The organism is Ruegeria sp. BE10, assembly GCF_056538905.1.
In genome coordinates, this window is the sequence record NZ_JBQFTX010000006.1 from 1 (window position 1) to 109,001 (window position 109,001).

Annotated in this window: 118 protein-coding genes (1 of these 118 running past the window's edge); 70 read left to right on the forward strand and 48 right to left on the reverse strand. The window is 59.2% G+C overall.

The window, feature by feature from the left end; translation table 11 throughout:
• Positions 1-165: 165 nt before the first annotated feature.
• The 6 genes from ACR0M2_RS13935 to ACR0M2_RS13960 form a co-directional block, all read right to left on the reverse strand.
• Positions 166-636: an aminoacyl-tRNA deacylase gene (locus ACR0M2_RS13935; protein WP_170361221.1), complete on the reverse strand. Its 471-nt coding sequence runs from the start codon at positions 634-636 to the stop codon at positions 166-168.
• Positions 637-1,060: 424 nt separating this feature from the next.
• Positions 1,061-1,444: a carboxymuconolactone decarboxylase family protein gene (locus ACR0M2_RS13940; protein ID WP_170350759.1), complete on the reverse strand. Its 384-nt coding sequence runs from the start codon at positions 1,442-1,444 to the stop codon at positions 1,061-1,063.
• A 17-nt stretch (positions 1,445-1,461) separates the two neighbouring features.
• Complete coding sequence (locus ACR0M2_RS13945) at positions 1,462-2,202, reverse strand: sulfotransferase-like domain-containing protein (protein ID WP_170412526.1); 741 nt, start codon at positions 2,200-2,202, stop codon at positions 1,462-1,464.
• Positions 2,203-2,222: 20 nt separating this feature from the next.
• The gene (locus ACR0M2_RS13950) at positions 2,223-3,041 is read right to left on the reverse strand and encodes an aspartate racemase/maleate isomerase family protein (RefSeq protein ID WP_170412528.1); all 819 of its coding nucleotides are present in this window, start codon (positions 3,039-3,041) and stop codon (positions 2,223-2,225) included.
• A gap of 19 nt (positions 3,042-3,060) precedes the next feature.
• The gene (locus ACR0M2_RS13955) at positions 3,061-4,149 is read right to left on the reverse strand and encodes an aromatic ring-hydroxylating oxygenase subunit alpha (RefSeq protein ID WP_170412531.1); all 1,089 of its coding nucleotides are present in this window, start codon (positions 4,147-4,149) and stop codon (positions 3,061-3,063) included.
• On the reverse strand, positions 4,146-5,033 hold the full coding sequence (locus ACR0M2_RS13960; RefSeq protein ID WP_480705596.1) for a MurR/RpiR family transcriptional regulator: 888 nt from the start codon (positions 5,031-5,033) through the stop codon (positions 4,146-4,148). Before ACR0M2_RS13960 ends, ACR0M2_RS13955 begins: the two co-directional genes overlap by 4 nt.
• Before the next feature lie 68 nt (positions 5,034-5,101).
• On the opposite strand from ACR0M2_RS13960, the gene ACR0M2_RS13965 reads away from it, so the two are divergent.
• Genes ACR0M2_RS13965 through ACR0M2_RS14000 form a run of 8 tightly spaced genes read left to right on the forward strand, consistent with a single transcriptional unit; the run spans position 5,102 to position 14,078 of the window.
• Entirely contained in the window at positions 5,102-7,558 is a 2,457-nt protein-coding gene (locus ACR0M2_RS13965; RefSeq protein ID WP_480705598.1) for an FAD-dependent oxidoreductase, read from the forward strand.
• Positions 7,555-8,637, forward strand: coding sequence for an alcohol dehydrogenase family protein (locus tag ACR0M2_RS13970; RefSeq protein WP_480705600.1), 1,083 nt, complete (start codon positions 7,555-7,557; stop codon positions 8,635-8,637). The genes ACR0M2_RS13965 and ACR0M2_RS13970 overlap by 4 nt, the downstream gene beginning before the upstream one ends.
• A gap of 2 nt (positions 8,638-8,639) precedes the next feature.
• A complete protein-coding gene (locus ACR0M2_RS13975; RefSeq protein WP_217356060.1) occupies positions 8,640-9,212 on the forward strand; it encodes a dimethylsulfonioproprionate lyase family protein in 573 nt (190 codons plus the stop codon).
• A complete protein-coding gene (locus tag ACR0M2_RS13980; protein WP_480705602.1) occupies positions 9,209-10,315 on the forward strand; it encodes a mandelate racemase/muconate lactonizing enzyme family protein in 1,107 nt (368 codons plus the stop codon). The genes ACR0M2_RS13975 and ACR0M2_RS13980 overlap by 4 nt, the downstream gene beginning before the upstream one ends.
• Positions 10,312-10,596 (forward strand): cupin domain-containing protein, encoded by a 285-nt coding sequence (locus ACR0M2_RS13985; protein ID WP_254440242.1) that lies wholly within the window; start codon positions 10,312-10,314, stop codon positions 10,594-10,596. Before ACR0M2_RS13980 ends, ACR0M2_RS13985 begins: the two co-directional genes overlap by 4 nt.
• Positions 10,593-11,699, forward strand: a complete 1,107-nt coding sequence (locus tag ACR0M2_RS13990; protein WP_170412545.1) for a mandelate racemase/muconate lactonizing enzyme family protein — start codon at positions 10,593-10,595, stop codon at positions 11,697-11,699. The genes ACR0M2_RS13985 and ACR0M2_RS13990 overlap by 4 nt, the downstream gene beginning before the upstream one ends.
• Entirely contained in the window at positions 11,696-12,799 is a 1,104-nt protein-coding gene (locus ACR0M2_RS13995) for a mandelate racemase/muconate lactonizing enzyme family protein (protein WP_170412548.1), read from the forward strand. Before ACR0M2_RS13990 ends, ACR0M2_RS13995 begins: the two co-directional genes overlap by 4 nt.
• A gap of 1 nt (position 12,800) precedes the next feature.
• On the forward strand, positions 12,801-14,078 hold the full coding sequence (locus tag ACR0M2_RS14000) for an aspartate aminotransferase family protein (protein ID WP_480705604.1): 1,278 nt from the start codon (positions 12,801-12,803) through the stop codon (positions 14,076-14,078).
• A gap of 222 nt (positions 14,079-14,300) precedes the next feature.
• Here the strand turns inward: ACR0M2_RS14000 and hemC are convergent, their stop codons facing one another.
• Positions 14,301-15,260 (reverse strand): hydroxymethylbilane synthase, encoded by a 960-nt coding sequence (hemC, locus tag ACR0M2_RS14005; protein WP_480705606.1) that lies wholly within the window; start codon positions 15,258-15,260, stop codon positions 14,301-14,303.
• Positions 15,261-15,367: 107 nt separating this feature from the next.
• Between hemC and hemE the strand changes: the two genes are divergently transcribed.
• On the forward strand, positions 15,368-16,402 hold the full coding sequence (gene hemE, locus ACR0M2_RS14010; protein WP_480705608.1) for a uroporphyrinogen decarboxylase: 1,035 nt from the start codon (positions 15,368-15,370) through the stop codon (positions 16,400-16,402).
• A 57-nt stretch (positions 16,403-16,459) separates the two neighbouring features.
• Here hemE and ACR0M2_RS14015 read toward each other — a convergent pair whose 3' ends face one another.
• Positions 16,460-17,569, reverse strand: coding sequence for a CaiB/BaiF CoA transferase family protein (locus ACR0M2_RS14015; protein ID WP_480705610.1), 1,110 nt, complete (start codon positions 17,567-17,569; stop codon positions 16,460-16,462).
• A 171-nt stretch (positions 17,570-17,740) separates the two neighbouring features.
• Here ACR0M2_RS14015 and ACR0M2_RS14020 point away from each other — a divergent pair, with 171 nt between their 5' ends.
• From ACR0M2_RS14020 to uvrC, 6 genes are all read left to right on the forward strand, one after another.
• Positions 17,741-18,670 carry an ABC transporter ATP-binding protein gene (locus ACR0M2_RS14020; protein WP_170350745.1) on the forward strand — a complete coding sequence of 310 codons (930 nt, stop codon included), beginning with the start codon at positions 17,741-17,743 and terminating at the stop codon, positions 18,668-18,670.
• On the forward strand, positions 18,667-19,428 hold the full coding sequence (locus ACR0M2_RS14025; protein ID WP_170350744.1) for an ABC transporter permease: 762 nt from the start codon (positions 18,667-18,669) through the stop codon (positions 19,426-19,428). The genes ACR0M2_RS14020 and ACR0M2_RS14025 overlap by 4 nt, the downstream gene beginning before the upstream one ends.
• A gap of 114 nt (positions 19,429-19,542) precedes the next feature.
• A complete protein-coding gene (locus ACR0M2_RS14030) occupies positions 19,543-20,340 on the forward strand; it encodes a S49 family peptidase (protein ID WP_170350743.1) in 798 nt (265 codons plus the stop codon).
• Positions 20,341-20,508: 168 nt separating this feature from the next.
• The gene (locus tag ACR0M2_RS14035; protein ID WP_480689534.1) at positions 20,509-21,471 is read left to right on the forward strand and encodes a calcium/sodium antiporter; all 963 of its coding nucleotides are present in this window, start codon (positions 20,509-20,511) and stop codon (positions 21,469-21,471) included.
• Positions 21,472-21,492: 21 nt separating this feature from the next.
• Positions 21,493-22,272 (forward strand): SDR family oxidoreductase, encoded by a 780-nt coding sequence (locus tag ACR0M2_RS14040; RefSeq protein ID WP_480705612.1) that lies wholly within the window; start codon positions 21,493-21,495, stop codon positions 22,270-22,272.
• A 290-nt stretch (positions 22,273-22,562) separates the two neighbouring features.
• Positions 22,563-24,437 carry an excinuclease ABC subunit UvrC gene (uvrC, locus tag ACR0M2_RS14045; RefSeq protein ID WP_480705835.1) on the forward strand — a complete coding sequence of 625 codons (1,875 nt, stop codon included), beginning with the start codon at positions 22,563-22,565 and terminating at the stop codon, positions 24,435-24,437.
• Here uvrC and ACR0M2_RS14050 read toward each other — a convergent pair.
• Positions 24,434-25,318, reverse strand: a complete 885-nt coding sequence (locus ACR0M2_RS14050) for a DMT family transporter (RefSeq protein WP_170412566.1) — start codon at positions 25,316-25,318, stop codon at positions 24,434-24,436. The genes uvrC and ACR0M2_RS14050 overlap by 4 nt on opposite strands.
• Before the next feature lie 181 nt (positions 25,319-25,499).
• Here ACR0M2_RS14050 and pgsA point away from each other — a divergent pair, with 181 nt between their 5' ends.
• The 3 genes from pgsA to ACR0M2_RS14065 are packed head-to-tail and all read left to right on the forward strand — an operon-like array spanning position 25,500 to position 26,862.
• On the forward strand, positions 25,500-26,168 hold the full coding sequence (gene pgsA / locus ACR0M2_RS14055; protein WP_170350739.1) for a CDP-diacylglycerol--glycerol-3-phosphate 3-phosphatidyltransferase: 669 nt from the start codon (positions 25,500-25,502) through the stop codon (positions 26,166-26,168).
• Between the two features lie 3 nt (positions 26,169-26,171).
• Positions 26,172-26,417 carry a molybdopterin converting factor subunit 1 gene (gene moaD, locus ACR0M2_RS14060; RefSeq protein WP_170516686.1) on the forward strand — a complete coding sequence of 82 codons (246 nt, stop codon included), beginning with the start codon at positions 26,172-26,174 and terminating at the stop codon, positions 26,415-26,417.
• Position 26,418: 1 nt separating this feature from the next.
• Entirely contained in the window at positions 26,419-26,862 is a 444-nt protein-coding gene (locus tag ACR0M2_RS14065; RefSeq protein WP_480705614.1) for a molybdenum cofactor biosynthesis protein MoaE, read from the forward strand.
• A 36-nt stretch (positions 26,863-26,898) separates the two neighbouring features.
• Here the strand turns inward: ACR0M2_RS14065 and ACR0M2_RS14070 are convergent, their stop codons facing one another.
• The 4 genes from ACR0M2_RS14070 to ubiA form a co-directional block, all read right to left on the reverse strand.
• Complete coding sequence (locus ACR0M2_RS14070; RefSeq protein WP_480705616.1) at positions 26,899-27,717, reverse strand: isocitrate lyase/PEP mutase family protein; 819 nt, start codon at positions 27,715-27,717, stop codon at positions 26,899-26,901.
• 68 nt (positions 27,718-27,785) lie between these two features.
• Positions 27,786-28,106, reverse strand: coding sequence for a hypothetical protein (locus ACR0M2_RS14075; protein WP_170361262.1), 321 nt, complete (start codon positions 28,104-28,106; stop codon positions 27,786-27,788).
• A gap of 1 nt (position 28,107) precedes the next feature.
• On the reverse strand, positions 28,108-30,024 hold the full coding sequence (locus ACR0M2_RS14080; RefSeq protein ID WP_480705618.1) for an OmpA family protein: 1,917 nt from the start codon (positions 30,022-30,024) through the stop codon (positions 28,108-28,110).
• A 64-nt stretch (positions 30,025-30,088) separates the two neighbouring features.
• Positions 30,089-31,051, reverse strand: a complete 963-nt coding sequence (gene ubiA, locus ACR0M2_RS14085) for a 4-hydroxybenzoate octaprenyltransferase (RefSeq protein ID WP_170397064.1) — start codon at positions 31,049-31,051, stop codon at positions 30,089-30,091.
• 12 nt (positions 31,052-31,063) lie between these two features.
• Here ubiA and ACR0M2_RS14090 point away from each other — a divergent pair, with 12 nt between their 5' ends.
• From ACR0M2_RS14090 to ACR0M2_RS14135, 10 genes are all read left to right on the forward strand, one after another.
• Positions 31,064-31,789: a 16S rRNA (uracil(1498)-N(3))-methyltransferase gene (locus tag ACR0M2_RS14090; RefSeq protein ID WP_480705620.1), complete on the forward strand. Its 726-nt coding sequence runs from the start codon at positions 31,064-31,066 to the stop codon at positions 31,787-31,789.
• Positions 31,786-32,634, forward strand: coding sequence for a GNAT family N-acetyltransferase (locus ACR0M2_RS14095; RefSeq protein ID WP_480705622.1), 849 nt, complete (start codon positions 31,786-31,788; stop codon positions 32,632-32,634). Before ACR0M2_RS14090 ends, ACR0M2_RS14095 begins: the two co-directional genes overlap by 4 nt.
• Entirely contained in the window at positions 32,631-33,158 is a 528-nt protein-coding gene (locus ACR0M2_RS14100; RefSeq protein WP_480648072.1) for a hypothetical protein, read from the forward strand. The genes ACR0M2_RS14095 and ACR0M2_RS14100 overlap by 4 nt, the downstream gene beginning before the upstream one ends.
• 64 nt (positions 33,159-33,222) lie before the next feature.
• On the forward strand, positions 33,223-34,593 hold the full coding sequence (locus tag ACR0M2_RS14105) for a glutamate--cysteine ligase (protein ID WP_170361273.1): 1,371 nt from the start codon (positions 33,223-33,225) through the stop codon (positions 34,591-34,593).
• 82 nt (positions 34,594-34,675) lie between these two features.
• Positions 34,676-35,749 carry a phenylalanine--tRNA ligase subunit alpha gene (gene pheS / locus ACR0M2_RS14110; RefSeq protein ID WP_170327268.1) on the forward strand — a complete coding sequence of 358 codons (1,074 nt, stop codon included), beginning with the start codon at positions 34,676-34,678 and terminating at the stop codon, positions 35,747-35,749.
• Complete coding sequence (locus ACR0M2_RS14115; protein ID WP_480705624.1) at positions 35,749-36,048, forward strand: hypothetical protein; 300 nt, start codon at positions 35,749-35,751, stop codon at positions 36,046-36,048. The genes pheS and ACR0M2_RS14115 overlap by 1 nt, the downstream gene beginning before the upstream one ends.
• A 200-nt stretch (positions 36,049-36,248) precedes the next feature.
• Positions 36,249-37,043 carry a CE1 family esterase gene (locus tag ACR0M2_RS14120; protein ID WP_480705626.1) on the forward strand — a complete coding sequence of 265 codons (795 nt, stop codon included), beginning with the start codon at positions 36,249-36,251 and terminating at the stop codon, positions 37,041-37,043.
• Between the two features lie 69 nt (positions 37,044-37,112).
• Positions 37,113-37,520, forward strand: a complete 408-nt coding sequence (locus ACR0M2_RS14125; RefSeq protein WP_170361278.1) for a cupin domain-containing protein — start codon at positions 37,113-37,115, stop codon at positions 37,518-37,520.
• Positions 37,521-37,608: 88 nt separating this feature from the next.
• Entirely contained in the window at positions 37,609-40,005 is a 2,397-nt protein-coding gene (gene pheT, locus ACR0M2_RS14130; protein ID WP_480705628.1) for a phenylalanine--tRNA ligase subunit beta, read from the forward strand.
• Positions 40,006-40,166: 161 nt separating this feature from the next.
• Complete coding sequence (locus ACR0M2_RS14135; RefSeq protein ID WP_170397082.1) at positions 40,167-40,616, forward strand: YtoQ family protein; 450 nt, start codon at positions 40,167-40,169, stop codon at positions 40,614-40,616.
• 71 nt (positions 40,617-40,687) lie between these two features.
• Here ACR0M2_RS14135 and ACR0M2_RS14140 read toward each other — a convergent pair whose 3' ends face one another.
• Positions 40,688-41,386 (reverse strand): glutathione S-transferase family protein, encoded by a 699-nt coding sequence (locus ACR0M2_RS14140; protein ID WP_425081718.1) that lies wholly within the window; start codon positions 41,384-41,386, stop codon positions 40,688-40,690.
• A gap of 209 nt (positions 41,387-41,595) precedes the next feature.
• Here ACR0M2_RS14140 and ACR0M2_RS14145 point away from each other — a divergent pair, with 209 nt between their 5' ends.
• On the forward strand, positions 41,596-42,408 hold the full coding sequence (locus tag ACR0M2_RS14145; protein WP_264187366.1) for a mechanosensitive ion channel family protein: 813 nt from the start codon (positions 41,596-41,598) through the stop codon (positions 42,406-42,408).
• 166 nt (positions 42,409-42,574) lie between these two features.
• Here the strand turns inward: ACR0M2_RS14145 and ald are convergent, their stop codons facing one another.
• Complete coding sequence (gene ald, locus ACR0M2_RS14150) at positions 42,575-43,693, reverse strand: alanine dehydrogenase (protein ID WP_480705630.1); 1,119 nt, start codon at positions 43,691-43,693, stop codon at positions 42,575-42,577.
• Positions 43,694-43,831: 138 nt separating this feature from the next.
• On the opposite strand from ald, the gene ACR0M2_RS14155 reads away from it, so the two are divergent.
• Positions 43,832-44,290, forward strand: a complete 459-nt coding sequence (locus tag ACR0M2_RS14155; protein WP_170350721.1) for an Lrp/AsnC family transcriptional regulator — start codon at positions 43,832-43,834, stop codon at positions 44,288-44,290.
• Between the two features lie 3 nt (positions 44,291-44,293).
• Here the strand turns inward: ACR0M2_RS14155 and ACR0M2_RS14160 are convergent, their stop codons facing one another.
• Entirely contained in the window at positions 44,294-45,133 is an 840-nt protein-coding gene (locus ACR0M2_RS14160) for a CPBP family intramembrane glutamic endopeptidase (protein WP_480705632.1), read from the reverse strand.
• Positions 45,134-45,424: 291 nt separating this feature from the next.
• Here ACR0M2_RS14160 and ppk2 point away from each other — a divergent pair, with 291 nt between their 5' ends.
• Positions 45,425-46,342, forward strand: a complete 918-nt coding sequence (gene ppk2, locus ACR0M2_RS14165; RefSeq protein ID WP_170350719.1) for a polyphosphate kinase 2 — start codon at positions 45,425-45,427, stop codon at positions 46,340-46,342.
• A gap of 57 nt (positions 46,343-46,399) precedes the next feature.
• On the opposite strand, the gene ACR0M2_RS14170 is transcribed toward ppk2, so the two are convergent.
• The 3 genes from ACR0M2_RS14170 to rpsU form a co-directional block, all read right to left on the reverse strand.
• On the reverse strand, positions 46,400-47,590 hold the full coding sequence (locus ACR0M2_RS14170; protein ID WP_170551734.1) for a CAP domain-containing protein: 1,191 nt from the start codon (positions 47,588-47,590) through the stop codon (positions 46,400-46,402).
• A 203-nt stretch (positions 47,591-47,793) separates the two neighbouring features.
• Positions 47,794-49,026: a CAP domain-containing protein gene (locus ACR0M2_RS14175; protein ID WP_480705634.1), complete on the reverse strand. Its 1,233-nt coding sequence runs from the start codon at positions 49,024-49,026 to the stop codon at positions 47,794-47,796.
• Between the two features lie 296 nt (positions 49,027-49,322).
• On the reverse strand, positions 49,323-49,529 hold the full coding sequence (rpsU, locus tag ACR0M2_RS14180) for a 30S ribosomal protein S21 (protein WP_005614280.1): 207 nt from the start codon (positions 49,527-49,529) through the stop codon (positions 49,323-49,325).
• A gap of 111 nt (positions 49,530-49,640) precedes the next feature.
• On the opposite strand from rpsU, the gene ACR0M2_RS14185 reads away from it, so the two are divergent.
• Together ACR0M2_RS14185 and ACR0M2_RS14190 are read left to right on the forward strand one after the other, a co-directional pair.
• On the forward strand, positions 49,641-50,333 hold the full coding sequence (locus ACR0M2_RS14185; protein ID WP_480705636.1) for a COQ9 family protein: 693 nt from the start codon (positions 49,641-49,643) through the stop codon (positions 50,331-50,333).
• Between the two features lie 55 nt (positions 50,334-50,388).
• Entirely contained in the window at positions 50,389-51,375 is a 987-nt protein-coding gene (locus ACR0M2_RS14190; protein WP_480705638.1) for an NAD(P)H-quinone oxidoreductase, read from the forward strand.
• A 31-nt stretch (positions 51,376-51,406) separates the two neighbouring features.
• Here ACR0M2_RS14190 and ACR0M2_RS14195 read toward each other — a convergent pair whose 3' ends face one another.
• Positions 51,407-52,264 carry a DUF2189 domain-containing protein gene (locus ACR0M2_RS14195; RefSeq protein ID WP_170350712.1) on the reverse strand — a complete coding sequence of 286 codons (858 nt, stop codon included), beginning with the start codon at positions 52,262-52,264 and terminating at the stop codon, positions 51,407-51,409.
• Between the two features lie 191 nt (positions 52,265-52,455).
• Here ACR0M2_RS14195 and ACR0M2_RS14200 point away from each other — a divergent pair, with 191 nt between their 5' ends.
• Positions 52,456-53,439 carry a quinone oxidoreductase family protein gene (locus ACR0M2_RS14200; RefSeq protein ID WP_480705640.1) on the forward strand — a complete coding sequence of 328 codons (984 nt, stop codon included), beginning with the start codon at positions 52,456-52,458 and terminating at the stop codon, positions 53,437-53,439.
• A 106-nt stretch (positions 53,440-53,545) separates the two neighbouring features.
• Here the strand turns inward: ACR0M2_RS14200 and ACR0M2_RS14205 are convergent, their stop codons facing one another.
• The 8 genes from ACR0M2_RS14205 to ACR0M2_RS14240 form a co-directional block, all read right to left on the reverse strand.
• Complete coding sequence (locus ACR0M2_RS14205) at positions 53,546-54,019, reverse strand: YHS domain-containing (seleno)protein (protein WP_480705642.1); 474 nt, start codon at positions 54,017-54,019, stop codon at positions 53,546-53,548.
• 179 nt (positions 54,020-54,198) lie between these two features.
• Positions 54,199-54,468, reverse strand: a complete 270-nt coding sequence (locus ACR0M2_RS14210; RefSeq protein WP_480705643.1) for a hypothetical protein — start codon at positions 54,466-54,468, stop codon at positions 54,199-54,201.
• Complete coding sequence (gene plsY / locus ACR0M2_RS14215; RefSeq protein ID WP_480705645.1) at positions 54,465-55,070, reverse strand: glycerol-3-phosphate 1-O-acyltransferase PlsY; 606 nt, start codon at positions 55,068-55,070, stop codon at positions 54,465-54,467. The genes ACR0M2_RS14210 and plsY overlap by 4 nt, the downstream gene beginning before the upstream one ends.
• Complete coding sequence (gene pyrC / locus ACR0M2_RS14220; protein WP_480705647.1) at positions 55,070-56,350, reverse strand: dihydroorotase; 1,281 nt, start codon at positions 56,348-56,350, stop codon at positions 55,070-55,072. Before pyrC ends, plsY begins: the two co-directional genes overlap by 1 nt.
• Positions 56,347-56,733 (reverse strand): hypothetical protein, encoded by a 387-nt coding sequence (locus tag ACR0M2_RS14225; RefSeq protein WP_480689560.1) that lies wholly within the window; start codon positions 56,731-56,733, stop codon positions 56,347-56,349. Before ACR0M2_RS14225 ends, pyrC begins: the two co-directional genes overlap by 4 nt.
• Positions 56,718-57,236 (reverse strand): hypothetical protein, encoded by a 519-nt coding sequence (locus ACR0M2_RS14230; RefSeq protein ID WP_480705649.1) that lies wholly within the window; start codon positions 57,234-57,236, stop codon positions 56,718-56,720. The genes ACR0M2_RS14225 and ACR0M2_RS14230 overlap by 16 nt, the downstream gene beginning before the upstream one ends.
• Complete coding sequence (locus tag ACR0M2_RS14235; protein ID WP_170397098.1) at positions 57,233-58,168, reverse strand: aspartate carbamoyltransferase catalytic subunit; 936 nt, start codon at positions 58,166-58,168, stop codon at positions 57,233-57,235. Before ACR0M2_RS14235 ends, ACR0M2_RS14230 begins: the two co-directional genes overlap by 4 nt.
• A gap of 59 nt (positions 58,169-58,227) precedes the next feature.
• The gene (locus ACR0M2_RS14240; RefSeq protein WP_480648092.1) at positions 58,228-58,857 is read right to left on the reverse strand and encodes a scavenger receptor class F, member 2; all 630 of its coding nucleotides are present in this window, start codon (positions 58,855-58,857) and stop codon (positions 58,228-58,230) included.
• 85 nt (positions 58,858-58,942) lie between these two features.
• Here ACR0M2_RS14240 and ACR0M2_RS14245 point away from each other — a divergent pair, with 85 nt between their 5' ends.
• From ACR0M2_RS14245 to ACR0M2_RS14270, 6 genes are all read left to right on the forward strand, one after another.
• Positions 58,943-59,707: a uracil-DNA glycosylase gene (locus tag ACR0M2_RS14245; RefSeq protein ID WP_480639040.1), complete on the forward strand. Its 765-nt coding sequence runs from the start codon at positions 58,943-58,945 to the stop codon at positions 59,705-59,707.
• A complete protein-coding gene (locus ACR0M2_RS14250) occupies positions 59,707-60,306 on the forward strand; it encodes a metallophosphoesterase family protein (protein ID WP_170350703.1) in 600 nt (199 codons plus the stop codon). The genes ACR0M2_RS14245 and ACR0M2_RS14250 overlap by 1 nt, the downstream gene beginning before the upstream one ends.
• Complete coding sequence (locus ACR0M2_RS14255; protein WP_480638690.1) at positions 60,303-60,923, forward strand: LysE family translocator; 621 nt, start codon at positions 60,303-60,305, stop codon at positions 60,921-60,923. Before ACR0M2_RS14250 ends, ACR0M2_RS14255 begins: the two co-directional genes overlap by 4 nt.
• A 6-nt stretch (positions 60,924-60,929) precedes the next feature.
• A complete protein-coding gene (gene moaB / locus ACR0M2_RS14260; RefSeq protein ID WP_170350700.1) occupies positions 60,930-61,472 on the forward strand; it encodes a molybdenum cofactor biosynthesis protein B in 543 nt (180 codons plus the stop codon).
• Between the two features lie 106 nt (positions 61,473-61,578).
• Positions 61,579-63,033, forward strand: coding sequence for an efflux RND transporter periplasmic adaptor subunit (locus tag ACR0M2_RS14265; RefSeq protein WP_480705651.1), 1,455 nt, complete (start codon positions 61,579-61,581; stop codon positions 63,031-63,033).
• 5 nt (positions 63,034-63,038) lie between these two features.
• Entirely contained in the window at positions 63,039-66,440 is a 3,402-nt protein-coding gene (locus ACR0M2_RS14270) for an efflux RND transporter permease subunit (protein ID WP_480705652.1), read from the forward strand.
• On the opposite strand, the gene ACR0M2_RS14275 is transcribed toward ACR0M2_RS14270, so the two are convergent.
• A complete protein-coding gene (locus ACR0M2_RS14275) occupies positions 66,410-66,856 on the reverse strand; it encodes an NUDIX hydrolase (RefSeq protein WP_480705654.1) in 447 nt (148 codons plus the stop codon). The two genes, ACR0M2_RS14270 and ACR0M2_RS14275, sit on opposite strands and share 31 nt — an antisense overlap.
• Before the next feature lie 3 nt (positions 66,857-66,859).
• Entirely contained in the window at positions 66,860-67,672 is an 813-nt protein-coding gene (locus tag ACR0M2_RS14280) for a protein-disulfide reductase DsbD domain-containing protein (protein ID WP_480705655.1), read from the reverse strand.
• Between the two features lie 146 nt (positions 67,673-67,818).
• Between ACR0M2_RS14280 and ACR0M2_RS14285 the strand changes: the two genes are divergently transcribed.
• A complete protein-coding gene (locus ACR0M2_RS14285) occupies positions 67,819-68,373 on the forward strand; it encodes a YqgE/AlgH family protein (RefSeq protein WP_170350691.1) in 555 nt (184 codons plus the stop codon).
• On the opposite strand, the gene ACR0M2_RS14290 is transcribed toward ACR0M2_RS14285, so the two are convergent.
• Complete coding sequence (locus ACR0M2_RS14290) at positions 68,374-69,324, reverse strand: L-threonylcarbamoyladenylate synthase (protein ID WP_480705657.1); 951 nt, start codon at positions 69,322-69,324, stop codon at positions 68,374-68,376. It abuts the gene before it with no gap.
• Positions 69,325-69,462: 138 nt separating this feature from the next.
• On the opposite strand from ACR0M2_RS14290, the gene ACR0M2_RS14295 reads away from it, so the two are divergent.
• From ACR0M2_RS14295 to ACR0M2_RS14325, 7 genes are all read left to right on the forward strand, one after another.
• A complete protein-coding gene (locus tag ACR0M2_RS14295; RefSeq protein ID WP_480705659.1) occupies positions 69,463-71,166 on the forward strand; it encodes an acyl-CoA dehydrogenase family protein in 1,704 nt (567 codons plus the stop codon).
• A complete protein-coding gene (locus tag ACR0M2_RS14300) occupies positions 71,166-72,212 on the forward strand; it encodes an MBL fold metallo-hydrolase (protein ID WP_170551684.1) in 1,047 nt (348 codons plus the stop codon). Before ACR0M2_RS14295 ends, ACR0M2_RS14300 begins: the two co-directional genes overlap by 1 nt.
• Positions 72,213-72,216: 4 nt before the next feature.
• Positions 72,217-72,669 (forward strand): DUF6173 family protein, encoded by a 453-nt coding sequence (locus ACR0M2_RS14305; protein WP_170361323.1) that lies wholly within the window; start codon positions 72,217-72,219, stop codon positions 72,667-72,669.
• A gap of 62 nt (positions 72,670-72,731) precedes the next feature.
• Positions 72,732-74,570 (forward strand): glycerophosphodiester phosphodiesterase, encoded by a 1,839-nt coding sequence (locus tag ACR0M2_RS14310; protein ID WP_480705661.1) that lies wholly within the window; start codon positions 72,732-72,734, stop codon positions 74,568-74,570.
• Positions 74,557-75,117: a hypothetical protein gene (locus ACR0M2_RS14315; protein ID WP_480705663.1), complete on the forward strand. Its 561-nt coding sequence runs from the start codon at positions 74,557-74,559 to the stop codon at positions 75,115-75,117. Before ACR0M2_RS14310 ends, ACR0M2_RS14315 begins: the two co-directional genes overlap by 14 nt.
• A 68-nt stretch (positions 75,118-75,185) precedes the next feature.
• Positions 75,186-75,320 carry an aa3-type cytochrome c oxidase subunit IV gene (locus tag ACR0M2_RS14320; protein WP_058281864.1) on the forward strand — a complete coding sequence of 45 codons (135 nt, stop codon included), beginning with the start codon at positions 75,186-75,188 and terminating at the stop codon, positions 75,318-75,320.
• Positions 75,321-75,338: 18 nt separating this feature from the next.
• A complete protein-coding gene (locus ACR0M2_RS14325; RefSeq protein WP_170397118.1) occupies positions 75,339-75,971 on the forward strand; it encodes a hypothetical protein in 633 nt (210 codons plus the stop codon).
• Here the strand turns inward: ACR0M2_RS14325 and ACR0M2_RS14330 are convergent.
• Together ACR0M2_RS14330 and ACR0M2_RS14335 are read right to left on the reverse strand one after the other, a co-directional pair.
• Positions 75,960-76,292 carry an AzlD domain-containing protein gene (locus tag ACR0M2_RS14330; protein ID WP_170397120.1) on the reverse strand — a complete coding sequence of 111 codons (333 nt, stop codon included), beginning with the start codon at positions 76,290-76,292 and terminating at the stop codon, positions 75,960-75,962. The two genes, ACR0M2_RS14325 and ACR0M2_RS14330, sit on opposite strands and share 12 nt — an antisense overlap.
• Positions 76,289-77,005, reverse strand: a complete 717-nt coding sequence (locus ACR0M2_RS14335; RefSeq protein WP_170361335.1) for an AzlC family ABC transporter permease — start codon at positions 77,003-77,005, stop codon at positions 76,289-76,291. Before ACR0M2_RS14335 ends, ACR0M2_RS14330 begins: the two co-directional genes overlap by 4 nt.
• Positions 77,006-77,054: 49 nt before the next feature.
• Here ACR0M2_RS14335 and ACR0M2_RS14340 point away from each other — a divergent pair, with 49 nt between their 5' ends.
• Genes ACR0M2_RS14340 through ACR0M2_RS14360 form a run of 5 tightly spaced genes read left to right on the forward strand, consistent with a single transcriptional unit; the run spans position 77,055 to position 81,676 of the window.
• Entirely contained in the window at positions 77,055-77,942 is an 888-nt protein-coding gene (locus ACR0M2_RS14340; RefSeq protein WP_170397359.1) for a formate dehydrogenase accessory sulfurtransferase FdhD, read from the forward strand.
• Complete coding sequence (locus ACR0M2_RS14345; RefSeq protein WP_480705665.1) at positions 77,939-78,475, forward strand: hypothetical protein; 537 nt, start codon at positions 77,939-77,941, stop codon at positions 78,473-78,475. The genes ACR0M2_RS14340 and ACR0M2_RS14345 overlap by 4 nt, the downstream gene beginning before the upstream one ends.
• Complete coding sequence (gene mobA / locus ACR0M2_RS14350) at positions 78,472-79,116, forward strand: molybdenum cofactor guanylyltransferase MobA (RefSeq protein ID WP_480705667.1); 645 nt, start codon at positions 78,472-78,474, stop codon at positions 79,114-79,116. The genes ACR0M2_RS14345 and mobA overlap by 4 nt, the downstream gene beginning before the upstream one ends.
• Entirely contained in the window at positions 79,113-79,604 is a 492-nt protein-coding gene (gene mobB / locus ACR0M2_RS14355; protein WP_480705669.1) for a molybdopterin-guanine dinucleotide biosynthesis protein B, read from the forward strand. The genes mobA and mobB overlap by 4 nt, the downstream gene beginning before the upstream one ends.
• The gene (locus tag ACR0M2_RS14360) at positions 79,601-81,676 is read left to right on the forward strand and encodes a molybdenum cofactor synthesis domain-containing protein (RefSeq protein WP_480705671.1); all 2,076 of its coding nucleotides are present in this window, start codon (positions 79,601-79,603) and stop codon (positions 81,674-81,676) included. The genes mobB and ACR0M2_RS14360 overlap by 4 nt, the downstream gene beginning before the upstream one ends.
• Here the strand turns inward: ACR0M2_RS14360 and ACR0M2_RS14365 are convergent.
• From ACR0M2_RS14365 to ACR0M2_RS14375, 3 genes are all read right to left on the reverse strand, one after another.
• The gene (locus ACR0M2_RS14365; RefSeq protein ID WP_480705672.1) at positions 81,673-82,665 is read right to left on the reverse strand and encodes a hypothetical protein; all 993 of its coding nucleotides are present in this window, start codon (positions 82,663-82,665) and stop codon (positions 81,673-81,675) included. The two genes, ACR0M2_RS14360 and ACR0M2_RS14365, sit on opposite strands and share 4 nt — an antisense overlap.
• Before the next feature lie 14 nt (positions 82,666-82,679).
• Positions 82,680-83,150: a transcription elongation factor GreA gene (greA, locus tag ACR0M2_RS14370; protein ID WP_480705674.1), complete on the reverse strand. Its 471-nt coding sequence runs from the start codon at positions 83,148-83,150 to the stop codon at positions 82,680-82,682.
• A 241-nt stretch (positions 83,151-83,391) separates the two neighbouring features.
• Positions 83,392-83,772, reverse strand: coding sequence for a VOC family protein (locus ACR0M2_RS14375; protein ID WP_170350675.1), 381 nt, complete (start codon positions 83,770-83,772; stop codon positions 83,392-83,394).
• 84 nt (positions 83,773-83,856) lie between these two features.
• Here ACR0M2_RS14375 and soxR point away from each other — a divergent pair, with 84 nt between their 5' ends.
• From soxR to ACR0M2_RS14395, 4 genes are all read left to right on the forward strand, one after another.
• Positions 83,857-84,312, forward strand: a complete 456-nt coding sequence (soxR, locus tag ACR0M2_RS14380) for a redox-sensitive transcriptional activator SoxR (RefSeq protein WP_480689586.1) — start codon at positions 83,857-83,859, stop codon at positions 84,310-84,312.
• Between the two features lie 135 nt (positions 84,313-84,447).
• Entirely contained in the window at positions 84,448-86,094 is a 1,647-nt protein-coding gene (locus tag ACR0M2_RS14385) for an electron transfer flavoprotein-ubiquinone oxidoreductase (RefSeq protein ID WP_480705676.1), read from the forward strand.
• Between the two features lie 131 nt (positions 86,095-86,225).
• Complete coding sequence (locus ACR0M2_RS14390; protein WP_480705837.1) at positions 86,226-87,902, forward strand: tetratricopeptide repeat protein; 1,677 nt, start codon at positions 86,226-86,228, stop codon at positions 87,900-87,902.
• The gene (locus tag ACR0M2_RS14395; RefSeq protein ID WP_480648117.1) at positions 87,892-88,713 is read left to right on the forward strand and encodes a 4-(cytidine 5'-diphospho)-2-C-methyl-D-erythritol kinase; all 822 of its coding nucleotides are present in this window, start codon (positions 87,892-87,894) and stop codon (positions 88,711-88,713) included. The genes ACR0M2_RS14390 and ACR0M2_RS14395 overlap by 11 nt, the downstream gene beginning before the upstream one ends.
• On the opposite strand, the gene ACR0M2_RS14400 is transcribed toward ACR0M2_RS14395, so the two are convergent.
• Entirely contained in the window at positions 88,706-89,704 is a 999-nt protein-coding gene (locus tag ACR0M2_RS14400; protein WP_480705678.1) for a polyprenyl synthetase family protein, read from the reverse strand. The two genes, ACR0M2_RS14395 and ACR0M2_RS14400, sit on opposite strands and share 8 nt — an antisense overlap.
• 56 nt (positions 89,705-89,760) lie before the next feature.
• On the opposite strand from ACR0M2_RS14400, the gene ACR0M2_RS14405 reads away from it, so the two are divergent.
• The 3 genes from ACR0M2_RS14405 to ACR0M2_RS14415 all read left to right on the forward strand — a co-directional run bounded on the left by ACR0M2_RS14405 (position 89,761) and on the right by ACR0M2_RS14415 (position 91,032).
• Positions 89,761-89,976 carry a putative signal transducing protein gene (locus tag ACR0M2_RS14405; RefSeq protein ID WP_037316655.1) on the forward strand — a complete coding sequence of 72 codons (216 nt, stop codon included), beginning with the start codon at positions 89,761-89,763 and terminating at the stop codon, positions 89,974-89,976.
• On the forward strand, positions 89,973-90,746 hold the full coding sequence (locus ACR0M2_RS14410; protein WP_170377791.1) for a tRNA1(Val) (adenine(37)-N6)-methyltransferase: 774 nt from the start codon (positions 89,973-89,975) through the stop codon (positions 90,744-90,746). Before ACR0M2_RS14405 ends, ACR0M2_RS14410 begins: the two co-directional genes overlap by 4 nt.
• Before the next feature lie 121 nt (positions 90,747-90,867).
• Positions 90,868-91,032 (forward strand): YdcH family protein, encoded by a 165-nt coding sequence (locus tag ACR0M2_RS14415; RefSeq protein ID WP_170350663.1) that lies wholly within the window; start codon positions 90,868-90,870, stop codon positions 91,030-91,032.
• Here ACR0M2_RS14415 and yddG read toward each other — a convergent pair.
• The 8 genes from yddG to ACR0M2_RS14455 form a co-directional block, all read right to left on the reverse strand.
• The gene (yddG, locus tag ACR0M2_RS14420; protein ID WP_480705680.1) at positions 91,029-91,895 is read right to left on the reverse strand and encodes an aromatic amino acid exporter YddG; all 867 of its coding nucleotides are present in this window, start codon (positions 91,893-91,895) and stop codon (positions 91,029-91,031) included. The genes ACR0M2_RS14415 and yddG overlap by 4 nt on opposite strands.
• Before the next feature lie 137 nt (positions 91,896-92,032).
• Positions 92,033-92,755 carry an acetoacetyl-CoA reductase gene (phbB, locus tag ACR0M2_RS14425; RefSeq protein ID WP_170350661.1) on the reverse strand — a complete coding sequence of 241 codons (723 nt, stop codon included), beginning with the start codon at positions 92,753-92,755 and terminating at the stop codon, positions 92,033-92,035.
• Positions 92,756-92,942: 187 nt separating this feature from the next.
• Positions 92,943-94,118 carry an acetyl-CoA C-acetyltransferase gene (locus ACR0M2_RS14430; RefSeq protein WP_170350658.1) on the reverse strand — a complete coding sequence of 392 codons (1,176 nt, stop codon included), beginning with the start codon at positions 94,116-94,118 and terminating at the stop codon, positions 92,943-92,945.
• A 183-nt stretch (positions 94,119-94,301) separates the two neighbouring features.
• Complete coding sequence (locus tag ACR0M2_RS14435) at positions 94,302-95,135, reverse strand: EAL domain-containing protein (protein ID WP_480705682.1); 834 nt, start codon at positions 95,133-95,135, stop codon at positions 94,302-94,304.
• Between the two features lie 92 nt (positions 95,136-95,227).
• Entirely contained in the window at positions 95,228-95,416 is a 189-nt protein-coding gene (locus tag ACR0M2_RS14440) for a hypothetical protein (protein WP_170350656.1), read from the reverse strand.
• A 93-nt stretch (positions 95,417-95,509) separates the two neighbouring features.
• A complete protein-coding gene (locus ACR0M2_RS14445) occupies positions 95,510-96,481 on the reverse strand; it encodes a sterol desaturase family protein (protein ID WP_170397138.1) in 972 nt (323 codons plus the stop codon).
• A complete protein-coding gene (locus ACR0M2_RS14450) occupies positions 96,478-96,864 on the reverse strand; it encodes a hypothetical protein (protein WP_170350652.1) in 387 nt (128 codons plus the stop codon). The genes ACR0M2_RS14445 and ACR0M2_RS14450 overlap by 4 nt, the downstream gene beginning before the upstream one ends.
• 60 nt (positions 96,865-96,924) lie before the next feature.
• Positions 96,925-97,254, reverse strand: coding sequence for a hypothetical protein (locus ACR0M2_RS14455; RefSeq protein WP_170350651.1), 330 nt, complete (start codon positions 97,252-97,254; stop codon positions 96,925-96,927).
• Positions 97,255-97,443: 189 nt separating this feature from the next.
• On the opposite strand from ACR0M2_RS14455, the gene ACR0M2_RS14460 reads away from it, so the two are divergent.
• The gene (locus ACR0M2_RS14460; RefSeq protein ID WP_480705684.1) at positions 97,444-97,743 is read left to right on the forward strand and encodes a hypothetical protein; all 300 of its coding nucleotides are present in this window, start codon (positions 97,444-97,446) and stop codon (positions 97,741-97,743) included.
• Positions 97,744-97,768: 25 nt separating this feature from the next.
• On the opposite strand, the gene ACR0M2_RS14465 is transcribed toward ACR0M2_RS14460, so the two are convergent.
• Complete coding sequence (locus ACR0M2_RS14465) at positions 97,769-98,335, reverse strand: TlpA disulfide reductase family protein (protein ID WP_480705686.1); 567 nt, start codon at positions 98,333-98,335, stop codon at positions 97,769-97,771.
• Between the two features lie 21 nt (positions 98,336-98,356).
• On the opposite strand from ACR0M2_RS14465, the gene argH reads away from it, so the two are divergent.
• From argH to ACR0M2_RS14490, 5 genes are all read left to right on the forward strand, one after another.
• Positions 98,357-99,745 carry an argininosuccinate lyase gene (argH, locus tag ACR0M2_RS14470; RefSeq protein WP_170551657.1) on the forward strand — a complete coding sequence of 463 codons (1,389 nt, stop codon included), beginning with the start codon at positions 98,357-98,359 and terminating at the stop codon, positions 99,743-99,745.
• Positions 99,742-99,927 (forward strand): argininosuccinate lyase, encoded by a 186-nt coding sequence (locus tag ACR0M2_RS14475; RefSeq protein WP_367647942.1) that lies wholly within the window; start codon positions 99,742-99,744, stop codon positions 99,925-99,927. The genes argH and ACR0M2_RS14475 overlap by 4 nt, the downstream gene beginning before the upstream one ends.
• Positions 99,928-100,018: 91 nt before the next feature.
• Complete coding sequence (locus tag ACR0M2_RS14480) at positions 100,019-100,168, forward strand: hypothetical protein (protein ID WP_170350645.1); 150 nt, start codon at positions 100,019-100,021, stop codon at positions 100,166-100,168.
• A 65-nt stretch (positions 100,169-100,233) separates the two neighbouring features.
• Positions 100,234-101,499, forward strand: a complete 1,266-nt coding sequence (gene lysA, locus ACR0M2_RS14485) for a diaminopimelate decarboxylase (protein WP_170350644.1) — start codon at positions 100,234-100,236, stop codon at positions 101,497-101,499.
• 36 nt (positions 101,500-101,535) lie between these two features.
• Positions 101,536-104,073 (forward strand): TIGR02302 family protein, encoded by a 2,538-nt coding sequence (locus tag ACR0M2_RS14490; RefSeq protein ID WP_480705688.1) that lies wholly within the window; start codon positions 101,536-101,538, stop codon positions 104,071-104,073.
• Positions 104,074-104,091: 18 nt separating this feature from the next.
• On the opposite strand, the gene ACR0M2_RS14495 is transcribed toward ACR0M2_RS14490, so the two are convergent.
• The gene (locus ACR0M2_RS14495; protein WP_480705690.1) at positions 104,092-104,892 is read right to left on the reverse strand and encodes a zinc-ribbon domain-containing protein; all 801 of its coding nucleotides are present in this window, start codon (positions 104,890-104,892) and stop codon (positions 104,092-104,094) included.
• A gap of 183 nt (positions 104,893-105,075) precedes the next feature.
• Between ACR0M2_RS14495 and ACR0M2_RS14500 the strand changes: the two genes are divergently transcribed.
• The 4 genes from ACR0M2_RS14500 to ACR0M2_RS14515 are packed head-to-tail and all read left to right on the forward strand — an operon-like array spanning position 105,076 to position 107,984.
• Complete coding sequence (locus ACR0M2_RS14500) at positions 105,076-105,753, forward strand: cell division ATP-binding protein FtsE (protein ID WP_480644619.1); 678 nt, start codon at positions 105,076-105,078, stop codon at positions 105,751-105,753.
• Complete coding sequence (locus tag ACR0M2_RS14505; RefSeq protein ID WP_170361370.1) at positions 105,750-106,649, forward strand: cell division protein FtsX; 900 nt, start codon at positions 105,750-105,752, stop codon at positions 106,647-106,649. The genes ACR0M2_RS14500 and ACR0M2_RS14505 overlap by 4 nt, the downstream gene beginning before the upstream one ends.
• Positions 106,649-107,389, forward strand: a complete 741-nt coding sequence (locus ACR0M2_RS14510; RefSeq protein ID WP_170350640.1) for a lysophospholipid acyltransferase family protein — start codon at positions 106,649-106,651, stop codon at positions 107,387-107,389. The genes ACR0M2_RS14505 and ACR0M2_RS14510 overlap by 1 nt, the downstream gene beginning before the upstream one ends.
• Positions 107,376-107,984 (forward strand): pyridoxamine 5'-phosphate oxidase family protein, encoded by a 609-nt coding sequence (locus tag ACR0M2_RS14515; RefSeq protein ID WP_480705692.1) that lies wholly within the window; start codon positions 107,376-107,378, stop codon positions 107,982-107,984. Before ACR0M2_RS14510 ends, ACR0M2_RS14515 begins: the two co-directional genes overlap by 14 nt.
• A gap of 149 nt (positions 107,985-108,133) precedes the next feature.
• On the opposite strand, the gene lpdA is transcribed toward ACR0M2_RS14515, so the two are convergent.
• Positions 108,134-109,001: the 3' portion of a dihydrolipoyl dehydrogenase gene (lpdA, locus tag ACR0M2_RS14520; RefSeq protein WP_170551644.1), read on the reverse strand. It continues 521 nt past the right edge of the window; only the last 868 of its 1,389 coding nucleotides appear in the window; its start codon lies off the right edge, out of view; it ends in the stop codon at positions 108,134-108,136.

The following is a 109,001-nucleotide window of genomic DNA, read 5'->3' on the forward strand; positions in this document are numbered from 1 at the left end:
TCAGAACAGCCCGGTCACACTACAATTGATCCCCAAGATCAATCGCTTAACACACTCAACCCGTCAGAACCATAAAACAATGGGGTGAGAGCTGAAAATCCTGCTCCCGTAGCTCAGAAAAACCCCGCCGGAGCGAAGTAAATCAGCGAAAAAACACGCCAGAGCTTAATGCATGCAGCAGAAAGCGCCGTGCTTAACGTCTTTCATCATCGTGTCGAAATCCTTCCCGCGCATTTCAATCAAAGTTTGGTGGTCTCCAGCTTCGAACCAAACCCTGTCGAGGCCAGTGAGACTGTTGTCCACAACAGTCGGCAGATCATAGGCATCGCCCACAGGTGGTATCGCGCCAAGGGCGCAATCATCAAACAATTCGCGCATTTCGGATTCAGGAGCTAAACCAAGGCGCCGATCCATCATCGATTGCAGAGCTGTGAGGTCGACCTGATGGTTGCTGGGCAGCACTGCAAGTATGGGCCCCTCTTCCATGTGTATTAAGACGGATTTGGCAAGGTGGTCGCCGGGAACATGTGCCGCTTCAGCACATTCGCTTGCAGTAGCGGCATAGGGATGCGGGACAGTATCAAACGGAAGCCCCTGGGAGTCCAAATGGTGTTTCAGACGAGATGCAATAGTCATGGTGCCCTCCATTTCATAGAAGGCGTCCCGGACGCGAAGCGTGTCACGGTGCGCACCCAGGGCGCAATTTTGTGTATGAGCTCATATTGTGCGCCCAATCAGTCGATCCGGCAAGGGGGGTGCAGTCGCAATGATCAACCCTGATGTAGGCTGTTCAAGTATTAAAGAAGGTTGGGAGGGCTCTGCTTACCTTGTTTGTTGCGGTGATGAGGTTGCCATGCATATCTAGCACATGGCTCTTGGCGTCCTGATCGTATGAGACGACAACGCGTGTCAAAAAATTCTTGCAGCCTGCCCCTCGCTCTGCCCGACACGCCTTAATCGGGACGAGGCGCGGCGAGATTGTCGATATACTTATAAACTTAGGGCCCGAAGCCTGATACTGAACCAGTCATGCCTGTTTAAATTTGACTAGTTTGAGCATTTATTTGGCTTCAAGCACCTTTCGCGCCACACGGAAGCATTCCAGCGCCTGGGGTACACCGCAATAGATGCCGATCACGTGGATGATGGCCCTGATTTCCTCTTTCGAGACGCCATTGTTAATCGCGCCTTTGCAGTGGATTTCCCATTCGTGCATCTTCCCCAGCGCGCCGATCATCGACAGGTTCATCATCGATCGGGTCTTGGCGTCGATCACGCTGTCGCCCCAGCCAAAGCCCCAGCACCAGGCTGTCATGGCCTCCTGAAACGGGCGCGTAAAGTCATCCGCGGACGCCAGGTTCTTTTCTACATATTCGGCCCCGAGCGTGCCTTTGCGTTGCTCCAACCCTTTGAGGAACAGGTCTTCGTCGAAAATGTCTGCCATTTGGGGCCTCCGGTTCTTTAGCGCGTCAGACGATGTTTGTAGAGGTGATCATAGTGCGGTTTCATCCGGCGATGCACCTGTTTGACCCGATCAGGCGCCTCTTCGATTGACACATATTTGCGAGGTTGCGGCGCCAACCCGGTCGAGTTCGCGAGATTGGCGTGAAACGACCCGCCATCCCACCAGCTATGTGCCGAAGGATCGCCACCGGCTTCCCAGGTCAAGGCGTCTTCGACAAAAGGAATGCCCACTGCGTCACAGAATTTCTCTGTCATTGCACGGGGGTCTTCCAGCAGATCATCGCTGTCAATCACAGGCGGAGGGGTGCCGTTCAGGGCGGTTAGCAAGTCGAATAAGGCGCGCTGTTCGGGGAAGCCAACCTCTCCTTCTGCGAAGTCTGGCCAACGCTTGAACATCGAGGTGATCGTTTTGGCCGGGTCGCGGATCAGGAAGGCATGATTGAAGTGGGACAGGAATTCGGCATCCCACATATGGTTGATGTAGTGCGGAAAGTCCTTGATGAAGACCGGCGCATTTTCGGCGCGGGCCTTGATGTTCTGCCACACTTTCCCAAGCGTCAGACCGGGCGTTGTGACATCCCCCGGTTTGAACCGGTGCCAAAGTGGGTCTTCTCCCTGATACCACGCCTCGCCGAAGGGTTCGTGCAGGCAATCCAGATCGCCGCGCTGGCGCATCATCCATTCAAAGGCCGTTGAAGTGGATCGGGGCACCGCCCAAAGCGCGAGTATTTTGTGCATGGGTTTCAGCCCTCTTTGATCTACAGGCTTTTCAGAAGCCGACCCAATGGTGTCGCGGGCCGCAAGTCAAGGGATCTGAAGATGCGCCAATAGAGCGCGATGTCGTGGCCGACTACAGGTTTACCCAAGGCGGCCTCCAGATCGTCTACCAAATGCAGGGGGCGTTGTGGCAGACCGTTCGGACCCGTGCGGAAGTTGCACATGCCGTTGATAAGGATCGCATCGGCCCTCGGGGCTTGCTCGGCAACGTATTCGAAGCTTTTGAGCGCCAGATCGCCTTCAAAGACCCAGCGATAACTGTTCACATCATCTTGGCTGGCAAACCATCCCTGATCGTGGAAATTGCCGGCATACAAAACATCGAACCCGGCTTCTTGAAGGAATCCGACTGTGCCTTGCCACCAATTCGGCCAATGATAGGCAGCGTTCAACGCTACCTTCTCCACATTCATTTCGCGCAGCGCTTCGATCATGGCGTATCCTGCCATATGAAACTGCGTGCCGTATTTGTCGGACAGATCCGCGCAATGCTGTCGTACGCCTTCAACGCCCAGCCCGCAGGCATGCACCCAGTTCGACCCGACCTGACCGCACACATCGACGCCGTTTCGGGACATGCAGTGGACAAAATCCTCAAGCATCCCGAAATTCTGTTTTCGCTGATCCAGCCCATGCACATAGTCGGGGACATGCAGCATCCAGCCATGTACCCCTACGGTGCCCGGGCTGATGCGCAGGAAATCGGATGGAGCCGCATCGAAGTCGAACGGTGGAGAGGTAAAGCCCACCTGATGCGGAAATAGCTTGTGCTCCGGTCGCCAGTCTTCGGGCATCAGCATGGGTGGATCACCTTGATCATCAGTCCACCGCCTCACGCATCCATTGTTGTAACCGGGCAATCGAGTGTTCCGACATCACACCGCATCTGGGGTCCAGCACCAGTGGACCTGGGCGATAGCCACGGGATTTCAGGCCCCGGTGAACGCTTTCGACCAGATGGATATCTTCTTCGACCGTGGTTTCACGATCCTGCACGGCCAATTGACGGATCACCGCACTTTCCGACCCGCCTTCGGTATACCAGCCGCGCCACACGGTGCAGTGATCGGCATCGACCGCGCGCCAGTGGTATGTATTCAGCACATTGCCCGGGTAGCATTGGAATGAAAACATCGGCCACAGGAACCACGACTGATAATCACCTGCATGAGACACCGACATGTCGATGGGATAGGTCATCTTGTCGAGGCTCTGGCATTCCGTCGTGTGGCGCAGCACGTAGCCGCCGCTTGGATCGGGTTGAATGTCATAGGTCTCGGGTTTGACCACGCCTTCGGCAAAGGTCGGGTGGTTAGTCGGGCAATGATAACATTCCGAGTAATTCTCGATACTGACCTTCCAGTTGCAGTTTTCCGGAATCTCAACCCATTCCAGCGGTTCCAGATCGTCGATATGAGGCACGAAGGCGCGGATTTCTTCGCGCACGCCGGGGTACCATTCGTCCATTGGTGCGGCGTCATCGTCGAGATTGACGAAGATGAAGCCGTTGAACACTTCGGTCCGGACAGAGGTCAGGCAGATGGTGCTACGGTCAAAGCCAGGGACGGATTTGATGTTGGGCCCTGCGCGCAGCTGGCCGGACAATTCATATGTCCACGCGTGGTAGGGGCAGACGACGACGCGGGTGTTTCCGGCGCCGGTGACCATCTCGTGCGCTCGATGCTGACAAACGTTGTAAAAGGTGCGGATTTCTCCGTCGCGACCCCGAATGCAGAACAGGCTCTGCCCGGCAATCGTGAAGGCAAAGTAGTCCCCTGTTTCGCGGACTTGCGCCACGTGTCCGGCGAATTGCCATGTTCGGGCCAGAAGGCCCTGCATCTCTTGCGTGAAAATCGCAGGGTCGGTGTAGTATCGCGCATCAAGCGAACGTGTCAGCGGGGCGTTCATTCGGGCTCCTCTGCGTAAAGGCCAAGCTGGTGCCTGCGTTGGTGAAACTGTTCCACCCGTTCGACGATCTCATCGCTGGAAACCGCGATCACGAAGGACAGCAGCGTTTCCAACAAAGCGATGGTAGATACGGAGGACGGGAAGAATTGCGGCGTGTCAGCAGCGACGACAAAGCCATGCTGCGCGTTCAGGATTACTGGGCTGGCGGGGCTGTCGGACAGGCCGATGACAGTCAGACCCTGCTGCCGCGCCAGTTTAATTGCGTCGATCACTTCGGTCCGGTAGGGGTGGCAGGTGATGGCGATCAGCACATCCTGTTCGTCGGCCCAGGCCAGATCGTCGACCGGGGTCGAGCCGGGGCGAGGGATGGCGTGAAATTGCTTCATGCCCGTAGAGGCCAGATAGGTAAAGTTGCGCGCGTTCGCGTTATTGACGCCAACGCCCAGCGTGAAGATCTGGCGACAATTCCAGATATCCTCGGCGGCGGCTTTCAGTCGGTCGGCGTCGATTCCGGCAAAGGTGTCTTCGATGTTGCGGATCGCGGCGCCGATCATATCGGCATAAAGGCCGCCCAGCTCACCCGACTTGCCAATGGTCTGCAACCAGCGCGCGCGATCGGGAAACGACACGGTGCCTTGGCGAATCGCGTCGCGAAATGGGGCGCGAAAATCCTCGTAGCCTTCGAAGCCCACCTGCCGAGCCATCCGCACGAAGGTGTTGGGTTTCACATTGGCAGCCTCGGCAATCTCGCGCACGGTCGAAACCCCTACATCCGTGGGGTTTTCCAGCACGTAACGCGCGGCTTTCTGTGCCTCGGGCGTCAGGGCGTCCCACTCTTCGGTGAGGCGGTCGAGAACGATTGATGATACATTTGTGTCATTCATGATTGACGATGGTACATTTGTGGAATTAGCCTGTCGAGCAGAAACGCGACTCGGGAAGAGGAAAAATCATGTCCGAGAAGAATCTGCCGTCACATGCCCGCGTGGTGATCGTGGGCGGAGGTGTCATGGGGGTCGGTCTGGCCTATCATCTGGCGCATGAAGGGTGGGGCGAGGATACTGTCCTGCTGGAAAAGGCTGAACTGACCAGCGGCAGCACCTGGCATGCGGCAGGGCAGATCACACATTCAACATCGAGCTTTGGGCTGGGCAAATGTGTGGACTACAACATCGGTTTGTATTCAGGTGCGCTTGAGGCAGAGACCGGCCAGCCGGTGACATGGCATGGCTGCGGATCGTTCCGACTGGCCTATACTGAGGATGAGATGGACTGGTTGCGCCACACCCTGTCCGTTGGTCGCTCGCTTGGGTTCAATATCGAATTAGTCGGCCCCGAAAAGGTGGCGGAGCTGCACCCGTTCTACAATCTCGACGGCGTGTTGGGCGCGCTGCATACGCCCGACGATGGCCATGTGGACCCGACAAACGTCACCATGGCGATGGCAACAGGCGCGCGTCAAAAGGGTGTGCGCATCTTCCGCAACTGCCGGGCCACCAACATTACGCAGGTCGGCAATGGCGAATGGGTGGTAGAGACCGAACAGGGCACCATAACTTGTGAACATGTGGTGAACGCGGGCGGCACCTATGCCCGTCAGATGGGCGAATGGTCGGGACTACAACTGCCCATGACTTCGATGACCCACCATTACTTCGTGACCGAGCCGGTGCCGGAGTTCCAGAACCTGGACACCGAACTGCCGGTGATCCGCGACGATCGCAAAGTCTCGGGCTATATCCGGATGGAGCAGCAGCGCGGGCTGATCGGGATTTACGAAAAAGAGAACCCGAACTCGGTCTGGCATGATCATTGCCCCTGGGAATACGAAAACTGGTTGTTCGATGCGGACTACGACCGGGTGATGCCGTGGCTTGAAGAAAGCCTGAACCGGATGCCGATCTTTGCTGAACTGGGCATTCAACGCGACGTACATGGCGCGATTTCGCATCCCCCCGATGGCAACCCGTTGATCGGCCCTGCGCCGGGTGTTCGGAACTATTGGTGTTGTTGCGGAACGCAGATCGGCATCGGCTGGGGGCCAGGTCTGACCCGCGAGCTGGCGCGCTGGATGGTGCATGGGGCGGCGGATATTTCGATGCGCGAATTCGACCCGCGCCGGTTTGGGGCGTATGCCAACAAGGACTGGCAGGTGATCAAGGCTGAGGAAGACTACTGCCTGCGCCATGAAATCCCTTTCCCGCATTTCAATCGCCTGGAAGGCCGCCCGATCAAGCCGTCGCCGCTGTATGAACTGCTGAACTCCAAAGGCGCGGTGCATGAGGAGGTGTATGGTTTTGAGCGCCCCCGCTGGTTCGCACGGGACGGGGTCGAACAGCGCGATCACTATTCCTTCCGCCGCACGCCGGCAGACGACATGGTCGCAGCTGAGGTCAAAGCGGTCCGCGAACGCGTCGGTATCATGGATGTCACCGCTTTCACCAAGGTCGAGGTCTCTGGCCCGGACGCCTATGCCTTGCTGGACCGGTTGACCGCCAACCGGATGCCGCAAAAGGTCGGTTCCATCACACTGACGCATATGCTGAACCGACGCGGGCGGATCGAATTGGAGACGACGATTGTCCGCATGGCAGAGGACCGCTTCTATCTGGTCTGTGCAGCTTTCTTTGAACAACGCCTACTGGATCATCTGGCACACCAGTGTGCTGATGAGGATGTGCAGATCACCGCTCTGTCTGCCGACTGGTCGGCCTTGTCACTGAACGGTCCCCGGTCACGCGACGTACTGTCCCGCTGCACTGATGCCGATCTGACCAATGCTGGGTTCCGCTGGCTGTCGGCACAGGAGATCACCGTCGCAGGCCACAAGGTCTGGGCCTTCCGCATGTCTTACGCAGGTGAACTGGGATGGGAATTACATATGCCTAACGGCGCCTGTCTTGACGTCTATAATGCGCTTTGGGCTGCGGGTCAGTCGCATGGAATCACCGACTATGGCAGCTTTGCCATGAACGTGATGCGGATGGAGAAGGGCTTCAAAGGTGCGGGTGAGTTGACCAACGAGGTCACACTGGCCGAGGCTGATGTGCTGCGCTTTGCGCGCACAGACAAGGAGTATCTGGGCAAAGACAAAACCCTGAATTCTGACCTGCCCTGGATCTGCGCCTATCTTGAGATTGAACCCGACGGAGAGATCGACGGCCATGGCGGCGAAGCGGTCATGTTGGATGGCCGCGTCGTGGGCTCGACGGCTTCGGTGGCTTATGGCCATACGGTCAGTAAGATTCTGGCCTTTGCCTATATCAAGCCCGAAGCCGCAACCCCCGGCACCGCGTTGCAGGTCGTGATCCACGGCAAACCCCGCGTAGCCCGCGTGTTGGGTGAACCTGCCTATGACCCCGACAGCCTGCTGCCCCGTACCGACGCCATGCTGGAGACTGCACAATGAGCCTGCCCGATACAATGAAAGCTATGGTCACGATGGGCCATGGTGGCCTTGAACAAATGGTGTTGCATGAGGACTGGCCGCGCCCGGAACCCGCTGCGGGCGAGGTGCTGATCAAGGTCGCCGCCTGTGGTTTGAACAATACCGACGTGAACACACGCTCGGGTTGGTATTCCAAAACGGTGACGGATGCGACAACGGGTGGCGCGTTTGAAGAAGTGGGCGAAGATGACCCGACATGGGGCGGCGCGCCAATTACGTTCCCGCGCATTCAGGGCGCCGATATCTGCGGTCAGATCGTGGCCGTCGGCGATGGTGTCGACAGCGCCCGCATTGGTGAACGCGTGATCACCGATGGCTGGCTGCGCGATCCGAACGATCCAGGCAACAAGGACAAGACCGGATACTATGGGTCCGAGCGGGACGGCGGATTTGCCGAATACGCCACGACGCTTGCGGTGAATGCGGTGCCGATCAAATCAGACCTCACGGATGCGGAGCTGGCGACGTTTTCCTGCTCGTATTCGACCGCCGAAGGCATGCTGACCCGCGCCAACGTGACCGACAAGGACACCGTGTTGGTGCCGGGCGCCTCGGGTGGCGTTGGTGGGGCACTGGTGCAATTGGCCAAACGGCGCGGCGCGCGTGTGATCGCAATGGCGTCCGAGACCAAGCACGCAGACGTCGCCAAATTAGGCCCCGACAGGATTTTGCCCCGTGCGCCGGAAAACCTTCGCGCGGCTTTGGGGTCAGAAAAGATTACCGTAGTTGCCGATGTGGTCGGTGGCCCCTATTGGCCGAACCTGATCGACAGTCTGGAACGCGGCGGGCGCTATACTTGTTCGGGTGCGATCGCGGGGCCGATGGTCGAGTTTGATCTGCGTACTTTCTACCTGCGCGACTTGACCTTCACAGGTTCGACCGTGATCGACCCGCAAGTCATGCAAAACCTCGTGAAATACATCGAGGTCGGAGAGATCAAGCCTGCGTTGGCGGCTACCTATCCATTGGAAGAATTGCGTGAGGCACAGGCGGCCTTTATCGCCAAACAACACACAGGCAACATCGTGGTGATCCCGTGACAATGGACGACGTTCTAGAGGCCGCCCGGCAGCTGCATCAATCCCACCCTGATCTTTCAGGTTTTGGTGCCTGGCCTGACGATCTTGTAGCGACAGGTTTGGAACCAAACCAAATCCCGGCAGTGGAGTTGGTTCAGCAAACTGAATTCCCGACCGGCGACGCCACGCAATCCCTGTCCGATGCAATCAGGGCAACCGCACATCTGGCGCAATGGAAGCACACCTATACCGAAGAAGAGGTGGGGGCCGATTTCCTAAACCGCTTCGGCTATTATGAATTGTTCGGGCCAACCGGGCATTTCCACTCGACCCAATTGCGCGGCTACGTCGCCTATTGGGGGGCAGGTTTGAATTATGATTGGCACAGCCATCAGGCAGAAGAGCTGTATTTGATCGTAGGGGGCGGGGCGAGTTTTCGCATCGAAGGGAACGAAACCTATATCGGTCCCAACCAGACACGCCATCACCTCAGTTGGCAAAGCCATGCGATGACCACAATAGATGAGCCGATCCTGACCTTCGTTCTTTGGCGCGGCGAGGGAATGGGCGATTTGCCACGAATGGATGCCGCATGAAGATTACCCGTGTGCGCGTGTTCCAGACCGGTCTGCCTTATGTGGGCGGTGCCTACGTTTGGGGGGCGGGCAACGCGATTGAAACCGCAACTGCGTCAGTCGTCGTCATCGACACAAATGCGGGTCTGCAGGGGTGCGGAGAATTCACGCCTTGTGGTGAGAACTATATGGTTGCGCATTCCGAAGGCGTCGCCGCGCTGGCCCGGTTAGTTGCTCCGTCGCTGTTGGGCGAGGACCCGCGACAGGTGGGGCGCATCGAACAGCTTATGGATCATTTGATTCAGGGACATGGGTACGCAAAGGCTCCGTTTGATGCCGCGTGCTGGGACATTCTGGGGCAGGCTTGTGATCAACCGGTTTGGATGCTGCTGGGTGGTAAGCTGACCGACGGCGCGCCGATGTATCGCGTCGCGCCTCAGAAAGCGGTTGATGAGACGGTCGCCGAAATGAACCGGTACCGCGAGCAGGGGTACCGGCAGTTTCAGATTAAGGTCGGCAGCGACTGGGTCACGGATATTGACCGTATCCGGACGACACTGCCTTTGCTTCAACCTGGTGAAAAGGCGATGGCCGATGCCAATCAGGGCTGGCGCGTTGACAACGCGATCCGGGTGGCGCGCGCAACGAGCGATCTGGATTACATTCTGGAACAGCCCTGCCGCACCTATGAAGAATGCCAGCAGGTACGCCGCGTGGCCAAGCAACCTATGAAGCTGGATGAATGCCTGACTAGTATGCACATGGCGCAGCGCATCGTCGCGGATCGCGGGGCCGAGATCTGCTGTCTCAAAATCTCGAACCTTGGTGGGCTAAGCAAGGCGCGGCGGGTGCGGGACTATCTGGTCGAAAACCGCATTCCGATGGTCAGCGAAGACACATGGGGTGGGGAAATTGCGACATCGGCTGTCGCCCATTTTGCTGCCTCGACCCCGTCCGACTACCTGCAAAACACGACCGATCTGATGAACTACAACACGCGTTCTACCGGAATCGGCGGACCAATGTCGCGGAATGGCAAGCTCTACGCCTCGGATGTACCAGGAATGGGTGTAGTGCCCGATTTCGAAAGCCTCGGTGCGCCTGTTGAGGAGTTTAGATTATGAGACCGCAAGCTGTTGCAACCCAGATGATTGATGACGCGCGTGTGCGGGTGACGCGCTTTGACTTTGCCCCCGACGCTGAAACTGGCTGGCACCGTCACGCGATGGATTACGTCATCATGGCTGTCACCGATTGCCAGATGCGGTTGGAGTTGCCTGATGGAACGGCCAACGAAGTGACAGTTCCCGCTGGAACCGCCTATCGCCGCGACGAAGGGGTGGAACATAACGTCATCAACGCTGGGGATACCCCCATGTCCTTTGTCGAGGTGGAGTTGAAATGAAGATCACCCGCCTTTCGGTCTATCACGTCGATTTGCCGTTAGAGCATCCCTATTGGCTGTCTGGTGGGCGGCTGAAATTCGACGTGCTGGATGCGACGCTGGTTAAGGTGGAAACTGATGCCGGGCTGATCGGCTGGGGCGAGGGCACTCCTTGGGGTCACACCTATGTGCCTGCGCATGGGCCGGGCATTCGCGCGGGCATTCAAACCATGGCGCCGTTCATTCTGGGCCTTGATCCGCGACGAGTGCTGGATGTGGAACGGGCAATGGATACCGCGCTGCCCGGACATCTCTATGCCAAAAGCCCGATCGACATGGCGTGCTGGGACATCGCAGGTCAGGCGGCCGGCCTGCCGATTGCTGATCTGATGGGTGGGGGGTCGCGGACGCCGTGTCCTATTGCATCCTCGGTCGGGGCCAAGACTGTGGAAGAAACCCGTGAGGTCATGGAGCGGTATCGCAACCGCGGCTACGTTGCCCATTCGGTAAAGATCGGCGGTGACGTCGAACGTGACATTACTCGTGTGCGCGACGTGGAGAGCATTCGGCGACCGGGTGAGATCGTCCTATATGACGTCAACCGTGGCTGGACCCGGCAACAGGCCCTGCAAGTAATGAGTGCCTGCGAGGATCTGAACGTCATTTTTGAACAGCCCGGTGAGACGCTGGATGATATTGCCGCGATCTCGGGCCGTCATGCCTCACCCGTGTCGGTAGATGAAAGCCTGGTCACCTTGCAGGACGCCGCGCGGATTGCCCGTGACGGGCTGGCCGAGGTGTTCGGGATCAAACTGAATCGCGTCGGCGGTCTGACCAAAGCAGCTCGGATGCGAGATATCGCGCTGGCGCACGGAATCGACATGTTCGTGATGGCCACTGGCGGCTCGGTTCTGGCCGATACCGAGGCACTGCATCTTGCCTCTACCATCCCGGACGAAAATTGCCACGCGGTCTGGGCTTGTCAGGATATGATCACGGTTGATATCGCCGCCGGGCGCGGGCCGCGTAACATCGAAGGTCACCTGCACCTTCCGGAAACACCGGGGCTTGGTGTTCATCCCGACGAAGAGGCGCTTGGCGATCCGGTTGGAGTTTATCAATGAGGATCACCAAGATAACGCTCTGGTCCGTCGATCTGACCAGTCACGAGACCTACCACATGGCCGAGGGTAAGACCTGTGCCACAGTTAAAACCCATGTTCTGTGTCTGGAAACGGATACCGGCCTGAAAGGTTGGGGCGAGGTCTGCCCGATCCCCCATTACCTGCCAGCCTTTGCTGATGGCGTGCCGGGGGCAGTGGCGGAAATGGGACCGCAGATCATAGGGGTTTCCCCGTTTGGCGTCGACGCTCCGATGCGTAAACTGGACGGGTTCTTGCAAGGGCATCTTTATGCCAAATCCATTGTCGACATTGCCCTGTGGGACCTGTTTGGTCAGGCCACGGGCCAACCGATCTATGCTTTGCTGGGCGGGCGGACGCGGAAGGACATGCCGCTCTATCATTCGATCACCTGTATCCCGCCAGACGACATGGCGCGGATCGCCAAAACCGCTTATCAAACCGGCATTCGCCAGTTTCAGGTCAAGCTGGGGGTTGAGGGCGACTGGCAGGCCGATGCGGAACGTCTGATCAAAGTGCGTGAGGCCGTGGGACCGGGCCCTCTGGTCTATGGCGACTGGAACTGTGGCGCGTCGCGGTTGCAAGCCACACGCACGGGGCGGGCCGTTGCGCATCTGGACGTGATGCTGGAGCAGCCGTGTAAAACGCTGGAAGACTGCGCTGCTGTGCGACAGGCCACCGGCTTGCCGATGAAGATTGACGAAAACGCCTTTGATCTGGCCTCGCTGTTGCGGGCGCATGAACTGGGGTGCATGGATGCGGTTGCGTTGAAATTGTCCAAATTTGGCGGCTTGTCGGCCATGCGCCGCGCGCGGGATCTGACCGTTCATCTGGGGGCAGAAATTTGCGCTGAATGCACCTGGGGGTCGGATATCGTTACGACCGCATCGTTGCACTTTGCGGCGTCGACGCCGCATGGATCATTGCTGAATACCTGTGACCTGTCGTCCTATGTGACCCCTCGCCTTTGCAAGGATGCACCAAATCGTGAAAACGGCCGGATTGCTCCGCCCGAAGGTTCAGGATTAGGTGTTTCACCTGACCCGGAAGTTCTTGGTTCCCCGATATTGGAGATCGTTTGAGATGCTGAAGATAGGCACACAATCCGAATGGATCGACCGCGCCAATGCAGTTCTGCCCGCCGGAGGGTTCGGCAATTTCGACCCAGGCATCATCATTGCCCGCGGCGAAGGCAGCCGTGTCTGGGATGAGGACGGCAATGAATATATCGACTATCTGATCGGGTCGGGCCCCATGCTGTTGGGCCATGGCCACCCCGAGGTGATGGAGGCCGTGCTGGAGCAATTGCCCAAAGGCATGACCTTCTTTGCCAACAACGCCAAAGGCATTGAACTGGCCGAGGCGATCATCGATGCGGTGCCTTGTTGCGAACAGGTGCGGTTTGTCGCCTCGGGCGGTGAGGCGGACATGTATGCGATCCGTCTGGCCCGCGCCTATACGGGGAGCAGCAAGATTCTGAAATTCGAAGGTGGCTATCACGGCATGAGCGCCGAGGCACAGATGAGTCTTGCACCCAGCCGGCAGGTCAACTTTCCGCAAGCCGTGCCAGACAGTGCCGGTATCCCTGACAGCGTGGCCGAACAGGTGTTGGTTGCCCCTTTTAATGACCTTGAGGCGGTGGCCGCCCTGTTGGACGAAAACAATGACGTCGCTGCGATCATGGTTGAGCCGTTGCAACGGATCGTGCCGCCTGAACCCGGTTACCTGCAGGGCTTGCGCGATCTGTGCGACAAGCACCACGTTCTTCTGATCTTTGACGAGATCGTCACCGGGTTCCGCCTGGCCTATGGCGGCGCGCAAGAAAAATACGGCGTGACGCCCGATATCTGCACTTTGGGCAAAGCTACAGGCGGCGGCTTCCCTCTGGCCGCGCTGGGTGCCAGCGCCGAGATTATGAAGCATTTCAACAAGGCGCAGGTCGGCGAAGAAGGCTGGCTGATGCAGTTGGGCACCTTGTCTGGCAATCCGGTGGCTTCGGTTGCAGGTTTGAAAACCCTCGAGGTTTTGCGGCGCGACGGCGTTTATGACCAGCTGCGCGCAACTGGGTTGGCATTGCAGCAGATGCAGGTCGACGCGCTGACCAAGGCGGGTATTCCGCATCAGGTCGTCGGAGATGAAACGCTGTTCGATATCTATTTCACCGATAGGGCTTGTCGCGACTACCGCAGCGCCAGACATGACGATCCACAACGAAATACCCTCTACAACGATACGTTGCGCGCAAATGGGATCTTCAAATCTCCGGGCAAGCTGTATCCGTCATTGGCCGTGACCGAAGCCGATCTGGAACAGACCCGGGCGGCTGTTGAAAAAGCTGTACAGGCGATCAGTGCAGCCTGAACGATTGATCTGAAATGAAATGGGCCGCTGTCAAAATATGACAGCGGCCCTAACCGATTAGTGATTTGGTGCAGTCTCGCCCCCTCGAATACCACTTAAGCGAATATACTGAAAAAACTTTCGACTTTATCGAGATTGCCCCTTCACCACATCGGTATGACACCTTGATGCCAGATCGGAATGCAATCTACAGTGAAGTAATTCACATTACTCAAATTTTTCTCAACTTCTCCAATCGAAGAAGCCCGGACCTGCTTGTTTCAACAGTGTTTGTGCCATGACGCGGCCCATCTCGGGGCCGTCGGAAATCGTGCTAGTTTGGTCATCGGCAAACGCCTCGGACCCATCGGGGCGCAGCACTTCGCCGCGCAGGCGCAGTCGTCCGCCTTGCACTTCGGCAAGACCCGCGATGGGGGTTTCGCAGGACCCGTCCAGGGCCGCCAGCAGGGCGCGTTCAGCGGCCAGGCGCTGACCCGTCTCGGTATGGTGGATTGCTTCGAGCATACCCGCTGCACGGGAATCGTCGCTACGACGCTCGATACCGATGGTGCCCTGTGCAATTGCGGGCAGCATGTCCTCGGGGGCGATGGCCGTGGCGGGAACCTCGGCCATGTTCAAGCGGCGGATGCCTGCCATGGCCAGAAAGGTGCAGTCCGCCACGCCGTCGGCCAGTTTCTTCAGGCGGGTCTGCACATTGCCGCGAAATTCGACCACATTCAGATCAGGCCGTCGGTTCAGCAATTGCGCCCTGCGGCGGAGCGATGAGGTGCCGACCACGGCACCCTGCGGCAGATCGTGGATCGAGGTCAGGCTGGGCGAAATAAACGCGTCGCGCACATCTTCGCGCGGCAAGAACGTGTCCAGCACTAGACCTGTGGGCTGTTCCACCGGCATGTCCTTGGTGGAATGCACCGCGATGTCGATATCGCCGCGCAGCATCGCCTCTTCAATTTCTTTGGTGAACAGGCCCTTGTTGCCGATCTCTTTCAGCGGGCGGTCCGCGTCGATCATGGCGCGGTTGTCGCCGGTGGTCTTGATCACCACGATCTCGAACGCCTCGTCCGGCAAGTCAAATGCAGTGCCCAGCCGTTGCCGGGTTTCGTATGCTTGCGCCAGCGCCAGAGGCGAACCACGGGTGCCAATCTTCAGCGGTGAGTCGGGGGAAGGCAGGGTCAGTGTCATGCGCCAAGCTTTAGTCGCGTCACATTGCCCTGACAATGGGGGGACACCTTGACAAATTGCCGCCGAAGGATGACCCGTTGCGACAAACCAGACGATTGGGGGCAAAGATGGCCGAGACAAAGAAACTGCTGCGGGCACTGGCGGGTGAGGTGCAGGATGTGCCGCCGATCTGGATGATGCGTCAGGCCGGGCGGTATCTGCCCGAGTATCGCGCAACCCGCGCGCAGGCTGGGGATTTTCTGTCGCTATGCTACAACCCTGAACTGGCGGCCGAGGTGACGCTGCAGCCGATCCGCCGCTATGGGTTCGACGCAGCGATCCTGTTTGCCGATATCCTGCTGGTACCGCAGGCGCTGGGCGCGGATTTGTGGTTTGTCACCGGAGAAGGCCCGCGTCTGTCGACCATCACGCAAGCTTCGGAATTCGATGCGCTGAAACCGGTCGAGGATATCCATGAAACGCTGTCGCCGGTTTATGAGACGGTGAGCATCCTGTCGCGCGAATTGCCGTCCGAGACCACTCTGATTGGATTCGCGGGCGCGCCCTGGACCGTTGCGACATATATGATTGCCGGGCGCGGCACGCCGGATCAGGGGCCCGCGCATGCACTGCGCGAGGAAAACACCGCCCTGTTCGAGGCACTGTTGGAGCGTATTACGCTGGCGACCATCGAATACCTCTCGGCGCAGATCGAGGCCGGGGCTGAAGTGGTCAAGATCTTTGACAGCTGGGCCGGGTCACTGAAAGGGGATGCGTTCCGGAAATATGCGCTTGAGCCTTGTCGTGTGATCACGCAGGCCATAAAGGAACGCCATCCCGATATCCCGGTGATTGGTTTCCCGCGAGAGGCCGGGGATGGCTATATCGGATTTGCCAAGGCAACGGGTGTAGACTGTGTCGCGTTGGACAATTCGGTTTCGCCTGAATGGGGGGCCAAGCATGTGCAGGTGGATGGCTGTGTTCAGGGCAATCTGGCCTCGTCCCATATGGTGTCCGGAGGTCAGGCTTTGGTGGATGAGACGCGCCGGATTGTCGAGGCGTTCTCAAAAGGACCACATATTTTCAATCTGGGTCACGGGATCACGCCGGATGCTGACCCTGCGAATGTGCAGCTGATGATCGATACAGTTCGCGGGCGGTAACCAGGAAGGGGCCAGCCCCCATCTTGGCCTGTGGCCAATTCATCCCCCGAGGTATCTTTAGCCAGATGAAGAGGCGGATCGGCGAAGAGTTTCGAGCTCCGCCCGAATTTCCACACTGTGTTCGCCACGGGCCGGGCTTGGTTTCGGCGCCCACGCATGGTTGGAAAATCTCGGGGCGGCGGCGGCCTGAAGGTCACCGTCGATACGCAGCCATGTGTTTCGGGCAGAGTTCATTTCATGAGCCTGTGCCTCAGCCGGGCTGAGAACCGGGGCGACACAGGCATCTGTTCCTGCGAACAGGTTTGCCCAGTGGTCGCGCGGCTTTGCGGCGAATATGGCGGCAAGACTACGGGTTTGCGCGGGCCAGAGTGACGGGTCGAACTGGGGTTCGAAAATCTTGTCGTCGGACAGGCCCATCTTTTGCACGAAAAGCGCATAGAATTTGGGTTCGAGGCATTGGACCGTCACGAACCCGCCGTCGGCACAGGCGTAGGTGCGGCTCCAATGGGGGCCGTCCAGCAGGCTTTGACCGCGTGCGTCAGACAGGTTGCCGGATTGGTTCAGACTCATAAGCAAGTTCATCATATGTGCCGAGCCATCATAAATGGCGGCGTCGACGATGGTGCCTTGGCCCGTGCTCTGCGCGTTCAGAAGCCCGGCCAGAAGGCCAGCGACCAGATACATCGCTCCTCCGCCGATATCACCGACCAGTGTGGCGGGGGTCTGCGGCGGTTGATCGGGGGGTGATCCGTACCAGAGCGCGCCGGACAAGGCGATATAGTTCAGGTCATGTCCGGCCGTGTCCGACAAGGGGCTGTCCTGACCCCAGCCTGTCATCCGGCCGTAGACCAGCTTGGGGTTCATTTCGTGACAGGGTTCGGGACCAAGGCCGAGTTTCTCCATCACTCCGGGGCGAAACCCTTCGATCAGCGCATCAGCCGAGGCGATCAGCCGTTTGGTAACTTCCAGATCGCTCTCGTCCTTCAGGTTCAGATCAACCGACCGTTTTCCGCGATCCAGAACCGAGCGTTCCGGCATGCCAGGTGTTGCCGCCCGTACCTTGCGGTGGATGGTGATGACATCCGCGCCCATATCCGCCAGCAGCATGGCGGCAAAGGGGGCAGGGCCGAGCCCCTCAATCTCGATAATCCGAATACCGTTCAGCATTGCGCCCCTCCGTTTCGGCGCAGGGTTTCGACTTGTACGGTGAATTGCAAGGCCGGAGTTACGTGCAATGGCGCCTTTCCCTACCGCAAAAAAGCGCAGGGCGGTGTGCGGAATTGACCTGTTCTGTGTCGGGCGGGCGAGGTAGGGTCGCCGCCAGAACGAGGAACCTGCATGACAACCATTCTTTCGATCAAGGATCTGCGCAAATCCTACGCCGGAGGGTTTGAGGCGCTGAAGGGCGTCTCGCTGGATATCGAGCAGGGGGAGATCCTGGCGCTGCTGGGCCCGAACGGGGCGGGTAAGACGACGCTGATTTCGACCATTTGCGGCATCACCACACCGACCTCGGGTTCGGTTGCGGTAGGCGGTCACGATATCCTGACCGATTTTCGTGCCGCACGCCGGATGATCGGGTTGGTGCCGCAAGAGATCGCGTTGGAGCCGTTCGAGAAGGTCTGGAACACGGTCCGCCTGTCGCGTGGTCTGTTCGGGTTAGGCCGCAATGATGCGCGGATCGAAGAAATTTTGCGCAAGCTGTCCCTGTGGGACAAACGCAAGAACGCGATCAAAGAACTGTCCGGCGGTATGAAGCGTCGCGTGCTGATCGCCAAGGCACTGTCGCATGAGCCGCGCGTGCTGTTTCTGGATGAACCCACCGCCGGCGTTGATGTCGAACTGCGCAAGGATATGTGGGAGATCGTGGCCGAACTGAAACAGGCCGGCGTCACCATCATCCTGACCACGCATTACATCGAAGAGGCCGAGGCCATTGCTGACCGTATCGGCGTCATCGACAAAGGCGAGCTGTTACTTGTGCAGGACAAACACACGCTGATGGCGCAGATGGGCAAGAAGCAGATCGAGGTGATGCTGACTGAGCCGATCCAGACCATTCCCGACAGTCTGGCGGTGCATAACCTGACGATGAATGGTAACGGTGATGCGCTGATCTATACCTATGACACGCATGCTGATCGTACCGGGATCACCACGTTGTTGAATGATGTGGCGCAGGCGGGGCTGGTGTTGCGTGATGTGCAGACGCGGCAGTCGAGCCTTGAGGAAATCTTTGTCAATCTGGTGTCCGGAGAGCCCGCATGAACTGGTCCGCCATTGCCGCCATCTACCGGTTCGAAATGGCCCGGTTCTTCCGCACCCTGGCGCAAAGCTTTCTGTCGCCGGTCCTATCAACCTCGCTGTATTTCGTGGTCTTTGGCACCGCCATCGGCAGCCGTATTCAAGAGATCGAAGGCGTGTCCTACGGTGCCTTCATCGTGCCGGGGCTGATCATGCTGTCGGTGGTGATGCTGGCAATATCCAATGCGTCTTTCGGCATCTATTTCCCCAAGTTTCTGGGCACGATATATGAACTTCTCTCGGCGCCGGTGAATTTTATCGAGATTGTGATCGGCTATGTCGGGGCAGCCGCGACCAAGGCACTTTTCGTTGGGTTGGTCATCCTGGTTACGGCCTCTTTCTTTGTGGATTTGCGCATCGAACACCCGGTTGCGATGGCTGCATTTCTGATCCTGACCTGCCTCAGCTTTTCCCTGTTGGGGTTCATCATCGGTATCTGGGCCAGTAATTTCGAGCAGATGTCGCTGGTGCCGCAGCTTGTCGTGACGCCGCTGATCTTTCTGGGTGGCACGTTCTATTCCATTTCGATGCTGCCGCCGCTTTGGCAGACGGTCACCTTGTTCAACCCGGTGGTCTATCTGATTTCGGGGTTTCGCTGGTCGTTTTATGGGCTGGCGGATGTTCCGATCGGGCTTAGCCTGTTGGCCATTCTGGCCTTTACCGGCCTGTGCCTTGGCATCATCTGGTGGATCTTTAAAACCGGTTGGCGCATTCGTAGCTAAGCCACAGAGAGGCGTTGCATTTTTGCCCTCTGGCTTCAGGAAATGTGTTCACGTCACGTCTATCGGTAAATCGGTCCCTTGTTTACCGGTTGGGGGCACTCTACATCGGCACCCATGAAACTCAGCCTGCCGTTTATTAAAAAGCAACCCTGCGTGGCCGTTGTGCGCCTGTCCGGTGCAATCGGAATGGCCGGTCGTGGATCGATGTCCGACACTGCGCTGGCACCCGTACTTGAGAAAGCCTTTCGCAAGGGCAAACCTGCCGCCGTCGCGCTTGAGGTCAACTCGCCCGGTGGATCGCCGGTGCAAAGCTCTCTGATCGGCGCGCGTATTCGACGGTTATCTGAGGAATTGAATGTTCCTGTCATTGCTTTTGTCGAAGACGTGGCAGCCTCGGGCGGATATTGGCTGGCGGCGGCTGCGGATGAGATTTACGCCGATGACAGCTCGGTTTTGGGGTCGATTGGGGTGATCTCTTCGGGTTTCGGCGCGCATGTCCTTTTGCGAAAACAGGGTATCGAACGCCGTGTGCACACCGCAGGAAAATCGAAATCCATGCTCGACCCGTTTGCACCCGAGAAAAAAGAAGACGTCGCCCGGCTGGAAGTGCTGTTGGCTGACATTCACGAAAATTTCATCACCCATGTCAAAACCCGGCGCGGCGGCAAGCTGGATGAAAGTCAGGACCTGTTCACAGGCGAGGTCTGGCTGGCCCGGCGCGCGCAGGAACTGGGGCTGATTGATGGCATCGCGCATCTGAAGCCCAAGTTGCAGGAACGCTTTGGCGAAAAGGTCAAGTTCCGCCGCTATGGGCTGCGCAAACCTCTTTGGTCGCGCTTTGGGGCTTCGCTGGCACAGGATGCCGTTGCCGGCCTTGAGGAGCGTGCAGCCTACGCGCGTTTCGGTTTGTGACGTGATTATCAAGATTGTCACCCTGTTTCTGATCGCCATGGGTGTGCTGGCGATGTTCGGAAAGCTGCGCTTTCCAGGGCAAAAGAGGCTGCAATCGTCAAGATGTCCGCGCTGCGGGCGGTTCAGGATCGGTAAAGGTCCCTGCGCCTGCGAAAAAGGAGATCGTACATGACGGCATGGCTGTTATCCGGCCTTGGATTGCTGATCTTGTTGCTGGCGGGTGATGCGCTGGTACGCGGTGCGGTAAACCTGAGCCTGCGCATGGGCGTGCCTGCATTGATCGTTAGCCTGACCATCGTAGCCTTTGGCACATCCGCGCCCGAGCTTTTGATTGCGATCAGCGCGATCAAGGAGAACGCGCCGGGGATTGCGCTGGGCAACGTGGTCGGGTCGAACACGGCGAATATCTTGCTGGTTCTGGGCCTGCCTGCTTTGCTGGCCACGTTGCACACCAGCGAATGCGACAGTCGCAAGAACTATGTTTTCATGCTGCTCGCTTCGGTTCTGTTTATCGGGCTGGCATTCTGTGGCGTGTTCAACATGTTCAGCGGGGCCATTCTGCTGGCTGCGCTGGCTCTTGTTCTGTGGAATGCGTTCCGCGAGGCCTATGCGCATCGCAAGGCCTGTGGTGAGGCTTGTGCCGACGATGATGAGTTGGAAGGTCTGGAAGAGGCTGATCCCAACATGGCCTATTGGAAGGTTTCGGTCTACCTGGTGTTGGGCCTGATCGGTCTGCCCATGGGCGCGCATCTTCTTGTCGACAACGCGACCGTCATTGCGCGCACCTATGGGGTCAGCGAAACGGTGATCGGCCTCACACTGGTTGCCGTGGGAACATCCCTGCCGGAATTGGCCACCACGGTGATGGCGGCGCTGCGGCGTCAGGCGGATGTGGCGCTGGGTAATGTGATCGGGTCAAACATGTTCAACCTGCTGGCCATTGTCGGGATTGCCACGTTGGTTGGCCCTATTCCTGTAGATCCGGAATTCCTTGAATTTGACTTGTGGGTCATGTTGGGCGCGTCGCTGTTGCTGATCCCATTCGTGTTTTTCAAGCGGGACATCACGCGCGTCTGGGGCATTGTGTTGACTCTGCTCTACGCGGTCTATGTCATCGTTTTGTTGGCGTAACGTGACGAAGAGGGATCATTCATGACCCGAGTCTTAGTGACCGGTGCCGGAATTCGCCTTGGCCGGGCCATGGCGCTGTATCTGGCGAGTCGCGGCTATGATGTAGCTGTACACTATGCCACCTCTGAACAACCCGCGCTGGAGACCGTGGCTGAGGTTCAGGCGCTGGGGCGCAAGGCGGTCGCCTTGCAGGCCGATCTGCTGGATGAGGCACAAGTCAGCGCCCTGCTGCCCCGCGCGGCCAAGGCGCTGGGCGGACCGATCACCTGTCTGGTCAACAATGCCTCTATCTTTGAATACGACAATATCCACACGGCCACGCGACAAAGCTGGGATCGTCACATGGACAGCAACCTGCGTGCGCCTTTTGTGTTGACGCAGGCGATGGCCGAGCAAGGGCTGACGCCCGACACGGACGATGCCGGAGAGCCCTTGGCCACCGGATTGATCGTCAACATGGTCGACATGCGCGTGCGCAAGCTGACCCCCGAGTTCATGTCCTACACCATTGCAAAGATGGGCCTGTGGGCGCTGACCCGTACCGCCGCGCAGGCGTTGACTCCAGCGATCCGAGTCAACGCCATCGGGCCGGGCCCCACCATGCAGGGCCATCGCCAGAGCGAAGACCACTTCAAGGCACAGCGCGCCAACACGGTTCTCGAGCGGGGCGCGAACCCGTCGGATATCACCGCCGCGCTGGGCTATTTTTTGGACGCGCATGCGGTGACTGGACAGCTGTTATGCGTGGATGGCGGGCAACATCTGGGCTGGCAGACACCGGATGTTCTGGGCGTAGAATAAGTAATTCTGCCGTAAGTTTTGCACCGCTCGCGTTCCTGTTACCTGCACGTTACAAAAATGTCTTTTTTTTCATACACTTGTCATGTGTAGGAAATAGTTTCATTTAAAAACAACAAGTTAAAATGCTGCCTAATTTTTGTGCAGATCAAGGAATCCTTAATGAAACAAGGGAAATTCGCGATGCCCGGAAACTTATCTCCACAGTTATCCACAGAAACCGTGGATTTGTTTTCTCTTGATCTGAAAGGCACAAGATTGCAGCCATGGTCAGAGAATCATATCTCAGGCCCATGACCATCCAAGACGACCCAACATCGAACGCTCAGCCCACCGGCTATGCCATCATTCAGCGCTATGTAAAAACGCTGGACAGCTCACCCGGTGTGTATCGGATGCTGGATGGTGACAGCCGGGTTTTGTATGTCGGAAAGGCGCGAAACCTGAAGGCGCGGGTGTCGAATTATGCGCGCCCCGGCCATTCTGGACGGATCGAACGGATGATCGCGGCAACCGCCTCGATGATGTTCCTGACCACGCGGACCGAAACCGAGGCACTGCTGCTGGAACAGAACCTGATCAAGCAGCTCAAGCCCAAGTACAACGTGCTGCTGCGGGACGACAAAAGTTTCCCGAATATTCTGGTGGCCAAAGACCACTCCTTTCCGCAGATCAAGAAACATCGTGGGGCAAAGAAGGAAAAGGGCGCCTATTTCGGACCCTTTGCAAATGCAGGGGCGGTGAACCGGACACTGAACCAGCTTCAAAAGGCCTTCCTGCTGCGCAACTGCTCGGATTCCATGTTCGATAGCCGCACACGACCCTGCCTGTTGTATCAGATCAAGCGATGTTCAGGGCCTTGTGTCGGGTTGATCTCCGAGAAGGATTACCGCGAAAGCGTAAAGGATGCGGAACGCTTCCTGTCGGGCCGGTCGACCAAGGTGCAAGAGGAACTGGCCGAGCAGATGATGGCCGCCTCCGAGGCGATGGAGTTCGAGCGTGCCGCCAGCCTGCGCGACCGCATCCGGGCGCTGACGCAGGTGCAGACGTCTCAGGGCATCAACCCGCGCGGTGTGGCCGAGGCGGATGTGATCGGCCTGTATATGGACAGCGGTCAAGCCTGCGTTCAGGTGTTTTTCATCCGGGCCAACCAGAATTGGGGCAACAAGGACTTCTATCCGCGCGTGGGGCCGGACGTGTCCCCGGCCGAGGTGATGGAGGCGTTCCTTGGTCAGTTCTACGACAACAAGGAACCGCCCCGGCAGTTGATCCTGTCAGATGCCATCGAAAACGCCGATCTGATGCAAGAGGCGCTGACAGAGAAGGCCGCGCGCAAGGTGGAGATTCTGGTGCCTCAGCGCGGCGAAAAGCAGGAACTGGTCGCCGGTGCGCTGCGCAACGCGCGTGAATCGCTGGCGCGGCGAATGTCGGAAAGCGCCACACAGGCCAAGCTATTGCGTGGTGTGGCCGAGGCGTTCGATCTGGACACTCCACCCGAACGTATCGAGGTTTACGACAACAGCCACATACAGGGAACCAATGCTGTGGGCGGCATGATTGTGGCCGGTCCCGAAGGGTTCATGAAAAACGCCTATCGCAAGTTCAATATTCGCGGCGATGATCTGACCCCCGGCGACGATTTTGGCATGATGAAAGAGGTTCTGAATCGCCGCTTCACCCGCCTGCAAAAAGAGGACCCGGGTCGCGAAAAGGGGCTGTGGCCCGATCTGCTGCTGATAGACGGCGGTGCAGGGCAGGTCAGTGCCGTGCATGAGATTATGCAAACCCACGGCGTCGAGGATATCCCGATGGTGGGTGTCGCCAAAGGTGTCGACCGGGATCACGGCAAGGAAGAATTCCATCGCATCGGCCAACGCCCCTTTGCCCTGAAACGCAACGATCCGGTGCTATACTTCATTCAGCGCTTGCGGGACGAGGCACACAGGTTCGCCATTGGTACCCACCGGGCAAAGCGCGCCAAAGCCGTGGGGGCGACCCCGTTGGACGAAATCCCCGGTGTGGGCGCGGCACGCAAGCGCGCTTTGTTGGCTCATTTCGGCAGTGCCAAGGCGGTCAGCCGGGCCAACTTGGCCGATCTCAAGGCGGTGGACGGTATCTCAGCCGGGTTGGCGCAGAAGGTTTATGACTTCTTCCACGACAAGGGCTAGACCTGCCGTCCGCGCCACAGGATATAAAGACCCGAGGCCACGATCAGCCCGCTACCGATCCACATGGTCTGATCCAGCCTTTCGCCAAACATAACTACGCCCAGGCCGACACCGAACAGCAGGCGGGAATAGCGGAACGGCGTGACGGCCGAAACCTCGCCCGTCCGCATGGCTTTCATCAGCGATGCGTAGGCGGCTGTTCCCATCAGGACGGCTCCGCCGACATGCAGGCTGGTGTGCAGGTCCACAGGTGCCATTGGTGCGCCTTCCCAGAACCGATAGGCAAGCCCCGCGACGATGATGCAGAGAAAGCCGTAAAACCCCAGCACCTCGGTTCCCAGTGTGGCCGGTGCGGCCCGGCTGGCCAGATCACGCCCAGCAAAACCCAGCATCCCCAGCACGGCCAGAATGGATAGGGCCGTGAAACTGTCTCCGGTTGGTTGGATGATCACCACCACGCCGATCAGGCCGATCAGGATGGCGCTCCACCGTCGCCAGCCGACCGTTTCGCCAAAGAACAGCGCCGCACCTGCCACCACGACCAGAGGCGTGGCCTGCAAGATTACCGTGGCCGCCGACAGAGGAGTCAGTGTGATCGCCAGCACATAGAACAGCCGCCCGAAGATTTCGAATAGCACGCGCACTTTCATCGGTCGCGACAGCACATCAGGGTGAAACAATCGTGTTCCGCGGACGATCGCGACAATCGCAAAGACCACTGTTCCGCCCGCGCCGAACAACAACAGAATCTGCCATATGGGTAACGTGGCCGAGGCCCCCTTGAGCAGCGCGTCCTCTAACGCGAACAGCGCCATGGCCGAGATCATCCAGGCGCTGCCGATCAGATTTGATCGGGGATCGGTTTGAATATGTGTTGTCATTGCTCGGCCACTTAGAAACCGCGCCAATCTGACCGTAAAGGGATCGCGCGCCAAGGGGGTATCTGGCTGAGAGTTCCAGCTTGCGACCCTTTGACCAACCGTGCCGCAACTGCCTGTGATCGGGTCCGTTTTTTGCGGTGCCGTCTTTTATGTCTGCAACCAGCGATGTAATGTCCAAACCATGAAGTGGAACCTGCCCAATATCCTGACCGTGCTACGCCTTATTGCAGCCCCCGGTCTGGCCGTGATGTTTCTGTATTTTACCCGACCCTATGCGGACTGGTTCGCGCTGATCCTGTTTTTAACAGCGGCGATCACCGACTGGTTCGACGGCTATCTGGCCCGCGCGTGGAAACAAGAAACCAAGATCGGGGCCATGTTGGACCCGATTGCCGACAAGGCGATGGTGGTGATCGCGCTGATGATCCTTGTGGGCTATTCAGCCGAACATTGGACGCCGTGGCTGGTGCTGCCCGCCACTGTGATCTTGTTCCGCGAAGTGTTCGTGTCAGGCTTGCGCGAATATCTGGGCGACACGGCCGGAACGCTGAAGGTGACGAAGCTGGCGAAATGGAAAACCACGGCACAGATGGTGGCGATTGCGGTGCTGTTTTCGCAGGGTATCTTTGAGCATAATTTCGTGATGGGCTCTTTCGGGATGAACCCGGAATTGATTGATCAGGCTCTGACCGGGCAGATCGAGGATGTGAACCACCTGCGCTGGCATCTGGAAGGCATGTTCTGGTCGGGTCGCGTTGGGCTGTGGCTGTTGTGGATTGCCGCGACGCTGACATTGATCACCGGCTATGACTACCTACGTAAAGCCATGCCCCATCTGAAGGAGAGCTAAGCGATGGACGTGCTGTATTTCGCCTGGGTCCGCGAACGAATCGGTCTGCCGAAAGAGCGGGTCGAGACCGACGCCGCAACGGTTTCCGATCTGGTTGCCGAACTCAGCGCGCGCGAGGACCGCTATGCCGCAGCTTTTGCCGACCTGTCCGCGCTGCGGGTGGCGCTGGATCAGGAGTTGTCGGACTTTGACGCCTCGCTGGCTGGCGTGCGCGAGGTGGCGTTTTTCCCACCCATGACAGGCGGCTAAGATGCGCATCGCGGTTCAGGAAGAAGAGTTCGATCTCGGGGCTGAGGCCAATGCCTTTGCCGCCGGTGACGACGCCAACGGGGCGATTGTGACCTTCACCGGTGTTGTGCGCGATCTGGCCTCGGGCGATCTGGATGTGATGGAGATCGAGCATTACCCCGGCATGACCGAACGGGCCCTGACCAAGATAGCCGAAGAAGCGCAGCAGCGCTGGTCTTTAGGCGATGTGCTGGTGATCCACCGTCACGGACGGCTGGCACCGGGGGACCGGATCATGATGGTCGCCACGGCCGCGCGGCACCGTAAGGATGCGTTTGAGGCGGCGGAGTACCTGATGGATTACCTGAAGTCCCGCGCGCCCTTCTGGAAGAAGGAAATCACCAATTCCGGCGCGCAATGGGTTGATGCCAAAGACGAGGACGAAGACGCGCTGACCCGCTGGTGACATTGCCAGCCGTGCACAGAATGTGACCGTCCAATCTCAACTCAAAAGCCTGTTAAGTTCTTCGCCGGGGATCGCATCCGCCGAATAGCTGAAGGTGCCTTTCAATTTCACTTCGTCAGCCGCCCGCTTCAATGCGCCAAACGCAGCGCGCGCAAATGACCCGCCGACGCTGATCCGTCGAACGCCTGCGTCGGAAAGTTCGGATACGGAATAGACAGGTCCGCTGAGTCCCATCACCACATTCACCGGTTTGTCGACTTCGCGGCACACGGTTCTGATTGCGTCCAAATCCGGCAGACCGGGGGCGTACAACACGGCAGCGCCTGCTTCGGAAAACAGCTGCAAGCGTTTGATCGTGTCACCCAGGTCCGCGCGGCCCCAAAGGTAATTCTCTGCCCTTGCGGTCAACAGGAAAGGCAAGCCTGTCGCGACTTCTGCAGCAGCCTGAATGCGGTCAACCGATTGGTGCAGATCATAGATCGGGGCATCTGTATTGCCTGTCGCGTCTTCGATCGATCCGCCAACCAGACCGATTTCCGCCGCCATGCGAATGGTCTGGGCGCAGGCCTCAGGCTTATGCCCAAAGCCCGCCTCAAGGTCAGCAGAAACGGGCAGCGGAACCGCTTTGACGATGTCTGAGGCATTGTCCAGCAACTCATCCCTGCTTAGGTCAGCAAAAGAGTCGCGTTTGCCTTTTGTGAACGCATAGCCGGCACTGGTTGTTGCTAAGGCTTCAAAGCCCAAATTGGACAGCAACCGGGCCGAGCCCGCGTCCCAGGGGTTGGGCATGACAAAAGCCTTGGACCCAAAGTGCAGGTCTCTGAACTGTTCGAATTTGACTCTTTGATTTGACATGGATCGCCCTCACGTTTGGGACGACCCTACAGCAATGTAACCGGAATCAGAGCGAAAAATCCGGTTCCTCAATCCGCGTTGTTGATGCGGCCGCGCATCTCCTCGGCCTCTTGTCGGGCGGCCCGCAGACCGTCCATGGCGGCGGCCAGTTCAGCCTCGGCCTGTGTCAGTTGATTGGTCAGTTCGGCCTCGCGCTGTTGCAGGTAGGTGATCGCCTGATCGCGGGTTTCTTCGGCCTCGTGCAGCTCTTGGCTCATGCGGTCCAGATCGGCCACGTCACTTTGGCGCACGCGTGACAGGCGATGGGCCAGCCAGTTGGCGAACCAGCCCATGCAAAAGGCCGAGAACAGGATAATGGCGGTGGCGATGATGAATTCGATTCTGTTCAATTTACTGGTCCCCTGCATCCGCGTCTGAGCCGGTATTGTCCGTCTGTTCGCCCTCGATCATTTCCGCCTCGATCGCGTCCAGCCCGGTTTCCGGGTTCTCAATCGGTTCGGGTCGGATAAGGCGGAACTCGATCCGGCGGTTTTCTTCGCGGCCTTCTTCGGTGTCGTTATCGGCAATGGGCTGCGTTTCCCCGTATCCCATGGCAGTGAAACTGGCGGTGGGCACCCGGCGCGCGCGCAGCTCGTTCAGGATCGATTGCGCCCTCGATTGGCTAAGCTGTTGGTTCATCTCTTCCCGGCCCTGACTGTCGGTGTGGCCCTGAATCTCAAGCCTGATGGGGCCGCATTCGCGTAAGATGTCAGCAATCTGGTTCACCGTATCGCGCGAGTCGGTGGCAACAGTGGCCGAGCCAGGTTCAAAGGCGATCTTGGTGCCCGCCTGAACCTCGGCGATGCGTTCCTCGCAAACTTCGGGATCAGGCAGTTTGTCGGCGGGTTCGGGGGGTTCCTGATGGGTGATCGACAGGGTGAATTCCTGTGCGTCGCCCAGCTTCTCGGACAACAGACCCGCGATCTGCGCCTTTGTGTCGGGGTCATGGCTGACACCGGACAACTCAAGATCATCCGGCGTCACCGTCAAAGCACCGTTATGCAGTTGGGCCAGCGCCTCAAGCCCGGTCAGAATGCGCACGGGCCAGCCCGTCGGCAACCCTTCGGGCGCTATGCGGGTTGCGGTGTGGACCTGTTCCGACCCGAAGGCAGCGCGGGCATAGCTGTCGACCATGTCGCGCTGGGTGTCGTCGCCCAGCCGTCCGCGTATCTGCACCAACCCCTCGGGGCTGCGTGTGGCGGTGAATTCGGGGGGGCCGGACACGGCATCGGTTTCCGGGGGCGGTAGGATCGCGTGCAGGGCAAAGACCGGAGGCAGCGCATTTTCAAGCTCGCCCACCACGCGATCAAAGGTCCCGGCATCGGTGCCATGCGCCGCTGCCAGCGTGATATCCGCATCCGACATCGTAACTGATCCGCCACCCAGATCCGCCAGCGCCTGAATGCTCAGCGTGGCGGCGTCAGACCAACGTGGCGAGGGTACGCCCAATCCGATGGTGCAGGAGTAGGTGGCGCTCAGACCGGCCTCTTTCGCGGCGGCAATTATGACATCACGGGCTTTTTCGTCTTGCGCCGAACAGGCGTCGAACTGGCCGCCATTTTCGTCGATCAAAAACCGCAACGTAAAAGGCGTGATCACCGGGCGCGGGGCCGAGATCGCCAGGCCGATCCGCAGGCTGGGCGGCGCGGCACGGGTAAGGCTTTGTTCCAGCCGTTCCTTTTCCTGCTGGCTGTCGGCAATTGCGGTGATCTTGACCAGACCCGGGCTGGCCGAGATCTTGGCGCGGGGTAGGCTGGTCAGCGACTCGACGGCATAGGTGATCGCGGCGTCCCAGCCTTTTGGCTTGGGGTAATCGGCGGTTTCCATCAGGTCTGACACTTGGCTGCCATCGCTCAGATCACGCAGCCGCTCCATCAGTGCCTCGCGGTCCTGACTGGTTGGGATCAGGCCGATCACAGAAATCCCGCTGTCGTTGCGCAAAATCTCAGCGGAAAACCGGGGGGCGGCCAGTTGCGAGGTCGGCGCCACATTCATCTCGTCGATCACACGCGAGGTATCGACCTCGGTCCCGGCTGCGGTCAGGGCGTTAAAGCGGGTGGCCTCATCCGTGGCAGTGCCCGTTAGCACAACGCGCAACCCGTCGGAATACACCTCGGCCCAATCGTGCCCCTTCAGGTCCAGCGCACGGCGCACGGCAAATTCAGAGGACTCTTCGACCTTGGTCACCGCAAAGCTGGCCGCCAACAGGCAAAGGCCAGCCGACACGAGGAAGATAAAGGCTACGGCAAAGATATAGGGCAAACGCATGTGCGGGTTAACGACTCCTCAGGCGAATGTGCGAACTCTTACCTAGCCCCGCGCCAAGGTGCAATCAGAGCAACAGTGCGACGCAGAGGAAGATCAGCGGAATAAGGCCGGTGTCCCGATTGGCGCGGAACAATTGCAGCAGCTTCGCGTTATCCTCAAGATCCAGCCCGCGCAATTGCCAAGCCATGTGCCAGCCCATCGCCCATGGCCCGGCCAAGGCCACGGCCAAAGACATGATTGAGGCTTGTGCCAGCGCCCCGTCGATAATGGCCAGACCCATCAGGAAAACCGTCGCCACCAGAAAGTACTTCAGCCAGCGCCCTGTATCGGTGCCAAATAGCCGGGCGGTGGATTTGATGCCAATCAACTCATCATCTTCTGCGTCCTGATGGGCATAGATCGTGTCATAGAACAGCGTCCAGGCGATACCTGCCAAGTACAATATGATTGCAGGCGCACTGACCGTGCCCGTATGCGCGGCCCAGGCCAACAGGATGCCCCAGTTGAAGGCAAGCCCCAGAAACACCTGCGGCCACCATGTGAACCGTTTGGCAAAGGGATAGATCGTCACTGGCAGTAGCGACAGCACGCCCATGGCGATGGCGGCCTGGTTGAAGGTCAGCAGAATCCCCAGCGCTAGCAGGCATTGTAGGCCCATCCAGATCACCGCCTGCCGCACACTGACTTGACCGGATGGAATCGGGCGCGAGCGTGTGCGCTCCACCTGCCCGTCAAATTCGCGATCGGTGATGTCGTTCCACGTACAGCCTGCTCCGCGCATCAGGAATGCGCCGAGGGCGCAGCCGATGGCGATCCACAGATCCTCCCACCTGGGATTGCCGTCGCTAAGGATCGCCAGCGCCAGACCCCACCAGCACGGAATCAGCAGCAACCACGTACCGATGGGCCGGTCCGCGCGGCTGAGGCGCAGATAGGGGCGGGTGAATTCAGGCGCGTGGGTGTCGACCCAGTTGCCGGATACGGCATCGGCGACCTGACCGTCTGGTGTTGGGGCGTTGCCTTGCATATGTAAGGCCTCATGAGTGCAAAGATCAGACTGTATGTAGAGCACCCTCTGGGTCAGGGGCAATCCGTTGATTTGACGCGCGAGCAGGCCCATTACCTGTTCGGTGTCATGCGCCTGGCTGTGGGCGGCCACGTGGCCCTGTTCAATGGCCGGGACGGAGAGTGGTTGGCCGATGTTGCCGAAGCGGGAAAGCGCGGTGGCGTTCTGACCTGTGTGGAACAGACCAAGCCGCTGCAAATGCCGCCCGATCTGTGGTTCCTGTTCGCGCCGATCAAAAAGGCGCGCACTGATTTCATCGTTGAAAAGGCGGCGGAAATGGGTGCGGCTCGGATCCTGCCCGTGCAGACCGAGTTCACCAATTCCGAACGTATCCGACAGGACCGCCTGCAAGCCCACGCGGTTGAGGCCGCCGAGCAATGCGGCGGCACCTTCGTGCCCGAGGTCGCCGATCTACAACGGCTTGACCGTGTTCTGGATGCATGGCCCGATGGCCGTCAGCTGATGTTTTGTAACGAGGCCGAGGTCGGCTCGGCCCTGCGTCTGGCAGCAAACAAAAAAGGACAGCCTTGGGCCATACTGATCGGCCCCGAGGGTGGTTTTTCAGACCGAGAACGCGCCCGGCTAACGGGCCTGCCCTTTACCCATGTGGTCAGTCTGGGCCCACGCATCCTGCGCGCCGATACGGCGGCCGTTGCGGCGCTGACCATGTGGCAGCAGGCGCTGGGGGATTGGTCGTGACATGGCAATTAGCGCAAGCCGCTGATGCGCCAAAGATCGACGCATTTCTTTCGCAGCATATTCAGACCTCGATGTTCCCGTTGGCCAATCTGCGGGATCATGGTTTGTGTGGGTCTCACCCGCGTGCCGTGAATTTCTGGGTTCTGGGGAATGAACCACGGGCCGTGTTTGGCATCACCAACGAAGGCATGGTCCTGCCGCAATGTCCCGACTGTTCCGATCAGGAGCTTGCAGACGCGATTGCTCTGATCCGTGGCCGCAAGCTGTTTGGGCTGGCTGCCGAGGCGGTGCAGGCACGCAGGATCATGCGGCTGGCCGGGTGGAAAGGTCGCCCCGCGACGCTGAACAGTGATGAGCCGGGTTTCTCGCTGGATTTGGACCAGCTTGTGCTGCCCGATGCCGAGGGCGCTGAACTTGTGCCCTTGGGTGAAGTCGACAAGGCGGTCATTGAAGGGTGGCGTGAACATTATCTGATCGAGGCAATGGATTTCGATCCAGAACGCGCGCAGAAACAGGCGGGCGAGGATTATCTGGCGTATACAGCCCGCGATTCTCACCGGGTTCTGCTGATCGACGGACAGCCGGTTGCCATGACCGGATTCAACGCCCGCCTGCCCGAGATTGTACAAATCGGCGGCGTCTATACACCGTCCAACCTGCGCGGCCATGGCTACGCCCGCTTAGCGGTTGCGCTGCATCTGCTTGAGGCGTGCCGAGCCGGAGTGACCCGTGCAGTTCTGTTCGCGGCTTCCGATTCCGCCGCGCGTGCCTATATCGGAATCGGATTTCAACCGGCGGGGCAGTATTCACTGATCCTGTTCACAAACCCCGAGGACACGGCATGAGTTTCATCCGACCCGAAGCCAAACTGACCCTGTGGCGCTGGCGCGAAGTGCTGGTGGCGGGGGCTGTCCTGCTGGTGGGGCTCAGCTGGATCAGCGGCCCCGGTGGGTTGCTGGGATGGCTCGGCTGGGTGCTGGTTCTGGTCTCAGTCGCGCTTGCGGTCATCGGCATTCAGCGTGCCCGCTTCCGCACCGGGGCCGGTGGACCGGGCGTAGTAACCATTGACGAAGGCCAGATCACCTATCTGGGCCCGTTGGACGGCGGCATGGTCGCCGCGCGTGAAATTGAGCGTCTGGCGCTGGACCCGACGTCGTCGCCTGCGCATTGGGTGCTGGAACAACCGGGTCAGCCGGTGCTTCACATTCCTGTGAATGCCGAAGGGGCCGAGGCGCTGTTTGATGTTTTCTCGGCGCTGCCAGGGCTGAAAACCGAACAAATGCTGGCGGAACTGAACAGTAGCACGGCACATCAGGTGGTGATCTGGGAACGTACACCCTCGCGTCCGGCGCATCTCAGGCTGCATTGACACTGGCGCGGTTTCCGACCACGAAAGACCAAACGACAGACACATCAGGATCGGAGAACGGTTCATGTCCATCCCCCAGTCCGGCGGCGGACCGATCGAACGCCATGAGCAACTGGCCGAATATCTGGAATCGGGCTGCAAGCCCAAGCAGGATTGGCGCATCGGGACCGAGCATGAAAAGTTCGGCTATTGCAAAGACACGCTGAAGCCGCTGCCCTATGAGGGCGAGCGCTCGATTCTGGCCGTTCTGAAAGGTCTGCGCGACTTGCACGATTGGGAGCCGCTGGAAGAAAACGGCAAGCTGATCGGCCTGCAAAAAGACGGCGCCAATGTCTCGCTCGAACCCGGTGGACAGTTGGAACTGTCGGGTGCGCCTTTGGAAACCATCCATGAGACCTGTGACGAAGTGAACGCGCATCTGCGCGACGTGAAGGATATTGCTGACAAGATCGGCGTCGGCTTCATCGGTCTTGGTGCCGCGCCAACGTGGTCGCATGACGATATGCCCCTGATGCCCAAGGGCCGCTACAAGCTGATGAATGACTACATGGAGAAAGTCGGCACCATGGGTCGGTCTATGATGCGCCGGACCTGCACGGTTCAGGTCAATATCGACTTTGGGTCCGAGGCCGACATGGTGCAGAAACTGCGGGTCGCGCTGGCCTTGCAACCGGTGGCAACGGCGCTGTTCGCCAACTCTCCGTTCTTCGATGGCAAACCCAACGGCCAGAAAAGCTGGCGCAGCTATATCTGGCAGCATCTCGACGATGCGCGTACCGGGATGCTGCCCTTTGTGTTCGAGGACGGGTTCGGGTTCGAACGCTGGGTCCAATACGCGTTGGATGTGCCGATGTACTTCGTCTATCGCGACGGTCAGTATATCGACGCGTTGGGACAGTCCTTCCGCGACTTCCTGCAGGGTAAACTGCCGGCGCTGCCGGGCGAGACGCCGACCCTGTCGGATTGGGCCGATCACTTAACCACGGCCTTCCCCGAGGCGCGGATCAAGAAGTTCATGGAGATGCGCGGCGCTGATGGGGGTCCCTGGCGACGCCTGTGTGCGCTGCCTGCGTTCTGGGTTGGCCTGACCTACGATCAGGGCGCGTTGGATGCGGCCTGGGATCTGGTCAAAAGCTGGGACGCGGAAACCCGCGAGGCATTGCGTGTCGAGGCCGCAAAGGACGGGCTGCAGGCGCAGGTGGGCAACATCAACATGCACGATCTGGCGCGCGAGGTGGTTGCGATCTCTGAGGCGGGCCTGAAATCCCGCGCCTTCCCCGGTGCAGGCGGTCTGGTCCCGGATGAGACGCATTTCCTCAACGCGCTGAAGGACAGCATCGAAACCGGCAAGGTTCCGGCGGATGAGTTGCTGGATCACTACAATGGCGACTGGAATGGCGATCTGACGCGGGTGTTCCCGGAATACAGCTATTGATCCGCGCGGTGCGGCTTGCATTCACCGGGATTGGCCGATAGCAGGTTCTGGACCAAATTCAGGGGCCAGTTCGGAAAGCGTGATGGACGATCTTAAGGCAAAATATCTGGGGCAGATCGCTGAGGCAGGCGACGAAAACGCGCTTGAGGCGATCCGCGTCGCCGCCGTGGGCAAAAAGGGCGAGGTCGCGCTGAAGATGCGCGAGCTGGGTAAAATGACGCCCGAGGAGCGGCAGGTCGCAGGCCCGGCGCTGAACGCCCTGAAGGACGAAATCAACTCGGCCCTGTCCGCCAAGAAATCCGCGCTGGCCGATGCCGCACTGGATGAGCGTCTGCGCACCGAATGGCTGGACGTCACCCTGCCGACCCGCGCGCGCCGTCAGGGCTCGATCCATCCGATCAGCCAAGCGACCGAGGAACTGACCGCGATCTTTGCCGAACTGGGCTTTTCGGTGGCCGAAGGGCCACGGATCGAAGACGACTGGTACAACTTTGACGCCCTGAACATCCCCGGCCACCACCCCGCGAGGGCCGAGATGGACACGTTCTATATGCACCGCGCCGAGGGCGATAATCGCCCGCCGCACGTGCTGCGCACCCATACGTCTCCGGTGCAGATCCGCTCGATGGAGAAACAGGGCGCGCCGATCCGCGTGATCTGTCCGGGCGGCGTGTACCGCGCCGACTATGACCAGACCCACACTCCGATGTTCCATCAGGTCGAAGGTCTGGCCATCGACAAGGACATCTCGATGGCGAACCTGAAATGGGTTCTGGAAGAGTTCGTGAAAGCGTTCTTCGAGGTTGACGATGTCGAACTGCGCTTCCGCGCCTCGCACTTCCCCTTCACCGAGCCATCGGCCGAGGTCGATATCCGCTGTTCGTGGGATAACGGTCAGCTGAAGATCGGCGAAGGCGACGACTGGATGGAGATTCTGGGCTCGGGCATGGTCCACCCCAAGGTGATCGCCGCTGGTGGGATCGACCCCGAGGTCTATCAGGGCTTTGCCTTTGGCATCGGCATCGACCGTCTGGCGATGCTGAAATACGGTATTCCGGATTTGCGGGCCTTCTTTGACAGCGACCTGCGCTGGCTACGGCACTACGGGTTCGCAGCGCTGGATATGCCGAACCTGCATGGTGGTTTGAGCCGCTAATGTACTTGTTCGGGACATGGCTGGCTGCCTATCTCGACTGGTGCAAAGCACGGGCCTCTGAACGACCATTTTTTTGGCTGACGCTGGGGTTCGCGTTCAACTTTATGTTTATGTGGATTGCTGGAGCCGTTCTTGGAGTGATCGGTGTTCTGCTTTGGGTGGCTGTGGCAATGGCTTTCCTGCCATTGTTCTTTTTATCAATGTTCAAGATTTGCGCCGATAAGGCGCAGTCGGAAGCAGAGCGGCGCAAGCTGCGAAATGTACAGAAGCTGATTAACCGATCTGGTCGCAGTGACTAGGCTGTAGCGTCAGCGGTTTCCGGAAGAATGCGCGGAGCTAAGGCCGATAGGCCGCCGCGCCATCGGTCGCTCATTGCGGCGCCACTAGTACAAGCGCAATGGACGACACTGCTCGCACGGTCTGGCGATAACGCGGCTTGTTACCTGCACCCACGGGGTTGTGACGTGACAGCGGGCGCAAGCTCGCTAGGGTTCGACGGATGATTTACCGACTGCTCTGCCTCTTCCTGCTGACCGCCACCCAAGCCGCTGCTATCGAGACCTGTCACGGCGATACCGCCTGTCAGGTCGGCGACCGTTCGTATCATGTGTTGGAGCCGGATGGGTGGGATGGCGAAACGCCTCTGCCCGTTTTGCTGCATTTCCATGGCTGGGCGCGGCAGGGGACCGTGGTGGTGAACCATGAACGCATAGCCGGGGCCACGAAGCTGCGCGGCGTGCTTCTGGTGGCGCCGAACGGATTGGGCAAAAGCTGGGATTTCTGGACCTCGGACACCGGCGACGTGCCCTTTGCCGATGGGGTGCTTGAGGACGTGGCCAAACGCTATCCCATTGACTCGGAGCGCATCTATGTCTCGGGCTATTCCTTTGGTGGTGCGATGGCGTGGCGCTATGTCTGCCAGTCGGGCAATGACACGGCGGCGCTGCTGGCCGTTGCGGGCAGCATCCGCCAGACTGAGGAGTGCCCGCAGGCCCCGCGCGAGGTGCGTCATGTGCATGGCCTTAGCGATACGGTGATGGATTTCCCCTATGGCGCGGGTGGCGACACCACCTATCCGGTGGCGCTGTGGCGGCTGAAATATGGATGCCACGACGCGACCCCGCGTGGGGATTGGAGCGTGGTGCCGATCCTGACGCTCAGCCGAATGGAGTGGACCGATTGCGCGCAGGGGCAGGTGGTGTTGGACACGCATCCGGGCGGGCATTTCATCCCCCATGGCTGGATCGGGCGGCAGTTGGATGAATTGTTGGGCCGCACCCCAAGCTATCCCTGAACTGTTTGACATCGCCGCATGTCCCCTTTCCAGTTAGGCGAAACGATCTGACACGGGATTCCTTGCCGCATGAAACTGCTTTTGCCCTTCGCCCTGATCCTAGCCGCCGCACCCGCCTTTGCGCGTGACATCTATCCGCCGGTTGACGTGCTGCTGCAGACCGAAACTTCGGTCATCGGCGAGGCGCTGGAATATCCCGACGGCACCCCGCAGATCACCATGGCCATCGTCACCATGCAGCCCGGTCAGAAAACCGGCCTGCACCGTCATGACGCTCCGCTGGCGGCCTATATCCTCGAAGGTGAGATCACCGTCGATTACGGCGATGCGGGCAACCGGACCTATAAGGAAGGTGATGCGCTGGTTGAGGCGTTTCGGTCGCCCCATGCCGGTGAGAATACCGGCGACGGGATCGCGCGGATTTTGGCGGTGTTTGCTGGATCGGACAGCGTTGCCAACACAGTGACCGCGGAGTAGGCGCGGCGGTTCTACGCGCCCTCTTTCCCCTCTGCGCATTATCCGGTAAACGCGGTCTGACCCGAGATTTACTGGCGGAAACCGACCGATGAAATTCACTCTTTCCTGGTTGAAAGACCACCTCGACACCAACGCTTCGGTGGATGAGATTGCTGAGGCGCTGACTGATCTGGGCCTTGAGGTCGAAGAGATCGTGAACCCGGCGGACCGGCTGAAGGACTTTACGCTGGGCTATGTGAAACACGCCGAGAAACACCCCGACGCCGACAAGCTACGCGTCTGTAAGGTGGACACCGATGAGGGTGAATTGCAGATCATCTGCGGTGCCCCCAACGCGCGTGAAGGGATCACCGTCGTGGTTTGCAAACCAGGTATGTATATCCCCGGTCTGGACCTGACCATCAGTGTCGGCAAGATCCGCGGCGTCGAAAGCTTTGGCATGATGGCGTCCGAGCGCGAGTTGGAGCTGTCGGATGAGCATGACGGCATCATCGAGCTGCCTTCGGGCAAGGTCGGTGACAAATTCATCGACTGGCTGGCTGAGAATGAGCCGTCGAAGGTTGATCCGATGATCGAGATCGCGATCACCCCGAACCGCCCCGATGCGCTTGGCGTCGAAGGGATTGCCCGCGATCTGGCCGCGCGTGGCATTGGTAAGTTGAAACAGCGTGACTACACTCCGGTGCCGGGTGATTTCGAAAGCCCAATCAAGGTGACGATTGATGAGGATACGCTGGACGGCGCGCCCCATTTCACCGGACGTCTGATCAAGGGTGTTAAGAACGGACCCAGCCCGCAATGGCTGCAGAATCAGTTGAAGGCCATCGGTCTGCGTCCGATTTCGGCTTTGGTGGACATCACCAACTATATGACCTTTGACCACAATCGCCCGCTGCACGTCTTCGATGCGGACAAGGTGCATGGCAATCTGCGGGTACATCGCGCCAAGGGTGGTGAGAAGCTGGTTGCGCTGGACGAGAAAGAATACACTCTGCAGCCTGGCATGATGGTGATTTCCGACGACAAAGGCCCGGAATCCATTGCCGGTATCATGGGCGGTGAGGAAACCGGCTGTACCGAAGAAACAGTGAATGTCTTCCTGGAAAGCGCGTTCTGGGATCACGTGCAGATCGCCCTGACGGGGCGGGCTTTGAAAATCAATTCGGATGCGCGCTATCGGTTCGAACGTGGGGTAGACCCGGAATACACGCTGGAAGGGTTGGAGCAGGCAACGCAGATGATTTTGGATATCTGCGGTGGCGAAGTGTCCAAGGTCGTGGAAGCGGGCAAAGCGCCGGATCATTCGCGCGCCTTTAAACTGGATGCCGAGCGGGTGCAGTCTCTGGTCGGAATGGAAATCCCCGAAAGCGAACAACGCCAGACCCTGACTCGTCTGGGTTTCCGCCTTGAGGGCGAGATGGCGCATGTCCCCAGCTGGCGCCCAGATATCATGGGTGAGGCCGATCTGGTGGAAGAGGTCGCGCGGATTGCATCCCTGACCAAGCTGCAGGGCAAACCGCTGCCGCGTATCACCGATGGCATCCCGAAACCGGTGATGACCCCGACACAACGCCGTCAATCGATGGCGCGCCGCACCTGTGCAGCGCTGGGGTACAATGAGTGTGTTTCCTACACTTTCATCGATCAGGCCTCGGCGGCCTTGTTTGGTGGCGGGGACGAAGCGACGCAGTTGGAAAACCCGATCTCGACCGAGATGAGCCACATGCGCCCCGATCTGCTGCCCGGTCTGCTGCAGGCCGCCGCCCGCAATCAGGCGCGTGGCTACGCGGATGTGGCGTTGTTCGAGGTCGGTCCGGTGTTCCATGATGGCGAACCGGGAGATCAAAAAACGCAGATCACCGGTCTGCTGGTAGGTCGTAATGGTCCCAAGGACGTCCATGGGGCCTCGCGCCCGGTCGACGTATTCGATGCCAAAGCGGATGCCGAGGCGGTGCTGGCCGCCATTGGCGCACCCGCCAAGGTGCAGATCCTGCGTGACGGCGATGCTTGGTGGCATCCGGGGCGTCACGGCAAAATCTGTCTGGGTCCGAAAAAGGTGCTGGGCGTCTTTGGCGAGTTGCACCCTCGTGTGTTGCAAGCGCTGGATATCAAAGGCCCGGCGATGGCCTTTACGATCTGGCCGGACGAGGTGCCTCTGCCCCGTAAATCCGGAGCCACCCGTGCTGCGCTGGAACTGCGTGACCTGCAAGCGGTTGAACGCGACTTTGCCTTTGTTGTTGACGAAGGGGTCGAGGCGCTGACACTGGTGAATGCCGCAGCCGGTGCCGACAAGGTGCTGATCGAGGATGTGCGTGTCTTTGATGAATTCATCGGTGGCAGTCTGGGCGAGGGTAAAAAATCGCTGGCAATCACCGTGCGCCTGCAGCCAACCGACGCGACGCTGAAGGAAAAAGACATCGAAGCGGTGGCCGAGAAGATCATCGCCAAGGTCTCCAAGGCGACGGGCGGTGTGTTGCGCGGATAGGGACCCTGCCATAAGACTTCAAAAAAACGCGCCTCCGGGCGCGTTTTTCGTTTCACCTACGGAAATTAGGGCGTGTTTGGGATAAGTGTTTCTGGATTTTCTTGATTGGGCTTCCCGCAAATGCGCCTTAAGTAGGTTCCAAATCAATACCGGAGGTCGACATGGGCTTGAACGTATACCTATCAGGGGAAATTCACACCGATTGGCGTGAGCAAATTATCGACGGCGCACAGGGGTTGGACATCACATTCAACAGCCCCGTGACCGACCATGATGCCAGCGACGATTGCGGTGTGGCTATTTTGGGCGAAGAGCCGAACAAATACTGGCACGACCACAAGGGCGCGATGGTCAACGCGATCCGGACGCGCAAAGGGATCGCGGATGCAGATGTGGTGGTCGTCCGGTTTGGTGAGAAATACAAACAGTGGAACGCCGCCTTTGATGCAGGCTATGCGGCAGCGCTGGGCAAGTCGCTGATCGTCCTACACGGCCCGGATCATCAGCATGCGCTGAAAGAGGTGGACGCCGCAGCCCTAGCAGTGGCCGAACAACCCTCGCAAGTGGTTGAAGTTCTGCGCTATGTGCTGACTGGCACACTGCCAGGCTAACTTAACCCTTGGAAATTGGGCTTGCGGCTTAATGTGGCCGTAAGCCCGATCACGTCCGAGGGACTGTGAGGTCAGTCCCGCGGTGGCGTTACAAGACCTTTCTGAACGGCAGGGCGTTCCAGAAAACGGTCCAAATAAGCTGTTACATTTGTGTGGTCGTCCCATCCGACCAGTTCTCTGGCACCATAGAAATCTAGTCCGCGCAGCCAGGGCGCGATGGCTATGTCGGCGATCGAATACTCTCCGACGACCCAATCCTGCCCTTCAAGCTGCTGGTTCAACACGTTCAGCAGCCGTTTGGCCTCGTTCACATATCGTTCGCGGGGGCGGGGGTCTTCGATCTCGCTGCCAGCGAATTTGTGGAAAAAGCCAAGCTGGCCGAACATTGGACCAATGCCGCCCATCTGGAACATCAGCCATTGAGTGACCTGGTGCTTGTCTGCCTGGGTCTGACCAATAAACTTGCCCGATTTTTCGGCCAGATACAGCAGGATGGCACCGCTTTCGAACAAACCAATGGGCTTTCCGTCCGGGCCGTCCGGGTCGATGATTGCGGGGATCTTGTTGTTGGGGTTCAGCGACAGGAACTCGGGGCTTTTGACATCCGCGTCCGACAGGGTGACCTTGTGTGCCTCATACGGCAGGCCGGTTTCTTCCAGCATGATCGAGGCTTTGACCCCATTGGGCGTGGGGAAGGAGTACAGTTGAATCCGGTCCGGGAACTGTGCGGGCCAGCGATTCATGATCGGGTGTGGTTTGGTGTCCAGCATTGGGGGGCTCCTGAGTGGATACCCCCAGAACGTAGGGCGCGAGGGGCCATCTTGTAAGCCCCCAAAGCTGTGCGCGACCGGTCAGCGCGTGTTTGCTGGCGAACAACGGGGAAATCCGGTGGAACTAGCACCTAGACCAAAGCGTGTTTTTGCCTCAGACTTTGGCAATTCCCGCGCGAAAGCCGCGGGTTTCTTGTTGTTGAAAGGAGATGGCCGTGGATGAGGTCGTAACACAGGTGGGCGCGTTTGCGCCGCTGATCATGAACGCGGTCAAGGCGCTGATCGTTCTGATCCTTGGCTGGATCGTGGCTGGGGCCGTGGGCGGCCTGGTGCGCCGCCGGATCAACTCGACTCCGCAGATTGATCCGACGTTGGGCAACTTCTCAGCCAGCCTGGTGAAATGGGTCATCCTCGCGATGGTTCTGGTGGCCGTTCTGGGGATCTTCGGGATTGAAGCCACTAGTATCGTTGCCATTCTGGGTGCCGCGTCGCTGGCCATTGGTCTGGCGCTGCAAGGGACGCTCAGCGATCTGGCGGCCGGCGTCATGCTGGTGGTGTTCCGCCCCTACAAGCTGGGTCAATATGTGGATATTGGCGGCACGGCCGGGACAGTGAAAGACCTGAACCTGTTCACCACCGAACTGGTGACGCCGGACAATGTGCAGATCATTGTCCCCAACGGGCAATCCTGGGGGTCGATCATCACCAACTATTCGGCGCATGACACAAGGCGTGTCGATCTGGTGTTTGGTATCGACTATGGCGACAACGCGGACGAAGCGATGAAGATCATTCTGGATGTCGCCAAGGCGGACGAGCGCATTCACAGCGATCCCGAACCTTGGGTGCGTGTGACCAACCTGGGCGACAGCTCGGTCGATCTGACGGCCCGTCTGTGGTGCGCAGCGGCGGATTATTGGGACGTGAAGTTCGAAATCACCAAAGCGGTGAAAGAGGCGTTCGACGCAAAAGGCGTGTCGATCCCGTATCCGCATTCGGTAGAGATTCACAAACAGGCCTGAAGGCTCCCGCCCGTCGATCGGGCATTGAAATGCCCTCCTCCGGTTGGGCCCGGCGCCGCGCTGATCGCGCGGCGTTTTTCTATGTCGCGCGGGTCGATGAACTTTGCGTAACAACAAAAAAGGCGCCCTTCGGAAAAGGGCGCCTTTCGATTTCCATGTGCCAACCTTAGGCGTTGACGATGTCGCTGGGCGATACAACGTCCAGACCCAGTGCTACACCAACGGCCTCATAGGTGAGCTGACCAGCGTGAACATTCAGACCAGCCAACAGGTGCGGGTCATCCTGGCAAGCCTTTTTCCAGCCTTTGTCGGCCAGCGACAGCATGAACGGCATGGTCGCGTTGCCCAACGCGATGGTCGAGGTTCGCGCAACGGCACCCGGCATGTTGGCAACGCAATAGTGCATGATGCCGTCGACTTCGTAGATCGGGTCAGCATGGGTTGTTGCTTTGGAGGTTTCAAAGCAGCCACCCTGGTCGATCGCAACGTCAACCAGAACCGCGCCGGGCTTCATGGTCGAAAGCTGTTCGCGTGTCACCAGTTTAGGAGCAGCCGCGCCCGGGATCAGAACGGCGCCGATAACCATGTCGGCATCCTGGATCAGTTCGGCGGTGGCACCAGCAGTCGAGTACTGGTTCTTGAAGGTTCCGCCATACACGTCATCGAGGTAACGCAGACGCGGAAGCGAGCGGTCCAGGATGGTAACATCTGCGCCCATGCCAGCCGCGATCTTCGCGGCATGCGTACCAACAACGCCGCCACCGATCACAACAACCTTGGCCGGTCCAACGCCGGGAACGCCGCCCATCAGAACGCCACGACCGCCATTTGCCTTTTGCAGGGTCCACGAGCCTACCTGCGGCGCCAGACGACCGGCAACTTCGGACATCGGGGCCAGCTGCGGCAATCCACCGCCAGGTGCGGTGACGGTTTCGTATGCAATCGCGGTGCAGCCCGATGCCAGCAGGTCGTGGGTCTGATCTGGATCGGGTGCCAGGTGTAGGTAAGTGAACAGCAATTGGCCTTCACGCAGCATCTTGCGCTCGACCGCCTGGGGTTCCTTGACCTTGACGATCATGTCGGCAGTGGCGAACACCTCTTCTGCGGTGTCCAGGATCTGGGCGCCAGCAGCGATGTAGGATTCGTTGTCAAAGCCCGAACCGATCCCGGCACCGGTTTCGATTACAACTTCGTGGCCGCGCGCGACGGCTTCTTGTGCCGCGTTGGGCGTCATGCCGACGCGGAATTCCTGTGGTTTGATTTCCTTGGGGCAACCGATCTTCATTTTTCGCTCCTCCATTCATAAACTGCCTAAATAATGGGCGATCCAGAGCGCAATTTCTGTGAAACTCTGCCTGCAAAAATGCTTTTTTTCAGGAGAATCTTCGTTATATAATCGAAAACTCGCAAAGGACTTGCGCAAATGAGCTTGGATGCGACGGATAAAAAGATTCTGGCAGCCCTTCAGCGGGATGGCCGTATGTCAAATGCGGAACTGTCCGAGCAGGTGAATCTGTCGCCTTCGGCCTGTCACCGGCGCGTTCAGCGGCTAGAGGCTGAAGGCTATATCCGCAAATACGTGGCGCTGCTGGATGCGCGCAAGATGAATGTGCCCACGACGGTGTTTGTCGAGATCACGCTGCAAGGGCAAGCCGAAGAGCTTCTGAATGCGTTCGAAAAATCCGTGGCGCGCATTCCTGATGTGCTTGAATGCCATCTCATGGCCGGTACGGCGGACTATATTTTGAAGGTTGTCGCCGAGAACACCGAGGATTTTGCCCGTATCCATCGCCAGTATTTGTCGCGACTGCCGGGGGTGGCGCAGATGCAAAGTTCCTTCGCGCTGCGTACGGTGTTTAAGACCACTGCGTTGCCGGTGTGACGTTCAGCCCGGGCCGGGATAGGTGAACAGGGCCAGGTGCAGGGCGTTAAAGCCAAAATGCATCAGAACCGGCACCCAAAGCCGCCCGGTTGCGTAATACCCCAATCCGCAGGCGGCCCCGAGGATCGAGGCGAAGACGGCCAGTGCCGGGCCACCGCCCGCATGGGCCAGACCGAACAGCAGGCTGGCAGCTGCGATCCCGAGCGCCACGCCGATTTTCGACGTCAGGACCGATTGCAGATAGCCACGGAAAAAAGCCTCTTCAGTCAGGCAGGTCAGGAACAGGTTTGAAAGCGCAAAAATCAGCCACCATGCGGGCAGGCCGATCTCGGGCCGCACCGCACCCAAGGAAAGACCCAACGCAAACAGGGCGGGCAGTGCCGCCAACCCGATCAACAAAGGCCCGGTTCTAACCAGCCGCGCGCCATGGATCATGCCTGGCCAAGCCAGCAGAACGGCAAACAAGACCATTGGTTTGTCCAGGTTGAGATACATTGTGAACGCAGCGCTGCCCGGGCCTGCCTGTACCTGATCCAGAACCAATAGATTGTGAAACCCGGGGATCAAATGCGCCCCCAGAGCCAGACACCACAGGATCAACACCAGATGCCCGAAAACGGCGGGCACACCGGTCAGACGGCGCAACCCTACAGCACCCAGCAAGCCCGCTGCCGTGATTGCCAAGGCCAGCGGGGTTAGCAGGCCAAGCACTGTTGCTGAACCTAGGAACGCTGCCAACAGGGCCAGACCCAGCCCTTGTCGGCCTGATACCATGCCTATTTGTGCGGCAATCAGGATGAACCAGGGCCAGATCGCAGGCAGTAGGGAAATGAAATGCGCCACATTCACCTCAGGGGGGTTGAAGGGTACTTGTGCCGACGGAATGATCCCTCTGGCAAGTAGGTTTGGGGCGGATTTATGCCAACCTGTTGGTAATGCGGCAAATCTGCCGCTTGTATCCCTGGGCGTGTAGGTTCAGATTTAGAAAAGGACCAAACCTCTTTTCGCATCGCCTTGACCTTGCTGCCATAAGCGGTTTCGCTTGGGGAAGGGCTTTATCAATTATTCTGATGACATCAGGCGGTTACACGCGCGTTGTATGGTCCGGACCCGATAGACAATAAGGATAAGACCTTGGCTTACGAACATAACGATGCCCCAAAAGATTGGCTGGAAGCCGAGTTGGAAGACACGCTGGACGAAGATTTCGAGATCGAGTTCAGCGAACCCATGCTCTCGATGGAAGTCCGCAAGATCTATAAGGACCAGCATCCCGACATGCTGGATCGCAAAGTCTATTTCCGCAATCTGCTGCGCTTGCAGGCCGAATTGATCAAGGTTCAGGACTGGGTGCAGCATACCGGGGCCAAAGTGTGCATCCTGTTCGAAGGGCGTGACAGCGCCGGCAAGGGCGGCGTGATCAAGCGGATCACCCAGCGGCTGAACCCGCGGGTCGCCCGCGTGGTCGCCTTGCCTGCGCCCAGCCGTCGGGAGCAAAGCCAGTGGTATTTCCAGCGCTATGTACCGCATCTGCCCGCGGCCGGCGAAATCGTGTTGTTCGACCGATCCTGGTACAACCGCGCTGGGGTCGAGCGGGTGATGGGGTTTGCGTCCGAGGATCAGGTCGAACAGTTCTTTCAGGACGTTCCCGAATTCGAACGGATGCTGGTGCGGTCGGGGATCATTTTGCTGAAATACTGGTTCTCAATCACTGATGAAGAACAGCAGTTGCGGTTCCTCATGCGCATTCACGACCCGATGAAACAGTGGAAACTGTCGCCGATGGATCTGGAATCCCGCATTCGTTGGGAGGCCTATACCAAGGCCAAAGAAGACATGTTGTTCCGCACCAACATTCCCGAGGCGCCCTGGTATATCGTCGAAGGCAATGACAAGAAACGCGAGCGCCTGAACTGTATCGAGCATCTCTTGACCAAGATCCCCTATACGGATGTTCCGCAGGAAAAGGTCGAATTACCGGATCGAAGATACAACCCGGAATATGAACGGCGCGTCCTGCCGGATGAGTTGCACGTTCCCAAAATCTATTGATCAAAAGAAAACGCCCCCGGACTTGGGGGCGTTTTTTGGTTTAAGGTGTCGGGAATATCAGACCAAAAAATGGTCCTGCGTCAGATCCGACAATAATGTGTTTTCTAGTGTTAGGCTGTTGCCGGCGCCATCGTCGATAATCACATCGCTACCTGATTGGCGAATATGGTTGTTTTTTAAATCGTCGTAGCTTGTGATTGCAGCCGTTACTCTGAGATAAACATGGTCCTCGTCGGTAAAGTCTGTGACAATGTCGGCACCGCTGGTGAGGACAAATACGTCGGCACCTGAGCCGCCAGTCAGGTTGTCGACGTCGCGTCCCCCCCACAAGACGTCATTTCCTGCACCGCCAAAGAGGTCATCCCGGCCGCGTTCACCTCTCAGTACATCATTGCCATTGCCGGATTGCAGCCTGTCGTCTTCCGAGCCACCCAATAGCAGGTCATTTCCGTTGCCGCCATGCAGCCTGTCGTTGCCTCTGCTGCCTTGCAAAAAGTCATTTCCGTCAGCACCCCTGAGAAGGTCCGCTCCCTGACCGCCGATCAGGGTATCCCTACCTCCGTAACCGATCAGAGTGTCATTCCCCAGCCCGCCGTGAAGCAGGTCGCCGCCGTTTCCGCCACTAAGACTATCGTCACCGCCTTGCCCTTTTAGGCTGCCGGACTGGCCAGACTTAAGAGCGAAAAAGTTATCCGCATCATTTCCAACCGTACCAGCATCCACATATAGTAGTGTCGGTTCTGCTGGTGCAGGGGCGGGCGCCGGTGCCGGTGCTGGAGACGACCCGCCGGTGTCCAACTGCACCGGCGCCGAGGTCGTGGCAAAGTTCTGGGTCACGATCACGGCATCCCAACCGTTGAAATTGCCTTCTTCAATCCCGATCCCGATATATTCGAAATCGGGGTTCAGTATGTTGGCCCGGTGACCGGGGCTGTTCATCAGGCTTTGGTGAAGCTGTACCACATCATCGCTGGCACCATTGGGCCCGCGTTCGGATTGCCAGGCGATGTTTTCACCCGATCTCCAACTGCCGGTGAAATCGAAACCGGCATCTCTCATCCGCTGGGTCGCACTCGAGCCGCCCTGACCGGTGTGGCTGAAGATATCTGTCTGCAGCATCCATTCGCTGTGATCTTCGGCCGAGTCGTTCAGCTGAAGCTCAAGCTTGAGGGGTTGCAGCCCCCGACTTGTGCGTTCGTCATTGATCAATGCAAGCATCTGCCGTTCTAGATTGCTGGCCGTTGACATGATTCTGCCTCCAATTGAATTGAGTTATTTTGGCGAGACATTAATGGCGAGAATTTGACGGGATACAGACACAATCTGGACACCCCGACCCGTTCGGCGATTTGCCACCGCCTGATTCGCGTTGTTTGTGCGAAAAACTGCGCAAGTGCGCTGTGAAAGCGGTGTGAGGCACCGTTTCAGTGCCTCACACGCTGCATCGGACCTTAGACAAAGTCCATCATGCATCCACTGTCGGCCGGTATCAGGATAAAGAAGTCATCCGGTGCGTCCGCCTCCATGACCGGGGCATCGTCATTCGCCGCCGGAGTGTCGTCGCACATATCCAGGGTCAGCATGAAATCGTCCTCGGTGGTGTCCGCATCGGTCACCATCGGGTCGTCATTCATTTTGAAATCGTCGACCAGCGCCAACAGGTCGTTCACGAAATCCTCGATTGCCGCCAGGAATTCTTCCACGTCGAAGCAAACGCCTGCAGTCGTATCGGTGACATCCGGTTCAGGTGTTTCCGGGTCTTCGGTCTCGGTGACGTCAGTGTCCGGTGTTTCTTCGCCCGGTTCGTCGGTCTCGGTGACATCGGTGTCTGGCGTTTCCTCAACCGGGTCGTCGGTCTCGGTGACGTCGGTGTCAGGCGTTTCTTCGACTGGGTCCTCGGTCTCGGTGACATCGGTGTCTGGCGTTTCCTCAACCGGGTCGTCGGTCTCGGTGACATCTGTGTCAGGCGTTTCCTCAACCGGGTCCTCGGTTTCGGTGACATCTGTGTCAGGCGTTTCTTCGACTGGGTCGTCGGTCTCGGTGACGTCGGTGTCAGGCGTTTCCTCAACCGGGTCCTCGGTCTCGGTGACATCGGTATCCGGTGTTTCTTCGACCGGGTCATCGGTTTCGGTGACGTCGGTGTCCGGTGTATCTTCGACCGGGTCTTCGGAGACAGGGTCGTCCGGCATTGCCACGTCGTCCGTGGGCGGCGTTGGTGCCGCACCGTTGTCCAGCACCACTGCAGCGTCGGTGGTGGCAAAGTTCTGGGTCACCATTACGGCATCCCACCCATTGTAGTCGCCTTCTTCAATCCCAATTCCGATAAATTCGTAGTCAGGGTTCAGGATGTTGGCGCGGTGGCCGGGGCTGTTCATCAAGCTCTGGTGCAGTTGCTCGACATCGTCGCTGATGCCTGCGGCACCGCGTTCCGATTGCCAGGCGATGTTTTCACCTGACCGCCAGCTGCCGGTAAAGTCGAATCCGGCATCTTCCATGCGCTCGGTCGCGCTAGAACCGCCCGAACCGGTGTGGCTGAATATATCGGCGTTCAGCATCCAGGTGCTGTGATCTTCGGCCGATGCGTTCAGGCGGGTTTCCAGTTGCAGCGGGGATAGCCCGCGGGATGTGCGCTCATCATTGATTAACGCCAGCATTTCTTGCTCGAATGTACTTGCAGTCGACATGGTAGCCTCCGTTTTGAATGGTCGTCTGAGTAGACGAGGCCAGTTACAGGGGGCGTCGAACGGACGGACAGAGCGGTTTAGATTTCAGGCGAATATCAGCAGGGGCGTGCTACCGATACGGGATTCGCTGCGCTGCAAAATGCCGGGCAAAATGTTGCTTGGCCCGATTTAGCAGCTTGTCGCCTAAGGCTGAGGCGGACTCGGCGGAATGCAACCGGTGATAGAAACGACAAACCCCCGGGCGATGCCTCGGGGGTCGTCAAATAGTGTCATCCAAAGCTGGACGAGCGAGGTGCTTAGAGCAAACCTTCGCGCTGTGCTTTCTTACGTGCCAGTTTACGGGCACGACGGATCGCTTCAGCCTTCTCGCGCGCTTTTTTCTCGGACGGTTTCTCGAAATGTTGCTTCAGCTTCATTTCACGGAACACGCCTTCGCGCTGCAGCTTTTTCTTCAGGGCACGAAGCGCCTGATCGACGTTATTGTCGCGAACACTAACCTGCATGTGGTTGTCACCACCTTTCTAGATAGAGTTGCAAGGAAATTGCAGGAGTTGGCCGTATAGCAAAGCCGGTCTATCTTGTCTAGTACTGGCCCCGAGAACCGGAGACCCGCCATGACCGTCACCTATGAAGATGCAAAACAACAGCTTTTGGACGCGATGCTGACCCACGTGCCCTTTGACGGTTGGTCTGAAACCAGCTTTCGCGCCGCGATCATTGATTGCGATCTGGATGACGGTTTGGCGCGCGCGATCTGCCCCCGAGGCGCGGTTGATCTGGCGCTGGCTTTTCATGCGCGCGGGGATGCGGTCATGGTAGAGCGTCTGAAATCCACCGACCTGAGCGAGCTGAAATTCCGCGAGCGCGTGGCCGCTGCCGTTCGGTTCCGGCTTGAGGCTGTGCCTGACAAGGAATTGGTGCGCCGGAGCATGACGCTGTTTTCGCTGCCGACCCATGCGGCGGATGGGGCCAAGGCGCTGTGGCAGACCTGCGATCTGATCTGGGACACGCTGGGCGATACCTCGGACGACGTGAACTGGTACACTAAGCGCGCGACCTTGTCTGGGGTCTATTCCTCGACCCTGTTGTTCTGGTTGGGGGATGATTCGCCGGACCACCAGAAAACGTGGGAGTTTTTGGACCGTCGCATCGACAATGTCATGCAATTCGAAAAGCTCAAGGCGCAGGTGAATGGCAATCCGCTGTTCAAACCGTTTCTGGCGGTGCCGAACTGGTTTGCCAGCCAGGTGAAACCGCCCGTGAAAATGCGGGTCGACCTGCCCGGGATGCTGAATCCGCGCAAGTAAGCATCTGGGCCTTCCAGAAATTGCCTGCTAGGCATTGGGCAAAGGAGATTTGCCCATGACCCAGACAATGCGCGCCGTTGAGATCACCAAACCCGGCGGACCGGAGGTTTTGCAACTGACCGATCGTCCCGTACCGGAACCCCAAGCCGGTCAGGTGATCCTCAAAGTGGCATATGCCGGGGTAAACCGTCCGGACGCATTGCAGCGCGCTGGGGCTTATGATCCCCCGCCGGGTGCCAGCGATCTGCCAGGCCTGGAGGCGTCGGGCGAGGTCGCTGCGATCGGTGCGGGTGTCGATGGCCTGTCGGTTGGTGACAAGGTCTGTGCGTTGTTGCCCGGCGGTGGCTATGCCGAATATGTCGCCACGCCCGCTGCACATTGCCTACCGGTTCCTAAAGGTATGGAAATGAAAGAGGCCGCCTGCCTGCCCGAGACCTTCTTTACCGTCTGGTCCAACGTCTTCATGCGCGGTGGGTTGAAAGCGGGTAAGCGTTTTCTGGTCCATGGCGGGTCCAGCGGTATTGGCACGACGGCCATCCAACTGGCCAATGCGTTTGGCGCACGGGTCTTTGCAACCGCCGGTTCGGCCGATAAATGCGAGGCTTGCGTCAAACTGGGGGCCGAAAAGGCGATCAATTACCGCGATGAGGATTTCGTGGGTGTCCTGCGCGCCGAAGGTGGGGCGAACCTGATCCTGGATATGGTTGGGGGCGATTATATCCCGCGCAACGTCAAGACCCTGGCTGAAGACGGGCGCCTGGTGCAGATCGCCTTTTTGCAGGGCCCGAAGGTCGAACTGAACTTCGCCCTGATGATGGTCAAACGGTTGACCCTGACCGGCAGCACCCTGCGCCCACAAAGTGATCTGGCCAAGGCAAAGATTGCGCAGGATCTGCGCGAGGCGGTCTGGCCATTGCTGGACGCCGGAAGGGTGGCGCCCGTGATGGACAGCGAGTTCGCGCTGGCCGACGCCGCCGCTGCGCATGCGCGTATGGAAAGTTCAAATCACATCGGCAAGATCGTTTTGAACGTCGCCGGATAAGCTGACCAGCGCGCGGTTCAGGCCGCGCGCTTTAGGCGACGGCCCGGCGGTACAGGTGCCATGTGGCGTGGCCCAGCACGGGCATCACCACAATCAACCCCAGCAGCATCGGGATTGCGCCAATCACCAGCAAGGCGGCGACAATGAAGCCCCATGTCAGGATCACTCCGGGGTTTTGCCGCAACACCCGGACCGAGGTCACAACCGCCACTGGTAGACCCACTTTGCGGTCCAGCAATAACGGAAAGCTGACCACGCTGATGGCTAGTGCGACCAGAGCAAACAGGAATCCTACCGCGTTGCCAAAGATGATCATTGTCCAGCCCGCACCGGTGGTGAACACCTGCGTGACAAAGGCGCCTAAGGATGTGGGCAGATCAGGGCCCAGCGTGTGGACATAGATGCTCTGCGCTACCATCAGCCAGACAAGCAACAGCATGACCAGATAGAAACCCAACATCAAAATGGCACCGAAAGATGGCGATCGGAACACGCCGAACGCATCCAGCCAATGCACTTCTCCCCCTTGTTCGCGTTTGCGGCTGATCTCGTACAGACCCACTGCGGCTATTGGGCCGATCAGAGCAAACCCCATGATCAGCGGCGCCAGCAGCGGCACCATGTTGCGGTTCAGCCCGAACCCGAACATCAACAATCCTGCGATCGGGTAGATCAGCACTATGAATATGGCATCTGCTCTGGTTTCCAGAAAGTCATTGTACCCAGCCTGCAGACAAGCCCGCAGGTCTTGCATCGTCAAATTTTGCACCACCGGCAGATGCCGCGTATCCGCGCTGCCGATATGGTTGACGCTTTCAGCTATGTGATCACCGGTCGCACCGATATTCTGAGCGGCCCAGCTAATCGGATTTCCAATCGTTTTAGCCATTGATTTCCCCTCCCTTTGCGTATCGCGCAGCAGGGTGGATCCGGCATCAATTGCCTGAGGCCGGACCAGCCGGCAACGCCCAGATAGCAGTATAGCACATTTTTTCACGTTACGGTTGCGTGACGCGGAAATGTGCCGATTGCCCTGATTTTCAGGCGTGTTAGCTTGGTCGCAGGCAACAGGAGGTCAGCATGCAGCAAACGGCAAGAACCGTCGTCATTCACGAACACGGCGGCCCCGAAGTTCTGAGGATCGAAGACCGCCCCGTCGGGGACCCCGGCCCCGGCGAGGTGCGTATCCGCCATCATGCCTGCGGATTGAATTTTATCGACATCTACCAGCGGATCGGGCTGTACCCGATGGATCTGCCGCACGCTCTGGGGATGGAGGCCGCAGGCGTGATCGAAGCTGTTGGCGAAGGTGTGACCCATCTTGAGCCTGGCCAACGTGCAGCTTATGCGGCGGCACCGGCAGGCGCCTATTCCGAAGCCCGGGTCATGCCCGCAGCGCAGGTTTGTCCACTACCTGACGGGATTCCGTATGATGCGGCGGCGGCGATGATGCTAAAGGGATTGACGGTCGAATATTTGTTTCACCGAACGACGCCGTTGAAACGTGGCGATACTGTTTTGTTTCACGCGGCCGCTGGTGGCGTAGGGCTAATCGCATGCCAATGGGCCAAATCCGAGGGGATTACTCTAATCGGAACCGCCGGGACCGACGAAAAATGCAGCCTTGCCCAATTCAACGGCGCTGCGCATTGTATCAATTATCGCACCGAAAACTTTGTCGAGCGCGTAGCCGAAATCACCGGCGGCAAGGGAGTGGATGTGGTGATGGATTCCATCGGGGCGGATACGTTCACCGGATCGCTGGACTGTCTCAAGCCGTTGGGGATGATGATTTCCTTCGGCAATGCGTCAGGGTCTGTGCCGCTGATAGATATTGGGATGCTGGCGAAGAAGGGCTCGCTCAAGATCACCCGCCCGACTTTGTTTACCCATATTGCCGATCACGCGGTCTGTCAGGCGATGGCCCGACGTCTGTTCGGCAAGGTTGAGGGCGGTGAGGTCAAGATCCATATCGACCAGCGCTTTCCGTTGGCTCAGGTGGACGATGCGCATCGTGCGCTTGAGGCACGACAGACCACCGGCAGCACGGTGCTGGAATTGTAAACTCATCAAGTCCTGAGCAAATGTCACAGGGCCTGTCGCCAGCGGGAACAAAAAAAAAACGGCGGCGAGTGACCTCGCCGCCGAAAGACTGTCAGATGTCAGCAAATTATTGCTGCAGCTCAGCCGGATCTTTGTTAGCAATGTTTTCCCAGTTCACACCGGCTTTTTCGATAAAGCCCGGAACGTCGCCTTCCCAGCGCTCCTGTATGTCTTTCGACAGGTTCAGGTACAGTTTGTTGTCAACGATTTTCCAGTAGTTCGGGTCGCCGTCGAACTTGAAGCCCATCGCGGTGCCGAATGCGCAGTAACCGCCATATGCGGGCAGGTACGCTTCTGGGTTTTCTTCAAAGGCGGCTTTGTTTTCTTCCGAAGCAAAACGGTACAGCGCGTCGTTGTGCAGGGTCGAGATGCGGTAATCGCCTTTGGTCGGCTCGCCTACTGTGAAATATGCAACCGGGTCATAGCCCTGCATTGCCAGACCGGTCGAGCTTGCGTTGATCTCAACACCAGCGGCCAGCGCCGAGCTTGCGATTGCAACGGACAGCGCAACGCCGCCCAGAATGGATTTGAACTTGTTCATGGTTTCACCTTTCGTGAATAGGCTCGCTCAAGAGCACCTGAATTTTGCCCGGGCAAACCGGATTTTGTTTTTGCGACGCCGGTAATTGGCCGTCACAGAACCTCAATTGGGCAGCGCCCTGATCACGTTCAAGACAATCAATTGTGAAGGTCCGGTAACACAAATTTTGGTGATGCAGACTACGTATCCGGGATCAGAGCGGTGACGAATGAAACGACCTTATCGCCAGGCATTTCACAGGGGCGCAGCAGGGCACCACTTTGTCGCGTCAAATACAAGTTCATGCTGATATAGTCCGGGCCGCCAAGCTGATGGGCCACCAGTTTGAGAGACCTTTCAGCGCCAAAAACCGAACGGCTGACCACATAGCGCCGCCCATTGGCATAACCGGTAAACGTACACTCGGGCAGCGCGAAAAAGGCGTTCAGAAAACCGGTTGGCGCAATCACGATTTGCCGATTTTCGGCTCGGTTCCCGCCTTGATCCGCGCCAGATTGGCGCTGTGGCGCCAGTAGACCAGCAGGGTTAGGATGATGCTCAGCGCAAAGGCTGAACTGTCCGTCAGCACAATCACCCAGACAACCGACATGGCCGCAGCCACCAGCGCGCCCAGTGATGAAATCCGCCAGATCGCTGCAGCCACCAGCCATGTCAGGCAGCAGGCCACACCTATGCGCCAATCCAGCGCCAGCCACAGGCCCAGAAAGGTGGCCACGCCCTTGCCGCCGTTAAAGCCCAGCCAGACAGGAAAGCAGTGGCCCAAAAAGGCGGCCAGCGCCGCGATCTGGGCGGCGTCTTCCCCGGCCAGTGCCCGCGCCAACAGAACGGCCACCGCGCCCTTGGCGGCGTCAAAGATCAGCGTCAGCGCCGCGGCTGCCTTGTTGCCGGTGCGCAGCACATTGGTTGCCCCGATATTGCCTGACCCGATATTGCGCAGGTTGCCCAGCCCCATGACCTTGGCGACGATCATGCCAAAAGGAACAGACCCCATCAGATAACCAAGCGCGGCCCAGAGGATCAGCTGGGTCATCGAACTGTCAAATGGCGGCATCAGGGTCTCCGGTAAACTTCTTGTCCAGCCACGTAGGTTGCGGTGACCTTACCTTGCATCCGCTGGTCGTCAAACGGTGTGTTCTGCGATTTTGATTTCAGCGAGAACCGGTCCAGCACAAAGGGCACATCCGGGTCAAACAGCACCAGATCGGCGGGCGCGCCCTGGGACAGGCGACCGCTGTCCAGCCCCAGCCGTTTTGCCGGGTTCAGCGCCATGGCCCGGAACAGCGTCGGCAGGTCCAACTGTTCCGAATGATACAGGCGCAGGGCTGCGGGCAGCAGCGTTTCCAGCGCAACAGCGCCCGAGGCGGCTTCTTCAAACGGCAGTCGTTTGCTTTCCTCGTCCTGCGGTGTGTGCATCGAGCTGATGATGTCGATCAAGCCGCTGCGCACGGCCTCGATAACCGCCTGACGGTCATCTTCGGACCGCAGCGGCGGCTTGACCTTGAAGAAAGTCCGATAGTCGGCCACGTCCAGCTCGTTCAGCGTCAGATGGTGGATCGAAGTGCCCGCGGTGATGTCCAGCCCGTTGCGCTTGGCGCGCTCTAGCGCGGGCAGGGCACGGGCGGTGGTGATCTGATCGGCGTGATAGGCAGCGCCGGTCATTTCCAGCAGGGCAATATCGCGGTCCAGCCCCATGCGTTCGGCCATGGGCGTGACGGCGGGCAATCCGCGCAAGGTTGCAAACTTGCCGCTGGTAGCGGCGGCCCCGGCGCTCAGGACAGGTTCCTGTGGATGCGCGATAACCAGCGCGTCGCAAGACCGCGCATAGGTCAGAGCGCGCGAGAATACCTTGGTGTTGGTGACAACGTGATCGCAATCGGTGAACGCCACCGCGCCCGCATCTTGCAGAAAACCGATCTCGGTCATCTCACGCCCGTCGCGTCCTTTGGTCAGGGCGGCCATGGGCAAGACGTTGACCGGCGTATCCGCCTGCGCGCGGCGGGTGACAAATTCAAGGCTTTCGGGCGTATCGATGGCCGGGCTGGTATCGGGGCGGGTAACGATGGTGGTCACACCGCCGGCTGCTGCTGCCAGACCGGCGGATTTATAGCTTTCCTTGTGCCGCTCGCCCGGTTCGCAGACTTTGACGCCGATATCGACGATGCCAGGGGCAAGGCAGTGCCCGCTGCAATCGATGATTGGCGTATCCGTGGACGGTGCATCGCCGTCACCGCGCGCGGTAATCTGGCCATTGCCCACCTGCAGCCAGCCAAGGCTGTCCGTGCCGGTTTCCGGGTCGATCAGGCGGGCGTTGGTGAAGGTCAGGTTGCTCATGCCAGTGCCCTTTCGATTGCGGCTTTGGTGGCGGCGGAATCCGCCTGATATTTGATCAGGTGCTTGTCGCCGCCCTTGGTGACGATCTGGACAAAACTGCCCATGGTGTTGACCACCTTGATCTGGTTCAGTGCCACCTTGCGCGGGCCGGGGCCGGTGAGGGTGGTGTCCGTCATCGTCCAGGTGGCGACCAGTTCTTCCGAGGCCATGTACCATGCCCGGATGCCGACGGCGGCCAGACCGGCAGGCGCGCCGGTCCAGGGATAGGGGTTTCCGATCAGCCAAAGCACAATCATCGCACCCGCCATGGCTACGGCGGCCAGCCATGCGTTGGTGCGAATATAAGTGCCTCTGTCGGGCGAGAAGGTCACAGGATCAGCCACAGGATGCCTCCGACGGCCAAAAGGATCACTAGTGCCAGAACGGCAGAACCGATGCGGCGGGGCTGGTCGTTTTGGGACGCAGGTTGAGGGGCTGAGAACGGTTTTGCGCTTTCGGTTTCGATCGGACCGCCGGTCCAGTTGGTAGCCTCTTCGGTGAACAGCCCGATCAGGCGCAGCCGCTTGTCGGGGATCAGAGTGGCTGCGCGATCGCCAAAGGCAGCGCTGCGGACCACCATGACCCATCCCGTTATGGCTTCAAGCGCATTGCGATCCAACTGATCGGCGGACACGCCGCAGCCCTCGTTCAGATAGCCATAGAGCCCCAGGTCCTCGAGGTCTGAGACCGCAAAGACGTCGATCTGTTCAGCGTCCAGCCCCTCGACGCCCAGGATTTGATCGGCGGCACCGGGTTCACGCAGAAATTTGGCCTCTTCCGGGCGCATGTTCAGCGTGAACAGGCGGATCACGCCGCGTTCATGGGGGGCAACGGTCAGATCGCTCATGCCACCTCGCGCAGGTTGTGGGCCAAAAGTTCCATCGCAGCCATGCGGACGGCGACCCCCATTTCAACCTGTTCCTGAATGACCGAGCGGTTGATGTCGTCGGCTAGGGTCCCGTCAATCTCGACCCCGCGGTTCATCGGACCGGGATGCATGACGATGGCGTCGGATTTGGCCAGCGCCAGCTTGGCGGCGTCCAGCCCATAGCGGTGGTAGTACTCACGCTCGGACGGAATAAAGCCGCCATCCATCCGTTCCTTTTGAAGGCGCAGCATCATGACAACATCAACGTCCCTAAGGCCCTCATTCATGTCGTCATAGATCTCGGCACCAAATTCGGCAAAGTGGTCGGGTACCAAAGTGGGCGGGCCGATCAGACGGATGCGGTTTTCCATCTTGCCCAGCAGGATCAGGTTCGACCGTGCCACGCGGGAATGGGCGACATCGCCGCAAATGGCGATGTTCAGCCGGTGCAGGCGGCCCTTGGCGCGACGGATCGTCAACGCGTCCAGCAAGGCCTGTGTCGGGTGTTCATGCTTGCCATCGCCCGCATTCAACACCGCACAGTTGACCTTTTGCGCCAGCAGATCGACGGCACCGGAATGCGGATGCCGCACCACCAGCAGATCAGGATGCATCGCGTTCAGCGTCATGGCGGTGTCGATCAGGGTCTCGCCCTTTTTGATCGAACTGGCCTGCATCGCCATGTTCATTACATCCGCGCCCAGCCGCTTGCCCGCCAGTTCAAAGCTGGCCTGCGTGCGGGTCGAGTTTTCGAAGAACATGTTGATCTGCGTCAGCCCTGACAGCACGTCGGAATGCTTGGTCGATTGCCGGTTCAGGTCGACATATGTCTCGGCCAGATCAAGAATAGCGGTGATATCGGATTGCGACAGATGCTCGATGCCAAGAAGGTGACGATGGGCGAAACGCATGGGCGGGCTCCTGTCTGACAATCGGGCCGCTTATAGGAAGGTCCGCGCGCCTAGGCAACCTAAGGATCGGTTCCTTCGGGCAGTTTCTCGCATCCACCCTCGGGCAGGCATTGTTCGCCGGGTTTGCACCATTTGCCATAGCCGCAGTCGATGGCCTTGATCGGCACGCATCCCTGATGTTCGGAACACTTGAACCCAGGGCGGCATTGCGAGCCGGTTTCCTCGCACAAAAACCATCCGGGGCGCGAGCATCCGCCGCCCGGCAGACAGGACGATCCCGCACCGCAAGTCAGGCCATCATCGCAGACGGTGGGTAGGCCTTCGATTGCTGTGTTGGGGTCAAAATTGGGCGTGATGCGTTCACATTCGCGGCGCGCATTGCAGATCGAGCCGCCGGGGCAATCCGCGCGCGAAGTACAACTGTTCGCCCCCGCAGGCGCGCATCGCGTGCCCCCCGCAACGCAGCGCTCAAACGGGCCGCAGGTGCGCCCGCCCCCGCAATAGGTGCCACCCAGAGGAATGCAATGGCCATCAAAGCTGCATCTCTGTCCGCCCGAACAGCACCTTGTGCCGCATTGGAACTGGCCGGGGCGGCATTGGCCGTTGCGGTCGAAAAGCTGCGCAAAAGCAGGGCCGCTGAGGGTGGTCAGCAGCAAAGTAATCATAAGGAATCGCAATAGAACCATCATGAATACTCTCATGGTCGGTGCGACGGACCGCCCGATCAAGGCCTATTCGCTTTCCCTCGTTCAAAAGCTGGTTAGATTGAAGAGTATGGAATCGGCTTTGGACTATCATACGGCACGGGCTCTGCTGGAGTGGCAGATCGAACTGGGTGCAACGGACGCAATCGGCGATGCGCCGGTTGACCGTTTTGCTTTGCCTGACACTGCGCCCAAGACTAAAAAGCCCGCCGTGGCCCAGGCTGCCCCGGGCAAACCCAAGAAAGTAGATCCAGTTGCCGTCGCGAAAGCGGCAGCCCAAGGTGCTGGGTCGCTGGACCAATTGCGTTCGGCGATGGATACGTTTGAGCATTGCGAGCTGAAGCGTGGCGCGCGGCAGTTGGTCTTTGCAGATGGCACGCCGGGCGCACGGGTCATGATCATCGGCGAAGCGCCAGGCCGAGAAGAGGACCGTGAAGGCAAGCCCTTTGTCGGCCGCGCCGGGCAATTGCTGGACCGGATGCTGGTGGCGATTGATCTGGATCGCACCCAGAATGCCTATATCACCAACGTCCTGCCCTGGCGCCCGCCGCAGAATCGCGACCCGAAACCCGAAGAGATCGGGATGATGAAACCGTTTCTGGAACGGCATGTGGCGCTGGCCAAGCCCGAGGTTCTGGTGATTATGGGCAATATCAGCTGTCAGGCGGTGCTGGGCAAGCGCGGTATCACTCGGTTGCGCGGGCAATGGGCACAGGCGCTGAACCTACCGGTCATCCCGATGTTCCACCCCGCTTACCTGCTGCGCCAACCACAGATGAAGCGGCAGGCCTGGGCTGATCTGCTAGAGCTGAAAGCCCGGCTGGAGGGCAAGTGATGCGCATTCTGGCCTTTTCCGATCTGCATATGGCACGCAACCGCGCGGCCGAGGTCGTCGCGGCCAGCGCCGAGGCCGATCTGGTGATCGGGGCTGGGGATTTCTGCAATGCGCGACAGGGGTTGGACCAGGCGATGGCGATGCTGTCCGGCATCACCGCACCGTTCGTGATGGTGCCCGGCAATGCCGAAAGCGCGCAGGAACTGGTCAAGGCCGCGCCGGAAGGTGACCATGTGCTGCACGGCGCCGGCATGACATTGGACGGCCTGCGGCTGTTCGGGCTGGGGTATGGCGTGCCGGTTACACCTTTTGGCGACTGGTCCTGTGACCTGACCGAGGCTGAGGCCACTGAATTGCTGGACCGTTGTGACGCGGCGGATATCCTGATCGCGCATTCACCGCCCAAGGGGTACGGCGATGTCACGTCGCAGGGCGATGCGGTGGGGTCCGTGGCCGTGCGCGACGCAGTGGAACGCCTGCAGCCGCAACTTGCGCTGTGTGGACACATCCATGACAGCTGGGGCTATCGCGGCAGCCTAGGCCGCACGCAGATCGCCAATCTGGGCCCCAAGGTAAATTGGTTCGAGGTCACCTTATGATAGAAATGGTCACGCTGCTGGCGTTTATTCCGGCAGCTTTGGCACTGAATTTCACCCCCGGCGCAGACATGTTGTTTTGCTTTGGGCAAGGTTTGCGGTCAGGTGCCAAACCGGCTTTCGCTGCAAGCGCGGGAATTTCCCTCGGATCGATGGTTCATGTTTTTGTAGCGGGGCTTGGGTTGGGGGCCGCCGTAGCGACGATGCCATGGCTGTTCGATGTAATCCGCTGGATGGGGGTGGCTTATCTGCTGTATTTGGCATGGGGCGCGATCCGGAACGGGGCGGTGTCCGCCGATGCGCCTGCAAAGCCCACAAGCCACGCCTTTCGCGACGGGTTGGTGGTGAACCTGACCAATCCCAAGGTCATCCTGTTCGTTTTGGCCTTTATCCCGCAATTCGTGAATCCCGCCATAGGTCCGATCCTGCCCCAATTCCTGATTTTGGGCGTCATCATCGCGCTGGGCGGGTTTGTGGTGAATGGGCTGGTGGGCGTATTTGCCGGGGGCGCGGGGAAGATTCTGATCTCGAACCCGCGCGCCTCACGTATTATGGGCTGGGTGACCGGGGGAATTTTCGCTGCCCTCGCCATCCGGCTTGCCATCATGGAAAGGGCCTGACACCACATGTCACGCATCGACGAAAGCATGGAATTCATTCCGGTTCGGATCGCAGTTCTGACCGTCTCGGATACGCGATCGCTAGACGATGACCGCTCGGGTCAGACATTGGTCGACCGGATCGAACGCGCGGGTCATTCGGTGGCCGACCGCAAGATCATCCGCGATGAGCGCGGTGAGATCGCGGCGCAGTTGCGGCTGTGGGCCGGTGACCCGGACATTGACGTGGTGATCTCGACCGGCGGCACCGGTTTGACCGGCCGCGATGTGACGGTTGAGGCGCACCGGGACGTCTATGAAAAGGAAATTGAGGCATTCGGCACTGTTTTCACCCTCATTTCGATGGAAAAGATCGGCACATCAGCGGTGCAATCCCGCGCCACGGGTGGCGTGGCCGAAGGCACTTATCTGTTTGCACTGCCCGGCAGCCCCGGTGCCTGCAAGGACGCCTGGGACGGTATTTTAGAAAAACAGTTCGATTACCGGCATCGTCCCTGCAATTTCGTGGAAATAATGCCAAGATTGGACGAACATCTCCGACGGAAGTAGACTGGTTGCACGTATAACTGATTGTAACCGCTTTGTGGCTTGGCATTTTTCCGTGCCCGGCTACGTTTTGCATATGGTAGCCTGATGCGACCGGGGTAAGTGATAGATGCGATTTTTGAGGCAAAGCCTTGTTGGTGTCTTTCTGGCGTTTCTAACGCTGGCCTTGGTATTTGTCGCGGTACAGCTGATTGTCAGCGCGGTGCAAGAGGCCCTGAACCGCGACAGTGAGCCACCCGAGGGGCGCGAACGCATTTTTGCCGTCAGCGTGCAACCGGCTGAGCTAGAGACGGTAACCCCCTATCTCGAAGCCTTTGGCGAGGTGCAAAGCCGCCGCCGCCTGGAGCTGCGCGCCGCATTGGGCGGGCGCGTGATCTCGTTGGCTGAGGATTTTGAGGATGGCGGCGTCGTCACCACCGGCGAGGTTCTGGTCGAACTGGACCCGGCTGACGCACAATCGGCCCTGGACCGCGCCAAGTCCGACCTGCTGGACGCTCAGTTCGAGGAACGCGATGCCGAACGCTCACTGCTTTTGGCGCAGGATGAGTTGAACTCGGCCGAGGCGCAGGCGGCCTTGCGTGGACGTGCCATGCAGCGTCAGAAGGATTTGCAAAGCCGCGGGGTGGGCACGCCTGCCGCCGCAGAAGAGGCCGAACTGGCCGAAGCGGCCGCGCAGCAGGCGGTACTGGCGCGTCGTATCGCACTGGCGCAGGCGGAATCGCGCGTCGATCAGGCAACCACGTTGCTGGCCCGTGCCCGTATCGCGCTTGAGGCCGCTGAACGCGATCTGGACGACATGACCGTCCGCGCGCGGTTTGCCGGGACGCTGACGGATGTGACCCTGGTCGAGGGCCGGTTGGTTGCGGCGAATGAAAAACTGGCGGAATTAGTGGATCCCAACGCGCTTGAGGTCGCGTTCCGTGTCTCGACTGCGCAGTTTGTGCGCCTATTGGATGCCCAGGGTAATCTGATCGAGGCGCCGGTGACCGTATCGCTTGAGGTAACAGGAACCGATCTGATCGCCACGGGGCGCATCAGCCGCGACAGCGGATCAGCGGGTGAGGGGCAGACTGGCCGTCTGATCTATGCCCGTCTGGACGACGCGCCCGGTTTCAAGCCCGGCGATTTCGTTACGGTCACAGTACAGGAACAACAGCTGGACAATGTGGTGCGTTTGCCATCATCGGTTCTTGATGCGGCGGGCACGGTGCTGGTGCTGGGCCCCGATGACAGGCTCGAGGCGCTGCCTGTGCAACTGATCCGTCGCCAGGGCGATGAGGTGTTGTTGCGCGGTGATGGTCTGGTCGGGCGCGAGGTTGTTGTTGGCCGGACGCCGCTGTTGGGTGGCGGGGTTCGGGTGCGGCCACTGCGGATCGAGGCCAATGCCGGGGCGGAACCGGACATGGTTGAATTGTCGGATGAACAGCGCGCCCAACTGGTGGCGCGGGTCGAGGCCAGCGATCAGATGCCGAACGACGTCAAGGCTCGTGTTCTGGCACAATTGAGCGAGAGCCGTGTCCCTGCCTCATTGGTGCGCAGCATCGAGACCCGGGCAGGAGGGTAAGCGCCATGATGCGCGACATCCCCGGCGCGGCGAACGGTATCCTCAGCTACTTCACCCGCCACCGGACGGTGGCCAACCTGCTGTTGCTGGTGATGCTGGTGCTGGGTGCGGCGGCGATCCCGTCGATGCGGGCGCAATTCTTCCCGGACGTCATCCTTGAACGTGTCGATGTCAACGTCGAATGGGAAGGTGCGGGCCCCGAGGATGTGGACAATGGCATCGTCCAGCTACTGGAACCCGCTCTGCTGGCGGTCGAAGGGGTGGCCATAACGTACTCGACCTCTCGCGAGGGACGCGCCGATATCGAGCTGGAGTTTGAGCCTAACTGGGACATGTCGCGCGCCGTAGATGAGGTCAGAACCGCCGTCGACAGTGTGACCAACCTGCCTGATGACGCCGAAGAACCCTCGATCCGGCGTGGTGCATGGCGGGATCGTGTGACGGATGTGGTCGTGACCGGCCCCGTTGACCCGGATCAACTGGCCAAGTTCACCGACGAGATGATCAACCGCCTGTTTGCCGCTGGCGTGACCCGCACCACGATTCGCGGCCTTGCCGCGCCGCGCGTGGTGGTCGAAGTGCCAACGGCGCAATTGATCGCCAATGACATCACCCTGTCCGAGATTGCGCAGGCCATAGCCGCTGAAGCGATGGCCAGCCCCGCAGGTGATGTCACGGGCGCCAATGCGCGCATCCGTACCGGCACCGAAAAGCGCACCCCCGAAGAGATTGAGGGCATTGCGCTGCGCAATTTTGCCGATGGCTCAAAACTTTTTATCGGGGATGTTGCGGATATTCGGGTGGAAGGCGTCAATCGCAATCGCAGTTACTTTGTTGGCGAAAACCCCGCCATGTCGGTGCGCATCGACCGTTCGAACCTGGGGGATGCGATTCAGATTCAGCGCTCGGTCGAGGATGTGGTGGCCGAACTGCAGGCCAGCCTGCCTGAAGGAGTGACGATCGAGCTGATCCGCACACGTGCGCAGGCGATCACCGACCGCCTGGATATTCTGGTGGACAACGGTCTGATGGGGTTGGGCCTTGTGGTGTGCCTGCTGTTTTTGTTCCTGAATGCTCGTATCGCCTTCTGGGTTGCGGCGGGTATCCCGGTGGCAATGTCAGCGGCGATTGCGTTCATGTATATCGGCGGGCTGTCGATCAACATGATTTCGCTGTTCGGGCTGATCATCACACTGGGCATCGTGGTCGATGACGCCATTGTTGTTGGCGAACACGCCGATTTCCGTGCCCGCCGCCTAGGAGAGGCCCCGATTGTGGCCGCCGAACGTGCTGCGCGGCGCATGGCGATGCCGGTGTTCGCCGCCACCCTGACCACCGTAATCGCCTTTTTTGGTCTGACCGCCATCGGCGGCCGGTTTGGGGAACTGATCTATGACATCCCGTTCACTGTGATTGCGGTGCTGATCGCGTCGTTGATCGAATGTTTCCTGATTCTGCCCAACCACATGGCCCACGCTATCGCGCATTCGGCGAAAGAACATTGGTATGACCTGCCCAACCGCGTTGTCAATCGCGGGTTTCGCTGGGTGCGCGATCACCTGTTTCGCCCGCTGATCGCCTGGGTGGTTTGGGTCCGCTATGTGGTTGTGGCCGTGATGGTGGTGATCCTGGCCAGCCAGATTGCGCTATTTATCAAAGGTGACGTGAACTGGCGCTTTTTCAACGCGCCCGAACGCGGCTCGGTCACCGGCAATTTTATCATGGCCGAAGGTGCGACCCGCGAAGATACGCTGGCGATGATGCGCGAGATACAGCGCGCTGCCGAAGAACTGGGACAGATTTACGAAGAACGCCATGGCCGCAATCCTATCGATTATGTGTTGGCCGAGGTGGGCGGAAATGCCGGATGGTTCAACCCGCCCGCCGCAGAAGGCAAGGATCAGGACTTGCTGGGCGGGATTTCAATCGAGCTGATCGACGCCGACCTGCGCCCCTATTCCAGCTTTGAGTTCGTGGGCGAGTTACAGGATTTTGTACCGCGTCATCCCAAGGTCGAGATGCTGACCTTCCGCGGCTGGCGATCCGGGCCCGGCGGTGATTCAATCGAGGTGCAGTTCTATGGCGCCGACGTGAACACGCTCAAAACAGCTTCCGAAGATCTGCGGGCCGAATTGGCGAAATACCCCGAGGTTTCGGCGCTGCAGGACGACCTGGCCTATGACAAGGAAGACTTCATTCTGGATCTGACACCCATAGGGCAGGCGCTGGGTTTTCGTATGGAAACACTGAGCAGCGTGTTGCGGGATCGTCTGAACGGGATCGAGGCCGCGACTTTCCCCGACGGTCCGCGCAGCGCCGAAATCCGTGTCGAATTGCCCGAAGGTGAACTGACCGCCGATTTTCTGGAACGCACCCTTATGCGCACGCCGGATGGCGTTTATGTGCCGCTGGCCGATATCGTCTCGGTCGAGCGCAAGTCGGGCTTTTCGGCGGTGCGGCGCAATAACGGCCTGCGGGTGATTACGGTGGGGGGTGACATCTCCGAGGATGATCCGGCGCGTGCGGCAGAAATTGCCCGGGCGCTGAATGACGAGATCCTGCCCAATATCGCCGCCGAACGGCAGGTTGAATGGCGGTTGACGGGCCTGAGCGAGCAAGAAGATGAATTCCTGACCGAGGCGCGCACTGGCCTTATCCTGTGTCTGACCGGGATCTACCTTGTGCTGGCCTGGGTTTTTGCCAGCTGGACGCGACCTTTGGTGGTGATGGCGATCATTCCGTTTGGATTGGTGGGCGCGATCTGGGGGCACTATATATGGGATGTGCCGCTGAGCATGTTTACCGTGATCGGCCTGCTGGGGATGACTGGGATCATCATCAACGACTCGATCGTTCTGGTCACGACCATCGACGCCTATCAGCGAGAGCGGGGGTTGGTGCCGTCGATTGTCGAAGGCACGGCGGATCGACTCAGACCCGTGATGCTGACGACGCTGACGACGGTTTTGGGGCTGACACCGTTGCTGTATGAAGGTTCGCAACAGGCGCAGTTCCTCAAACCTTCGGTGATCACGCTGGTGTACGGGCTGGGTTTCGGAATGTTTCTGGTGTTGTTACTGGTGCCGGCGCTGCTGGCTATTCTAAACGACCTGTCACGCCCGATGACTGCGTTGCGCCGGGCGATGCGGGCACCGGATCGAGTGGTGCAGGGCACGGTGATGGCCACCGGGCTTGTGTTGCTGCTGTGGTTTGGCATGACGATGATTTGGCCCGCGATGACTGGCGCGCCAGTTGGTTTGTTGTCAGGGCTCTACCCGGGGGATGAGGGCATCGCGGCGCTGCATATGGGGCTGGGAGCGTTCCTTGCCGGTGCGCTACCAATTCTGATGCTAAGCGTCGTGTTGTCCGGCTTGCTTTACGTGCGGCTCAAGGGACGGGCGGCCTGACGCGCCTGCAGCGCGGTTTCCAGCAGATCGACGACTCGATCACTCATGGGCAGGTCACATTGTCTGATCTGATCTATCGAAAACCAGCGTGCGTTCAGCGCATCATCCCCGGCTGTCGGAGAACCTGAGAGGTAGTCACAGGCCACCCCGACCAGCAGGTAATGCGACTGCACAGCGCCCTGTTCGTCGCGGCGCAGAAGGTCCAGATTGTCAAGATAACACTGTGGTTCCGCGATGACCGAGGTTTCCTCGCGCAACTCCCTTTGCGCGGCTTGCATCACCGTTTCGCCCCATTCCACATGCCCACCGGGAAACCCCCAGAGCCCCGCATCTGGCTGTTTGCTGCGCTGCACCAGCAGCACGCGGGTTTCATGCACCACAACGGCCAGCGCGCCGATCTTAGGAGTATTCCCCATCTCTCAGCCCGCGCTACATCCCTGAATGTCGACGGCATGATTGGCGCCCAGCACCGTGATCCGTATATCGGACCGGTCGAGCGCAATTGGTCCGCCCGAGGCGCTGATCACCTCGGATGTGGCCACCAGGGTCCCGCCCTGCCGTGTCGTTTCGGGTTCCGAGGCCCAAAGCGTGGGGTTTCCCGGTTCGATCACCGCAACCTCGCGCCCTCCGGCCGAGGGCATGGTTACGCGGGCTTCGATCCGCATACCGTCTGATGTGGGGGTCAGATGGCAGCTGGCGGCAGTCACCTGAGCCTCTTTCGCGGAATAGGGGCGTTGGGCCAGTGCTGCGGCAATGGCTGGGTTGCGCCCGGCGTCAGCGTCCAGCGTATGGTCGAAATCCAACGTCTCGGGGATGCAGACATCCTTGCAGACGCCCAAATCCATTTCCCCACGCAACCGCACGGGTTTGGCGGGGTCGCTTGGAGTAATTTCAACAGGCAGCACCAGTTGATCGGCATAGCCCAGCGATTGCAGGCCATTTTGTACAAATACGTGGGGCGCAGGCCAGGTGATCGCCACATCACCCACATTTTGCGAGCGGTTCCAATCAAACTGCGGCGGGATACCAGCGTCACCGGGTGCGCGCCAATAGGTTTTCCAGCCGTCCTTCAGCGTCAGCCGCAGCGCCCCCAGATAGGTGCCATTGGCCGTACGCCCACCATCAAGCACATCCAGTTGCACAACATCGCCCTCAACCTGCGCATGGGCGGGGGCGGTCAGGGCGAAACAAGCGGTCAGAGCGGCCGCGGTTGATTTAAGATAACGCGTCATACTCCATAGATGCGTGGTCTTGCCGGTGATTCCAAGTCACGTTCCGGTCACTGGGGTGAAATCTGGCAAAATGTGACCTGATCCCTTGCCAATCCCCACGTGCCGGGGCCATTGTTGAAGGAAGACGAAGCAAGAGTTTTAAATCCATGGATCTGACCGGAAAACTGTTGATCGCGATGCCTGGAATGGGTGATCCACGTTTCGATCACTCGGTGGTGTATATCTGCAGCCATGGCGAGGACGGGGCCATGGGCCTGATTGTCAACAAACCGTCGGATTTGCGGATCAAAACCCTGCTCAGCCAGTTGAACATCGCCTGCAGCATCCCTGTCGTGGGCGAACGTCTGGTTCATTTTGGTGGCCCGGTTGAGATGTCGCGCGGATTTGTCCTGCACAGTGCGGATTACGATGCCAACCTGCATTCCATGCAAATCTCGGATGATTTCAGCATGACCGCGACTCTGGATGTGCTCGAGGATCTGGCCTCGGGGCGGGGGCCTTTGAACTCGATGCTGGCGCTGGGATATTCCGGTTGGGGTCCCGACCAGCTTGAGGATGAGATTGCCATGAACGGTTGGCTGACCACCGAGGCGACCTCGAAACTGGTGTTCGATGTGCCCGATGATGAAAAGTGGGAGGCTGCGCTGGCGACGCTGGGTGTTGACCCGCTGACCCTGTCGGCCAGCGCCGGGCGCGCCTGATCAGCTGTCGCGCGGCGCGGCGGCGCGGCGCAGGCGGTCATTGATAGCCGCACCCAATCCATGATCGGGGATCGGTGACACCGCAATCGGGCGGCCTGTGGTGTTCAACCTGTGCAGGGCCGAGAACAGGTTTGCGGCGGCTTCGGTCAAATCACCGCTATCTGACAGGTTCAGATCACACGGAACAGCGCCAAACCCCAGCAAAACCTCGTCACCCTGCGGGCCGGCCGCATTCAGGCGTACGGGTGCGTCGGGGGCGTAGTGCGATTGCAACTGGCCCGGCGCGGTCAGTACATCCGAGGCCTGATGCATGTGCAGTTGTGTATTCAAAACGGTTTCGATCTGTTCCAGCGCCACACCGCCGGGGCGCAGCAATGCGGGCTCTCCGGCCAGTCCAACAATGGTGGATTCCAGACCAACACCGCAGGGGCCGTCATCCAGTATGGCCGCGATACGCCCATTCAGACCCGCGCGCACGTGATCGGCAGTCGTAGGGCTGATCTGACCCGAGGGGTTGGCCGATGGCGCTGCCACCGGCCCATCAAAGGCTGACAGCAACGCCCGGGCCGTACCATGTGCTGGGACCCGAACCGCCAGCGTCTCTAGCCCGGCTGTGACCAGCGGTGAAATCCCGTGCCCCTCGCGCAGAGGAAGAACCATTGTCAGGGGGCCGGGCCAGAACGCGGCAGCCAGCGTCTCGGCCCGCTCGGACCATTCGACATATCGCTGCGCTGCCTCGGCAGAGGCCACATGCGCAATCAAAGGGTTAAAGCTGGGTCGTCCCTTGGCGGCATAAATGCTGGCCACGGCTTCGGTATTGCGGGCATCGCCGCCCAACCCATAGACAGTTTCAGTGGCGAAGGCGACCAGCAGGCCCTGCCGCAGCAAGTCAGCTGCCTGTGCGATTCCGCCCGGATCGGCGGCTAAATCCAAAGTGCCGTTAGGGTTCATTTCATGTGACGCCGCGTTTTGATTGCTTGCAGAACAAGGCCAGTTACGTTTCCGACCAATCAAGGATGCATAAAGGTGGGCATTGCAATTTCCAACCCCACCCGCCAAAAACCGACCCAAACAGACCCGGGGGAAGACATGCCATACCGCGCGCCCATTTCCGACTATGAATTGTTGTTCCGCCACGTCGTCGGATTCGATCAAATCGCGGCGACCGAGAAGTTTTCGGAAGCCAGCGAAGATGTGGTCGGTGCGATCCTGTCTGAGGCCGGCAAGATGTGCGAAGAGGTAATGGCCCCGCTGCAACGCCCCGGTGATCTGGAGCCATCGCGGTTGGAAAATGGCGTGTTGCGTACATCGCCCGGTTACGTAGATGGGTGGAAAGCGATTGCCGAAGGCGGTTGGATCGGGATGGGCGGCGATCCAGAATTCGGTGGTATGGGCCTGCCGATGGCCCTGACCACCGCTGTAAATGAGATGATGTCGGCCGCGTGCTTGTCGCTGCAACTGGCACCGTTGATGACGCAAGGCCAGATCGAAGCGCTGGAACATCACGCCAGTGACGAGCTGAAATCTCTGTACTTGCCCAAGATGATGACGGGCGAATGGTCGGGCACCATGAACCTGACCGAAGCGCAGGCCGGATCGGATGTGGGGGCTTTGTCTTCCAAGGCAGTGCCCAACGGCGACGGGACCTATTCGGTTTCGGGTCAGAAGATCTTTATCTCTTGGGGTGACAACGACTTTACCGAGAATGTATGCCATCTGGTGCTGGCGCGTCTGCCGGATGGTGTGCCTGGAACCAAGGGGATTTCGCTCTTTTTGGTGCCCAAGTACCTGCCCGATGAAAACGGCAATCCCGGTGTGGCCAACGATCTGAAAGTGGTGTCGCTGGAACATAAGATGGGCCTGCACGGCTCACCGACCTGTGTGATGCAATATGATGGGGCCAAGGGCTGGCTTGTTGGTAAGGAACATGGCGGCATGGCTGCGATGTTCACCATGATGAACAATGCCCGCCTGGGTGTTGGTGGTCAGGGTGTTGGGGCTGCCGAGGGTGCCTACCAGCACGCGCTGGCCTATGCGCTGGACCGCAAGCAGGGCAAGACGTCCTCGGGCACCATCATCGACCATGCGGACGTGCGCCGGATGCTGATGAGCATGCGCGCCGATACCTTTGCCGCGCGCGCCATCATGCTGGCCAATGCGGCTGCTATCGATATGGCCACGGCCACCGGTGACGCCGAATGGTCCGCACGCGCCGCGCTGCTGACCCCGATCTGCAAGGCCTTCGGAACTGAAACAGGCATGCGCGTCTCGGAAACCGGTGTGCAGGTTCACGGCGGTATGGGGTTCATCGAGGAAACGGGCGCAGCCCAATATTACCGCGACGTCCGCGTCACCGCGATTTATGAGGGCACCAACGGCATTCAGGCCATGGACCTTGTGGCGCGCAAGATGATGGATGGGGGCGAAGCAGCCTCGCGCTTGTTGGACGAGATCGAGGATCACGCCGAACAGGCCCGCGCCAGCCTGCCGGGTCTGGCGGGTCCCGTATGGGAGGCGACCGAAAGCCTGCGCGAAGCCACCGAGTGGATCGTGGCGCAATCGGACTTGAACGCTCGGTTTGCCGGAGCTGTGCCTTATCTGTACGCCTTCGCCCGCGTTTTGGGCGCGCATTACCACCTGAAGGCGGCGCTGGCTGACCCCGAAGGTCCGCGCCTGAAACTGGCGCGGTACTACATCAACGCATTGCTGCCGGAATATGCCGGTCTGCTGACGCAGGCGCAGAACGGGGCCGAGGACATCTATGCGCTCACCCCTGAGGAGCTGGCGGTGTAATGGACGGGGATACACCTTTGGCAATCCGCTATCCTTGGCCTGAGCCTCCGGCGCAGGGCGAGGCGATCGAGGTTGCTGAAGGGGTGCTGTGGATGCGCCTGCCGCTGCCAATGGCGCTGGATCACGTCAACATTTATGCGCTGGACGATGGCGATGGATGGACAGTGATCGACACGGGCATGTCTTCGAACAAGACCCGTCGCATCTGGGAAACCCTAATGGGGGGTCCGCTGGGCGGCAAGCCGATCAACCGGGTGGTCGTGACCCATCACCATCCCGACCACGTGGGCAATGCAGGCTGGTTTCAATCGGAACACGGCGTAGAACTGGTGGCTTCGCGTACCGCATGGCTTTTCTCGCGCATGCTGCAGCTGGATGTGCAGGAAAGCTGGCCGCAGGAAACGTTGGATTATTACCGCAGCGCGGGCATGGACGCGGGTGTTCTGGCCAAACGGATGACCGAGCGTCCGTTCAACTATTGTGACACGGTCTATCCAATGCCTCTGGGCTTTACCCGGATCAAGCAGGGCAGCGTCATCCGCATGGGTGGCCGTGACTGGGACGTTCATATGGGCAACGGGCACGCCCCTGAACACGCCACGTTCTGGAGCCGCGATGACAATCTGGTGATCACCGGGGATCAGATCCTCAGCTCGATCAGCCCCAATCTGGGCGTCTATGTCACCGAACCTTTGGCTGATCCCGTGGCCGAGTGGCTGGAGGCATGTGAGCGTCTGCAAGGCTTGGCGCGGCCTGATCATCTGGCGCTGGGTGGGCACAAGCTGCCTTTTACCGGCTTGCCGCTGCGCATGAAGCAATTGATCGACAACCACCACGGCGCGCTGGACCGGTTGCAGGACTATCTGGACCAACCCAAAACCGCGGCCGATTGTTTCATGCCTCTATTCAAGCGCCAGATCAAAGAAGGCGAGTACGGGCTGGCTTTGGTCGAAGCGGTTGCACATCTGAACCATCTTTACCACATTGGAACTGTCAACCGGACGCGCCGCGCTGACGGGGCGTGGGAGTTTCAGCGCAAAGGGTAAAGCCATGCAGGACCAGATCAAAACATCAGCCGAGGCAGCAGAAGCGGCAGCTTTGCCCCGTTGCTATGAGGTCCACGCCAACCCGGACGCGAAATCCGGTGCCAAGGATCTGCCCGGACAGCTGCAAAAACCGGTCGAGACCAAAAGCCCGGCGCAATGGGCTTATGAGCGGCTGATCTTGTATATCCAGAATTTCGAACAAACGCTGACCGGTGATCAAGAGGTCGCCATGGGCTTTACCGGTGGCGATGCGGGTGTGATGCGGATCGAGGGCATGGGCTATTTCGATCCCGATATCATCACTTTTTACGGCTCGGACGCGACCGGTGCGCGAACCCAGCTGGTGCAGCATGTCAGCCAACTGAATGTGATGCTGCGGGCCCTGCCCAAGTCGGTCGAGGACAAGCCCGCCAATCGCATTGGATTCCGGTTGGCCAAGGATCTGGAAGAAAGCTGATTGCCTGACTTGCAATTCACGTCTGCGCAGCCTTGAATGAGTGCAACTTTCAAGGGGGCCACGTGACCAGTTTCTCAGACGTTACAACCGCCTACAGGCGCGCCTGGGCGCGCCGTCGCGTGTTCGTGCCGATCTACATCGCCGTGCGCCTGCTGCTGGTGGCATTGATTGCACCGGGCGTGGCGATCACCGTAAACCTTGCCGTGTCGCTGTCGAATCAAACCGCGCTGACGGATCAGGCCATCGCCGCCTTTATCCTGTCACCCGCCGGTTTCATCGCTGCTGTTGCTGTGCTGAGCCTGTTTCTTCTGGCCGAAGTGTTTGTTTTTTCGGTCATGGCCGCATCGTTGCGGATGGGCGAAGCCGATCCATGGCGCGCGGGCAGTTCCGCCATCGGCCTGATCCTGTCGCGCCTTCCGGCACTATTTGGATTTGCCGTGCGCTTCGTGCTGCGCGTTCTGCTGCTGGTGCTGCCTTTTGCTGTGGTTGCAGCACTGATCGCGTGGTGGACGCTGACCGAATATGACATCAACTATTACCTGACCTTCCATCCGCCTTCGTTCTGGGTCGCGGTGGTATTGATCGGAGCGGTAGTTCTGGTCATGGCCTGGGTGTTGATCCGCAGGCTCTCGGCTTGGGCGCTGTCGCTGCATCTGGTGCTGTTCGAAAATGTCCACCCTGGGCATGCCTTTAACATCAGCACCAGCCGAATGGAGGGCAAACGTGGGCGCCTCAAGATCGAGCTGGCGATATGGCTGATCCTGCGTCTGATCATCGCCGCGCTGATTGCCTGGGTCGCGGGTATCCTGTTCGCCATCGTTCCCCTGCAGGGCGCCAGCCATCTGCGTCTGGCCTTGCTTTACAGCCTGTTGGTGGCGGGGGTTTGGTCATTGGCCGGATTGGTGCTGGCGGCGACCGCGCTGGGCGCGTTGGCAGTGTTGCTGGATGGTTTTTTTGAGATCAAGACAGACGAGCCTTTGCATCCCGAACCCGGCAGTCTGCGTATTCCGCTGTTGGCAACCGTCGGCGCAGCCGTGGTGGCTGTGTTGATCGGGTTGTGGTTTGGTCAGCATTTGCTGGAACGTGTGCAAGCTCCCGACCGGGCCGAGGTCATCGGTCATCGCGGCGCGGCGGCGGTGCGCCCGGAAAACACCATGGCCGCAGTGCTCAAGGCCATCGAAGACGGTGCGGACTGGGTTGAAATCGATGTGCAGGAAACGGCGGATGACGTGGTGATCGTCGCCCATGATAGCGATTTCATGAAACTTGCGGGCGTGAATCTTAAGGTCTGGGATGCGACGATGGAGGATGTTGCCCAGATCGACATCGGCAGCTGGTTTGGTCCCGAATACGCCGATGAACGCACCCCGACTCTGCGTGAGGTGCTTGAGGCCGCAAAAGGTAAAGCCAAGGTCATTATCGAGCTGAAATACTACGGCCATGACGTCGATCTGGAAAACCGCGTGGTGGCCCTTGTCGAAGAGTTGGGGATGCAGGACGACATTGCCACCATGTCGCTGAAATACCCCGCCGTGCAAAAGATGAAGTCCATCCGCCCCGATTGGCGGGCTGGCGTTCTGGCGGCAACGGCGGTGGGTGACCTGACAGGGCTTGAGGGCGATTTCCTTGCCGTCAACGCCGCGATGGCGACGCCGGGTCTGGTGCGCTCGGTCCATGAGGCGGGCAAGGATATTTATGTCTGGACAGTGAATGATCCGTTGCAGATGTCGGCCATGGCCTCGATGGGGGTGGATGGGCTGATTACCGACCGTCCTGCAATGGCCAACGAGGTACTGCGGGTGCGGGCCGAAATAGGCCCGGCCGAGCGGTTGTTGTTGTGGATGGCGACCACCTTTGGCATGTCCATCGACACAGAGGCGATGCGCGATGAAAGCCCATAAGCTGGCGGCCTTGCTAGCAGTAATGGCCGCCCCGGCAACGGCACAGGAATTCATGCGAAACATCGAAATGCCAGCCCACCGCGCGCTGATCGCGCAACGTGGGGATGCCGAGCCCATTCCCTTTGAAACAGATGGCTGTTCCGGCGGTTTGTCGGCCAGTTGGCGCTTTGTGGCTGAAACCTTCCCCAAATTCAGCGCGCTATACGAGGCGCACCCGCCGTGGGAATATTGCTGCGTGACCCATGACCGCGCCTACCACAACGCTGGTGGCGCATCGAACGCCGAGCAAAGCTTTGACGCGCGCCAGTCGGCGGATGACACGCTGCGCGCCTGCGTCAAACAGCACGGCGATGACCATGCCGAGGATTTTGCCCAACGCTATGACATGACCCCCGACCAGATTCGTACGGCACACTTCTTTACGGCAGAGGCGATGTATACCGCCGTGCGTTTGGGCGGCGGGCCCTGTTCCGGCCTGCCCTGGCGGTGGGGGTTTGGTTATCCGGGATGTTCCGTGTTTCAATCCGTGACCCCTGCGCGCGAATGACGTGGTGACAGGCCTCGATTTTTCGATTATCCAACATCTCAAACACGCGAATTAGGAATCTCTGAGTCATGGCTGAATACAAGCACGGCGAAATGGACATCACCGTCCAAACCAAAACCTTCAACGGTTTCATCAAGGCCACCACATGGTGCGTGGTTGCGATTGCTTTCCTTTGCCTGTTCCTGGCGGTCTTCGCCGCGTAATCCAAACCGGGGTCGACCGTGATCAGGATTTTGTTTGCCTGCCTTCTGGCGGCAACTGTTGCAGGCTGCACCGGGTCGCAGCGCCCTCAGGCAGATCAGTCAGAAGTCGTGGCACGGTCTTACCGTGATCCGGGTCCGTCGACGCTGACGCTTTATACAATGATCAGCACCCGAACCGGTTCGGGGGCGCATACCTCGTTGATGATCAGTGGTAGTGAGCGGGTGATTTTTGACCCCGCAGGTTCATTCCGTGCGGATGTTGTGCCGATCAAGAACGACGTGCTGTACGGCATCACTCCGAATGTCGAGCGCGCCTATCGCAGCAGCCACGCGCGCGAAACGCATTTTGCGCGTATCCAAACCATCGAGGTCACCCCACAACAGGCGGAAATCGCCCTGCAGCTGGCCAAGCAGATGGGGCCGGTATCCAGTGCATACTGCGCCAACTCTACCTCTCGATTGTTGCAGCAGGTGCCAGGGTTCGAACAGATCGGAACCACGTTCTATCCGGTCAAACTGTCCGAGCAATTCGGCCAGATACCGGGGGTGTCCACCACCGAGTATCGCGAAAATGACGATGCCGATCTGCAAAAGGGTCTGGCGGCGAACAATGCCCTTCTGAACCAGCAGAGCGGTGCGCTAGCCCACTAGGTACAGCAGCGCGTAGAGGGTCGCGGCCCCGGAAAAGATCGCGGCAAGCACGTTTTTCGTAATCAACCCGGCCATCAGCGCGACAGCGGCTGCCGCCATGCGCGGGATGTCCGGCTGGCCGCCGGTTGCGGTCGGCCATACCACCAGCGGCGCGATCAGCGCCGGCAAAATTGCCACGGCAGTATAGCGTAAATGACGCAGCAGCCAGGGTGGCATCGGGCGATCCCCGACCAGGCCGAGGAACACGAACCGCAGGCCGTAGCTGCCCAGTGCCAGCCCGACAATGATGATCCACATGGTAACCGGATCGACCGCGTTCATGACGTGACCTTTCTGCGTTCGAGCCACAACTCCGCCTGTGCCCCGGCCATCATACCGGTGCACCCTGCCACCAGCAGGCCCAGATTATACGGCACCGCTACTGTCAGCAGCGAGACTGTGATGGCGACCAAAGCGGCCACAACATGCGGCAGTGTGCGCATCATCGGTCCGATCATGGCCAGAAAGGTAATCGGCAAGGCGAAATCCAGCGCCCAGCTTTCGGGTATTCGCGTGCCCAACACTGCCCCCAGATAAGTGGACAGTATCCACAAAGGTGTGATCGGTGAGACCGAGCCAAAGAAATAGGCCATGCGTTGAGGTACGGTCATGTTGGGCTCTTTTTCGAACCGGACCATGCAGCTGGCGTAGGACTGGTCCACGACCAGATATGCGCCAATGGCGCGTTGCCATAGTGGCGCGGCCCCCAGATACGGCGTCAGCGAGGCTGAATACATCGCCATCCGCAGGTTCACAGCCAGCGCCGAAGCCAGGATAATCAGGGTTGGCGCATTGTCTTGCAGCAGTTGCAAGGCCGCGAATTGCGCGGCCCCGGCGAAAACCGTTGCCGTGAACGCCATCGTCTGAATGATGGTCAGCCCGGTTTCGGTGGCGAATACCCCGAACAAGGTGCCGAAAGGTATGGCGACGAAAATGAACGGGGTCCCGTCGCGAAAACCCTTCCAATAGTATGACTTGGATGTGGTGTCTGCCATGGCTAAATCCTATGGTGATAGCCGCAGCAGTAGCGGTCTTGGGAAAGGGTTGCAATTGGCCAAGGAACTGGATGTCTCGGACTACATCATCGCCCCCGATCCCGGCGCGGCCCGCCTGACCCGCGCGGTCGAGGGCGTGGACCAGAATGGAGAGGTCAGCCAGATCTCGGTTGTCGAAGAGCGCCCTTTGACGATTTTCCTGAATTCCCAGGAAATCGTGACCGCAATGACCATAGGCGACTATCCGGAATATCTGGCGCTGGGGTTCCTGCGCAATCAGGGCATGTTGCTGGATGATGATCAGATCACGCGGGTCGATTATGACGACGATCTGGAAACCGTGATCGTCCGCACCGCGCGCGAGACGTCCTACGAGGACAAGCTGAAGAAAAAGACCCGCACCAGCGGTTGCGCAGTCGGCACCGTGTTCGGCGACATGATGGAGGGGCTCGAGGATGTGCGCCTGCCGCAAGTTCATGTGCGGACATCATGGCTGTATGAGCTGGCGGCCAAGATCAACCGAACCCCGTCGCTGTATCTTGAGGCCGGGGCGATCCACGGAACGGTTCTGTGCCTTGAAAACCGCCCTTTGGTCTACATGGAGGATGTCGGCCGCCACAACGCTGTCGACAAGATCGCGGGCTGGATGCTGTCCGAGGGTGAGGCGGCGGAAGACAAGATCCTCTACACCACTGGCCGTCTGACATCCGAAATGGTGATCAAGACGGCGATGATGGGTATACCGGTGCTGGCGTCCCGATCCGGTTTCACCGCCTGGGGTGTCGAGATCGCCCGCGAAGTCGGCCTGACCCTGATCGGCCGCATGCGAGGTCAGCGGTTTGTGTGTCTGTCGGGCGAGGACCGGTTGCTGCGTGATGTGGATCCGGCAAGCGTGGCGGTTGAGGATAAGAAACATCGTAGGAAGAGTGCGGGATGATATCAGAGACACTTTGGATTTTCGTCACTTTTGTTTTAGCAGTCAGCATTCTGCCACTCTATGTTTTGGTGCTGGTAACCTACTTCCGCAGCAAACGAGCCGTCGTTGAAGGCATTTGTGCGCATAGTAAAAATGTGCTGGGTAAGTTGGGCTGGTGCGCCCGGAAATATGTTGGGGTGCTGGATTTGGTGGTTTTCTGGGGACCTGGATGGCAGCAAAACAGCCTTGACTACCGACTTCAGAACACATCGCTTCAGCGTATTGCGATGCATGGGCTTCCGCAGTCGCTTAAATTGATGCCATCGGTACAAAAAGCTGCGCGGCGCTATCGCTTGTTGTTTTGGTGTGGCGTGCTTCCTACCTTGATTCTCGGTTATTTTCTGGGCGCGGTAAATCTTGGTGTTCGGTTGGGTGAAACCACGTCAACATCTCCGCGCATTTGGATACTGCTTCTTTTGGCTGGCATCTGCCTTGCGTCGGCGCAGCCGTTCACGAAATTCAAGAAGTGGCCAGAGATCGAGGGCACCGCATGATCCGCCCACTTGGCATCATCCTCGCAGGTGGTCTCGCCACCCGAATGGGTGGCGGAGACAAGGGTCTGTTGCAGATCGGCGGGCAAAGCCTGCTATCTCATGTGATCGACCGGCTTTCGTCGCAAGTGGATGGCCTTGCGCTAAACGCCAATGGTGATCCCGAACGGTTCGCTGATCTGAACCTGCCTATTCTGCCCGACACGATCGAAGGGTTCGCTGGTCCTCTGGCGGGTGTTCTGGCAGGGCTCGACTGGGCGGCCACGCAAGGGGCTGACTGTATTGTCACCGCTGCCGCCGATACTCCGTTTTTCCCGCGCGATCTGGTGATGCGGCTGAGCGACGCTGCCCAGGGGCAAACACTTCCGCTGGTGCTGGCTACCACGCCACGCACCGGGGATGAGGCGTTGAAATCTGGTGGTGGAAAACGGGTCAATCGGCACCCGACCTTTGGTCTCTGGCCCGTGGCATTACGCGACGATCTGCGGGATGCGCTGAATGACGGCCTGCGCAAGGTCGTGCTGTGGACCGACAAACATGACGGGCGCGAGGCGCTGTTTCCGGCCGATCCCTTTGATCCGTTCTTCAACGTCAACACACCCGACGATCTGGCGCGGGCAGAACGACTGCTGGAGCAGGCATGAAGGTTTACGGCGTCACTGGCTGGAAAAACGCGGGCAAGACTGGGTTGATGGAGCGGCTGGTGACTGAGATCACCGGGCGCGGCTTTACCGTCTCGACCCTGAAACACGCCCATCACAATGTCGATGTCGATCAGCCGGGCACTGACAGCTATCGTCACCGCGTTGCGGGCGCGTCCGAGGTTCTGCTGGCCTCGGGTCAACGCGTCGCGATCATGCAAGAGCTGCGCGGCGTGCCCGAGCCTCCATTGAATGAGTTACTAGAGCGACTGTCGCCAGTCGATCTGGTGTTGATCGAGGGGTTTAAAAGCGAGGCCCACCCCAAGGTCGAAGCCTATCGGGCCGTGGCCGCGAACCCGTTGATAGCGCCTGAGAACGCGACGATCCGCGCCGTCGCAAGTGACACGCCGCTCGATGTGGCTGTGCCGGTCTTTGACCTGAATGACACCGCAGTCATCGCCGATTTCATTCTGCAAGAGGTTGGTTTGTGACCGGTTTCGATAGTTTTGCCATGGTCGATTGGTCCGGTGGCAATGACACCGGCCTTTCCGAACGCAAGGATGCCATCTGGGCCTGTGTGGTGCGTAAGGGCAGGGCGGAAGAACCGACATACCTTAGAAACCGCAAGATTGCCGAGCAATGGCTGCACGACCTGATTGCGGATGAGATTGCCTCAGGACGGTGGCTGTTTCTGGGGTTCGATTTCCCCTTTGGCTATCCCAAAGGGTTCGCCCGTGCGCTGACCGGATCGGATGATCCGTTGCGGTTGTGGGACTGGTTCGAGAGCCGGATCGAGGATTCGCCAAAAGCCAACAACCGGTTTGATCTGGCCGGAGAGATTAACCGCCGTTTTGGCGGCAAGGGTCCGTTCTGGTTCAATGGCCTGCGACGTGGCATCGACGGTCTGCCCAAAAACAAGGCGGACTATCACAACCCATTTCCCGAACGCCGTTGCGTCGAACTGAACCCCGAAACCAAGGGCAGCTTTACGTGTTGGCAAATGGGCGGGGCCGGTGCTGTGGGTGGTCAGGTCATGACTGGCCTGCCGGTTCTGGCCCGTCTGCGCCGCGCATTTACCGGACAAATCTCGGTCTGGCCGTTCGAGCCGCTGGACACCCCGGTCGCCTTTGTGGAAATCTGGCCCTCGCTTACCCTGGGGGCCGGGCCGAAAGACCGGATCAAGGACGCCTGGCAGGTGGAACAGGTCGCGCTGTCACTGGCCGGGATGCGACCCGAGGAATTGGCGAACCATCTGAACGTCAACGCAGCAGAGGAAGGCTGGATTTTGGGAGTGTCACAACGCAAGCCGGATATTGCCCCACCGCCCCTGCGCAACGATTGCTTTGCTTTGCCTGCCGGGGTGAGTTGGACGCCGGTGGATAACGCGCTGGCCCTGCTGCGCCAGCGGCTGACGGTAGTTGTGCCTGTTGAAACAATTGCGCTCCCGCAGGCTATGGGGCGCATTCTGGCAGAGGATATCATCGCTAAACGCTCGAACCCGCCGCAACCGAATACGGCCGTTGACGGCTACGGATTTGCGGGTGCGATGCCCGAGGGTGCGCAGGTGATGCCATTGCATCCGGGCCGCGCGGCTGCAGGTATCCCGTTTGATGGCACGGTGCCGCATGGCCATGCGCTGCGGGTGTTGACCGGCGCGGCGTTGCCTGCGGGTGTGGATACGGTCATTCTAGAAGAGGACGTGACCGTACAAGATGGCCACATCGCTTTTCACGGCCCCCTGAAACAGGGTGCAAACACCCGCCGTGCAGGTGAGGACGTGACCGCGGGCGATCTGGTTCTGTCTGCCGGGCGAAGGTTGACGCCCGCCGATCTGGCGTTGTTGTCGGCTACCGGAATTGCAAAAGTTCCAGTGCGCAATACGCTGCGTGTGGCGGTGCTGTCGACCGGTGATGAACTGATCGAACCCGGAGACAAGGCCGGGCCAGGCCAGATATTCGATGCCAACCGCCCGATGCTGTTGTCACTGATCGACCGCATGGGGTTTCAGCCGGTGGATATGGGGCGGGTTTCTGATGACCGGGAAGATTTGCGCGATCGCCTGAATGCGGCGGCGGAACAGGCGGATGTAATCCTGACCAGCGGTGGCGCGTCAGCCGGGGATGAGGATCACGTCTCGGCCCTGTTGCGAGAGGCGGGGGCGATGCAGGAATGGAGGATTGCGCTCAAACCGGGGCGGCCGCTGGCTCTGGGATTGTGGAAAGGCACACCGGTCTTTGGCCTGCCGGGTAATCCGGTTGCGGCTAAGGTCTGCACCCTGATCTTTGCGCGCCCGGCTTTGGGTCTGATGGCGGGTGAGGGCTGGCAGGACCCACAGGGGTTCGATCTGCCCGCCGCCTTTGAAAAACGCAAGAAACCGGGCCGCCGCGAATATCTGCGCGCCCGAGTGCGCGATGGCCGGGTCGAGGTGTTTGCCTCGGAAGGATCGGGCCGGATCAGCGGGCTCAGCTGGGCCGAAGGACTGGTCGAAATCGAAGACGGCGCGCGCCATATCAAACCGGGCGATCTAGTCCGGTTTATCCCCTACGGCAGTTTCGGCCTTTAGTCGAAGGTTCCAGCCACACGCCCCAGTAACATGAAGGCTCGCGCCGTTCGGGTCTCACCCAATGCGGTCAGGTCGGCATCGCTGGCCTCAGGTTCAAAAGCCACGATCATGTGGTCAAAGCGGCGCAGAAAATGATGTGCGGCGTCGCGAAATATCGGGTCCTGCTTCATCCGCGCCGCCGTCAGCGCAAGCGACGACCGATCCCGAATGCCGCCCAAAGCCGCCACCGAGCGACCACGGGCACCCTGCGCGAATTGCCGCCAGATCTCGGGGCGGGACATGTCGGGGCGCAGGTCATCCATATAGATGCCTTCCTGGCTGAGCAGCGTCAAAACGTCCTGCGAAGCTTGCACCAGTTGGGCGGTCTTGCGGTCCTTCAACGCCAGACGCAAGGCGTCGAACCCTTCGGCGTCATCCTGCGTTTCGGGGAAATTCAGCGCTCGGATGAAAATATCGGTGCTGAGTGGCGGCGCGATGTCCTCGGCCTGCGTACCCAGCTCCAACGAGGTTTGGTCGCCGGTTCTGTTTGACGCTGCCGCCCGTGCGGGTTCGCTACGTTTGGTCGAAAACGTGGCCAGTGTACTTTCGGTCTTTTTTGCGGATTCAGCGATTTCGTCCAACTTCTTGCTGACGGCCGGTTCGTGGGAAATGGCGGCCCGCTGTTGCTGGAGGACATAAGTCTGCCGGATCGCATCAATCGCGGTCTGCAGACGTTCGCTTTCTTCGCGCATGACGCGGCTGGCGCGCATCGCCGTAGCCGCGACCCAGATCATTGCTACCGGCATGAACACCGCCAGCAAGGTCACCACGAACCCACCGCCCTCGACGTCGTCGGGCAGCACCAGAAACACCACCGAAACCACCAGCCAGATCACGCTAAGCACGACGGCCGCAATCTCGATCTCGGTCACGGACGGCCGCGAGGGCTTGTCGTAAATACCCAACGACGTTGGCCGCTCGGCTTCCTGCTCTGGCGTGGGCTCGGACATGAAGGACGCTCCGGTCAGTCGTACTCGATACTCAGGACTTCGTAAGACCGCACACCTCCGGGGGTGCGGACTTCGACACTGTCACCTTCGTCCTTGCCGATCAGGGCGCGGGCGATGGGGGATTTGATGTTGAGCAGCCCGTTTTCGATATTGGCCTCATACTCACCCACGATCTGCCAGGTCTTTTCCTCGTCAGTGTCCTCATCGACCAGCGTGACCTTGGCGCCGAATTTGATCGCACCGGACAGCTTGGCGGGGTCGATCACATCGGCCAGCGATAGGATGCCTTCCAGCTCTTTGATACGGCCTTCGATAAAGCCCTGTTTTTCGCGGGCCGAATGATATTCGGCGTTTTCCTTCAGGTCACCCAATTCACGGGCCGTAGCAATGGCCTCGATGATAGCTGGGCGCTCAACGGATTTCAGGTTTTTCAGCTCTGCCGCAAGCGCGGCATTGCCCGTAGGCGTCATCGGAATTTTTTCCATGGTCTTGTCGTCCACGCATAAATTGATGCGCCCCGCCGCATGGAACCAGCGTCGGGGCGAATTGATGGGTTGGCAAATACCTGACCCAAATGAGGCGTGAATTGCAAGAGGTCTTGGCCCCGCAGCGGGCGGATTACGGCCTATGTTGTTCGGGAAAAGTTTGAATCGCCAATACCCTGTCGCACTTCGCGCTCTCGGGATATTGGCGATAACGAGTTTGTAAGATGTTTCCCGGAACGCCCTAGTTGTAACTAATCACTTCGAATTCGATGCCATTGTCGTCGTCAAAGTAGAACCGTTTTCCGGGCTCATAATCCGCATGTGACTTGGGCGTGAAGCCGGCTTTGATCACTTGCTGCTCGGTGGCGTCGATATCTTCGACCAAAACACCCACGTGGTTCAGCCCTCCAATGATGTCGTAACTGCTTTCGCCGGATGGCTGCGGATCGCTGGGCGCATAAAGCGCCAGATAGGTATGCGCGCTGCCCACATGCACGGTATAGCCGCCCGCAATGGCCGGGCCTTCCCAGCGGGTTTTCCAACCAAACACCTTGTGCATCCACGCGGCCGAAGCCTGCGGGTCGCGAACGGTGAAGTTGGTGTGTTCAAGCGTCGCCATCATGGGGTCTCCTTTGCGAATTGAGGCTTGTCACGACTCACTGTAATTTCTAAACCTAACTTTAGGTCAAGGGATTAAATGAGGATAATGGCAGTTTCCGAAGGGCTGGCAATTGGCGCATTGGCCCGGCGCACGGGGTTGGCTGTGTCGGCCATCCGGTACTACGAGGCGCAGGGGCTGATCGCGCCCTGGCGCAATGCGGGTGGGCAGCGGCGGTATCAGCGCGCTGATATTCGGCGGTTGAGTTTCATCATGATCGCCCAGCAGTTTGGCCTGACGTTGCCCGAGATCAAGGATGTTTTGTCCGACTTGCCTGGCAACCGCACACCAACGCCCAAGGATTGGAAGAAAATCAGTGTCGGGCTGCGTGACCGTCTGGATCAGCGAATCGCTACCTTGACGCGGTTGCGCGACAATCTGGATGGGTGCATCGGCTGTGGCTGCCTCAGCCTTCCGAAATGCGCCCTTTACAACCCGGACGACCGCGCCAAATGCCATGGTAGCGGTCCCAGGTACCTTATGGGGGACTCTCCCGATACATAACTGCCGCATTGCAGCAATGTTACGCCGTGTTTTGATTGACCAAGGTCTTAGCAACCATGTAATCAGCCGTGAAACAATATTGCGCCGACAGCATGTAGAAAGCGCCAATTCGGAAAGTTAGCTAAGGAGCCCGCGATGGCCGAGATTGAACGCGAAGCGATGGAATACGATGTGGTTATCGTGGGCGCAGGCCCGGCGGGCCTTTCGGCAGCCATCCGTCTGAAACAGCTGGATGCGGACCTGAACGTCGTTGTTCTGGAAAAAGGCTCGGAAGTGGGCGCGCATATCCTGTCGGGCGCGGTATTGGACCCCTGTGGTCTGGATGCGCTGATCCCCGACTGGAAGGAAAAAGGCGCGCCGTTGAACACGCCGGTGACCGAAGACAATTTCTACATGCTGGGCGAGGCGGGTAAGATCCGTATTCCCAACTTCCCGATGCCGCCGCTGATGAACAACCACGGCAACTACATCGTCTCGATGGGGAATGTCTGCCGCTGGATGGCGGAACAGGCCGAAGAGCTGGGCGTGGAAATATTCCCCGGCATGGCGTGTTCAGAGCTGGTTTATGGTGACAATGGTGAAGTCAAAGGCGTCGTGGCCGGCGTCTTTGGCCTTGAGCCCGACGGTTCGTATGGCCCCGGTACTGAGCCCGGCATGGAACTGCACGGCAAGTACGTTTTCCTGTCCGAAGGCGTGCGCGGCTCGCTGTCCAAAGAGGTCATCGCCAAATACGACCTGCAGGCTGGCAAAGAGGTGCAAAAATACGGCGTCGGCATGAAAGAGATCTGGGAGATCGACCCCGCCAAGCACAAGGAAGGCACCGTCACGCATACGATGGGCTGGCCGCTGGGCAGCAACGCGGGCGGCGGATCCTTTATCTATCACCTTGAAAACAATCAGGTCTATGTCGGGTTTGTGGTCCATCTGAACTATAAAAACCCGCATTTGTACCCGTATATGGAGTTCCAGCGCTTCAAGCATCACCCGATGGTGGCCGAGCTGCTGAAGGGCGGCAAGCGCGTGGCCTATGGTGCCCGTGCGATCACCGAGGGCGGCTATCAGTCGATGCCGAAACTGGTCGCGCCCGGGGTTGCACTGTTGGGCTGTTCGGCGGGCATGGTCAACGTGCCGCGCATCAAGGGCAATCACAACGCGATGCTGTCTGGCAAAGCCGCGGCTGAAGCTGCCTTTGACGCCATCAAGGCCGAACGATCGGGCGATGAGCTGACCGAATACGAAGCCGATGTGCGCGATGGCCCGATCGGCAGCGATCTGAAAAAGGTGCGAAACGTCAAGCCGATCTGGTCGAAATGGGGTCTGACTGCCAGCCTGATGCTGGGCGGTCTGGATATGTGGACCAACACGTTGGGCTTTTCGCTGCTGGGCACAGTGGGCCATGGCAAGAACGACGCGGATTCGACCGAAGAGGCCAGCAAACACAAGCCTATCGATTATCCCAAACCCGATGGCACGCTGTCGTTTGACCGCCTAACCAACGTCTCGTTTGCGATGACCAATCACGAGGAAAGCCAGCCCTGCCACCTGAAACTGGCGGACCCGGACATCCCGGTCAAAGTCAACCTGCCCAAATACGACGAACCTGCGCAGCGCTATTGCCCGGCGGGTGTGTATGAGATGGTCGAGGATGAAGGTAATCCGCGCTTCGTGATCAACTTCCAGAACTGCGTCCACTGCAAGACCTGCGACATCAAGGACCCCAGCAAGAACATCACCTGGACCACGCCGCAGGGTGGCGACGGGCCAAACTATCCAAATATGTAAGCAAAAAACCGGGCACTGGCAGGGTCGTGAAGGCTCTGCCATTGCCTCTTGCCAGCCAAAGCCCTAGCTTGTTGCGCAGACAAGAATAGCAAGGCAGGATTTTGGTGATTTCTCTGGTTCGTCGCGCCGCAATGGCTGCGCTCTTCACCTCGTCGATTGTGCTTCCAGCTGTGGCGGATTCGGGGTCCGGTGCGTATTTGGCTGGCCGTCAGGCCATCTATCAGAACGACTATTCAGCCGCTGAAAAATACTATGCGCAGGCCCTGAAAGCCGATCCTGAAAATGCAGCATTGTTGGAAAGCGTGGTTGTCGCACGGCTGGCGCTGGGCGATGTGGCACGCGCGCTGCCTGTTGCGCAGATGATTGAGGACGCCGGTCTGCCCAGTCAGGCAGCAAGGATGGTAATCACCGCCAATCTGGTGGCCGACGGCAAACTGGATGAATTGCTGGCCCGTGATCTCGAAACGCAAGGCGTGGGGCCTTTGGTCGACGGTTTGGTACAGGGATGGGCATACATTGGCCAAGGGGCCATGACCCGCGCGATGGAGCAGTTTGACGAGGTCGCAACGCAGGATGGCTTGCGCGACTTTGCACTGTACCACAAGGCGCTGGCGCTGGCCTCGGTTGGCGATTTTGAAGGAGCCGAAGAAGTATTCACGGCTCATAACGGTGCGGTTGCCCGCTTTTCGCGACGGGCCGCTTTGGCCCGGGCCGAGGTTTTGTCGCAACTGGACCGCAATGAAGAGGCACAGCAATTTCTGGGTGAGGTATTTGCGGCCGGCAGCGACCCGTCGATCGAAGGTTATGTGGCGCGCCTGTCAGATGGTGACACCCTGCCGTTCACCCATGTTCAATCCGCGCAAGATGGCATGGCCGAGGTTTTCTTTTCCGTCGGCGCAGCGCTGAGCAATGAGGCGGCGCAGAACTATGTCCTGCTTTATGTGCGCACGGCTGCGTTCCTGCGTCCCGGACATGTGGATGCGATCTTGCTGAGTGCCGAATTGCTGGACGTGCTGGAGCAATATGATCTGGCCGTGGAAGCCTATCGTCAGGTCCCCGCCAGCAGCAGTGATTATCACGCGGCTGAACTTGGCCGGGCCGAGGTGCTTAGCCGGTCGGACAAAAAGGATGCTGCTGCCGAGGTGTTGCAGACCCTGGCCAGCCAGAACCCAAACCTGCCCAGCGTTCATGTAGCTCTGGCCGATCTGCAACGCCAGCAAGAAGAATACACCAGCGCTGTCGCGTCTTATGATCGTGCCATCGAACTGACCGAGGGTGGGAACTGGTTTTTGCACTATGCCCGTGGCATCTCGCACGAACGGCTCAAACAATGGGATCAGGCCGAGGCCGATTTCCGCCGCGCGCTAGAGTTGAACCCAGATCAGCCGCAGGTGCTGAACTATTTGGGATATTCCCTGGTCGAACGGCGCGAAAAACTGGACGAGGCGCTGAACATGATCGAACGCGCCGTCGCGGCGCGCCCCGACAGCGGTTATATCGTCGACAGTCTGGGCTGGGTCCTGTTCCGTCTGGGCCGCTATGATGAGGCGGTCGAACATATGGAGCGCGCGGTCGAGCTGATGGCGGTTGATCCAGTGGTGAACGATCATCTGGGTGATGTTTATTGGGCTGTGGGCCGCGCGCGCGAGGCTGAGTTCCAGTGGAAACGCGCCCTGTCCTTCATTGATCCTGAAGACACGGATGCCGAGGCTGATCCCGACCGTATCCGTCGCAAGCTGGAGATTGGCCTCGACGAGGTTCTGGCCGAAGAAGGGGCGGAACCGTTGAAGGTCGCCAATGGCAACTAAGGCCTTCGCGCCCGCCAAGATCAACCTGACTCTGCATGTGACCGGCCAGCGGGTTGATGGATATCACCTGTTGGATTCGCTGGTCGTATTTGCTGATGTGGGCGACAGGTTGCAGTTTACACCAGACCCTGAATTGTCGATCTCAGTCACCGGAGAACACGCGGCAGGCGTGCCTGCGGACAGTCGCAATCTGGTCTGGAAAGCGGCCCAAGCCGCCGGGTGGACGGGCCATATCGATCTGAACAAGGTGCTGCCGCATGGTGGCGGGATTGGCGGCGGTTCGTCTGACGCCGCCGCGACCCTTTGGGCGTTGTCTGGTCAGGGGGTCAACATACCAGAGGACCTGCCTGTTTCTCTGGGTGCTGATGTACCTGTTTGCATGGCCGCCCAAGCGACACGAATGCAGGGAATTGGCGATAGGCTAACGTCCGTGTCCCTTCCGAATTTGCCCGCAGTTCTGGTCAACCCGGGTATTCCGGTGCCCACATCTTCGGTGTTTCAGGCGTTGGCCCGGCGGGACAACCTGCCCATGCCGATTGATATCCCGGAATTCGAGAATGCCGGGGCCTGCGCCGAATGGTTGCGTGACCAGCGGAATGATCTGGAAATCCCCGCAATGGGCATCGCCCGCGAAATTGAGTTTGCGCTGGATTCACTGCGATTGACTACGCGGGCGCTGTTGGCCCGCATGTCGGGGTCAGGTTCGACCTGTTTCGCGCTCTATCCCACAATGAAAGACGCGCATTTCGCAGCGTACGAGATCGGCGCGGCCCATCCCGATTGGTGGTGCCGTGCGGTGCAGCTTAATTGAGGCGCGAAACCACGTAGTCGGCCAGATCACGCAGCAGCGTGCGAATCTCATGATCGGGCAGGGGCGCCAGCGCATCCTTGGCCTTGGCGGCCCAGTCGAACGCATCTGACCGGGTGGCGTCGAGCGTGCCGTATTTTCCCATCAGGCTCAGCGCGTGGTCCAGGTCACCCTCTTCCTGACGACCCCGGCCAATCGTGCGCTCCCAAAAGGCATGTTCATCAGGGGTGGCTTGCGCCACGGCCTTGATCACCGGCAAGGTCAACTTGCGTTCGCGGAAATCGTCGCCGACATTTTTGCCGGTGGCCTTGCTATCACCTTGATAATCCAGAAGATCATCAGCGATTTGGAAGGCAATACCCAAAGCATCGCCATAGTCATACAGCGCCTTGACCTGTTCCTCGGACGCTCCGGCGATTACACCGCCAACCTCGGTCGCGGCCGAGAACAGGGCGGCGGTCTTGCCGCGTACAACCTGCAGGTAAATCGCCTCATCCGTGCCCAGATCGGTGGCCGCGGTCATCTGCAACACTTCACCTTCGGCAATGGTGGCCGAGGCATTGGCCAGAATGTCCAGAACACGCAGTGACCCGGTCTCAACCATCAACTGGAAACTGCGGGAGAACAGGTAATCGCCCACCAGAACGCTGGATTTGTTGTCCCACAGCAGGTTCGCCGTTGGGCGACCACGCCGCTGGGCGCTTTCGTCCACCACATCGTCATGCAGTAGGGTCGCCGTGTGGATGAACTCAACCGTCGCGGCCAGCCGCACATGGTGGTCGCCCGCGTAACCGAACAGACGTGCGGCCGCCAGGGTCAGCATCGGACGCAGACGTTTGCCACCGGCCTCAACCAGATGTGCTGTCACTTCGGGGATGCGCGGCGCGTGATCAGAGGCCATGCGCGTGCGGATCAGCTCATTCACCGCAGCCATTTCGCTGGTCAGAAGGTCGGCCAGCCGCTCATGCGGTTTTGTGATCGCGTCGATTTCCATCACACTCCTGATACAAGGCTCGACTTTCGACTTACCTTGCCCTTACATCCATCCCTATGAAAGAACTTTTGCGCAGCACCGATCCGACGATCCTGGCCTTTGCTTCGGCCCTTCTTGAGGGTGAGGATATAGACTGCTTTCAGATGGACGTAAATATGAGCATCCTCGAAGGCGGCATCGGAATCTTCCCCCGTCGTCTGATGGTGCGGGCTGATGACCTGACGCGGGCTGAACGGGTGATGCGCGATAATGAGATTCCGCTGGGTCGATGAGCCATTTGCCGGATAATGATCTGACATGTAACGATTTTTTGAACGGCCGTGTGCGCCTGTGGCAACCGCGTTCGGGATATCGTGCGGGCGTGGACCCGGTCTTGCTGGCTGCCTCGGTTCCGGCGACACGTGGTCACACCGTGCTGGAACTGGGCTGCGGGGCAGGCGCCGCGATCCTGTGCCTTCTGGCGCGTGTGCCGGGATTGCAAGGGGTCGGGGTGGAATTGCAGGCCAGCTATGCCGCGCTGGCCCGTCGCAACGCAGCCGAGAACGCCGCGTCGTTCGAGGTGGTCGAGGCCGATCTTGCCGCCCTGCCTGCCGATCTGAAACAGCGCCAGTTTGACCATGTCATCGCCAACCCGCCCTATTACCGCGCCGGAGCGCACAGTGCCGCTGCGGATGACGGACGGGCAATCGCGCTGGGTGAGGGCACACCACTGGGTGTTTGGTTCGACACTGCGGCCAAACGTCTCGCACCGCGCGGCTATTTGCACATGATCCAAAAGGCCGACCGTTTGCCAGATATGCTTGCGTGCTGCACGGGGCGCCTGGGCTCAGTCGAGGTGTTGCCTTTGGCGGCACGCGCGGGTCGGGCTGCCGAATTAGTGATTTTACGCGCCAAAAAGGGCGGAAAGGCCGCGTTTCGGTTGCATGCGCCGTTGATTTTGCATGCAGGCGCGCGCCACGAAAAAGACGGTGAAAGCTACACACCGCAGGTTTCGGCGGTGCTGCGCGATGCTGCCGCCCTGCCGGGATTGTCCGGCCAATAGGCAGTAACCAGCCGAATTTGTCGGATTTATTACAGAATCTGTGCGTATGCAGCGTGACAGGGTGGAAACGATGTGATCAACTTCTTACGTGAAACTCAGACACCAACAGAGGAGTATCGCCATGAGCGTGAGCGCACACCTGACCGAACTGAAGAAAAAGCACGAAACACTCGGTCTTGAAGTTGAACAAGCCCAACGCTCGCCTGGCATCGACGATCTCCATATTGCACAACTCAAAAAGCAGAAGCTTAAGCTAAAAGAAGAGATCGAGCGCCTGTCAGCCTAGCGACGCAAGCTCGCCCGCGCGGCAACGGCCGCGCCGCCAGTGATCAACACGGCCGCGATCGCCAGACCCCAGGACGGGGCGGCGATCCCGGCCCCAACCAAAGCCAGCGTAGACAACAGCGGTGCCGCGTAAGAAGCAGTACCGAGGATTTGTATGTCACCCTGCTTTACCCCGATATCCCATACATAAAACGCTAGACCCACCGGCCCCAGACCCAGTGCCACGACCGAAGCCCAGCCAAAGGCGCTGTCGGGCCAGATGGTTTCTTCAACGGCCAGATGCAGCGCGCCCGAGGCAATCGCCGCCGCGATGCAGAACACGGCGACCGAACTGGTCGGAGTGTCCCCCAAACGGCGCGACAGGACCGAATATCCCGACCATGTCAGCGCGCACAGCAGCGCCAGCCCATACCCCGGTAGATGAGCGGTCTGAAACCCTGCGCTACCGCCCCCTGCGATGATGACCGCAGCTCCGGCAAAGCCCAGACAGGCCCCAAACAGATGACCGATACGCAGATGCTCACCCGGCAATAGCCCGGAAAACAGCACGATCAGCAAGGGCCAGAGATAGGCAATCAACCCGGCCTCGGCCGCCGGAGCCATGCGCAGGGCCGAAAAATAAAGCGCGTGATAGCCGAACAGGCCCGTGGCACCGAACAGATATGTTGTCCAGGGCACCGCCCGTAATTGGGGCAAACCGCCGTTGGCCCATGTCCAGATCAGGCCCAGCGTGCCGCCGATAGAAAAACAGATGGCGTTCAGCAAAAGCGGTGGGGTTGGGGTCGAGCCGACTGTGAACAGCGCCAGTAAAGACCACAGCAGCACAGCCACAAACCCAATCGCTGTTGCCTGAGATTTTGTCATAGGGCCGTGACCTTTTTCACCGATCTGCTTTGAAAGGATACAACCACCGGGAAGTGGTGCAATTCTTTAACTGTCGGTTTCAGAACGAAAAAGGCCGATCCAAAAGGACCGGCCTGAATTGTTCGTGGGTCTGCAGATCAGACGAAGAACTGCGCACCGTTGGCCGAAATTGTCGAGCCATTGATGAACTGAGAATCGTCCGACGCCAGGAACGCCACGCAGCGCGCGATTTCCTCGGGCTCGCCCAGTCGACCAGCCGGGATTTGACCGATGATGGATTCACGAACCTTCTCGGGAACCGCCATCACCATCTCGGTTGCGATATAGCCAGGGCAGATCGCGTTGGCTGTGATGCCCGCACGCGCACCTTCCTGCGCCAGCGATTTGACGATGCCCAGATCACCCGCTTTGGTCGCGGCATAGTTCACCTGCGCGAACTGGCCTTTCTGACCATTGATCGAGCTGATGACGATCACACGGCCAAACTTGCGCTCGCGCATGCCGGACCATACCGGGTGGACGGTGTTGAAAACGCCGGTCAGGTTGGTGTCGATCACCTGATGCCACTGCTCAGGGGTCATTTTGTGGAACGGGGCATCGCGGGTGATGCCTGCATTGGCGACCACGATGTCGATCGGGCCAACTTCGGCTTCGACCTTTTCGATGCCCGCTTTCGATTCGTCATAGTCGGCCACGTTCCACTTGTAGGTGGCGATGCCGGTTTCCTCGGTGAATTTTGCGGCGGCTTCGTCATTGCCGGCATAGGTGGCTGCAACATTGTAGCCTTCGGCCTTGAGCGCCTTGGAAATTGATGCGCCGATGCCGCGGGAACCGCCGGTGACGAGTGCTGTACGTGCCATTGAGGAATCCTCCAATTAAGTCTGACTTGGTAATTCTGTTACTCTGAGAGAGTTTGCTGCGCAATATCGTTTCGTCTTCGTTTTGATCTTTCTGTACGGCGATATTGTCGCATCTAAGGGATAGGGCCGGAATGTAACAAAAAAGGGCGCCCGGTAGACGCCCTTTTCCATTTAGTTGTCAAAGCACTTAGTCGCGCTCCACACACAGGGCGACACCCATGCCGCCGCCGATGCAAAGGGTCGCCAGACCCTTTTTCGCGTCGCGGCGCTTCATTTCGAACAGCAGGGTGTTCAGAACGCGGCAGCCCGATGCGCCGATCGGGTGACCGATGGCGATTGCGCCACCGTTGACGTTCACGATGGATGGGTCCCAACCCATGTCCTTGTTCACGGCACAAGCCTGCGCAGCAAAGGCTTCGTTGGCTTCAACCAGATCCAGGTCGTCAACCGACCAGCCCGCTTTTTCCAGCGCTTTGCGCGAGGCATAGATCGGACCAACGCCCATGATCGCCGGGTCCAGACCTGCCGTGGCGTAAGAGGCGATGCGGGCCAGAGGCTCGATCCCGCGCTTTTCGGCGTTTTCGGCTGACATCAGCAGGGTGGCGGCGGCACCGTCGTTCAGGCCCGAGGCATTGGCTGCGGTGACCGAGCCATCCTTGGTGAAGGCCGGGCGCAGCTTGCCCATGGCTTCCATGGTTGCGCCGTGGCGGATGTATTCATCCTTGTCCATAACGATGTCGCCCTTGCGGGTCTTGATGGTGAAGGGCGTGATTTCGTCGGCGAATTTACCAGCCTTTTGCGCGGCTTCGGCCTTGTTCTGCGAGGCAACGGCGAATTCGTCCTGCATGTCACGGCTGATCTGCCATTTTTCGGCAACGTTTTCAGCGGTTTGCCCCATGTGATAGCCGTTGAAGGCATCCCACAGGCCATCGCGGATCATCGTGTCGATATATTTCATGTCGCCCATCTTGTGACCGGCGCGCAGCGCGGCGGCATGGGGCGAAAGGGTCATGTTTTCCTGTCCGCCGGCGGCCACGATTTCGGCATCGCCCAGCTGGATGTGTTGAGCGCCCAACGCAACCGCGCGCAGACCCGAGCCACACACTTGGTTGATGCCCCAAGCCGCGCTTTCTTGCGGCAGACCCGCATTGATATGGGCCTGACGCGCCGGGTTCTGGCCCTGTGCAGCCGTCAGTACCTGACCCATGATGGTTTCGCTGACTTCACCCTTGTCAACTCCGGCACGTTCTACAACTGCTTCGAGTACGGCAGTGCCCAGATCATGTGCGGGTGTGTTTGCAAACGAGCCGCCAAAACTGCCGACACCGGTACGGGCTGCAGATGCGATTACTACGTTAGTCATATAGACAATCCTTTACCATCAAGGTCCAGTGGGAACCGTGATGACGCAGATCGCAGAGGTCCGGCCTCTAAGATCCAGAGCGCCTCATGATCCCCCGCTCCAACTGCCCATGGAATAGCGTAACGCTGCAATTGCAGCAACGGTCAGCTTGTCTCAGGTAAATTGGAAATAGATTCTAAATCTTTAACTACCGGTTTTCTTGAGTTTTTTGTCTTTCCAAGGGCCCGACACAGTGGGTGCGCCGAACAAAAACCCCTGCAAGCAGTCCACGCCATTGGCCACAAGGAATTCGGCATCGCCCCTGGTTTCGACCGATTCGGCGGTTACTAGAATTTCAAATTCCCGGGCCACAGCGACCAGTGCCCGGACCAACGCTTGATTGTCCGGGTTTTCGGAAATTCCGCGGACGAACTGACCGTCGATCTTGGCGGCATCAAACAAAAACTCGCGAAAGTGGCGGAAACTGAAATTGCTGGCACCGAAATCGTCCAGCGCAAACGCAACGCCGCGGGGTTGTAGCCGGTCCATGAAATCGATCACCAATTCGGGCACAGTCATGGCCGAACTTTCCGAAATTTCCAGGATTAGCCGTTCGCCCAAATTGGCGTCTTTCTTGAGAAACCGATCTAACACCCGAGAATACCGCGCATAGCCGATCGAACGTGCGGACATGTTGATGGACAGGCGGATTTCGGGGTTATTGATCAGTGTCCTCAACCCCATTTCCAATGCGACACAATCCAGATCCCGCCCGATCGGGGTGTTTTCCAATTGCGGCATGAAATCCCGTGCAGGAATAACCCGCCCGGTTTCGTCCAGCACCCGAATGAACCCTTCGTAGAACGCTACACCGAATGGTTGATGCGCCTGCATGACCGGCTGAAAGGCCAGTTTGCATTGTTTGTGCTTTACCGCTTCGGTCGCCATCTGAACCGAGGATTCGTCACGGGATGCGACGGCTGCGTTCAGCGGGCTTTCGGCACCCTCGGGCGCATCTGTCTGTTTCCTGTCCCGCATGTCCTTGCCAAGCCCCTTAACGTCACCGGTCAGGGCCTTATTTCAAGGCAAAGGTATGAATTTGCGGTTAAGAGGAGCGATTTTGCCAGGTGTCAGCGCGCGGATTCCCAAACCCGTCCTAGTACAGCGGCGGCGCCGACCACGGCTCCCATGAAGCCCAGTGCAAGCATGACAAAGCCCAATGCAACGATGGTTGAGGGGCCACCCGTCAGTGCCGTCAACATGGCCAAAGCCAGACCGATCAAACCAAGTGTGGTCGATACTGTCATCAAACGGGTCATGGCGGCCTCCGGGTTACTGGCTACGGGTCACATCCGCTGAATATGGAATGTGAAATCCCGTTTTCAAGAAAGCAGAGAGTCGAACAGGCGGATTTAAGCCTGTTTTGCCTGTGGATTGGGCGTCTGGGCCTCAAGTTGTTCAAAACCGGGCGTTCCGTGATCTTCGGGATGGCGCGCCAGATGCCGGGCTTTGATCTGTTCCGAGCTTTCGCGGCTGCCATCATGGCTGTAACCCGGTGGAGCAAAGCAATAGGCCAGACGTTCGCGCAACGTCAGCCCCGGCTGGGTTGCGTCGCGCCAGATACTGACCCATTCGTGAAAGGCCACGCGCAGCGGGTTGAACGTGCCGATATTGTGGACCAGCCCGTAATCGACGCGGTCGTCCTTCTGTTCGGGCACAAACGTGCCAAACAGTTTGTCCCAGATGATGAAAACCCCGGCATAGTTGCAATCCAGATAACGCGCGTTCCGTCCATGATGGGCGCGGTGGTGGCTAGGGGTGTTCATCACCGCCTCGAACCAGCGGGGCATTTTCCCAATCGCCTCGGTGTGAATCCAGAACTGATAGATCAGGTTCAAACCGCCGCAGAACAGCACCATCGCCGGGTGGAAGCCCAGCAGGATCAGCGGCGCACGTACCACCATCATGAAGGTAAACGTATAGGTCCATGTCTGCCGCAGCGCCGTGGTCAGATTGTAGTGTTGAGAACTGTGGTGGTTCACGTGACTGGCCCAGACCCAGCGGATGCGGTGACCGAACCGATGCACCCAGTAATAGCGTAAATCATCCAGCACAAAGCACAGGATGATCACCGGAATCGAGGTGCCCAGGTTCAGCGGCGTGATCTGCCACAGCCACATGAAAAAGCCATATGCGATGAACCCAAGCAGCAACCCCGAGGCGATATTTCCCGCCCCCATGATCAGCGAGGTGACGGCATCGCGCGTCTCATACCGTCCGCCCCTGCCTTTGAAAGCGATCCACAGGAACTCGGCCAGAATGGCGGCGATGAAGAACGGCACCGCCCATTGCACGGCGTCGGGAAAGCTCACTTGGTCGGTCATGCGGGGTCCATCAGGTTTTGCCAGTGGGGGCGTTCGAAATCGTCAAGGCGGATCAGGGCTTTGGGCGTGCCGAAGTCATGAAATTGAATTTCGAAACCCTCGGGGTGATCGATCCAGTCGAAATCCAGAAGGTGGCGCGCCACCGTATCGGCACCAAAGGACCACAACAGCCCGTTTCCCGTCTCGGTACGGATCAGGGCGGACCGCTTGTCATGTGCGATTGTTATATCAATTATTACGTCGTCCGGCGCATGGCGCAGCCATTCCGAACGCGCGGTCTGGGGGGTCAGTTCGCGCACGCGTGACCGCCCTGACAGGTGCAGCAGAACGGTGATGCCGACGATGCCTCCGACCACCAGAACCAGAAGTATTTCAAGCGGCATTCTTTCCTCCCGCCCGACAGATTGCAGAGCGGCAATGACGCTGTCAAAGGTAGCGTTGCGTCAGCCAGCTTCGAACGTGTCCAGGACTTCGTGCTGCACCACGCGTTCGACAAAGGGCACCAGCCCATCAGGCCCCGAGGCCCTGTCTTTCAGGTGTATGCAGATGTCTGGCCTGCGTGCTGCGATGATGCCGACCATCTCGCCGCGGATCTTGTCATCCAAGCCCGCGCCCATGACCGCACAGACGATCCGGGGTTCGGCATCCAGTTGCCGCCGGACCTCATCCTGATCATGCGCGCCCAGCCATTGGATAGGCATGTGATCCAGACGCCGCGCCACGTCGCCGATGACATTCGGCAAGCGACCGATCAACAGAACCACTGGTTTCATTGTCGCCTCCTTTCACTGGTAACCAACAGAAAAACCGGCCCCGAGGGACCGGTTCTATTCTAGCACAGATGAATTCTGTGTTTCTGCCTAGTTGGAAATGGTCATAGGCACAGCCTCACCTTTTCCTTTATCGCGTGTGAAGGTTACCTGATTGCCGTCGATTGTAACTTTCTGGCAATCTTCGGGAAGTTGGTTGGTCCCGATAAAGAGATTTCGGCAAAAGTACCTTTTGTTCCAGACCCAAGCCCCTTTGATTTTGCCTTTTTTGGCGGTTTCCCCCTGAATCGTTCCGTCTGCCGCGACGACAAGCCAAGAGCCACCGCTTACGAGCTTCTTGCCAACGATTGTGTCCATGAATTGTTGTTGCTTTTAATGTCTTTGGCGTCTGCTGTCGTCGCGGCAATACAAAGAACACTGACCGCCGCGATCAGGATGGCAATTGATTTCATAGCTATTCCCCCAACGATTAAAGCTGAGAGAATAGCATGATTCGTCTTTTTTCGTGTGTGTTTACTTAGCTTTCAGCGCCGACAAGCGTCGCGATAATCGCCTTGGCACTTTCTGAATTCCATTCCGCATCGCCGATTAACCGGGCAATTTCCTGACCCTCAGGATTCAGAATAACAGTGATTGGCAACGCAACAACGCCAAACTCGCGCGCGGCGGCTGAACCGGGGTCCTGATGGCGCGGCAGGTTATTGATGCCGTTTTCCTCGAAGAACTTCTTGATCCCGGCGGGTGAGTTGCGCCCGGTGGCAAGGGTCAGAACCTCAAACTTGTCACCGCCGAACTCTTCTTGCAGCTCGGCAATCTGCGGCATCTCTTTGCGGCAAGGCGCACACCACGTGGCCCAGAAGTTCACCAGAACATACTTGCCGGCATAGTCCTCAAGCGTTCCAACTCCGCCCTCATCTTCCAGCTGGAATTCGATTGTTTTTGCGGGCTTGGGTTCTTTGTGCAGGATCAGGCGTTTCAGTGTTCCATCACGCAGCGGGCCAAGCGTTTCGGCATCTGTCGCCAAAGCGGCGTTTGCACCCAGCGCAAGGGCCATATAAAGGGGGATCAGACGAAATAGGCGCATATCAACTCCGGGTTTTCTTACATGACCGATCAATCTTCGAACCAGATGTGGGGCGGCCGCTTTGCCGCCGGTCCAGACGCGATCATGGAGGCAATCAATGCCTCGATCGGGTTCGATCAGCGGATGGCAGCCCAGGACATCGCAGGCTCGCGCGCCCATGCCGCCATGTTGGCTGCCACAGGCGTAATAACTGATAGTGATGCGCAGGCAATTCGGGAAGGGCTGCTCACCGTTTTGTCAGAAATTCAGAACGGGGAATTTCAGTTCTCGACCGCGCTGGAAGACATCCACATGAATGTCGAAGCGCGTCTGAAAGAGGTTATTGGCGAGCCTGCAGGTCGTTTGCACACGGGCCGCAGCCGGAATGACCAGGTTGCGACCGATTTCAAACTGTGGGTGCGTGATCAACTGGACGCTGCAGAGAGCGGTCTGCTGGCCCTGATCCGCGCGCTTTTGGCGCAGGCCGAGGCCGGGGCCGATTGGGTCATGCCAGGCTTTACCCATCTGCAAACCGCACAGCCGGTGACGTGGGGCCACCACATGATGGCCTATGTCGAGATGTTTGGCCGTGACCTGAGCCGCGTCCGCGATGCGCGAGCCCGGATGAACGAATCCCCCTTGGGGGCTGCGGCTTTGGCTGGGACGTCTTTTCCCATCGACCGCCAGATGACGGCCGAGGCGCTGGGCTTTGACCGGCCTGCCGCCAACTCGCTGGACGCAGTCAGCGACCGCGATTTCGCGCTTGAGTTCCTGTCGACCGCCTCGATCTGCGCCATGCACCTGTCGCGCTTTGCTGAAGAGCTGGTGATCTGGTCTTCGGCCCAGTTCCGATTTGTCACCCTATCTGATCGGTTTTCGACTGGTTCGTCGATCATGCCGCAGAAGAAGAACCCGGATGCTGCAGAGTTAATCCGCGCCAAGGTGGGCCGCATTTACGGTGCAAATACCGCATTGATGATGGTTATGAAAGGCCTGCCGCTGGCCTATTCCAAGGACATGCAAGAAGACAAGGAGCAGGTCTTTGATGCCGCCGACAATTGGATGCTGGCGCTGGCTGCGATGGAAGGTATGGTTAAGGACATGACTGCCAACCGCGAAAGCCTTGCGGCGGCAGCGGGCTCGGGGTTCTCGACCGCTACCGACCTTGCTGACTGGCTGGTTCGTGTATTGGGCCTGCCGTTCCGCGACGCCCACCATGTGACCGGATCGCTGGTGGCCATGGCCGAAAGCAAAGGCTGCGACTTGCCTGATCTGACGCTGGAGGACATGCAATCGGTCCACGCAGATATCACCGATGACGTCTATTCTGTCCTTACCGTCCAAAATTCGGTAAACTCGCGCCAGTCTTATGGCGGCACCGCACCGGATCAGGTGCGGGCCCAGATCAAGCGATGGAAGGCGTTGGTATGATGCAAATTCTCCGTGTTGTCCTGCTGATTGCGGCTGGGTTTGCCCTGGTCGCCTGTGGCGCAGATGGCGAGCCGATCCAACCCACGATGAGCGCCAATGTAGGCGTCGGAAGCAGCGGCACTTATGTTGGTGGTGGTGTTGGCTTTCGGCGCGGTGGATTGGGTGTTTTTCTTGGGGTTTAATCCTCTGAGGTAATTGCATTTTGCCCACGCGGCGCCCATGTTCGCACGTATGATCGGCCTGGTGCCGAATTTCCTGAGCTAAGATGACATCATGAAGATTTTCGGCCTGATCCTGACTATTGCCGTACTTGCGGCCTGCGAGCCTTCGCACAACTCCCGCCCCGAACCCGAGGCGAATTCCGGCAGCTCTGGTGTTTCGATTTCGGGCTATGGTCGGGTTGGCGTTTCTGTCACCAACTGACCGAATACCGCCGGATGTGCGGAATCCATTGATCCACCGGGCGGTTTTGGTCTAAGCGCGCTGTCATGGATCACTTTCTCTACCGCGACGGCGCGCTTTACGCCGAGGATGTCCCAATCTCCGAAATCGCTGCCGCGGTCGGGACCCCGTTTTACGTCTATTCCACCGCGACTTTACTGCGCCATTTCCAGCTGTTCGATGACGCGCTGGAAGGGACCGAGCATCTTGTCTGCTACGCGATGAAAGCCGCCAGCAATCAGGCGATTCTGAAAACGCTGGCGCAGGCGGGCGCGGGGATGGATGTGGTCTCGGGCGGGGAATACCTGCGCGCCAAGGCGGCGGGTGTGCCAGGCGATAAAATCGTTTTCTCAGGCGTTGGCAAAACTGTGGATGAGATCCGCACCGCGCTGACCGGGGGCATCCGTCAGTTCAACGTTGAATCCGAGCCCGAGATGGAAGTGATTAACGCTGTAGCGCTGGAATTGGGTGTGGTTGCGCCGATCACTGTGCGGGTTAACCCGGATGTTGATGCCAAAACCCACGCCAAGATCGCTACAGGAAAGTCCGAGAACAAGTTCGGTATTCCCATCGCCCGCGCGTCAGAGGTCTATGCCCACGCCGCGTCCCTGCCCGGGCTTGAGGTGATTGGCATCGACGTCCATATCGGCTCGCAACTGACCGAGCTGGAGCCGTTCGAGCTGGCCTATACCAAAGTCGCAGAGTTGACTGAGCAGCTGCGTGCCGAAGGTCACAATATCCGCCGTCTCGATCTGGGCGGAGGTTTGGGCATTCCCTATACCCGTGCCAATGACGCACCACCGCTGCCCGTAGAATACGGTGCGTTGATCAAGAAAACGCTGGGCCATCTGGATTGCGAGATCGAGATCGAACCTGGTCGTCTGATCGCGGGCAATGCCGGTTTGATGATCAGCAAGGTGATCTATGTGAAATCCGGTGAGGGGCGCGATTTTCTGATCCTCGACGGGGCCATGAACGACCTGATCCGCCCCGCCATGTACGAGGCGCATCACGATATCGTTGCCGTGCAGGAACCGGCGCCGGGCGTTGAACAACAGCCCTATGATATTGTCGGTCCGGTCTGTGAGACCGGTGATACCTTCGCCAAACAACGCAACATGCCACCGCTGGCGCCGGGTGATCTGGTGGCCTTTCGCAGCGCCGGAGCCTATGGGGCGGTGATGGCCAGCGAATATAACACGCGCCCCCTGATCCCTGAGGTTCTGGTACATGGGGATCAATTTGCAGTTATTCGTGAACGGCCAAGCTTTGACGAAATCATAAACCGCGATACCATACCTGAGTGGCTTTGACGCGATGACCGCGCGGGCCCGCTCAGGAGGCCTGCCTTGAACGCAAGACATAACCTGCCGATTCCAAGACTTTCCCTGTGGCTGACGCACGCAGGGATGCTGGCCGAGCAGGTTTTGCGTGCATTCTGGCCATTTTTCTCGATTTTCATGGCGATTCTGGCTGCGTTGATGCTGGGGTTGCAGGATCACGTCCGGGTCGAGTTGGTCTGGGCAGTGGGTGTTGTCGCAGTGATTGGCCTGCTGGTGGCGCTGGTCTGGGGTATCAGGCGATTCCATTTACCCAGACGGGCCGAAGCGCTGATGCGGGTGGATGCGTCACTGCCGGGGCGTCCGATTCAGGCGCTTATGGACGATCAGGCCATTGGGGCGATGGATGCCGATTCAGTCGCGCTGTGGCTGGCGCACCAGACGCGTATGGCGCAACGGGCGGCGCAGGCTGAGCCGGTCAAACCAGATTTGCGGCTGGCTGATCGCGATCCTTATGCGTTGCGTTACTCTGCCTTGCTGGCGCTGGTGATTGCGGTTTTGTTCGGATCGTTCTGGCGCATTGGTTCAGTGGCCGAGATGACGCCGGGCGCGGCCACGGCTGGGCAGGGGCCCAGCTGGGAAGGCTGGGTGGAGCCGCCACGCTATACCGGCTTGCCGACGCTTTACCTGGCGGATCAATCAGACCCGACACTATCTGTTCCACAAGGCAGCCGCATCACCCTGCGTTTTTATGGCGAGGTCGGCGACCATAGCTTGACCGAGACGACATCGCCCCTGGGTGCCGAAGACGCATCTGACGTGGAACAGGATTTTCTTGCCACCCGTTCAGGCCAGTTGACGATTGAAGGTCCGGCAGGGCGGAACTGGGCCGTAAACATCATTGCTGATACGTCGCCGAAGATTGCGATCGCCGACGAGGCCGAGACCGAGGCTGGCGGACGCATGAAACTGCCGTTCACTGCTGTGGACGATTATGGCGTGGTCTCTGGATCAGCCGTGATCGTGCTGGATCTGGCTGAGGTCAGCCGGAGCTATGGTCTGGCCGCTGTACCCGAACCGCGCGAAGTGATCTCCGTGGAACTTCCGATGCCGATTACCGGCGACCGGATCGATTTTACCGAAGACCTGATCGAGGATTTCTCGCAGCACCCTTGGGCGCATTTGCCGGTCAAGATTACATTGACGGCACGGGATGCGGCCGATCAGGAAGGCCACTCTAATCCGTATCAGACCACATTGCCTGCGCGACGTTTCTTTGATCCGCTGGCCGCTGCAGTGATCGAACAGCGGCGTGATTTGCTGTGGGCCAGGGATAACGCGACCCGGGTGTCTCAGATTTTGCGCGCGGTCTCGCATCTGCCCGAAGGGTTCTTTCGATCCGACACCGCGTATCTGCGTCTTCGTGTGACCCTGCGGCGATTGGAAATGTTCGATGACTACGGGCTGACACTGGAACAACAGGAAGAGATCGCCCAGGCCCTATGGGATCTGGCGATCATCATCGAAGACGGAACGCTGGCCGATGCGCTGGAACGGATGCGCCGGGCACAGGAACGCCTGACCGAGGCGATGAAGAACGGCGCCACCGATGAGGAAATCGCTGAGCTGATGCAAGAGCTGCGCGAGGCAACGCAGGATTACATGCGCCAACTGCAGCGTCTGGCACAGGAAAACGGTGAGTTTGACGAAAACCAACAAGGCGAGAATGGCGAATCCCTGCAGATGACGCAGGACGATCTGCAGCGGATGATGGACCGTATTCAGGAACTGATGGAACAGGGCCGCATGGCTGAGGCTCAGCAGGCGCTGGAAGAGTTCCAGCGGATGATGGAAAACATGCGCGTCACTCAGGGCCAGGGGCAGGGCCAGCAATCCGAAGGCCAGCAGGCGATGGAAGGGTTGGCCGAAACCCTGCGCGAACAGCAAGGCCTCAGCGATCAGGCTTTCCGCGATCTGCAGGAACAGTTCAACCCCGGCGCGCAGGCTGGTGAAAGCCAGGGCAACGAAGGCCGCAATGGCGGTCAGGGTCGGGGACAAAGCCACGAAGGTCAGGGTGGTCGCGGCGCAGATCAACAGGGCGACGGCCAGCAAGGGCAAGGATCGCTGGCTGATCGCCAACAGGCTTTGCGCGATGAATTGGGTCGTCAGCAACAGAATCTACCCGGTGCGGGCACGCCCGAGGGCGATGCCGCGCGCGATGCGCTGGGCCGCGCAGGGCGGGCTATGGACGAGGCCGAAAACGCGCTGCGCAATGATGATCTGGCTGATGCAATCGACAACCAGTCCGAGGCGATGGAAGCCCTGCGCGAAGGTATGCGGTCACTGGGTGAAGCCTTGGCCCAGAACCAGCAGAACCAACCGGGTCAGGGATCGCAAGAAGGTGATATGCAGGCCAACAGCCGTGATCCGCTGGGCCGCAACCCGGGTTCGAATGGCTCGATCTCAACCGATGACAGCCTGTTGCAGGGCGAGGATGTCTATCGTCGCGCCCGCGAATTGCTGGACGAAATCCGTCGCCGCACCGGTGAATCGGATCGTCCTCAGATCGAGTTGGAATACCTCAAGCGGCTGTTAGAGCGGTTCTAGGTCCGTCTTTCAATCAGGTCAGTTCTGTGCTGTCCCCGAAGTCTGTGCTTCGAGCCACAGACGTGCCTGATCCACCAGCGACACATATGGGGTCAGGATCGGTTCGGCCTGCGGCACAGCCTCGCTGATTTTTTGGGCGTTGCCATAGACCAGCAACAGAATGATGCCAACAATCAGGATCAATGCAAATCCGCGCACAAATCCGCCAGATTTACGCGGCGCGGGCTCGTCTTCTGCGCCCATGATGTCGTCGCTGCGCAAGCTGGAATTGATCGCTTCGACATCGGGCAGGTCATCTTTCTGGCCCGCGTCTTCTGCGGTTTCCGTGGCCGTCAGTTCCTTGATGGCGTGTTCGGGGTCAGGCTCCGGAGGAGTGTCCAGTGCCAAATCGGGCTGAGTTTCTATGCTGCCGCCTTCCTGGGCACGCAGCTCAGCCTCTCGGGCGGCTTCCTCTTGCAGGATGCCGGCAACAGCGGGGTCGATATTTCCGGTTGTTTCGGGTTTTTCCGGCTCGGGGGCTGCTTCAGGTTCTGGTGCGGGTGTTGTTTCGGATTCCGTCGCAGGTTCAGATCTAGGCTCGGCCTGCGGTTCCGCGACAAACGCTTCATCCACCGGTGTGGGGGTCGGGTCTGTCGCGGCTTCCTCGGCTGCAGGCTCTTCTGAAATGGGTGTGACCGCTGCGGGCGCGGGTTGGTCCGGGTATTTGGCCTGGAACCAGGTGTTCTCGCAATTTGAACACTGAACGTCGCGGCCCTCTTCCGGGATGACTTCGTCTGGCACCTCATATTGGGCACCGCAATTCGGACACGTAAGACGCATGCTGCCTCCTGGTCGGGACCTCGACCTGATAATAGTTTTTTTAGGGATGTTATTCCGTTAAGACCTGACCGCAAAGGGTGTTTTCGGTTTGGCAGCATAAATGTCACCAATTCGCCCCGGTGCAGGCATTGAAACCACAACCACGCTCGGGCAAGAAGAGCAGCAATTAGAACGGGGGCCCCTGTGATCGAGCTGGAAAATGTCAGCTACACCTATGGTGGAGGTGAATTGCTGAGCAACGTGTCCCTGCGACTGCAGCCGGGTTCGTTCCACTTTCTGACCGGCCCTTCGGGCGCGGGCAAGACCACTTTGCTTAAACTGTGCTACGGCGCATTGCTGCCCACGTCCGGACGGCTAAGCGCGTTTGAACAGGACGTGGCCCAGCTGGATCGCGACCAGATGGCCCTGCTGCGCCGCCGGGTTGGCGTTGTGCATCAGGATTGCCGGTTTCTGGATCATATGACGGTGGTCGAAAATGTCTCGTTGCCGCTGATGGTGTCGGGGCGTTCGGAATCTGCGTTGCGGGATGATCTGACTGAATTGCTGAACTGGGTGGGTCTTGGCACCCGGCTGGGCGCGCTTCCGCCCGAACTGTCGGGTGGTGAACGTCAGCGCGCCGCGCTGGCCCGGGCGGTGATCCTGTCGCCCGATGTTGTTCTGGCAGATGAGCCCACTGGCAATGTGGACTGGGAGATGTCGCAACGCTTGCTGCGCCTATTGATCGAGCTGAACAAGATGGGCAAAACCGTGCTGATCGCCACCCACGATCTGAGCTTGATCCGAGCTGCCAAAAGCCAGGTGCAGGCACGCGTGCTGCGTATTTCGCAACGGCAGGTCCAACTTGCGGGGGCAGACCTATGAGCAAGGGGATGATCCGAAACTTGCTGAAACGGGATGCGCGCGCCGATCGGGTGGTGCCCCCCACCGGTTACACCGCGCATCTGACCTTGTTCGTATCGGGCGCGATGGCTTTTCTGACCGTGTTTGCGCTGGCCCTATCGCTGGCGTCCGGGCGATTGGCCGACCGTTGGGCAACCGAACTGGCCGGGGCGGCCACCTTGCGGATCAATGCCCCCGCCGACCAGCTGGCCGCCCAGACCGAGGCTGCGTTGACCGTGCTGGCCCAAACCCCCGGCGTCGCATCGGCCCGGGCGCTGACGACCGAGGAGCAGGCCGCGCTGTTGTCGCCATGGTTTGGTTCTGACCTGCCGCTGGACACATTGCCCGTTCCGCAACTGATCGAGATCATCGAAGGCGATCCGGGTCTGGATGCAACCGGACTGCGGTTGCGGTTGGGGGCCGAGGTACCGGGCGCTGTGCTGGACGACCACACCCGCTGGCGCGAACCTCTGGTCGATGCGGCCATGTCACTGCGCCGGCTCGGTTGGGTCTCGATCCTGCTGATCGGTGGCGCGACCGCAGCCATGATTACGCTTGCGGCTAATGCCTCGCTTGCGGCCAACGCGCAGATCATCGAGGTGCTGCGTCTGGTTGGTGCCAGGGATCGCTTTATCGCCCGCGCCTTTGTCCGGCGCTTTACTTACCGGGCATTCTTTGGCGCGGTTGTCGGGGTATTGCTGGGTATGACCGGGGTGCTTTTGCTGCCCGAAGCCTCGGACGAGGGCGGGTTTTTGACCGGTCTGGGCTTTCAGGGGGCAGGCTGGTTGCTGCCTGCACTGATCCCTGTATTGGGCGCAACTGTTGCCTTCCTGGCCACGTGGACCGCCGCCAGCCGCAAATTGAAGGAGCTTTCGTGATGGCCACAGCGTTTCAATGGGTGCGCTCTTTGATCTTCATGATCGTGATCTATGTCTGGATGCTGATCCTGGGCATCGTGTTTGCCCCCTTTGCCCTGTTCAACAAGCGTGGTGCGTTGCGGGCGTGTAAGACCTATGCCCGCACAACCCTGTGGCTGGCGCGTTGGATGGTTGGCATTCGATCCGAAGTACGCGGCACAGTGCCGGTGGACGAGGTGGTGATTGGCGCCAAGCACCAGTCCTTTCTCGACATCATCATAATTTTCGACGCCATCCCCCACGGCAAATTCATAATGAAGAAAGAGCTGCTGTGGACCCCTGTCATTGGCATGTATGCGCGGCGTCTCGGCTGTATCCCAGTCGATCGCGGTAAAAAGGGCGCGGCCGTGGCCAAGATGGTCAAAGACGTCGCCAAAGAATTCACCGAGCCCGGTCAATTGGTGATCTACCCGCAGGGCACACGCGTTGCGCCAGGGGTGCAGAAACCTTACAAAGTGGGCACAGCGGTTCTGTATGAGGGGTTGGGATTTCCCTGTGTCCCGGTGGCGACAAATGCCGGAGTTTTCTGGCCGCGCACAGGTGTTCTGCGCAAACCGGGTTTGGCGATAGTGGACTTTCTTGATCCGATCGAGCCGGGGGTTGCGCGCAATTCGTTTCTTGGTCGATTGGAAGACGTGATTGAGACGCGATCCAATGCGTTGATGAAAGAAGTGGGGTTTGATCCGGATGGAGTTCATTAAGGACATCGAATCGCTCGAAGCGATCTACAACAGACCGCCCGGCGCGGCCTCTTTTCGAAAAGTGGTACACAGCCTGACGCCACTTTATCGCAAATGGATCATGACCTCGCGGCTTTGTATCCTCAGTACCGTGGGTCCCGAAGGTGTGGATGGCAGCCCCCGCGGAGATGATGGCCCGGCGGTGTTAGAGCTTAATCCAAATACGCTGGCCCTTCCGGACTGGCGCGGCAATAATCGATTGGATTCCCTGCGCAATATTGTGGGTGATCCGCGTGTGGCCTTGATGTTTATGGTATCGGGTTCCAACAACGTGGTGCGTGTGAATGGAACGGCCCGACTGACTGCGGACGCAGACCTGCGCGCCCGGTTTGAGAAACACGGCAAACAGCCAGCTACGGTCATCGTTATCGAAATCGCCGAGATCTACACACAATGCGCCCGTGCCTTGATGCGCGCTGAAATTTGGGCCTCGGGCGACAATTCCGCCGAGCTGCCCAGCATTGGTGAGATTCTGGCCGAGGCAAGCCAAGGTGAAGAGGGCGGTGAACGCTACGATTCAGAATGGGGCGCACGCGCTGCAAAAACGATGTGGTAAATGGGGGCTCTGCCCCCGCTGCGGCAAGCCGCAACTCCCCCGAGGTATTTAATGGCCAGATGAACGAGGGATCCGCCTTTTCATCTGGCCAAAAAATATCTCGGAGCGCGAGGCAGAGCCTCGCTAACTCCAGTTGAGTCAGTGCTGTCTTACGAGTGGATCGGACCGTCGCCACAAGCCAGCGCTGCTTCGCGCACCGCTTCCGAATAGGTCGGGTGGGCGTGGCAGGTCAGGGCCAGATCCTCGGCCGATGCACCGAATTCCATCGCCACGCAGACCTCGTGGATCAGATCACCTGCTGCCGGGCCGATAATGTGGCAGCCCAGAATGCGGTCCGTGTCCTTGTCGGCCAGGATCTTCACAAAGCCATCGGCGGCAAAGTTCGCCTTGGCGCGCCCGTTGCCCATGAACATGAACTTGCCGACTTTGTAGTTGCGGCCCTGTGCTTTCAGCGTCTCTTCGGTTTCACCCACATTGGCCACTTCGGGCCAGGTGTAGATCACGCCGGGAATGACGCCATAGTTCACGTGGCCATGCTTGCCCGCGACCTGTTCAGCAGCGGCCATGCCCTCATCCTCGGCCTTGTGGGCCAGCATCGGGCCTTCGGTCACGTCGCCGATGGCGTAGACTCCCGGTACGTTTGTCTGCCAGTCGCTGCCAACTTTGATCTGACCGCGCGGTGTCATTTCGACCCCCAGAGCCTCCAGTCCCAACCCGTCAGAGAACGGCTTGCGCCCGGTGGCGACCAACACGGTATCCGCGTCGATCACATGCTCGCTGTCGTCTTTCAGAAGTTTATAGGTGACCTTGGCCTTGGTTTTGGTCGCTTCGGTCTTTTGCACCGCTGCGCCCATCACAAACTTTAAGCCCTGTTTCTTGAGAATGCGCTGGAAAGTCTTCTGAACCTCGGGGTCCATGCCCGGTGTGATTTCCTTGAGGAACTCAATCACCGTCACTTCGGCCCCTAATCGCTGATAAACCGAGCCAAGTTCCAACCCGATCACACCGGCACCAATC

Excerpts from the sequence above, each read along its gene's own strand:
- ACR0M2_RS14035 (WP_480689534.1), top strand. The coding sequence starts at position 20,509 with ATGACGGCATGGCTGTTATCCGGCCTTGGATTGCTGATCTTGTTGCTG.
- ACR0M2_RS14480 (WP_170350645.1), top strand. The coding sequence starts at position 100,019 with ATGAAGATTTTCGGCCTGATCCTGACTATTGCCGTACTTGCGGCCTGC.
- ACR0M2_RS14235 (WP_170397098.1), bottom strand. The coding sequence starts at position 58,168 with ATGCGTTTCGCCCATCGTCACCTTCTTGGCATCGAGCATCTGTCGCAA.
- ACR0M2_RS14295 (WP_480705659.1), top strand. The coding sequence starts at position 69,463 with ATGCCATACCGCGCGCCCATTTCCGACTATGAATTGTTGTTCCGCCAC.
- ACR0M2_RS14170 (WP_170551734.1), bottom strand. The coding sequence starts at position 47,590 with ATGTCAACGGCCAGCAATCTAGAACGGCAGATGCTTGCATTGATCAAT.
- ACR0M2_RS14020 (WP_170350745.1), top strand. The coding sequence starts at position 17,741 with ATGACAACCATTCTTTCGATCAAGGATCTGCGCAAATCCTACGCCGGA.
- ACR0M2_RS14345 (WP_480705665.1), top strand. The coding sequence starts at position 77,939 with ATGATATCAGAGACACTTTGGATTTTCGTCACTTTTGTTTTAGCAGTC.
- mobA (WP_480705667.1), top strand. The coding sequence starts at position 78,472 with ATGATCCGCCCACTTGGCATCATCCTCGCAGGTGGTCTCGCCACCCGA.
- ACR0M2_RS14030 (WP_170350743.1), top strand. The coding sequence starts at position 19,543 with ATGAAACTCAGCCTGCCGTTTATTAAAAAGCAACCCTGCGTGGCCGTT.
- ACR0M2_RS14080 (WP_480705618.1), bottom strand. The coding sequence starts at position 30,024 with ATGCGTTTGCCCTATATCTTTGCCGTAGCCTTTATCTTCCTCGTGTCG.
- ACR0M2_RS13965 (WP_480705598.1), top strand. The coding sequence starts at position 5,102 with ATGTCCGAGAAGAATCTGCCGTCACATGCCCGCGTGGTGATCGTGGGC.
- ACR0M2_RS14120 (WP_480705626.1), top strand. The coding sequence starts at position 36,249 with ATGATTTACCGACTGCTCTGCCTCTTCCTGCTGACCGCCACCCAAGCC.
- ACR0M2_RS14255 (WP_480638690.1), top strand. The coding sequence starts at position 60,303 with ATGATAGAAATGGTCACGCTGCTGGCGTTTATTCCGGCAGCTTTGGCA.
- ACR0M2_RS14025 (WP_170350744.1), top strand. The coding sequence starts at position 18,667 with ATGAACTGGTCCGCCATTGCCGCCATCTACCGGTTCGAAATGGCCCGG.
- ACR0M2_RS14430 (WP_170350658.1), bottom strand. The coding sequence starts at position 94,118 with ATGACTAACGTAGTAATCGCATCTGCAGCCCGTACCGGTGTCGGCAGT.
- greA (WP_480705674.1), bottom strand. The coding sequence starts at position 83,150 with ATGGAAAAAATTCCGATGACGCCTACGGGCAATGCCGCGCTTGCGGCA.
- ACR0M2_RS14385 (WP_480705676.1), top strand. The coding sequence starts at position 84,448 with ATGGCCGAGATTGAACGCGAAGCGATGGAATACGATGTGGTTATCGTG.
- pheT (WP_480705628.1), top strand. The coding sequence starts at position 37,609 with ATGAAATTCACTCTTTCCTGGTTGAAAGACCACCTCGACACCAACGCT.
- moaB (WP_170350700.1), top strand. The coding sequence starts at position 60,930 with ATGTCACGCATCGACGAAAGCATGGAATTCATTCCGGTTCGGATCGCA.
- ACR0M2_RS14155 (WP_170350721.1), top strand. The coding sequence starts at position 43,832 with ATGAGCTTGGATGCGACGGATAAAAAGATTCTGGCAGCCCTTCAGCGG.
- ACR0M2_RS14475 (WP_367647942.1), top strand. The coding sequence starts at position 99,742 with ATGATGCAAATTCTCCGTGTTGTCCTGCTGATTGCGGCTGGGTTTGCC.
- ACR0M2_RS14400 (WP_480705678.1), bottom strand. The coding sequence starts at position 89,704 with ATGGAAATCGACGCGATCACAAAACCGCATGAGCGGCTGGCCGACCTT.
- ACR0M2_RS14515 (WP_480705692.1), top strand. The coding sequence starts at position 107,376 with ATGGAGTTCATTAAGGACATCGAATCGCTCGAAGCGATCTACAACAGA.
- ACR0M2_RS14275 (WP_480705654.1), bottom strand. The coding sequence starts at position 66,856 with ATGGGGAATACTCCTAAGATCGGCGCGCTGGCCGTTGTGGTGCATGAA.
- ACR0M2_RS13980 (WP_480705602.1), top strand. The coding sequence starts at position 9,209 with ATGAAGATTACCCGTGTGCGCGTGTTCCAGACCGGTCTGCCTTATGTG.
- ACR0M2_RS13955 (WP_170412531.1), bottom strand. The coding sequence starts at position 4,149 with ATGAACGCCCCGCTGACACGTTCGCTTGATGCGCGATACTACACCGAC.
- uvrC (WP_480705835.1), top strand. The coding sequence starts at position 22,563 with ATGACCATCCAAGACGACCCAACATCGAACGCTCAGCCCACCGGCTAT.
- ACR0M2_RS14285 (WP_170350691.1), top strand. The coding sequence starts at position 67,819 with ATGGATCTGACCGGAAAACTGTTGATCGCGATGCCTGGAATGGGTGAT.
- ACR0M2_RS14070 (WP_480705616.1), bottom strand. The coding sequence starts at position 27,717 with ATGTCAAATCAAAGAGTCAAATTCGAACAGTTCAGAGACCTGCACTTT.
- ACR0M2_RS14205 (WP_480705642.1), bottom strand. The coding sequence starts at position 54,019 with ATGAACAAGTTCAAATCCATTCTGGGCGGCGTTGCGCTGTCCGTTGCA.
- ACR0M2_RS14200 (WP_480705640.1), top strand. The coding sequence starts at position 52,456 with ATGCAGCAAACGGCAAGAACCGTCGTCATTCACGAACACGGCGGCCCC.
- pgsA (WP_170350739.1), top strand. The coding sequence starts at position 25,500 with ATGAAGTGGAACCTGCCCAATATCCTGACCGTGCTACGCCTTATTGCA.
- pheS (WP_170327268.1), top strand. The coding sequence starts at position 34,676 with ATGGACGATCTTAAGGCAAAATATCTGGGGCAGATCGCTGAGGCAGGC.
- yddG (WP_480705680.1), bottom strand. The coding sequence starts at position 91,895 with ATGACAAAATCTCAGGCAACAGCGATTGGGTTTGTGGCTGTGCTGCTG.
- ACR0M2_RS14145 (WP_264187366.1), top strand. The coding sequence starts at position 41,596 with ATGGCCGTGGATGAGGTCGTAACACAGGTGGGCGCGTTTGCGCCGCTG.
- ACR0M2_RS14465 (WP_480705686.1), bottom strand. The coding sequence starts at position 98,335 with ATGCGCCTATTTCGTCTGATCCCCCTTTATATGGCCCTTGCGCTGGGT.
- ACR0M2_RS14230 (WP_480705649.1), bottom strand. The coding sequence starts at position 57,236 with ATGAGCGATCTGACCGTTGCCCCCCATGAACGCGGCGTGATCCGCCTG.
- ACR0M2_RS13935 (WP_170361221.1), bottom strand. The coding sequence starts at position 636 with ATGACTATTGCATCTCGTCTGAAACACCATTTGGACTCCCAGGGGCTT.
- ACR0M2_RS14240 (WP_480648092.1), bottom strand. The coding sequence starts at position 58,857 with ATGATGGTTCTATTGCGATTCCTTATGATTACTTTGCTGCTGACCACC.
- ACR0M2_RS13945 (WP_170412526.1), bottom strand. The coding sequence starts at position 2,202 with ATGCACAAAATACTCGCGCTTTGGGCGGTGCCCCGATCCACTTCAACG.
- pyrC (WP_480705647.1), bottom strand. The coding sequence starts at position 56,350 with ATGAGCAACCTGACCTTCACCAACGCCCGCCTGATCGACCCGGAAACC.
- ACR0M2_RS14135 (WP_170397082.1), top strand. The coding sequence starts at position 40,167 with ATGGGCTTGAACGTATACCTATCAGGGGAAATTCACACCGATTGGCGT.
- rpsU (WP_005614280.1), bottom strand. The coding sequence starts at position 49,529 with ATGCAGGTTAGTGTTCGCGACAATAACGTCGATCAGGCGCTTCGTGCC.
- ACR0M2_RS14455 (WP_170350651.1), bottom strand. The coding sequence starts at position 97,254 with ATGAAACCAGTGGTTCTGTTGATCGGTCGCTTGCCGAATGTCATCGGC.
- ACR0M2_RS13995 (WP_170412548.1), top strand. The coding sequence starts at position 11,696 with ATGAGGATCACCAAGATAACGCTCTGGTCCGTCGATCTGACCAGTCAC.
- ACR0M2_RS14320 (WP_058281864.1), top strand. The coding sequence starts at position 75,186 with ATGGCTGAATACAAGCACGGCGAAATGGACATCACCGTCCAAACCAAA.
- ACR0M2_RS13970 (WP_480705600.1), top strand. The coding sequence starts at position 7,555 with ATGAGCCTGCCCGATACAATGAAAGCTATGGTCACGATGGGCCATGGT.
- ACR0M2_RS14410 (WP_170377791.1), top strand. The coding sequence starts at position 89,973 with ATGAGCCATTTGCCGGATAATGATCTGACATGTAACGATTTTTTGAAC.
- ACR0M2_RS14125 (WP_170361278.1), top strand. The coding sequence starts at position 37,113 with ATGAAACTGCTTTTGCCCTTCGCCCTGATCCTAGCCGCCGCACCCGCC.
- ACR0M2_RS14290 (WP_480705657.1), bottom strand. The coding sequence starts at position 69,324 with ATGAACCCTAACGGCACTTTGGATTTAGCCGCCGATCCGGGCGGAATC.
- ACR0M2_RS14315 (WP_480705663.1), top strand. The coding sequence starts at position 74,557 with ATGAAAGCCCATAAGCTGGCGGCCTTGCTAGCAGTAATGGCCGCCCCG.
- moaD (WP_170516686.1), top strand. The coding sequence starts at position 26,172 with ATGGACGTGCTGTATTTCGCCTGGGTCCGCGAACGAATCGGTCTGCCG.
- ACR0M2_RS14175 (WP_480705634.1), bottom strand. The coding sequence starts at position 49,026 with ATGTCGACTGCAAGTACATTCGAGCAAGAAATGCTGGCGTTAATCAAT.
- plsY (WP_480705645.1), bottom strand. The coding sequence starts at position 55,070 with ATGCCGCCATTTGACAGTTCGATGACCCAGCTGATCCTCTGGGCCGCG.
- ACR0M2_RS13985 (WP_254440242.1), top strand. The coding sequence starts at position 10,312 with ATGAGACCGCAAGCTGTTGCAACCCAGATGATTGATGACGCGCGTGTG.
- ACR0M2_RS14440 (WP_170350656.1), bottom strand. The coding sequence starts at position 95,416 with ATGACCCGTTTGATGACAGTATCGACCACACTTGGTTTGATCGGTCTG.
- ACR0M2_RS14365 (WP_480705672.1), bottom strand. The coding sequence starts at position 82,665 with ATGTCCGAGCCCACGCCAGAGCAGGAAGCCGAGCGGCCAACGTCGTTG.
- phbB (WP_170350661.1), bottom strand. The coding sequence starts at position 92,755 with ATGGCACGTACAGCACTCGTCACCGGCGGTTCCCGCGGCATCGGCGCA.
- soxR (WP_480689586.1), top strand. The coding sequence starts at position 83,857 with ATGGCAGTTTCCGAAGGGCTGGCAATTGGCGCATTGGCCCGGCGCACG.
- ACR0M2_RS14450 (WP_170350652.1), bottom strand. The coding sequence starts at position 96,864 with ATGCCGCTTGAAATACTTCTGGTTCTGGTGGTCGGAGGCATCGTCGGC.
- ACR0M2_RS14280 (WP_480705655.1), bottom strand. The coding sequence starts at position 67,672 with ATGACGCGTTATCTTAAATCAACCGCGGCCGCTCTGACCGCTTGTTTC.
- ACR0M2_RS13975 (WP_217356060.1), top strand. The coding sequence starts at position 8,640 with ATGGACGACGTTCTAGAGGCCGCCCGGCAGCTGCATCAATCCCACCCT.
- ACR0M2_RS14415 (WP_170350663.1), top strand. The coding sequence starts at position 90,868 with ATGAGCGTGAGCGCACACCTGACCGAACTGAAGAAAAAGCACGAAACA.
- ACR0M2_RS14245 (WP_480639040.1), top strand. The coding sequence starts at position 58,943 with ATGGAATCGGCTTTGGACTATCATACGGCACGGGCTCTGCTGGAGTGG.
- hemC (WP_480705606.1), bottom strand. The coding sequence starts at position 15,260 with ATGACACTGACCCTGCCTTCCCCCGACTCACCGCTGAAGATTGGCACC.
- ACR0M2_RS14015 (WP_480705610.1), bottom strand. The coding sequence starts at position 17,569 with ATGCTGAACGGTATTCGGATTATCGAGATTGAGGGGCTCGGCCCTGCC.
- ACR0M2_RS13960 (WP_480705596.1), bottom strand. The coding sequence starts at position 5,033 with ATGAATGACACAAATGTATCATCAATCGTTCTCGACCGCCTCACCGAA.
- ACR0M2_RS14505 (WP_170361370.1), top strand. The coding sequence starts at position 105,750 with ATGAGCAAGGGGATGATCCGAAACTTGCTGAAACGGGATGCGCGCGCC.
- ACR0M2_RS14305 (WP_170361323.1), top strand. The coding sequence starts at position 72,217 with ATGCAGGACCAGATCAAAACATCAGCCGAGGCAGCAGAAGCGGCAGCT.
- ACR0M2_RS13990 (WP_170412545.1), top strand. The coding sequence starts at position 10,593 with ATGAAGATCACCCGCCTTTCGGTCTATCACGTCGATTTGCCGTTAGAG.
- argH (WP_170551657.1), top strand. The coding sequence starts at position 98,357 with ATGACCGATCAATCTTCGAACCAGATGTGGGGCGGCCGCTTTGCCGCC.
- ACR0M2_RS14395 (WP_480648117.1), top strand. The coding sequence starts at position 87,892 with ATGGCAACTAAGGCCTTCGCGCCCGCCAAGATCAACCTGACTCTGCAT.
- hemE (WP_480705608.1), top strand. The coding sequence starts at position 15,368 with ATGGCCGAGACAAAGAAACTGCTGCGGGCACTGGCGGGTGAGGTGCAG.
- ACR0M2_RS14300 (WP_170551684.1), top strand. The coding sequence starts at position 71,166 with ATGGACGGGGATACACCTTTGGCAATCCGCTATCCTTGGCCTGAGCCT.
- ACR0M2_RS14405 (WP_037316655.1), top strand. The coding sequence starts at position 89,761 with ATGAAAGAACTTTTGCGCAGCACCGATCCGACGATCCTGGCCTTTGCT.
- ACR0M2_RS14115 (WP_480705624.1), top strand. The coding sequence starts at position 35,749 with ATGTACTTGTTCGGGACATGGCTGGCTGCCTATCTCGACTGGTGCAAA.
- ald (WP_480705630.1), bottom strand. The coding sequence starts at position 43,693 with ATGAAGATCGGTTGCCCCAAGGAAATCAAACCACAGGAATTCCGCGTC.
- ACR0M2_RS14000 (WP_480705604.1), top strand. The coding sequence starts at position 12,801 with ATGCTGAAGATAGGCACACAATCCGAATGGATCGACCGCGCCAATGCA.
- ACR0M2_RS14195 (WP_170350712.1), bottom strand. The coding sequence starts at position 52,264 with ATGGCTAAAACGATTGGAAATCCGATTAGCTGGGCCGCTCAGAATATC.
- ACR0M2_RS14335 (WP_170361335.1), bottom strand. The coding sequence starts at position 77,005 with ATGGCAGACACCACATCCAAGTCATACTATTGGAAGGGTTTTCGCGAC.
- ACR0M2_RS14445 (WP_170397138.1), bottom strand. The coding sequence starts at position 96,481 with ATGACCGACCAAGTGAGCTTTCCCGACGCCGTGCAATGGGCGGTGCCG.
- ACR0M2_RS14190 (WP_480705638.1), top strand. The coding sequence starts at position 50,389 with ATGACCCAGACAATGCGCGCCGTTGAGATCACCAAACCCGGCGGACCG.
- ACR0M2_RS14140 (WP_425081718.1), bottom strand. The coding sequence starts at position 41,386 with ATGCTGGACACCAAACCACACCCGATCATGAATCGCTGGCCCGCACAG.
- ACR0M2_RS14050 (WP_170412566.1), bottom strand. The coding sequence starts at position 25,318 with ATGACAACACATATTCAAACCGATCCCCGATCAAATCTGATCGGCAGC.
- ubiA (WP_170397064.1), bottom strand. The coding sequence starts at position 31,051 with ATGCAAGGCAACGCCCCAACACCAGACGGTCAGGTCGCCGATGCCGTA.
- ACR0M2_RS14435 (WP_480705682.1), bottom strand. The coding sequence starts at position 95,135 with ATGCGGGACAGGAAACAGACAGATGCGCCCGAGGGTGCCGAAAGCCCG.
- ACR0M2_RS14390 (WP_480705837.1), top strand. The coding sequence starts at position 86,226 with ATGGCTGCGCTCTTCACCTCGTCGATTGTGCTTCCAGCTGTGGCGGAT.
- ACR0M2_RS14040 (WP_480705612.1), top strand. The coding sequence starts at position 21,493 with ATGACCCGAGTCTTAGTGACCGGTGCCGGAATTCGCCTTGGCCGGGCC.
- ACR0M2_RS14250 (WP_170350703.1), top strand. The coding sequence starts at position 59,707 with ATGCGCATTCTGGCCTTTTCCGATCTGCATATGGCACGCAACCGCGCG.
- ACR0M2_RS14105 (WP_170361273.1), top strand. The coding sequence starts at position 33,223 with ATGTCCATCCCCCAGTCCGGCGGCGGACCGATCGAACGCCATGAGCAA.
- ACR0M2_RS13940 (WP_170350759.1), bottom strand. The coding sequence starts at position 1,444 with ATGGCAGACATTTTCGACGAAGACCTGTTCCTCAAAGGGTTGGAGCAA.
- ACR0M2_RS14185 (WP_480705636.1), top strand. The coding sequence starts at position 49,641 with ATGACCGTCACCTATGAAGATGCAAAACAACAGCTTTTGGACGCGATG.
- ACR0M2_RS14270 (WP_480705652.1), top strand. The coding sequence starts at position 63,039 with ATGATGCGCGACATCCCCGGCGCGGCGAACGGTATCCTCAGCTACTTC.
- ACR0M2_RS14265 (WP_480705651.1), top strand. The coding sequence starts at position 61,579 with ATGCGATTTTTGAGGCAAAGCCTTGTTGGTGTCTTTCTGGCGTTTCTA.
- ACR0M2_RS14090 (WP_480705620.1), top strand. The coding sequence starts at position 31,064 with ATGAGTGCAAAGATCAGACTGTATGTAGAGCACCCTCTGGGTCAGGGG.
- ACR0M2_RS14375 (WP_170350675.1), bottom strand. The coding sequence starts at position 83,772 with ATGATGGCGACGCTTGAACACACCAACTTCACCGTTCGCGACCCGCAG.
- mobB (WP_480705669.1), top strand. The coding sequence starts at position 79,113 with ATGAAGGTTTACGGCGTCACTGGCTGGAAAAACGCGGGCAAGACTGGG.
- ACR0M2_RS14100 (WP_480648072.1), top strand. The coding sequence starts at position 32,631 with ATGAGTTTCATCCGACCCGAAGCCAAACTGACCCTGTGGCGCTGGCGC.
- lysA (WP_170350644.1), top strand. The coding sequence starts at position 100,234 with ATGGATCACTTTCTCTACCGCGACGGCGCGCTTTACGCCGAGGATGTC.
- ACR0M2_RS14330 (WP_170397120.1), bottom strand. The coding sequence starts at position 76,292 with ATGAACGCGGTCGATCCGGTTACCATGTGGATCATCATTGTCGGGCTG.
- ACR0M2_RS14495 (WP_480705690.1), bottom strand. The coding sequence starts at position 104,892 with ATGCGTCTTACGTGTCCGAATTGCGGTGCCCAATATGAGGTGCCAGAC.
- ACR0M2_RS14510 (WP_170350640.1), top strand. The coding sequence starts at position 106,649 with ATGGCCACAGCGTTTCAATGGGTGCGCTCTTTGATCTTCATGATCGTG.
- ACR0M2_RS13950 (WP_170412528.1), bottom strand. The coding sequence starts at position 3,041 with ATGCTGATGCCCGAAGACTGGCGACCGGAGCACAAGCTATTTCCGCAT.
- ACR0M2_RS14065 (WP_480705614.1), top strand. The coding sequence starts at position 26,419 with ATGCGCATCGCGGTTCAGGAAGAAGAGTTCGATCTCGGGGCTGAGGCC.